Origin of the sequence: Temperatibacter marinus, assembly GCF_031598375.1 — a bacterium.
Lineage (GTDB): Bacteria > Pseudomonadota > Alphaproteobacteria > Sphingomonadales > Kordiimonadaceae > Temperatibacter > Temperatibacter marinus.
In genome coordinates, this window is record NZ_CP123872.1 from 802,179 (window position 1) to 917,521 (window position 115,343).

102 protein-coding genes (2 of these 102 cut by a window edge) are annotated in these 115,343 nt (G+C 44.5%); 60 read left to right on the forward strand and 42 right to left on the reverse strand.

The features are described 5' to 3' along the window. Together gltB and QGN29_RS03650 are read right to left on the reverse strand one after the other, a co-directional pair. Positions 1–1,001, reverse strand: the 5' portion of a protein-coding gene (gltB, locus tag QGN29_RS03645; RefSeq protein WP_310799317.1) for a glutamate synthase large subunit. The gene continues 3,511 nt to the left of window position 1, outside the view; only the first 1,001 of its 4,512 coding nucleotides appear in the window; its start codon is at positions 999–1,001; its stop codon lies beyond the left edge, outside the window. Positions 1,002–1,020: 19 nt separating this feature from the next. Beyond that, a complete protein-coding gene (locus QGN29_RS03650) occupies positions 1,021–2,469 on the reverse strand; it encodes an NAD(P)-dependent oxidoreductase (protein WP_375164673.1) in 1,449 nt (482 codons plus the stop codon). 344 nt (positions 2,470–2,813) lie between these two features. Here QGN29_RS03650 and QGN29_RS03655 point away from each other — a divergent pair, with 344 nt between their 5' ends. The 3 genes from QGN29_RS03655 (at position 2,814) to QGN29_RS03665 (ending at position 7,327) form a co-directional block, all read left to right on the forward strand. Beyond that, positions 2,814–3,626: an undecaprenyl-diphosphate phosphatase gene (locus tag QGN29_RS03655; protein ID WP_310799319.1), complete on the forward strand. Its 813-nt coding sequence runs from the start codon at positions 2,814–2,816 to the stop codon at positions 3,624–3,626. Between the two features lie 220 nt (positions 3,627–3,846). Beyond that, positions 3,847–5,907, forward strand: a complete 2,061-nt coding sequence (locus QGN29_RS03660; RefSeq protein ID WP_310799320.1) for a methyl-accepting chemotaxis protein — start codon at positions 3,847–3,849, stop codon at positions 5,905–5,907. Positions 5,908–6,040: 133 nt separating this feature from the next. Beyond that, positions 6,041–7,327: an OprO/OprP family phosphate-selective porin gene (locus QGN29_RS03665; RefSeq protein WP_310799321.1), complete on the forward strand. Its 1,287-nt coding sequence runs from the start codon at positions 6,041–6,043 to the stop codon at positions 7,325–7,327. A gap of 250 nt (positions 7,328–7,577) precedes the next feature. Here QGN29_RS03665 and QGN29_RS03670 read toward each other — a convergent pair whose 3' ends face one another. Next, complete coding sequence (locus QGN29_RS03670) at positions 7,578–7,796, reverse strand: hypothetical protein (protein WP_310799322.1); 219 nt, start codon at positions 7,794–7,796, stop codon at positions 7,578–7,580. A 12-nt stretch (positions 7,797–7,808) separates the two neighbouring features. After that, positions 7,809–8,966, reverse strand: coding sequence for a Na/Pi symporter (locus QGN29_RS03675; protein ID WP_310799323.1), 1,158 nt, complete (start codon positions 8,964–8,966; stop codon positions 7,809–7,811). 329 nt (positions 8,967–9,295) lie between these two features. Here QGN29_RS03675 and QGN29_RS03680 point away from each other — a divergent pair, with 329 nt between their 5' ends. The 6 genes from QGN29_RS03680 (at position 9,296) to QGN29_RS03705 (ending at position 15,814) form a co-directional block, all read left to right on the forward strand. Further along, the gene (locus QGN29_RS03680) at positions 9,296–10,369 is read left to right on the forward strand and encodes a substrate-binding domain-containing protein (protein ID WP_310799324.1); all 1,074 of its coding nucleotides are present in this window, start codon (positions 9,296–9,298) and stop codon (positions 10,367–10,369) included. A 126-nt stretch (positions 10,370–10,495) separates the two neighbouring features. Next, the gene (gene pstC / locus QGN29_RS03685; RefSeq protein ID WP_310799325.1) at positions 10,496–11,875 is read left to right on the forward strand and encodes a phosphate ABC transporter permease subunit PstC; all 1,380 of its coding nucleotides are present in this window, start codon (positions 10,496–10,498) and stop codon (positions 11,873–11,875) included. Positions 11,876–11,887: 12 nt separating this feature from the next. Next, a complete protein-coding gene (pstA, locus tag QGN29_RS03690) occupies positions 11,888–13,207 on the forward strand; it encodes a phosphate ABC transporter permease PstA (protein WP_310799326.1) in 1,320 nt (439 codons plus the stop codon). Between the two features lie 47 nt (positions 13,208–13,254). Continuing rightward, positions 13,255–14,028 (forward strand): phosphate ABC transporter ATP-binding protein PstB, encoded by a 774-nt coding sequence (gene pstB, locus QGN29_RS03695; RefSeq protein WP_375164675.1) that lies wholly within the window; start codon positions 13,255–13,257, stop codon positions 14,026–14,028. Between the two features lie 39 nt (positions 14,029–14,067). Further along, positions 14,068–14,766 (forward strand): phosphate signaling complex protein PhoU, encoded by a 699-nt coding sequence (gene phoU / locus QGN29_RS03700; protein ID WP_310799328.1) that lies wholly within the window; start codon positions 14,068–14,070, stop codon positions 14,764–14,766. Positions 14,767–14,893: 127 nt separating this feature from the next. Next, on the forward strand, positions 14,894–15,814 hold the full coding sequence (locus tag QGN29_RS03705) for a hydroxymethylglutaryl-CoA lyase (RefSeq protein WP_310799329.1): 921 nt from the start codon (positions 14,894–14,896) through the stop codon (positions 15,812–15,814). An 83-nt stretch (positions 15,815–15,897) separates the two neighbouring features. Here the strand turns inward: QGN29_RS03705 and QGN29_RS03710 are convergent, their stop codons facing one another. Further along, positions 15,898–17,094, reverse strand: coding sequence for a CaiB/BaiF CoA transferase family protein (locus QGN29_RS03710; RefSeq protein ID WP_310799330.1), 1,197 nt, complete (start codon positions 17,092–17,094; stop codon positions 15,898–15,900). A gap of 308 nt (positions 17,095–17,402) precedes the next feature. On the opposite strand from QGN29_RS03710, the gene QGN29_RS03715 reads away from it, so the two are divergent. The 3 genes from QGN29_RS03715 (at position 17,403) to QGN29_RS03725 (ending at position 24,117) form a co-directional block, all read left to right on the forward strand. Next, positions 17,403–19,457 (forward strand): hydantoinase/oxoprolinase family protein, encoded by a 2,055-nt coding sequence (locus QGN29_RS03715; RefSeq protein WP_310799331.1) that lies wholly within the window; start codon positions 17,403–17,405, stop codon positions 19,455–19,457. Positions 19,458–19,467: 10 nt separating this feature from the next. Further along, positions 19,468–21,327, forward strand: coding sequence for a hydantoinase B/oxoprolinase family protein (locus QGN29_RS03720; protein ID WP_310799332.1), 1,860 nt, complete (start codon positions 19,468–19,470; stop codon positions 21,325–21,327). A gap of 228 nt (positions 21,328–21,555) precedes the next feature. Continuing rightward, complete coding sequence (locus QGN29_RS03725) at positions 21,556–24,117, forward strand: TonB-dependent receptor (RefSeq protein ID WP_310799333.1); 2,562 nt, start codon at positions 21,556–21,558, stop codon at positions 24,115–24,117. Positions 24,118–24,180: 63 nt separating this feature from the next. Here the strand turns inward: QGN29_RS03725 and QGN29_RS03730 are convergent, their stop codons facing one another. From QGN29_RS03730 to QGN29_RS03745, 4 genes are all read right to left on the reverse strand, one after another. After that, entirely contained in the window at positions 24,181–24,744 is a 564-nt protein-coding gene (locus QGN29_RS03730) for a glutathione S-transferase family protein (protein WP_310799334.1), read from the reverse strand. A gap of 139 nt (positions 24,745–24,883) precedes the next feature. Next, positions 24,884–25,891 carry a hypothetical protein gene (locus tag QGN29_RS03735; RefSeq protein WP_310799335.1) on the reverse strand — a complete coding sequence of 336 codons (1,008 nt, stop codon included), beginning with the start codon at positions 25,889–25,891 and terminating at the stop codon, positions 24,884–24,886. Beyond that, a complete protein-coding gene (locus QGN29_RS03740) occupies positions 25,888–26,688 on the reverse strand; it encodes an alpha/beta fold hydrolase (RefSeq protein ID WP_310799336.1) in 801 nt (266 codons plus the stop codon). Before QGN29_RS03740 ends, QGN29_RS03735 begins: the two co-directional genes overlap by 4 nt. Further along, positions 26,681–27,139, reverse strand: coding sequence for a VOC family protein (locus tag QGN29_RS03745; protein ID WP_310799337.1), 459 nt, complete (start codon positions 27,137–27,139; stop codon positions 26,681–26,683). Before QGN29_RS03745 ends, QGN29_RS03740 begins: the two co-directional genes overlap by 8 nt. Positions 27,140–27,210: 71 nt before the next feature. Here QGN29_RS03745 and QGN29_RS03750 point away from each other — a divergent pair, with 71 nt between their 5' ends. Beyond that, on the forward strand, positions 27,211–27,678 hold the full coding sequence (locus QGN29_RS03750) for a VOC family protein (RefSeq protein WP_310799338.1): 468 nt from the start codon (positions 27,211–27,213) through the stop codon (positions 27,676–27,678). Positions 27,679–27,716: 38 nt separating this feature from the next. On the opposite strand, the gene QGN29_RS03755 is transcribed toward QGN29_RS03750, so the two are convergent. Then, positions 27,717–29,066 carry a spinster family MFS transporter gene (locus QGN29_RS03755; RefSeq protein WP_310799339.1) on the reverse strand — a complete coding sequence of 450 codons (1,350 nt, stop codon included), beginning with the start codon at positions 29,064–29,066 and terminating at the stop codon, positions 27,717–27,719. A gap of 151 nt (positions 29,067–29,217) precedes the next feature. On the opposite strand from QGN29_RS03755, the gene QGN29_RS03760 reads away from it, so the two are divergent. Together QGN29_RS03760 and QGN29_RS03765 are read left to right on the forward strand one after the other, a co-directional pair. Beyond that, positions 29,218–29,946: a hypothetical protein gene (locus QGN29_RS03760; protein WP_310799340.1), complete on the forward strand. Its 729-nt coding sequence runs from the start codon at positions 29,218–29,220 to the stop codon at positions 29,944–29,946. Positions 29,947–30,001: 55 nt separating this feature from the next. Then, positions 30,002–30,916 (forward strand): DUF1838 family protein, encoded by a 915-nt coding sequence (locus QGN29_RS03765; protein ID WP_310799341.1) that lies wholly within the window; start codon positions 30,002–30,004, stop codon positions 30,914–30,916. Positions 30,917–30,969: 53 nt separating this feature from the next. Here QGN29_RS03765 and QGN29_RS03770 read toward each other — a convergent pair whose 3' ends face one another. Then, the gene (locus QGN29_RS03770; protein WP_310799342.1) at positions 30,970–31,299 is read right to left on the reverse strand and encodes a YciI family protein; all 330 of its coding nucleotides are present in this window, start codon (positions 31,297–31,299) and stop codon (positions 30,970–30,972) included. A 142-nt stretch (positions 31,300–31,441) separates the two neighbouring features. Here QGN29_RS03770 and QGN29_RS03775 point away from each other — a divergent pair, with 142 nt between their 5' ends. Then, on the forward strand, positions 31,442–32,629 hold the full coding sequence (locus tag QGN29_RS03775; protein WP_310799343.1) for a CaiB/BaiF CoA transferase family protein: 1,188 nt from the start codon (positions 31,442–31,444) through the stop codon (positions 32,627–32,629). A gap of 75 nt (positions 32,630–32,704) precedes the next feature. Next, positions 32,705–33,298, forward strand: a complete 594-nt coding sequence (locus QGN29_RS03780) for a PAS domain-containing protein (RefSeq protein ID WP_310799344.1) — start codon at positions 32,705–32,707, stop codon at positions 33,296–33,298. 20 nt (positions 33,299–33,318) lie between these two features. Here the strand turns inward: QGN29_RS03780 and QGN29_RS03785 are convergent, their stop codons facing one another. Next, positions 33,319–34,335: an NADP-dependent oxidoreductase gene (locus QGN29_RS03785; RefSeq protein WP_310799345.1), complete on the reverse strand. Its 1,017-nt coding sequence runs from the start codon at positions 34,333–34,335 to the stop codon at positions 33,319–33,321. A 6-nt stretch (positions 34,336–34,341) separates the two neighbouring features. Continuing rightward, a complete protein-coding gene (locus QGN29_RS03790) occupies positions 34,342–35,328 on the reverse strand; it encodes a chromophore lyase CpcT/CpeT (protein ID WP_310799346.1) in 987 nt (328 codons plus the stop codon). A 144-nt stretch (positions 35,329–35,472) separates the two neighbouring features. Between QGN29_RS03790 and QGN29_RS03795 the strand changes: the two genes are divergently transcribed. The 3 genes from QGN29_RS03795 to QGN29_RS03805 all read left to right on the forward strand — a co-directional run bounded on the left by QGN29_RS03795 (position 35,473) and on the right by QGN29_RS03805 (position 38,012). Further along, positions 35,473–35,778, forward strand: coding sequence for a DUF1330 domain-containing protein (locus QGN29_RS03795; protein ID WP_310799347.1), 306 nt, complete (start codon positions 35,473–35,475; stop codon positions 35,776–35,778). Beyond that, on the forward strand, positions 35,775–37,202 hold the full coding sequence (locus QGN29_RS03800; protein ID WP_310799348.1) for an aldehyde dehydrogenase family protein: 1,428 nt from the start codon (positions 35,775–35,777) through the stop codon (positions 37,200–37,202). The genes QGN29_RS03795 and QGN29_RS03800 overlap by 4 nt, the downstream gene beginning before the upstream one ends. A 99-nt stretch (positions 37,203–37,301) precedes the next feature. Further along, positions 37,302–38,012 carry a Crp/Fnr family transcriptional regulator gene (locus QGN29_RS03805; RefSeq protein ID WP_310799349.1) on the forward strand — a complete coding sequence of 237 codons (711 nt, stop codon included), beginning with the start codon at positions 37,302–37,304 and terminating at the stop codon, positions 38,010–38,012. A 3-nt stretch (positions 38,013–38,015) separates the two neighbouring features. Here the strand turns inward: QGN29_RS03805 and QGN29_RS03810 are convergent, their stop codons facing one another. Then, entirely contained in the window at positions 38,016–39,071 is a 1,056-nt protein-coding gene (locus tag QGN29_RS03810) for a nitrilase-related carbon-nitrogen hydrolase (protein WP_310799350.1), read from the reverse strand. A 90-nt stretch (positions 39,072–39,161) separates the two neighbouring features. Between QGN29_RS03810 and QGN29_RS03815 the strand changes: the two genes are divergently transcribed. Continuing rightward, the gene (locus QGN29_RS03815; protein ID WP_310799351.1) at positions 39,162–40,157 is read left to right on the forward strand and encodes an NADP-dependent oxidoreductase; all 996 of its coding nucleotides are present in this window, start codon (positions 39,162–39,164) and stop codon (positions 40,155–40,157) included. Here the strand turns inward: QGN29_RS03815 and QGN29_RS03820 are convergent. From QGN29_RS03820 to QGN29_RS03840, 5 genes are all read right to left on the reverse strand, one after another. Beyond that, positions 40,154–41,728 carry an FAD-binding oxidoreductase gene (locus QGN29_RS03820; protein ID WP_310799352.1) on the reverse strand — a complete coding sequence of 525 codons (1,575 nt, stop codon included), beginning with the start codon at positions 41,726–41,728 and terminating at the stop codon, positions 40,154–40,156. The genes QGN29_RS03815 and QGN29_RS03820 overlap by 4 nt on opposite strands. 8 nt (positions 41,729–41,736) lie before the next feature. Continuing rightward, entirely contained in the window at positions 41,737–42,993 is a 1,257-nt protein-coding gene (locus QGN29_RS03825) for a TRAP transporter large permease (protein ID WP_310799353.1), read from the reverse strand. Beyond that, a complete protein-coding gene (locus tag QGN29_RS03830) occupies positions 42,990–43,520 on the reverse strand; it encodes a TRAP transporter small permease (RefSeq protein WP_310799354.1) in 531 nt (176 codons plus the stop codon). Before QGN29_RS03830 ends, QGN29_RS03825 begins: the two co-directional genes overlap by 4 nt. Continuing rightward, positions 43,520–44,572 (reverse strand): TRAP transporter substrate-binding protein, encoded by a 1,053-nt coding sequence (locus tag QGN29_RS03835; RefSeq protein WP_310799355.1) that lies wholly within the window; start codon positions 44,570–44,572, stop codon positions 43,520–43,522. Before QGN29_RS03835 ends, QGN29_RS03830 begins: the two co-directional genes overlap by 1 nt. A gap of 72 nt (positions 44,573–44,644) precedes the next feature. Continuing rightward, entirely contained in the window at positions 44,645–47,203 is a 2,559-nt protein-coding gene (locus tag QGN29_RS03840) for a TonB-dependent receptor (RefSeq protein ID WP_310799356.1), read from the reverse strand. Positions 47,204–47,533: 330 nt separating this feature from the next. On the opposite strand from QGN29_RS03840, the gene QGN29_RS03845 reads away from it, so the two are divergent. Next, positions 47,534–48,370, forward strand: a complete 837-nt coding sequence (locus QGN29_RS03845; RefSeq protein WP_310799357.1) for a hypothetical protein — start codon at positions 47,534–47,536, stop codon at positions 48,368–48,370. Here the strand turns inward: QGN29_RS03845 and QGN29_RS03850 are convergent. Genes QGN29_RS03850 through QGN29_RS03870 form a run of 5 tightly spaced genes read right to left on the reverse strand, consistent with a single transcriptional unit; the run spans position 48,367 to position 53,306 of the window. Further along, a complete protein-coding gene (locus tag QGN29_RS03850) occupies positions 48,367–49,770 on the reverse strand; it encodes a sodium/proline symporter (RefSeq protein ID WP_310799358.1) in 1,404 nt (467 codons plus the stop codon). The genes QGN29_RS03845 and QGN29_RS03850 overlap by 4 nt on opposite strands. A gap of 11 nt (positions 49,771–49,781) precedes the next feature. Beyond that, complete coding sequence (locus QGN29_RS03855; RefSeq protein ID WP_310799359.1) at positions 49,782–50,498, reverse strand: DUF3108 domain-containing protein; 717 nt, start codon at positions 50,496–50,498, stop codon at positions 49,782–49,784. A gap of 19 nt (positions 50,499–50,517) precedes the next feature. Then, on the reverse strand, positions 50,518–51,321 hold the full coding sequence (locus tag QGN29_RS03860) for an alpha/beta fold hydrolase (protein ID WP_310799360.1): 804 nt from the start codon (positions 51,319–51,321) through the stop codon (positions 50,518–50,520). A 6-nt stretch (positions 51,322–51,327) separates the two neighbouring features. Continuing rightward, a complete protein-coding gene (locus tag QGN29_RS03865; RefSeq protein WP_310799361.1) occupies positions 51,328–52,353 on the reverse strand; it encodes an alpha/beta hydrolase family protein in 1,026 nt (341 codons plus the stop codon). Then, entirely contained in the window at positions 52,350–53,306 is a 957-nt protein-coding gene (locus QGN29_RS03870) for an alpha/beta fold hydrolase (RefSeq protein WP_310799362.1), read from the reverse strand. The genes QGN29_RS03865 and QGN29_RS03870 overlap by 4 nt, the downstream gene beginning before the upstream one ends. 88 nt (positions 53,307–53,394) lie before the next feature. Here QGN29_RS03870 and QGN29_RS03875 point away from each other — a divergent pair, with 88 nt between their 5' ends. Next, complete coding sequence (locus QGN29_RS03875; RefSeq protein ID WP_310799363.1) at positions 53,395–54,342, forward strand: hydroxymethylglutaryl-CoA lyase; 948 nt, start codon at positions 53,395–53,397, stop codon at positions 54,340–54,342. Here QGN29_RS03875 and QGN29_RS03880 read toward each other — a convergent pair. After that, on the reverse strand, positions 54,339–55,151 hold the full coding sequence (locus QGN29_RS03880) for a hypothetical protein (protein WP_310799364.1): 813 nt from the start codon (positions 55,149–55,151) through the stop codon (positions 54,339–54,341). The two genes, QGN29_RS03875 and QGN29_RS03880, sit on opposite strands and share 4 nt — an antisense overlap. Before the next feature lie 356 nt (positions 55,152–55,507). On the opposite strand from QGN29_RS03880, the gene QGN29_RS03885 reads away from it, so the two are divergent. Continuing rightward, complete coding sequence (locus QGN29_RS03885) at positions 55,508–58,180, forward strand: TonB-dependent receptor (protein WP_310799365.1); 2,673 nt, start codon at positions 55,508–55,510, stop codon at positions 58,178–58,180. 156 nt (positions 58,181–58,336) lie between these two features. Here the strand turns inward: QGN29_RS03885 and QGN29_RS03890 are convergent, their stop codons facing one another. After that, positions 58,337–59,461, reverse strand: coding sequence for a Rieske 2Fe-2S domain-containing protein (locus QGN29_RS03890; protein WP_310799366.1), 1,125 nt, complete (start codon positions 59,459–59,461; stop codon positions 58,337–58,339). An 87-nt stretch (positions 59,462–59,548) separates the two neighbouring features. Continuing rightward, positions 59,549–60,601, reverse strand: a complete 1,053-nt coding sequence (locus tag QGN29_RS03895; RefSeq protein WP_310799367.1) for a dienelactone hydrolase family protein — start codon at positions 60,599–60,601, stop codon at positions 59,549–59,551. A 230-nt stretch (positions 60,602–60,831) separates the two neighbouring features. On the opposite strand from QGN29_RS03895, the gene QGN29_RS03900 reads away from it, so the two are divergent. The 5 genes from QGN29_RS03900 to leuD (QGN29_RS03920) are packed head-to-tail and all read left to right on the forward strand — an operon-like array spanning position 60,832 to position 65,337. Next, positions 60,832–61,503, forward strand: coding sequence for an isochorismatase family protein (locus tag QGN29_RS03900; RefSeq protein ID WP_375164676.1), 672 nt, complete (start codon positions 60,832–60,834; stop codon positions 61,501–61,503). Position 61,504: 1 nt separating this feature from the next. After that, a complete protein-coding gene (locus tag QGN29_RS03905) occupies positions 61,505–62,434 on the forward strand; it encodes a polysaccharide deacetylase family protein (protein WP_310799369.1) in 930 nt (309 codons plus the stop codon). After that, complete coding sequence (locus QGN29_RS03910; RefSeq protein WP_310799370.1) at positions 62,431–63,354, forward strand: polysaccharide deacetylase family protein; 924 nt, start codon at positions 62,431–62,433, stop codon at positions 63,352–63,354. The genes QGN29_RS03905 and QGN29_RS03910 overlap by 4 nt, the downstream gene beginning before the upstream one ends. A gap of 7 nt (positions 63,355–63,361) precedes the next feature. After that, positions 63,362–64,750 carry a 3-isopropylmalate dehydratase large subunit gene (locus QGN29_RS03915; RefSeq protein ID WP_310799371.1) on the forward strand — a complete coding sequence of 463 codons (1,389 nt, stop codon included), beginning with the start codon at positions 63,362–63,364 and terminating at the stop codon, positions 64,748–64,750. Further along, complete coding sequence (gene leuD / locus QGN29_RS03920) at positions 64,750–65,337, forward strand: 3-isopropylmalate dehydratase small subunit (protein ID WP_310799372.1); 588 nt, start codon at positions 64,750–64,752, stop codon at positions 65,335–65,337. The genes QGN29_RS03915 and leuD (QGN29_RS03920) overlap by 1 nt, the downstream gene beginning before the upstream one ends. Positions 65,338–65,358: 21 nt before the next feature. On the opposite strand, the gene QGN29_RS03925 is transcribed toward leuD (QGN29_RS03920), so the two are convergent. The 4 genes from QGN29_RS03925 to QGN29_RS03940 are packed head-to-tail and all read right to left on the reverse strand — an operon-like array spanning position 65,359 to position 68,653. After that, entirely contained in the window at positions 65,359–65,832 is a 474-nt protein-coding gene (locus tag QGN29_RS03925) for a flavin reductase family protein (protein WP_310799373.1), read from the reverse strand. A gap of 24 nt (positions 65,833–65,856) precedes the next feature. Beyond that, positions 65,857–66,828, reverse strand: a complete 972-nt coding sequence (locus QGN29_RS03930) for a hypothetical protein (protein ID WP_310799374.1) — start codon at positions 66,826–66,828, stop codon at positions 65,857–65,859. 13 nt (positions 66,829–66,841) lie between these two features. Next, the gene (locus tag QGN29_RS03935; RefSeq protein WP_310799375.1) at positions 66,842–67,828 is read right to left on the reverse strand and encodes an alpha/beta hydrolase; all 987 of its coding nucleotides are present in this window, start codon (positions 67,826–67,828) and stop codon (positions 66,842–66,844) included. 9 nt (positions 67,829–67,837) lie between these two features. Next, positions 67,838–68,653 (reverse strand): hypothetical protein, encoded by an 816-nt coding sequence (locus tag QGN29_RS03940; RefSeq protein WP_310799376.1) that lies wholly within the window; start codon positions 68,651–68,653, stop codon positions 67,838–67,840. Between the two features lie 266 nt (positions 68,654–68,919). Here QGN29_RS03940 and QGN29_RS03945 point away from each other — a divergent pair, with 266 nt between their 5' ends. Beyond that, positions 68,920–70,101: an aromatic ring-hydroxylating dioxygenase subunit alpha gene (locus QGN29_RS03945; protein WP_310799377.1), complete on the forward strand. Its 1,182-nt coding sequence runs from the start codon at positions 68,920–68,922 to the stop codon at positions 70,099–70,101. A 50-nt stretch (positions 70,102–70,151) separates the two neighbouring features. Here QGN29_RS03945 and QGN29_RS03950 read toward each other — a convergent pair whose 3' ends face one another. Continuing rightward, positions 70,152–70,745 carry a hypothetical protein gene (locus QGN29_RS03950; protein ID WP_310799378.1) on the reverse strand — a complete coding sequence of 198 codons (594 nt, stop codon included), beginning with the start codon at positions 70,743–70,745 and terminating at the stop codon, positions 70,152–70,154. Positions 70,746–70,864: 119 nt separating this feature from the next. Between QGN29_RS03950 and QGN29_RS03955 the strand changes: the two genes are divergently transcribed. Then, complete coding sequence (locus QGN29_RS03955) at positions 70,865–71,665, forward strand: SDR family NAD(P)-dependent oxidoreductase (RefSeq protein WP_310799379.1); 801 nt, start codon at positions 70,865–70,867, stop codon at positions 71,663–71,665. A gap of 60 nt (positions 71,666–71,725) precedes the next feature. On the opposite strand, the gene QGN29_RS03960 is transcribed toward QGN29_RS03955, so the two are convergent. Beyond that, a complete protein-coding gene (locus QGN29_RS03960; RefSeq protein ID WP_310799380.1) occupies positions 71,726–73,033 on the reverse strand; it encodes an MFS transporter in 1,308 nt (435 codons plus the stop codon). A 20-nt stretch (positions 73,034–73,053) separates the two neighbouring features. After that, the gene (locus QGN29_RS03965) at positions 73,054–73,728 is read right to left on the reverse strand and encodes a hypothetical protein (RefSeq protein WP_310799381.1); all 675 of its coding nucleotides are present in this window, start codon (positions 73,726–73,728) and stop codon (positions 73,054–73,056) included. A gap of 171 nt (positions 73,729–73,899) precedes the next feature. Between QGN29_RS03965 and QGN29_RS03970 the strand changes: the two genes are divergently transcribed. From QGN29_RS03970 to QGN29_RS04030, 13 genes are read left to right on the forward strand one after another with little or no spacing between them, the layout of a single operon-like run. Further along, the gene (locus QGN29_RS03970; RefSeq protein WP_310799382.1) at positions 73,900–75,582 is read left to right on the forward strand and encodes a nitrilase-related carbon-nitrogen hydrolase; all 1,683 of its coding nucleotides are present in this window, start codon (positions 73,900–73,902) and stop codon (positions 75,580–75,582) included. A 15-nt stretch (positions 75,583–75,597) separates the two neighbouring features. Next, positions 75,598–76,347, forward strand: coding sequence for a hypothetical protein (locus QGN29_RS03975; protein ID WP_310799383.1), 750 nt, complete (start codon positions 75,598–75,600; stop codon positions 76,345–76,347). 41 nt (positions 76,348–76,388) lie between these two features. Then, positions 76,389–77,678 (forward strand): acyl-CoA dehydrogenase family protein, encoded by a 1,290-nt coding sequence (locus tag QGN29_RS03980; protein ID WP_310799384.1) that lies wholly within the window; start codon positions 76,389–76,391, stop codon positions 77,676–77,678. Between the two features lie 4 nt (positions 77,679–77,682). Continuing rightward, on the forward strand, positions 77,683–79,122 hold the full coding sequence (locus tag QGN29_RS03985) for an aldehyde dehydrogenase family protein (RefSeq protein WP_310799385.1): 1,440 nt from the start codon (positions 77,683–77,685) through the stop codon (positions 79,120–79,122). Beyond that, complete coding sequence (locus tag QGN29_RS03990) at positions 79,122–79,724, forward strand: isochorismatase family protein (RefSeq protein WP_310799386.1); 603 nt, start codon at positions 79,122–79,124, stop codon at positions 79,722–79,724. Before QGN29_RS03985 ends, QGN29_RS03990 begins: the two co-directional genes overlap by 1 nt. 1 nt (position 79,725) lies before the next feature. Next, the gene (locus QGN29_RS03995; protein WP_310799387.1) at positions 79,726–80,934 is read left to right on the forward strand and encodes an FAD-dependent oxidoreductase; all 1,209 of its coding nucleotides are present in this window, start codon (positions 79,726–79,728) and stop codon (positions 80,932–80,934) included. Beyond that, a complete protein-coding gene (locus tag QGN29_RS04000; RefSeq protein WP_310799388.1) occupies positions 80,934–81,743 on the forward strand; it encodes a maleate cis-trans isomerase family protein in 810 nt (269 codons plus the stop codon). The genes QGN29_RS03995 and QGN29_RS04000 overlap by 1 nt, the downstream gene beginning before the upstream one ends. Before the next feature lie 31 nt (positions 81,744–81,774). Then, positions 81,775–82,971, forward strand: a complete 1,197-nt coding sequence (locus QGN29_RS04005) for an MFS transporter (protein WP_375164626.1) — start codon at positions 81,775–81,777, stop codon at positions 82,969–82,971. Positions 82,972–82,980: 9 nt separating this feature from the next. After that, on the forward strand, positions 82,981–83,757 hold the full coding sequence (locus QGN29_RS04010; protein ID WP_310799389.1) for a maleate cis-trans isomerase family protein: 777 nt from the start codon (positions 82,981–82,983) through the stop codon (positions 83,755–83,757). A gap of 15 nt (positions 83,758–83,772) precedes the next feature. Continuing rightward, positions 83,773–84,753 carry a hypothetical protein gene (locus QGN29_RS04015; protein ID WP_310799390.1) on the forward strand — a complete coding sequence of 327 codons (981 nt, stop codon included), beginning with the start codon at positions 83,773–83,775 and terminating at the stop codon, positions 84,751–84,753. A gap of 3 nt (positions 84,754–84,756) precedes the next feature. Beyond that, a complete protein-coding gene (gene leuC / locus QGN29_RS04020; protein ID WP_310799391.1) occupies positions 84,757–86,178 on the forward strand; it encodes a 3-isopropylmalate dehydratase large subunit in 1,422 nt (473 codons plus the stop codon). Further along, positions 86,178–86,813, forward strand: a complete 636-nt coding sequence (gene leuD, locus QGN29_RS04025) for a 3-isopropylmalate dehydratase small subunit (protein ID WP_310799392.1) — start codon at positions 86,178–86,180, stop codon at positions 86,811–86,813. Before leuC ends, leuD (QGN29_RS04025) begins: the two co-directional genes overlap by 1 nt. Before the next feature lie 15 nt (positions 86,814–86,828). Beyond that, the gene (locus QGN29_RS04030) at positions 86,829–87,266 is read left to right on the forward strand and encodes a DUF2141 domain-containing protein (RefSeq protein WP_310799393.1); all 438 of its coding nucleotides are present in this window, start codon (positions 86,829–86,831) and stop codon (positions 87,264–87,266) included. A gap of 31 nt (positions 87,267–87,297) precedes the next feature. On the opposite strand, the gene QGN29_RS04035 is transcribed toward QGN29_RS04030, so the two are convergent. Continuing rightward, positions 87,298–88,761: an aldehyde dehydrogenase family protein gene (locus QGN29_RS04035; protein ID WP_310799394.1), complete on the reverse strand. Its 1,464-nt coding sequence runs from the start codon at positions 88,759–88,761 to the stop codon at positions 87,298–87,300. A 29-nt stretch (positions 88,762–88,790) separates the two neighbouring features. Then, positions 88,791–89,660, reverse strand: coding sequence for an isocitrate lyase/PEP mutase family protein (locus QGN29_RS04040; protein WP_310799395.1), 870 nt, complete (start codon positions 89,658–89,660; stop codon positions 88,791–88,793). Positions 89,661–89,766: 106 nt separating this feature from the next. Here QGN29_RS04040 and QGN29_RS04045 point away from each other — a divergent pair, with 106 nt between their 5' ends. Both QGN29_RS04045 and QGN29_RS04050 read left to right on the forward strand, forming a co-directional pair. Further along, positions 89,767–90,483: an SDR family oxidoreductase gene (locus QGN29_RS04045; RefSeq protein ID WP_310799396.1), complete on the forward strand. Its 717-nt coding sequence runs from the start codon at positions 89,767–89,769 to the stop codon at positions 90,481–90,483. A gap of 23 nt (positions 90,484–90,506) precedes the next feature. Further along, positions 90,507–91,148: a hypothetical protein gene (locus QGN29_RS04050; protein WP_310799397.1), complete on the forward strand. Its 642-nt coding sequence runs from the start codon at positions 90,507–90,509 to the stop codon at positions 91,146–91,148. An 85-nt stretch (positions 91,149–91,233) separates the two neighbouring features. On the opposite strand, the gene QGN29_RS04055 is transcribed toward QGN29_RS04050, so the two are convergent. The 3 genes from QGN29_RS04055 to QGN29_RS04065 are packed head-to-tail and all read right to left on the reverse strand — an operon-like array spanning position 91,234 to position 93,753. Continuing rightward, entirely contained in the window at positions 91,234–92,043 is an 810-nt protein-coding gene (locus QGN29_RS04055) for a hypothetical protein (protein WP_310799398.1), read from the reverse strand. Positions 92,044–92,076: 33 nt separating this feature from the next. Next, positions 92,077–92,877, reverse strand: a complete 801-nt coding sequence (locus QGN29_RS04060; protein ID WP_310799399.1) for an SDR family NAD(P)-dependent oxidoreductase — start codon at positions 92,875–92,877, stop codon at positions 92,077–92,079. 9 nt (positions 92,878–92,886) lie between these two features. Beyond that, on the reverse strand, positions 92,887–93,753 hold the full coding sequence (locus QGN29_RS04065) for an NAD-dependent epimerase/dehydratase family protein (RefSeq protein ID WP_310799400.1): 867 nt from the start codon (positions 93,751–93,753) through the stop codon (positions 92,887–92,889). 88 nt (positions 93,754–93,841) lie between these two features. Between QGN29_RS04065 and QGN29_RS04070 the strand changes: the two genes are divergently transcribed. The 3 genes from QGN29_RS04070 to QGN29_RS04080 are packed head-to-tail and all read left to right on the forward strand — an operon-like array spanning position 93,842 to position 96,673. Continuing rightward, positions 93,842–95,485 carry a nitrilase-related carbon-nitrogen hydrolase gene (locus tag QGN29_RS04070; protein WP_310799401.1) on the forward strand — a complete coding sequence of 548 codons (1,644 nt, stop codon included), beginning with the start codon at positions 93,842–93,844 and terminating at the stop codon, positions 95,483–95,485. Next, a complete protein-coding gene (locus QGN29_RS04075) occupies positions 95,482–95,937 on the forward strand; it encodes a VOC family protein (protein WP_310799402.1) in 456 nt (151 codons plus the stop codon). The genes QGN29_RS04070 and QGN29_RS04075 overlap by 4 nt, the downstream gene beginning before the upstream one ends. Next, positions 95,927–96,673: a hypothetical protein gene (locus QGN29_RS04080; protein WP_310799403.1), complete on the forward strand. Its 747-nt coding sequence runs from the start codon at positions 95,927–95,929 to the stop codon at positions 96,671–96,673. Before QGN29_RS04075 ends, QGN29_RS04080 begins: the two co-directional genes overlap by 11 nt. Here QGN29_RS04080 and QGN29_RS04085 read toward each other — a convergent pair. Further along, complete coding sequence (locus tag QGN29_RS04085; RefSeq protein WP_310799404.1) at positions 96,670–97,449, reverse strand: GntR family transcriptional regulator; 780 nt, start codon at positions 97,447–97,449, stop codon at positions 96,670–96,672. The two genes, QGN29_RS04080 and QGN29_RS04085, sit on opposite strands and share 4 nt — an antisense overlap. A gap of 267 nt (positions 97,450–97,716) precedes the next feature. Between QGN29_RS04085 and QGN29_RS04090 the strand changes: the two genes are divergently transcribed. The 5 genes from QGN29_RS04090 to QGN29_RS04110 all read left to right on the forward strand — a co-directional run bounded on the left by QGN29_RS04090 (position 97,717) and on the right by QGN29_RS04110 (position 106,038). Continuing rightward, positions 97,717–98,382, forward strand: a complete 666-nt coding sequence (locus QGN29_RS04090; protein ID WP_310799405.1) for a hypothetical protein — start codon at positions 97,717–97,719, stop codon at positions 98,380–98,382. A gap of 12 nt (positions 98,383–98,394) precedes the next feature. Continuing rightward, a complete protein-coding gene (locus tag QGN29_RS04095) occupies positions 98,395–99,030 on the forward strand; it encodes a glutathione S-transferase family protein (RefSeq protein WP_310799406.1) in 636 nt (211 codons plus the stop codon). A 71-nt stretch (positions 99,031–99,101) separates the two neighbouring features. Beyond that, positions 99,102–100,208, forward strand: a complete 1,107-nt coding sequence (locus QGN29_RS04100; protein WP_310799407.1) for an efflux RND transporter periplasmic adaptor subunit — start codon at positions 99,102–99,104, stop codon at positions 100,206–100,208. Positions 100,209–100,220: 12 nt separating this feature from the next. After that, positions 100,221–103,388 (forward strand): efflux RND transporter permease subunit, encoded by a 3,168-nt coding sequence (locus QGN29_RS04105; RefSeq protein WP_310799408.1) that lies wholly within the window; start codon positions 100,221–100,223, stop codon positions 103,386–103,388. 97 nt (positions 103,389–103,485) lie between these two features. Next, positions 103,486–106,038 carry a zinc-dependent metalloprotease gene (locus QGN29_RS04110; protein ID WP_310799409.1) on the forward strand — a complete coding sequence of 851 codons (2,553 nt, stop codon included), beginning with the start codon at positions 103,486–103,488 and terminating at the stop codon, positions 106,036–106,038. 55 nt (positions 106,039–106,093) lie between these two features. Here QGN29_RS04110 and QGN29_RS04115 read toward each other — a convergent pair whose 3' ends face one another. After that, positions 106,094–107,854, reverse strand: a complete 1,761-nt coding sequence (locus tag QGN29_RS04115; RefSeq protein WP_310799410.1) for an AMP-binding protein — start codon at positions 107,852–107,854, stop codon at positions 106,094–106,096. Positions 107,855–108,059: 205 nt separating this feature from the next. Here QGN29_RS04115 and QGN29_RS04120 point away from each other — a divergent pair, with 205 nt between their 5' ends. From QGN29_RS04120 to QGN29_RS04135, 4 genes are all read left to right on the forward strand, one after another. After that, a complete protein-coding gene (locus QGN29_RS04120) occupies positions 108,060–108,725 on the forward strand; it encodes a glutathione S-transferase family protein (protein ID WP_310799411.1) in 666 nt (221 codons plus the stop codon). A gap of 23 nt (positions 108,726–108,748) precedes the next feature. Next, the gene (locus QGN29_RS04125; RefSeq protein ID WP_310799412.1) at positions 108,749–109,615 is read left to right on the forward strand and encodes a bile acid:sodium symporter family protein; all 867 of its coding nucleotides are present in this window, start codon (positions 108,749–108,751) and stop codon (positions 109,613–109,615) included. 32 nt (positions 109,616–109,647) lie between these two features. Then, positions 109,648–110,628: an ornithine cyclodeaminase family protein gene (locus QGN29_RS04130; protein ID WP_310799413.1), complete on the forward strand. Its 981-nt coding sequence runs from the start codon at positions 109,648–109,650 to the stop codon at positions 110,626–110,628. Positions 110,629–111,041: 413 nt separating this feature from the next. Beyond that, positions 111,042–113,261, forward strand: a complete 2,220-nt coding sequence (locus QGN29_RS04135; RefSeq protein WP_310799414.1) for a TonB-dependent receptor — start codon at positions 111,042–111,044, stop codon at positions 113,259–113,261. A 109-nt stretch (positions 113,262–113,370) separates the two neighbouring features. On the opposite strand, the gene QGN29_RS04140 is transcribed toward QGN29_RS04135, so the two are convergent. Next, positions 113,371–113,991 carry a TetR/AcrR family transcriptional regulator gene (locus QGN29_RS04140; RefSeq protein ID WP_310799415.1) on the reverse strand — a complete coding sequence of 207 codons (621 nt, stop codon included), beginning with the start codon at positions 113,989–113,991 and terminating at the stop codon, positions 113,371–113,373. A gap of 440 nt (positions 113,992–114,431) precedes the next feature. On the opposite strand from QGN29_RS04140, the gene QGN29_RS04145 reads away from it, so the two are divergent. Both QGN29_RS04145 and QGN29_RS04150 read left to right on the forward strand, forming a co-directional pair. Next, the gene (locus QGN29_RS04145) at positions 114,432–114,929 is read left to right on the forward strand and encodes a PAS domain-containing protein (RefSeq protein ID WP_310799416.1); all 498 of its coding nucleotides are present in this window, start codon (positions 114,432–114,434) and stop codon (positions 114,927–114,929) included. A 64-nt stretch (positions 114,930–114,993) separates the two neighbouring features. Then, a protein-coding gene (locus QGN29_RS04150) for a sulfite exporter TauE/SafE family protein (RefSeq protein ID WP_310799417.1) crosses the window boundary here: on the forward strand, positions 114,994–115,343 show its start. The gene runs 409 nt beyond the window's last position; 350 of the gene's 759 nt are visible here — the first part of the coding sequence; its start codon is at positions 114,994–114,996; its stop codon lies off the right edge, out of view.

Below are 115,343 nucleotides of genomic sequence, written 5' to 3' on the forward strand. Positions count from 1 at the left end.
GGAATATCGGCCCGCTTAGACCATGCCTCCGGTACGAGCAATGTTTTCACCATCGGTGCATTACGCCCAGCCCGCACCATGACTTCAAAAGCAGCATCCAAAGCAGCACTGTCAGAGGCGCCATTAGGAATCACAGGTTTGATATCACTACTATGATCACCGAAAGCAATTGACGCCATTCTAATCTGATGTGATTTCATCCAATTCACATTACCACGAATTGTATTGATTTCACCGTTATGAGCCAGCATACGGAAGGGCTGTGCCAACCACCACTGAGGGAAGGTATTTGTGCTGTATCTCTGGTGGTAAATAGCAAAACTGGAAATGAATTTATCGTCTTCCAAATCTGGGAAGAATGAAGATAGCTGCTCTGCTAAAAAGAGCCCTTTGTATATAACACTCCGACAAGAAAGCGAGCAAATATAGAGCTCACCCACTTGAGCTTCGACTGCCGCCTTCTCGATCCGACGCCGAATAACATAGAGATCCCGTTCAAATTCATCATCATCTAATCCCTTATTGTTTGCGATCATGATTTGTTCGATTTCAGGTCGTGTGGCTTCCGCCTTTTCACCGATAACAGAAATATCCACAGGCACTTGTCTCCACCCATAGATTTCATACCCAAATTCGATAATTTCGCGCTCTACAATTGTACGGCAGATTTCTTGAGCATGAAGATCTGTGCGCGGCATGAAAGCCATGCCAACCCCAATTTTACCGTCTAAAGGCTCATGGCCAGTATCAATCACATGCTTTCTGAAAAACTCTTGTGGTATTTCGAGGTGAATTCCGGCACCGTCCCCTGTTTTTCCGTCTGCATCGACAGCCCCGCGATGCCAAATCGCTTGGAGGGCCTCAATTCCTTTTAAGACTACTTTACGACTGGCAACGCCGTCTGTGGCAACAATCATTCCAACGCCGCAAGAACCCTTTTCTTCGGCAGGATCATAAAGGCCCATTGGACCTGGTGCTTGAGAGAAATCTGTGTAAGTCATTATCTATACTCTATTCTATTTATTCTGCGGCAACGGATGAGGAAGGCTGGATGTCGTCTGAAGATTGGGTGTCAATATAAGCTTGCATATGCTCTGCCACATCCCGACCATCCCGGATGGCCCAAACCACAAGAGAAGCCCCCCTAACAATGTCTCCCGCTGCAAAAATGCCGTCTATATTCGTCATCATTGAAGTGTGATTCACCTTTACAGTACCCCAACGAGCCACATTCAATTCTGGTGCTTGAAACAGTGCAGGCAAGTCTTCCGGCTCAAAACCTAAAGCCAAGATTGCCATATCGCACTCAAGTTCAAAACTACTCCCAGGAACTTGAACAGGGGCCTGTCTGCCTGTGGCATCGGCAGCGCCTAATTGCATTTTATACGCCCGCACAGTCTCGACGTTATCGGCGCCGACAAAAGCTTCTGGCGCTGATAGCCAAATAAACTCAACGCCTTCTTCTTCAGCATTTTTCACTTCACGCACAGACCCTGGCATATTTTCTCGGTCACGGCGATACAAACATTTTACTGATTTTGCACCTTGGCGGATAGCTGTTCTAACGCAGTCCATTGCAGTGTCACCGCCGCCAATAACAACCACATTCTTTCCTTCTGCATTCAAAGTCCCATCATCGAAAGATTGAACGGCATCTCCTAGAGATTTTTTGTTGCTGGCAATTAAATAATCAAGGGCCTTATGAACATTACCAAGCCCGACACCCGGTGCTTTCAGTTCACGACCTTTATACACACCTGTCGCTATCAAGAGTGCATCATGATTGGCCTTCAGTGCCTCTAGCGATTCAACTTCATAGTTTAAATGAAACTGAATGCCACTCTCTTCCATACGTTTTGTCCGACGCTCAATCACATCTTTTTCCAGTTTAAAGCCTGGAATACCGTAGATGAGAAGTCCCCCTGCTCGATCGGCTCGTTCATATATATGCACTTGGAACCCTTGCTCTCGCAGTTGTTCTCCAGCTGCGAGCCCTGCTGGCCCAGAACCGATGATCCCAACTGTTTCAGCCCGCTCTTGGATGGGCGTAATGGGCTGAACCCAGCCTTCATTCCAGGCCGTATCCGTAATATATTTTTCAATAGAACCAATAGTGACAGAATCAAAATCTTGCTCAATAACACAATTGCCTTCACACAAACGATCTTGCGGACAAATTCTGCCACAGATTTCAGGCATATTATTTGTCGCACTTGAGAGCTGATACGCTTCTTCCAGTCGGCCTTCTGCTGTTAAACGCAGCCAGTCAGGAATATTATTCCCAAGAGGGCAATGGATTTGGCAGAAGGGAACACCACACTGAGAACATCGAGAAGCCTGCTCTGCAGCTTTTTCACGGGCATATTCTTGATAGATTTCATCAAAATCTTGCTTCCGTTCCGAATGATCCCTTTTATCGGGATACTGCTGGGATTTTTCCACAAATTTAAGCATTTTTTCTTCAGCCATGGCTTTATCCTCTATCATCGTTCGGCGTAAAGCCTTCATGCTGCTCATGAGCATCTCGTTGATGTTGAAATAATATATCAAAGATATTTAATAATGCGCACAATATACATAGGTAAATTGAAAAATCACGTAAAAAAAGCATAATAAGTCAATATTACTGTCCTAAAATTTTTAAGGAATTGGATTCTTTACCTTTTTTGCAACTGAGTAGGTGCGTTTTTTAGTACCATTTTTGTACTATTGTGTCGTTTTTCCATTTTGGTGCCCATAAAGATCGAGAATCAGCTTTCTCATAGATTTCTATTCAAGATGGCGATACAAAGGGTCAGACAAGAGAGGGACTGATGACTTTACTTCATATTCTTATTTTAGCCTTGGTTCAGGGCATAACGGAATTTCTACCTATTAGCTCTAGCGGCCATTTGGTACTTGTTCCTTTTTTCTCAACTCTTCCGGATCAAGGGCATCTAATGGATGTTGCCGTTCACGTTGGCACTCTTTTCGCTGTTCTTTTATATTTTTGGAGAGACACCAGAGGCCTTGCCCTTGCTGGTTTTAGCGTCATAGGAATTACCTCTACTCGCAAAGCCATTGAGGGCACTTCCTATGCAAAAATGTTTTGGGCTCTCATCATCGGCACCCTACCCATTGTAATAATAGGTGGCATGATCGCTCAAAGTAATCTCATCGATACCATTCGCACAGCAGAAGTTATTGCAATAACCAGTATCTTTTTTGGCATTCTTCTCTGGTTTGCTGATCGAAAGGATGTCAAGAAAGCAGGAGATAGCCTTGGTATCAAGGCCGCTCTATACATTGGCCTTGCACAAGTCCTTGCTATTATCCCTGGCACGTCTCGATCGGGTATAACGATGACGGCTGCACGCTTTATGGGATTTAACAGAGAGATCGCTGCACGCTTTTCAATGCTTCTTTCTATTCCGACAATTATTGCAGCAGGAACTTTGGGCGCTCTCGAAATTGCAAGCTCAGAAGAACTCATCATCTGGCAAGATGCTTTACTCGCAGCAGGTCTTTCCTTTGTTTTTGCAATGGGGGCCATTCACTTTCTAATGCGATGGGTCCAAACAAGATCTATGACCCTCTTCGTGGTCTATCGAATCCTCTTGGGTATTATTATCCTGAGTCTTTTATAAACAGCCCCCCCTAAGGCCGCTTTGTTATTGCTCAACCATTGCAAGAGGCTGGAAGGACGCTCATAATTTTGCAAATTGTTAACTTTATAACAAATTTTATCATTTATTAAGGTGTTATAAACCATTTTTACGTAAACATTTATATACTTACGAAACGCACAAGTTGTTAAATCTGACCTTTCTAACAATAAAGAAAGCAGATGAATTAAGGGATAAAATCATGTCAGGCATAATGAATTATATAGAAAATCTGTCACTTAACATTCGAATTTGGGCCCTCATGCTCCTTTCTGTTGTAGGATTTATTATTGTCTGGGCCTTTGTTACTATGGGTCTCAATGATCTTCATGACGCAAAAATAACAAATGATTATTATGCCAAGCTGTCTGAATCAGAAAAGGAAATTAGCACCTATGGGCTACAACTGCGCCGCAATGAAAAAGATTTCCTCATACGCAAGGACACGAAATATGTTGATCGCTACCTGAAGAATTATGACAAACTGAGTACCGAATTAGGACAGCTTAAGTCTTATGTCCAAGGAAAGCCTGTGGCAAAGTTTGTCAGGAATTTTGAAGAAAACATCATTAAGCATAGAGCAAAATTTAAAGAAGTCGCTGCGAACGAAGAAAACCTTGGCCTGAATGAAAAGCTTGGGTTGCAGGGCACTTTAAGAGGCGCTGTACACGATATTGAAGAATTACTAAAAACACATAAGAACGATCTGCTGCAAATTAAAATGCTGATGATGCGCCGCCATGAAAAAGATTTCATCATGCGCGTTGATGACAAATATATTGGTCGCATCGATAGCAGACAATCAGAATTCCTTGAAATTCTTGCAGGGACCTCATTTAATAGCGATGTTAAGACCGAGATGACCACAAAACTCGCGCAATATGTTGCAAGCTTTCAAGCCTATGCAGAGGCCCGAAAAGAGAATGTCTCAGCGACAAAAGAACTATCTTCGATTTATGCGACAGCTACAAAAGATATGCCAAATTTAGTTAAATATGCTGCAGACAATGGTGCGCTCGCTTTGACAGGGTATACTGATGCCGATGCAGCCTTAAGTCTTACAGTGAATATTGTCATAATCTTTGTCCTTCTCATCAGCATCACTTTTGGCTATTTCATCATTCGATCAACAATTGAACCAATGACTGCCTTAAAGAGTGCTGTTAAAGAAATCTCAGGAGGTGATTATTCTGTCCTAGTACCAAATACATCTCTTACAAACGAAATCGGGGAAATATCTCTAGCAATTGATGACTTGAAATCATCTGCAGCCAAACGTCTTGAACTGGAAGCCCTGGCAGCTAAAGAAGCCAAAGAAAAAGCCGAGCAAGACCGAAGAGAGCAAGAAGAGAAAGCCCAACTTGAGCAAGCTAAGCTGACTGAGGAAAAAGCAGCGCTGCGTGAAAAAGAAGATAAAGCAGCACAAATCAATCAATTGATTGCAAGCTTTGAAGCACAGATCAGTTCTGCTGTCTCAAACCTTGATAATTCCTCTCGAGTGATGCGTACCACTTCAACTGAAATGGTATCAATTGCTGACACAACGGGTCAAAAATCTAATTCTGTTCGCGAAGCCAGTGAAGCGATGCAACAAAATATGTCGACTATGGCAGCTGCTATGGAACAGTTTACGGCGTCTATTAGCGAAGTGAATAGCCAAGTTCGCATTGCTAATACATCCTCTAGTGAAGCTGTCTCGGCGACCGAAAGTAGTTCCAAAGCAATTGAACGACTTTCTGAAGCCAGCACGAGAATTGAAGACGTGGTCAAACTCATTAGTGACATTGCTGAACAGACTAATTTGCTAGCCTTAAATGCGACGATTGAAGCAGCGCGAGCTGGTGAAGCAGGCAAAGGTTTTGCCGTCGTAGCCAGCGAAGTGAAAAACCTTGCCAATCAAACAGCCAGCGCTACAGAAGATATAACCAAACAAATTGGTGATATGCAAAGCGTAACAGGCGATGCCGTTAGTTCTATCGGTGAAATTTCCAATATTATTGGGAACCTTAATACGGTGATGTTGAATATTTCATCCGCAGTTGAAGAGCAAGATGCCAGTACACAAGAAATCACCCGTAGCGTTCAGTTTACTGCTGAAGGATCACAGCGTGTTACGTCGGAAATTATTGAGGTCTCAGAAGGGTCAGAGCAAACTGGTTCTGCTTCAGCAAAAGTACAAACTGCTGCAGAAGAACTTGAAGCCCTGTCATCTGGCATTAAGTCCGAGGTTGATAGCTTCTTATCTCAGGTAAGAAATTCATAACCAATAGACGGTAGTACTAAGCTGTCATAAATTTGAAACATTCAACGAATAGTAAGAGTGCAACCAAACTGAATTAATGAAATTGGCTTTTGGTCAGTTTTGAATAACTCGTAATGAAACTTAGGAATTGAAAATGAAAAAACAACATTCCCAAATCATCAAATCACTAGCTGCAGCAACAGCTCTTTCAACACTTATGGCTGTACCAGCTTCTGCTCAGGATCTTGAAGAGCTGAAGAGACAACTTGCTGCTCTCGCCAAGAAGGTTGAAAAACTAGAAGAAGCGAAAAAGAAATCTGTGACTGTGAAAAAAGCTGAACCTGCTTTTGGTCTCGCAACAGATGACGGGCTCTTCGAAATGAATATCAGAGGTCGCCTCTATACAGATTACATTACTGTCTCTGATTCGGACGGTAACTTTAGCCAATCCGGAACAGAGTTTCGTACAGCACGCCTTGGTATTGAAGGCAAAGCTTGGAAAGATACAAAATACAAGTTTGAAATTGAAGTTGACGGCAATGATGTGAATGTAAAAGACGCTTACATGCAGTTCAAAACATCGATGGGTAGCATCACAGCCGGTCAGTTTAAAACGCCAAATTCTCTTGATGAGCAAACATCTTCACGCCATATTAGCTTCCTAGAGCGCGCCTCTATAACGGATGCGTTTGGCTTTGCACGCCAGACAGGGATTATGTGGTCTAACGGCGATAGCAACTATACTGCTAAATTAGGCGTGTTCAAAGGGTCTACGACTGATTCAGGTAGCGGCGATACAACAATTGCCGGCCGTGTCACTTACGGTGACAAAATGGACGGTGGTAAATGGCTTGTTGGTGGCTCGTTCCGTGATCGCAGTTCTGATGGACAATTCCGCTACCGCCAGCGCCCTCATGTTCACCTCAGTGATCGCTTTGTAAACACAGATAGAATTGGGAACGGCGATGATTTCTTCTACGGTGTTGAAGGCGCAATCCAGTATGGCTCTTTTTATTCCTCTGCTGAATATGGCATCTTGAATGCGAAAGAAGCCTCTGTTTCCAATCCAGGATCCGATGCAAAATTGCACGGTGGTTATATCGATATTGGATATTTCGTTACAGGCGAAAGCAGAACTCTTAAAACTGATAAAGGCGCATGGGATCGTCCTAAAGTCAGCAATCCAGTCTACAATGGCGGCATGGGTGCTCTTGCTGTAACAGCACGGTATGACACCCTTGACCTGACTGGTGACGGCATTTACGGCGGTGAAATGGATACATGGATCATTGGTCTCAATTGGTACCTAAACCGACATTCACGCATTGTTGTTAATTACAGCAATTCAAGCATCGACGGTGCCTTTGATGTGTCTGCAAACGGTGCTGACGGCAAGAACAGTGTTGATGCCTTTGGTGTACGTTTCCAGGTTGACTGGTAATAAACTATAAACAGCTATGATGTATTGGGGCTCTCTGGAGCCCCTTTTTCGTGGCGATCCTGTCCCCTTCCGATTTAACACATCTGAGGCAGACAGCAGGCAGACAGCAGGCAGGCGGTAGGCAGGCAGACAGGCATTTTAGGGGTGCAGACGGCCTTCAAGGACGGTTTTTTTGCCAGCCCTGCAGATTACAATGACCAAAAAAAACAGCCCCTCAAAGGGGCTGTCATAAAATTTTATGTCCGAAAAGTTATGCGTTACCCATGACTTTCTTAATCGCATCCGTTAAAGACAAAATCGATTTGTTTGTCTCTTCAAGATAATCTTCCATATTTTCAACAGTTTCATGTTGCACTTCTTCTTGTCTCAATTCTAGTTCGGCCTCAAGTTTCGAGAGAAGTTTCTGAGTAGATTTTATGTGCGATTTTAATTTTTTACGCGACATATCTGAAAAATCATATTTTGACATACTATCGTATCCTTATGCGAATAGGTTATGAAGAAAGATCATCAAAAGTGGCAGACCAAAGTATACGCCGAGAACGTAGAGGATCGAAAGCACTTTATTTTCCATGGCAAGCTTAGCCAAGCGGGAAGCTCCCCATAAGGGGATATTTCTCAAGAAAGGTATACCGTAAATTACAATGACTGACATTAAGTTAAAAGTCAGATGCACAAGAGCAATTTGCATGGCATATCCCGCCGTATCTCCCGTGACGGCTGTCGCTGCAAGAAGCGATGTAATACACGTCCCAATATTTGCGCCCAAGGTAAAAGGATAGATTTGCTTCAACCGGAAAACCCCTGAAGCAGCCATTGGAATAATCAAGCTGGTTGTTGTTGAAGAAGATTGTACAGCAACAGTGACCACAGTTCCTGAAGCAACACCAGTGACAGGGCCACGGCCAATCGCCCAGTGCATTGCTTTTTTAGCTTTACCAACCATCAGTTTTTTCAGCAATTTGCCTATAAAGGTAATTGATGAGAAAATAATAAGTACGCCGAAAATAATCAGAATAATATTCATGCCAGGCGCGTAAAGAGCAGAGGCTAGTTCCTGCATTTGTGCAATGAAGGGCTTCGTCAACGGCTTAATGAAGTTCGCATCTTTAACACTGGCATCCGCGCCAACAAAAAAGCCTGTCATGGCCGCAGAGACTTTGGCTAAAAATCCAGTGAAAAGCTCTAATGTTAAGAAAGAGACGACGGCAATCAGATTAAAGAAATCATGAATTGTGGCCGCAGCAAAAGCACGCCTGAATGTTTTCTTTTTGTGGACACTTCCAAGGGCTACGATGGTATTGGTAATCGTTGTTCCAATATTTGCCCCCATAATCATCGGAATCGCAGCTTCAACGCTAACGCCTCCCGCTACTAGACCAACAATGATTGAAGTCACCGTAGAAGAGGACTGAATGAGCGATGTCGCTAAGATTCCGATCACTAAGCCCATGAAGGGGTTTGTCGCAAATTCAAATAGCTGCATAGCGTCGCCCTTCGTCGCGCCTTTAAATCCTGTTCCAATCATCCCCACAGATGAAATAAGAAGATATATAAGAAAGAGAACGAGCATCCATTGTCCCGTTTTCTGCATAACCGATGTTTCATCTCCCGGTAAGACTGTTTGTTGGTTTGACATTAGTGGCCCCTTTTTCATAGTTAGATGCAATGGATCCATCCTCGTCAGATCCCATTGTTTCATTTTTGTTACAATAAATATTCTGATTTGGGGACTCAAATTTTAATAATTCTCAAAACAATTTTAATATTGAAATGTTTTTTATGCCTCTGCCTCTCTTGCGGAGGCAGGATTCTCTTTAAAATACAGCGTCCTTTTGACATATTAAAAAAAAATTAGCCTTGTAATCTTATTGTCATAAACGCCCGCTATTCCTTCTTCCATCGAAAGAATTAAACAAGATTTACGATGAGTTGCGACAGCGATTCAAACTGAAATATGAGGTTATCATGAAAAAAATTCTCAATACACTTCTTGCTCTTAGTGTTGTCGCTGGTATCAGCAGTCAAGTCACTGCGCAAACCCGCGATCAAATTAGAATAGTTGGGTCTTCTACAGTTTTTCCATTTGCTACAGCTGTAGCAGAGGAATTTGGTCGCTCTGGCAGTTTTAAGACCCCGATCGTAGAATCAACAGGATCTGGCGGCGGATTAAAATTATTTTGTTCAGGGGTTGGCCTTTCACACCCAGACATTACAAACGCATCACGACGCATTAAAAGTACAGAAGTCGCTCTTTGTGCTAAAAATGGTGTCACAGATGTTACTGAAGTTAAAATCGGTTTTGACGGGATTGTCCTTGCAAATGCAAAAGGGGCTCATCAATTTAAATTATCTCTAAAAGATATTTATTTGGCGCTTGCTAAAGAGGTTCCTGCTCCTGGCACACAAGGCGGAACATCTAATCTAATCGCAAATCCTTATATCACATGGGATCAAATTAATGCTGAGCTTCCAAATGTAAAAATTAAAGTAATGGGTCCACCGCCAACATCTGGGACTCGCGATGCCTTCAACGAACTTGCTATCGAAGCTGGCTGTAAAGCATTTGCTGGCAACGCGGCACTCAAAAAATCTGATAAGGCCCTTTATAAGCAAAAATGCCGCAGCATTCGCGAAGACGGCGCTTATGTTGAAGAAGGCGAAAATGATAATCTTATCGTCCAAAAACTTCAGGCAGATACAGACGTCCTCGGTGTTTTCGGTTTCTCTTTCCTAGACCAGAACAGTGATAGCGTTCAAGGATCATTGATCGCTAAAAAAGGGACAGACTTTAAAGAACCTACTTTTGAGAATATCTCAAGTGGTGCCTATCCTGTATCCCGCTCACTCTTCTTTTATGTCAAGAAAAAGCATGTGGGCGTGGTCCCTGGCATTGCTGAATATCTTGCCGCTTTTACAAACGAAGATGCATGGGGCGACGAAGGCTACTTAACAGATCGTGGTTTGATCCCTCTGCCAGAGTCTGAGCGCAGAGTGATTGCTAAAAACACAAAAATGCTTGTGAACCTCAGTCTTAAATAACTGATCAACATTAACCAAGGTTGAGAGAGTGAGTTTTCGCTCTCTCATTCTGCCATTTTAAATGAAATGTTATGGTGAAATTGAAGACAGTCCTCTTCCCGTAACTGCTTATAATTGAGATGAATTATGACACCCTCATCAATCTTTATGTTCATAATCCTGTTGGCTTCGATTGCCTTTATCGTTGTTCATCAACGCTCTCTTGCTATCAGCAAAAATAAACGCCAAAAATTACACTCTTTACCACGTCATTATGGGTATTTTGCTGCCACCTGCGCTTTACTGCCAGGTATATTTGTTTTGGCGATATGGCTTGTTTTTAGCAGTTCCACTCTTGATGGGATCATCATTAATCAATTATCAACTCACATGACAATTGAAACAGATGTCCAAGCTCAACTTCTTATCAACCGTGTCAAAATGGTGATGGATACAGCCACACAACTTGAAACCGACCCAAATGTGATCGCTGCTGCCTCAGAATATCTCAGATTAGAGGGGATGGGACGCTATGCCACTCTCTTTTTTGCACTTGGCCTTGGATGCCTCGGGATGGGATATGCCTATCTAAAAACGGGCGTTGAATTCAGAGCTCGGAATAAGTTTGAAAAAATATTAATGATCATCTTGGCCTTCTGTTCGGGGATTGCAATCTTCACGACCCTTGGCATTGTATTATCCCTCTTGTTTGAGAGCATACGGTTTTTTAAAGAAGTCCCTCTTTATGACTTCCTCACGGGCCTTCAGTGGTCCCCTCAAACAGCGCTGCGTGGAGATCAAGTCGCGTCTTCTGGATCTTTTGGCGCAGTGCCCTTGTTTGCAGGGACATTGATGATCAGTTTAATCGCAATGACAGTTGCAGTGCCTGTTGGACTGTTGGCCGCGATATACATGACACAATATGCCAGTAAAAGACTGCGCAAAATAACCAAGCCTATTCTTGAAATTTTAGCCGGTGTCCCAACAGTCGTATACGGGTTTTTTGCCGCATTGGTAATAGCCCCAGCCTTTAAAGATTTTGGCGACCTAATTGGCCTGCCTATCGATAGTCATAGTGCTTTAGCAGCTGGATTCGTTATGGGCATCATGATTATCCCCTTTATTTCTTCCCTGTCCGATGATGCAATAACAGCGGTCCCCCAAAGTTTGAAGGACGGTTCAATGGCTCTGGGTGCTACCAAATCAGAAACGATTAAAAAAGTGATCATTCCTGCAGCGCTACCAGGGATTATTGGGGCTATTCTTCTGGCTGTTTCTCGCGCCATCGGGGAAACCATGATCGTAGTTATGGCTGCAGGCATGCAAGCCAACCTTACAGCGAACCCAATGGAATCCGTTACCACCGTGACAGTACAAATTGTCAAACTCCTGACGGGTGATCAAGAATTTGATAGTGCGAAAACACTGTCTGCTTTTGCTCTTGGGTTGGTACTTTTTGTCGCAACCCTTTTCCTCAACATCTTAGCCCAACGCACGGTCCGCAAATACCGTGAAGCATATGATTAAGTTAGGTAAAAAATGAATATTGATAGAGATCTAAAACCGACAGATTGGACCGATCCAAAGATCGTTGCCCGCATTAAATCGCGGTACAATAAGGAACGCCGATTTAAAATATACGGATTCTCAGCCATGGCCGCTGCTTCAATTTTTCTCTTCGTTTTGATTGGAACAATTGGCGCAAACGGCATTAGTGGGCTGTTTCAGACCTATATCAAATTGGATGTCACTTTTGAACAATCCCGATTTAACAACATATCCCAATCAGCCTCCAACGAAGAAATAACGTCAGCCGTTCAAACCGCAAGTTATAGAACGCTTCTACGGAACGCTGTTTATGCAAAATTCCCAGATGTAAAAAACAGACGGGACAAACGCCGCTTGGCGGCACTGATATCGCCAGGGGCCCGGACAAAATTAAAAGAATACGTACAAGACAATCCGAGCGTAATTGGCACAACTCAAACCCTTTGGCTCCTAGCATCCGACGATATTGATCAATTGCAAAAAGGGGCGATTGATGCAGCAAAGCCAGAATCAGATCGCCGAGTAAAAGATATTGAACTGACTTGGGTCGCACAATTGGAGAAAGAGAAAGCCATCCAGATTCAATTCCATAAGGACTTCTTCACCAATGGCGATAGCCGCGATCCTGAAAATGTAGGGATTTTGGGTGCTGTCATGGGGACAATTTTTACGCTCACTGTCACCCTGTTGCTGGCTTTCCCCGTCGGGCTGTTTGCAGCCATTTACTTAGAAGAATTTGCTCCACAGAATAAATTCACAGATTTCATTGAAATTAATATCAATAACCTTGCAGCTGTGCCGTCCATTGTTTTCGGCCTGCTTGGGTTGGCTGTGTTTCTGGGGACATTCAATCTTCCAAGATCAGCGCCGCTTGTTGGTGGTCTGACGCTCGCTCTGATGACACTGCCGACTATTATTATCTCCTCAAGAGCTGCCATCAAGGCCGTTCCTCCATCCATTAGAGATGCTGCATTTGGCCTGGGAGCCTCTAGAGCGCAAGTTGTATTCCACCATGTGGTCCCACTTGCAATGCCCGGTATTCTAACAGGAACTATCATTGGAATGGCGCAAGCATTAGGGGAAACTGCCCCTCTATTAATGATCGGCATGGTCGCCTTCATTGTCGATATTCCTGGCTCTGCCATGGACGCAGCGACAGCTCTGCCGGTGCAGGTCTTTATTTGGGCTAACAGTCCTGAGCGTTTGTTTATAGAGAAGACATCCGCCGCAATTTTAATTCTTCTTTTGTTTTTGATTTCCATGAATGCCGTCGCAATCTGGCTCAGAAATAAATTTGAAAAACAATGGTAACACAAGAGAAACCCATGAATGCTCTCAATCCAACAGAAGTTAAAAATATGCTTGATTTAGAAAAAAATACAAAGATGACTGTAGAAGGATTAAATGTCTTTTACGGAGATACACATGCTGTCAAAGATGTTTCTTTAAACCTCAGAAAAGACGAAGTGACCGCTCTTATCGGCCCATCTGGCTGCGGAAAATCCACCTTTCTCCGTTGTCTCAATCGAATGAATGACACTGTGGACAGCTGTCGTGTTGAAGGGATGATCAAGCTAGACGGCCAAAATATTTATGACAAAAATATTGATGTGGTTCAACTTAGAGCACGGGTGGGTATGGTGTTCCAAAAACCAAACCCTTTTCCTAAATCTATTTATGACAATGTCGCATACGGCCCAAGAATTCACGGCCTCGCTGAAACCAGCGCTGATCTAGATGAAATTGTCGCCACATCTCTGGAAAAGGCCGGTCTATGGGTAGAAGTGAAAGACCGATTAGAAAGTTCAGGAACTTCCTTGTCTGGTGGTCAACAACAGCGATTATGTATCGCACGCGCTATTGCTGTGAGCCCAGAAGTTATTCTAATGGATGAGCCCTGTTCCGCACTTGACCCCATAGCTACAGCAAAAGTAGAGCAACTGATAGAGACGTTGCGTGGTAAATATGCCATTGCCATTGTCACACACAGCATGCAGCAAGCCGCACGTATTTCACAGAAGACAGCTTTCTTCCATATGGGGACTCTCATAGAGCAGGGAGAAACATCGGCTATTTTCACCGCACCCGCAGAAGAAAAAACACGTGATTATATCACTGGCCGTTTTGGATAGACCAGCCCGTCAGTCAGAAATAAAGAGAAAGATAAAACCATGAATGATCATATTGTAGCATCCTATGACGACGAACTCAAAAGTGCGCGCACTCTTATCGCTCGTATGTTTGGTCTGGCTGAAAAAATGCTTGATGATGCCATGCAGGCGCTGGTAGCCCGTGATAAAGTGAAAGCCCAAGCCGTTAGAGATACTGATAAAGAATTGGATCGTATTGAATTAGAAGCAGAAGAGCTTGCTATCAACATTCTTGCAAGACGCTCCCCAGTTGCAAATGATTTGAGAGATACTGTTGCTGTTCTCAAGATCACCGGCATGATTGAGCGGATGGGCGATTATTCAAAAAATATTGCCAAAAGAACACAGGCCCTTGCAAACTCACCCTATTCAAAAACCCCGGAATGCGTCAAAATTATGGGGCAAGAAGCGAGGAATTCCATCCGAAATATTTCAACAGCCTTCATCGAATATAACGATGAAAGGGCTATGTCTGTTTGGGAAGAAGATGAAAAACTCGATACGCTGCATAATGCTGCTTTTCGGCAAATCATGGCCATTATGATTGAGGAACCCGAATATATTGGGTCTCTCACTCACTTTCTAATGATTGCAAAAAATTTGGAGCGAATAGGGGATCAGGCGACAAACATTGCTGAAATCATCCATTTTTCAGTGACAGGCCATCCGATTGAGCAAAAAAGGAATAAGCGGGACCAAACAACCAAAATTATTGATTAATATTTCTTCTCGCCCTGATTAATATCATTGAAGGCCTAGTCTGTTTTGTACTAGGCCTTTTCTTATATTGACTGTATGGGCGATCGCCCCATACTTATGATCAGTAATAAATGTAAGAGAGAGTAGCATGACAGACACGGTTGAAATTGTTGAAGTTGGTGCCCGAGACGGCCTTCAAAATGAGAAAGTTCACTTTTCTACGGACCAAAAAATCACTCTAATTGAGAGAGCAATCGAAGCAGGGGTTAAACGATTAGAAGTGGCTAGTTTTGTTCACCCCAAACTTGTCCCTCAAATGGCAGACGCAGAAGCAGTTATTAAGGGTTTGCCAGACAGTAAAGATATTACATATATTGGCTTAGCGCTGAATAAGCGAGGGGCTCTTAGAGGCCTTGCAACCCGAGAAAACGGGGCACGTGGTATTGATGAAATTGGCTGTGTTGCAATTGCTTCGGACACTTTTGCCACTAAAAACCAAGGGCAGACAAGTGCCGAATCTGTCCAAGTCTCAAAAGAAATGATCAAACTTTGCAAAACAGAAGGGATGAGTGCCCAGGTTACCATCTCAGCTGCCTGGGGCTGTCCATTTGAAGGCCGCGTCGATCAGGCAAAAGTAATTGCCATGGCCGAGGAACTTGCAGAAGCAGGACCGCGTGAAATCGCAATCGCTGACACCATTGGTGTTGGTTCCCCAAAACGTGTTTATGAAATGATGAATAACCTAAAAGAGCGCTTGCCTGAGATGCCCCTACGCGCTCATTTCCACAATACACGCAACACAGGTCTGGCAAATGCTTGGGCCGCTTATTCAGCCGGTGTCCGCACCCTCGATTCGTCAGTGGCAGGCCTCGGAGGATGTCCGTTTGCGCCAAAAGCGACCGGTAATATTGGGACAGAAGATTTATTATATCTGTTAGAAGAAAGTGACGTTAAGACGGCAGTTGATCTTGAGAAAATGATTGATCTCGCTGGCTGGGTTGAAGAAATTATAGGCCGAACGCCCCCAGCAATGGTGTCTCAAGCCGGAGGATTTCCTAACAGGAAATAAAATCGCTTAGAGAATACAGAAAAGCCGCCAGACCTTTTAAAACGACAGGTCTCGCGGCTTTTTTTTGAGTAACACTAAGGCTGTTAAACTGTCCCTGCCTCTTTCAACGCCTTAAGTTTCACTGCATCATAGCCTAGAATAGAGCCATACACTTCACTATTATGCTGACCCAATTCAACAGGCCCAGCCCATTTGACTTCACCCGGTGTCTCTGAAAGTTTCGGGAAGACATTCTGCATGGGAACTTTGTCATGCACAGGATGGTCTACTTCAATGATCGCGTCCCGAGCCTCGAAATGCGGATCATCAAGCATATCAGGTGCTTTAAATATTTTACCAGAGGGCACCCCAAATTTTTCCATAAGATCAAGCACGTCCTGAGCTTTTTGCGGCCGAGTCCAGTCAGCGATAATCTCATCAATTACTTCTAAGTTTTTCCCGCGAGACACATGATCCACAAAGCGAGGATCATCAACCAACTCTGGGCGGCCCATGGCTTCACAAAGACGTTTATAGACGCTGTCTTGATTGGCTCCGATTAAGATATCCCCGTCTAGGGTTGGATATGCATTCGAGGGTGCGACGCTGGGCAGTACGGACCCTGTGCGTTCGCGCGTATGCCCTGCGATCACATATTCTGGGATAACCGATTCCATATTAGCGAGAACCGCCTCGTAGATTGCACTATCAACAATTTGACCTTCCCCTGTCACATCACGGTGACGAAGGGCCATTAAAGCTCCAAGACATGCATAAGTCGCTGCAAGAGAATCGCCGATCGAAATACCAACTCGACTCGGAGGGTTAGCTGGATCTCCCGCTAAATTGCGCATACCGCCCATGGCTTCCCCAATAGAACCATACCCAGCACGCTTCGAATAGGGTCCAGTTTGGCCGTAACCGGAAACACGAATCATGATCAGTTTCGGGTTAATTTTTTTGAGTTCTTCATAACTTAAGCCCCATTTTTCCATGGTGCCCGCGCGGAAGTTTTCTAACAGAAAGTCTGTATGTTTGACCATTTCCTTCAAAATGTCTTGGCCTGCTTTTTCCCGCAAATTCAAGGTGATACATTTTTTATTCCTGGCACAAACTGACCACCACAGAGGAATGCCTTGACCCCATTCCCGCATTGGATCAGGTCTATCAGGGGCTTCAATTTTAATAACTTCTGCACCATGATCAGCCAATAACTGACCACAAAAAGGGCCAGCAATTAATTGCCCTAATTCTAACACACGCAGCCCCTTCAGGGCCCCAAACGCTTCTTGTGTACTCATTTTTTTCTCCAACCGGATCATCAACTAAACATAGTGTCCTAGATAAGACCTTGAAACTAAGGTTAATATCTGCCTATAAAACATAATGATATATTTTTATAACATATACCACGAAAAATATACATGACGATGATAAAGATCAATGCATCAGACCTTGTCTATATTGTTTGATGTAAAAAAAGATCAAGGAATAATACGGGAAAACTTGATCGACATGATTTTTGAAATACCTGTTAGACTGCCAGCATAGCGCAGGCAGTAGATTGATCGATTCAGTCAACCGGGGTTAACTAAAGGAGCGGGAAAGAATGGCATTCAGATTAGGTGTAGACGTAGGGGGGACATTTACGGACCTTCTGCTAATTCAAGAAGAAACAGGCCAAACGTGGCGAGATAAGGTGCCAAGTACACCACACGATCCATCAGAAGCCGTCATTGCAGGAACCAAAGCCATCTGCGATCAAGCAGGCATTCGTGCCTCTGATATTACACAATTTCTTCATGGAACAACAGTAGCAACTAATGCAGTTCTTGAAGGAAAAGGGGCAAAGACTGGGCTTGTGGTAACCGAAGGATATCACCAAATTCTGCAAGTGGCCCGGTCCCTGGTACCCGGTGGATTAGCAGCATGGATTACGTGGCCAAAGCCTGAACCGCTCGCAGCTCTAGAAAATACTGTAGAGATTGAAGAACGCTTAGCGGCGGATGGATCCGTGGTTAAGCCCGTCAATAAAGAACAGTGCCGAGCCGCTCTTGAAAAATTAAAAGCAGAGAATATCGAAGCCCTTACCATTTGTACCATTAATTCTTATGTGAATGGGCAGCATGAATTAGAGATCGCTGAAATTGCCAAGGAAATCTTCCCAGATATTCCTGTTTCACTCTCGCATCAGGTTCTACCTGAAATGCAAGAATATGAAAGGGCTTTGACAACAGTTGCAAACTCGCTTGTGCGTCCAATCATGGCCATGTATGTAGCCAACCTGCGCAATGAACTTAGAGCGATGGGGATGACAGGTCATATTAATTTGCTTCGATCTGATGGTGGGTTAATGGGCTCTGAAAAGGCTGAGGGACATCCTGTGAACTTGCTCATGTCTGGCCCTGCAGGGGGCGTTACAGGAGCACTTTGGGTTGCCAAAAACTCAGAACAGAAAAACATTCTGACCCTAGACGTAGGCGGCACATCAACGGACGTAGCCTTGATAGAAAACGGCGAGCCTCGCCTGAGACGTGAAACAAGTGTTGGTCACTTAACTGTGCGTGCTTCCTCGCTTGATGTGAAAACAGTCGGCGCTGGCGGCGGTTCAATTGCACACGTTCCAGAACTAACCGGCGCCTTGCGGGTTGGCCCTGAGAGTGCCGGTGCAGTGCCAGGCCCCGCTTGCTATGGAAAAGGCGGTGAGGTTCCAACTGTTACTGACGCCCATGTCGTTCTTGGAAATTTACCTTCAGCCCTACTTGGTGGTTCATTCAAACTTGATGTAGATGCTTCACGCAAAGCTGTGCAGACTATTGCAGACGCGCTGAGTGTGACCCTTGAAGAAGCAGCCCAGGGCATCATCGATATCGCTAATGAAAATATGTTCGGGGCTCTTCGTCTTGTCTCTGTGCAACAAGGCTATGATCCACGTGATTTTGCCCTCATGGGTTTTGGCGGCGCTGGGTCACTCCACTCGAATGCGGTGGGTCAACTTATGGGGTCTTACCCAATCATTGTTCCTGTTAGTCCTGGGGTTCTTTGTGCAACTGGAGATGCGACAACGCAAATGCGTAATGAGCATGCCCGCTCATTTAATCGCACGATCAAACAGACAGATGACGCAGAAGTTGCTCAGTGGTTAAAGGACATGAAGGCTACAGTTTCTAAAGACTTAGAAGAAGACGGTGTGCCATTGGATGCCCAGACAATCACTTTTGAGGCTGGCGTACGCTATTCTGGCCAAGGATTTGAAGTGGATATGACCATCAATATGTCTGATTTTGAAAAGGGTAAAGGGATCGAAGCTTTAAAAGCTGCTTTTGATGAAGAACATAAACGACTGTTTACCTTCAATCTTGATGTGGTTCATGAAATTGTGAATTTGCGAGCTATTGCCATAGGTCAAGGCGCAGAAATGCCAGCGATCAAATTGGAACGGGGTGATGGAAATGCATCAGCCGCTAAAGTCAGTGATCATACCATGTGGGCAGAGGGTAAAAAACATGAAGCCGCTATTTATGATCGATCCCGCTTGAAAGCCGGCGATATTATTCCCGGTCCATGTATCGTCACCGAAATGGATAGTACCGCTGTTATTTTACCGAACCATGAAGGAACGGTCGATACATACGGTAACATTCTCATCAATCCAGTCGCGTAAGGAGGGCACCATGAAAGCAACAATTATTGAAACAAACTCCACCCCTTTCGCAAAAGAAGATGTGGATACGATCACCCTAGATATTATTGAAAACGCCCTCAGAAATGCACGGGAAGAAATGGATGCAACGCTTTTCCGTACAGCCATGTCTCCTGGCATTCGAGAACAGGGAGATGCTTTCCCACTCATTGCGGATCGAAACGGTCTGATGGTTGTGGGACAGTTTGGCTCTTTCATTGGTGGTTTCTTAAACCAATATGAAGGCGATATTGAAGAAGGCGACATGGTCTGGCTATCAGATCCCTATAGCTGCGAAGGAGCAGTTTCTCACAACAATGACTGGCTTATCCTCCGTCCGATCTTCCGGAATGGACGATTAATAAGCTGGGCATGTATGTTTGGCCATATGACAGATATTGGCGGTAAAGTGCCAGGCTCTCTGCCGACAGATGCCGTAAGCGTTTTTGAAGAAGGTGTGCGCATTCCACCCGTTAAACTTTTCAAAAAAGATGTTTTGCAAGACGATCTTCTGAAGCTTGTTCTTCACCAAACACGAATGCCAGAATGGTGCCGTGCAGACCTTTTAGCCGTGGTGGCCTCTTGTCGTGTTGCTGAGAAACGTGTGCATGAAATTTGTGATCGCTTTGGGGATGAATTTTATGCCAGTGCAACTGATGAACTTCTCTCGCGTAACAAAAGAGCTATGGCTCACCTCATTAATACTGCCATTGGTGAAAGCCCAGTAAGCTTTGAAGATTACATCTGCGATGACGGCCGTGGATTTGGCCCCTATAAGATCAAGTGTACCATGTGGCGAGAAGGCGAAAAAGTCGTACTAGACTTTAACGGCACGGACCCCCAAGCTATGGGCTCTATTAACTTTTATCTTAATGAAAACATGCTTAAAATGTTCTTTGGGATATATATGGTAATGGTCTTTGATCCACAAATTATGTTTAACGATGGTTTTTATGATTTGTGTGATGTCCGTATTCCACAAGGATCGTTATTAAAGCCAAACTTCCCCGCTGCCCTATCATGTCGTACACATGCATTGGGTCGAATCTTTGATGTCTTAGGTGCGCTTCTCGGAAAAGGACAACCCGAGTTTCTGTCAGCTGCAGGTTTCTCTTCTTCACCGCACCTCATGTACTCAGGCTTTGAAAAGGAAAGCGGTGATTGGTTCCAGCTTTTCCAAATCGGCTTCGGGGGTATTCCTGGACGTCCCTTTGGAGATGGACCCGATGGTCATAGCCTATGGCCTGGTTTTACCAATGTACCCAATGAATTCCTAGAGCGCTATTTTCCCATGCGTATTACTCGGTATACTTCGCTCGCAGATAGTGGCGGTGCTGGTAGTTTCCGGGGGGGTAATGGTATTCTGATGACCTATGAATTCCTCAATAATGGCATTGTGGCCATTCACGATGATCGCTGGTTCATTCCCCCATGGGGTGTCAATGGAGGGACACCTGGAGCACGCTCTAGTAAAATACTCCGCAAAGCTGACGGGACTGAAATTCCCCTGCCAAGCAAATGCGATAACATTGAAGTAGAAGTTGGCGATCAACTTGATTACATCACCTGGGGCGGTGGCGGATGGGGTAAAGCCTTTGAGCGCGATGCCGATCTTGTTGCCTTAGAAGTAAAGCAAGGGCTTGTGACTAAGGAATGTGCCTACGATGCTTACGGGGTGAAACTGAATGAGGACGGCACTGTTGATCATGCTGCCACTGAAGGTAAACGCAAGGAATTGGCAGCTGCTCATATAGATGGGGAAATCTTTGACTTTGGTCCAGACCTTGAGACGCTGAGAGAAAACTGTAAAGCTGAAACAGGCTTAGAGGCGCCAATCCAGCCAAGCTGGTAGACGCTACAGTCACTCTTGAGATATCAGAAAATTTCGCAAGGGCCTGTCGGAAAACAGCCGATGGGCCCTTCCAGTATGAGGGGTATGCTATTCTATTGCCTCCCTACGAAAACAGCCTAATTCTATAGACACTATTTTCGAGTAAATGATCCGACACCGTTTACAGGCCGTACCAATCAGTGACGACCTTAATCATTTGTGCAGACCATACATGGGAGGGATATATCTATGAAGCACTCTAAGAAAATGATCCAATTTTTATCTGGGGTAAGTATTTTGGCAGCACTGCCTGCTGCACCGCTCATCGCTCAAGACGATGACGAGATGCTTGAAGAAATCATTGTTAGCGCACGCCGCAAAGAGGAAAAATTACAAGATGTGCCGGGAACTGTCACTGCAATCACGCGCACCACTCTTGAGCGGGCAGGTGTATCACGGGCGGCTGACTTTATTGCCCTGACACCGGGTGTGACTCTCGTCGATGCTGCTGAAGTTGGGGATACTCAAGTGAATATTCGCGGTATTAACGGAGCCCGGGACGCTGAAAACAGCTTTGCCTATATCCTAGACGGAGTTCTTTATACCAATCCAGCCGCGTTTAACCGTGAATATACTGACCTAGCGCAGATTGAAATCTTTAAAGGCCCTCAGGGCGCGATTTATGGTCGAAATGCTGCCGCTGGCGCGATCATTGTAAACACTGACAAGCCAGACGGGGACGTCAGAACCCGGGGAACAATTAGCTACGGGGAAGACAGCACAATCCTTGTTAAAGGGTCTACCACAGGTGTTCTTATAGAAGATAAAGCCTATTTCAGACTGTCAGGTGATTTTCGCAGCACTGATGGATTTTACCGGAACCGGTATTTAGGCGGTGCTGCTACAGTTGATGCCTACGAGGGTTTTAATATCAAAGGGCGTCTTGTATATGACGTCAACGATCAACTCTCAATCGACAGTAAAATCAGATACGGCGAAGTCGATGCTTCCTCGATTACTTTCAACTCCACATTCAACCTGCCTGTTTTTGCAGCAGGCACTAACACACCAGCAGCCAATCAGGACGTGAATGATTTCGACTTTGTTTTTGACAGCAATATACCATCAGACAATGATCAAAAATCATTCGAGTTTTCCTCAAAATTCGATTACGAAATGGATGACATGACGTTAACAGGCTGGGTTCTTTATAGTGACATTTCAAATAACCTTATGTCAGATGGAACATCGGCAGCTTTTGGTTTTTATGCACCAGATTCTGCATGTCAGGCCTCTATTTCAGCGAATACTGGTTACGGCCTTTTAGCGCCGCAGTTTATTGGTCAAACCCCAACGGGTGTGATTTTTGATCCAAATGGGTCCTTCCTCGGCGCTTATACACCATCCACCTGTGATGGCATCCAAGAGCAATTGAGAAATCAAAAAGATTTGAGTGCTGAGATCCGATTGGCATCCAACACGACAGATGACCTGCAATGGATGGTTGGTGCTTATTTCCTAGACATTGACCGCCGTGTTGGTGTGTCTCTGAATCGTGATAGCGGTGGCCCTGTAAACCGCGGCCTTTTCCAACCCTCAGGACCCAATCAGACAGCTCAACTTCTCAGAGATCAATTTGATAGCAGTGTCTTTGCCGTCTTTGGTCAGATCCAATATGACGTGAATGAAAAGACAGAAATTTCTGTTGCTTTGCGTTATGACAATGAAAAACGGAAGGTATCTTCTCGAGTGCCCGTAAATGCACGTCAAAATGTGATTGATTTAAACTTTGATGGAATCTTCAATGATCCAATCAATCCAGCTCTCAGCAGCTTGATCAATCCATCAGGCGTCATTCCCGATCAAGAAGAAACATTCTCAAAAGTACAGCCCAAACTATCTGTTACATATGATGCAACTGAGGAAACAACCCTCTTTGCAAGTTGGGGTGTGGGCTTTAAAGCCGGTGGCTTCAATAACTCAGGTAGCGCAGCCACTGTACAAATCTTTAACAATGGTTTCATTAACGGAGGGATCGGCATTCCTTTTGCTGATAATCTCGGTGTGCCACTGCCAAATATCCAAGATAACTACGGCAAAGAAACATCCAGTGCTTTTGAAGCAGGGTTTAAGTCTCGCTTAATGGGGGGACGTCTGAATATAGGGGGTGCCGCTTATTATACCAAAGTTGATGATATGCAGTTCTTTGAATTTTTCGTTGGCACCTTTGGTTTACTCCGCGTTGTCTCAAACATGGATAAAGTCGATATTTACGGAGCAGAATTGGATATCAATTATGCTGTAAATGAGAATATCCGTGTCTATGCAGCGGGTAATATCACGGACAGTGAAATTAAAGGCAACAGCTCCCGGCCAGATACAGTTGGAAACAAAGCCCCTTACACAGCAGACTATACTTTGAATGCTGGTATTGATTTTGATTTTGACATTAATGAAGATATGGCCTTTTTTGCCCGCGCGGATGCTCAGTTTGTGGGTCCGACATGGTTCCATACAGTTCAAGGCGGCGATCGTCCAACCATCTTCATGCCGCTCTTTGAGCTCGGCTTTGGCCCTGGTGCTGGCGCTCTTGGTACTGCCAATTATGCCAATGCCCGCCGCGATGCATACGAGACCGTTAATCTAAGAGTTGGTATCCGCGGTGAAAGCTGGACCTTCACGGCTTATGCTGACAATCTTTTTGATACAAAATATCTAGAGGAAGTAATCCCGGCACCTGAATTTGGTGGGGCTTTTGATCATCCTGGTGCGCGTCGCCGCATCGGAGCTGAGCTGAGTTTTGAATTTTAAACCTCAGACAACCTAAATCTGAAAAGGCCTCTTCGGAGGTCTTTTTTTATGGACCATCAAGGGTTACACCGAAAGGGGTGAGGAAATTTTTACCTCGTCCTCCTGTTTTTCAATGGTTAAATATTCGATTGTCTCAAACAGTAAATCCTCTAGATAGATTGTCTCTTCAAGCTCATTGTTTAAAACAGAGAGAACACGATTGAGCCAGGCCTGCATCATTGGTGACTTCTCAATCGATTTGTTTAAGATCCAACTGGCCGCTTGGATATCTGCAAGCGATAAATGCTCTCCTTGAAGAAAGGAACGACCATCGTCCATTTGCCGCATGACCAAACCACTTTGGGCCGTTGAATCCTCTGATGACTCAGCCATCTTTTTACGCCAAAACGATAAAGCCATGGGCATACCCTTATTTCCATTGGGAAATAAGCTTGGCTCAGGCTTTAAATATTCTAAAGCAAGAATAATGGCTTCCTCTCCAACCAGCTGGATCGTCCCTTGAGACAGACAGATCTCTCCCTGTGTATCCTCTTCACTGACAAGCCAGTCAACGCCCTTATGCGCCAGCATGAGTTGACAAAAAGTTGCCGTAGATTGGTCCTGTGCTTTTAAGGTCAAAATGCTCATTGTCTTTAGGCTATTCTTTCTGCGCACCGTTTATCTGTAGATAAACCTTCTGATCTTAGGAAACTTACTATAGCCTGATAACAAATGAATGCCAGCAGTCTATGTATCAAATAGTTGCAAGAGCAAGGGTGAGCTGGCTTTACTGATCTTTCTCATAGAGCTCGACAAGAGCCCCGCCCGGTGCTTTTAAAAGAAGCACATTCACGCGCCCAACAGACGACAAAGAGAGTGCTGATGCTTGCCCAAGAATAGGGATATCCAACTTCAAAGCTTTAGCTTTAAAAGCTTTCAGGTCGTCCACAGGAAAGCGGTACCGTGAGAGCCCCCTGCGCACCCCCAGAGTGCGCTGTGAGAAATCCTTGCCCTCAAACCCTTCGAAAGCCAACAGTTCAATAGAGCCTTCATTGATTTTTTGGGGGTGTAAAATCGCGATGTCGCGCACGATTTTATCCGCCATTTCATGCGGCAGACCTAAGACATTAGGCCCTGGTTTCTTTGAAGCGCCTCTGTGCTCTAAATAGGGTTTGAACCCCATGAATTTTTGCCAAAATTTCAGGCCCTCAGTCATATTTGAGACAATCATTGTACTGTTAAAAATACGCGAAAATCCTTCCATATGCGGCCACCCTTTTAAAGGGGGCTGCATACGCTCGATTAGGGCAAATCTTATCCCATCAGGTCCGCGTGGAATCCACTCTTTCACAACAAACGGCCCAAAAGAAAATTGAAGCGGCTCAGATGCCGCGTTAAAGCCAAATGATTTCAAGGCATCGCTCGCGGTTTTCAGATCACTCACTCTCATATTCAAGTCAAAGATACCTCCAGTATCCCATGCATTGTCTTGCGGGCGTATAAGGTCAGTTTCAAAAGAATCAAATTCGATCAACCTCAAAAAACCGCGCTTTGTGCCTGGATTGTGCAGAACCGTAAAAGAGGCCGACCCTTCCAACTGCCAAAGATCTAACCAGCCTTGATCAACACGGCCTTCTTCTTTGACTTGCCATCGACCGACCTGAGAAAAGATCTCTTTCCAAACAGCTCTATTTTTCACCACAGCCACGACTTCATGAAATCCACCTGTCACGTGCTGGGCAGTGACTGTGAAAGGCAGAATAGTTGCAAAGATTAAGGCTATAAGAGTTTTCATGACTCTAAAAACTTTCTAAACTTATGAGCAATCTCTGCCCCGTCCATCTCAAAGAGGTCACTTTTCAAGTGGGGCCACTCTTCAATAACGACCTGCTTGAACAAGGCGGCTGCAGCACGACTATTTTCAGCCAATGCTTCGTCGGGAATTGGGATAAGAACTGGCTGACTTACTTTTGGCAATTGGACCTCAGGTATATAAGAAAAAACGGCAGAAAATCCATCATTAGCATCAAGCCCCGATAACAAACTTTCAGCAAACTGTTGTAAAAACCGCTCCTCAGTTTGGCGCCCCCGGGCTTTTAAACCCAAATCCCAGCGTTTTTGTATATAGCCTTCTTCTGTAAAATAAGGGCGTCCCTTGGCGTACATGGCTTTCAAATTTTCACGCTTCGTCTCCGAAACCAAAGGAATGCCAGGCAGTATTAATCTACGCACCATCTTCGGAGCTTCTAAAGCAATTTCCGCTGCAATAAAAGTACCGCTATGAAAGCCTAATATATCAACTTCTTCAACGCCTAAGCTATCAATAAACTCAATGAATGATGCGGCGTATTCTTGAATTGTTGGATTATTTCGGATCCGATCTGACCCTCCATATCCAGGAGTATCAGGGCAAATTACAAGGCGATCTTTCGACATTTCAACTTGAAAATTCTCATAGAAACTACCGGAATAAGGCGATAGATGCAAACAGACAAGCGGAACTCCGCCCTTCCCAGCGATACGATAATGCACTTGCCCAAAACTACAGGAAGCATAAGCCTTTTTAATTGGATTGAGAGGGCCTCTAGGCATCAGAGTTTTCCAAAATAATATAGATAACAATTAAGTTGCCATCATAGTCTAAAAAACCTAATTCACGACCTATGCGGCCGTCTTTGGTTTCCAATCTGGATTCGTCAAAAACTTTCAAGCCTGCAGCCCGGGCGTTGTTCATCACTCCATCAAAATCTTCACATTCAAGAACAATAGCACTGCGCGAAGGCAACGGCACTTCAGGCAATTCAATTCCTTTTAATTCCGTGAGAGCCATAACATTGGTTTGCGTTTGAGTAGAGAGAACCGCAAACCGCATATCTGCCGCGGGATCAATTTGAAAAACCTCATATGAGTAGCTGGTCTTCTCTGAGTTTTTTGTAAAGGCGATCTCTAGACCGAGAATATCCCGGTAGACAGTAAGTGCGCGGTCAAGATCTGTAACAACATAATTTGGCCGCTGAAATCTAACATGTGGTTTTGCTGACATAAGTCATTCCTCTTCCCTCTTGATTTCCCTTATCCTCTCTACTTTCATAACAAAATAGAAAGAAGTGTCTCATGTCAACTATCCTACGGCGCACCACTCTAAAGGTCCGTGATATGGATCAATCCATTGCCTTCTATGAGCAGGTCATCGGAATGAAAAAATATTACGACAATGAATTAACCTTAGAGGGTGATTTATTACCTGGCTGCGAAAAAGGCGATGTTATTCGCCTTGTGATTATGCAAGGAGAGGACGATTATATGGGGATGATTGGCTTGATGGAATGGCTCAGTCCAAAACACCCCGCTCCTGAAGTTGCCTTTACCTTTGATTATGGGATGCCTGTTTTTGTCACAGCCGTTGAGGACGCCGAAATTGCTTTTTCTAATGCCAAGAAGAATGGCTGTGTCATTCGAGCCCCGCTGACCGAAGCTGAATATCCAGCACCAAACGGACAAGGGACTGTGAAAGTTCGCTCTGTAGGCGTCTTTGACCCCGACGGTCATTTCTTTGAATTAAATCAACGTTTAGCAGGCTAATGTTCCAATAAAAAAGGCTCCAACTCGGAGCCTTTTTCTTAAACTTTTTCTAACTGTTTCCTATAAGCCTTCCCAACGAAGAAAGAGAAAAGAATAATAGGCCCCCCATAAAGGATAGGGATGAGAGCCATAGAATAGCGAATTAGGCTTTCATCTGCAAAAACAACATTTGTGAGATAAGCCACACCGTTAGGTCCAACAAAAAGCCCCGCAATCGAAATCACCATGTAATATAGCGCTACTGTTTGGCCTCTTATTTCACCGGGGACTATCGCGAGCAGAGCAGTGATGCCTCCTGTGGTCACCATTGTAATCCCAACATTTGAAACTTGAGAGAGGAAAAAAGCAGTCCAAACATCTGGCACCAATGGGAAGATCACGGCTGTTGGCACCAGTAATAGTAAGCCCATCTGGGTGAAGCGAAAGGCCGCGTCCTTACGCCCTTTATGAGACCATTTGTCAATCAATATACCCCATAATATGTTACATACGGGGGCTAAAATTATGAGGACACTGCCATTATAGTAGCTAAAGGTTGCAGGGTCCCACCCCCATGTTCTAGCAAAAAGAGACGGCAGCCAAAAACCGGTATAAGCCACCACTGTCATTACTGAAACCATGAGCATTACACCGATAAACGCGACCCAGTTTTTCTTTAAGAATTTCATGGTATCAAAGATGGTGGCAGCTTCACCAGATTCTGAGATAGCTTGCTTTGAGGCGATTCGCTCAGGTTCTTTTAAAAAGACATAGATAAGCGCTAAAAATATTCCTGGAAAGCCTACAACTAAGAAAACAACTTGCCAAGGGCGGTCTATGCCAAAGGTGGCGAGAGAGGTCAGATCCAATGTTCCTGCCCATTCAAGAATACCACTGATTAACAGATAGGCTATGCCAGAGCCTATTCCAAGGGCAGTAGAATAGACACCAATTGCTTTCGCACGACTTTCAGGTTTAAAAAGATCAGAAATAAGGGACATCGCTGCTGGACTGAGCGTTGCCTCGCCAGCTCCAACGGCGACCCGTGCTAAGAAGAGACCTGCAAAGGATTTCGCAACACCTGAAAGCGCAGTGGCTATTGACCACACGAAGACACCCACAGCGATAATCCATTTTCGCGGTTTACGGTCTGAAAGCCATCCTAAGGGAATACCCATGGTCGCATAAAAGAGCATGAAGGCCGTGCCCGTTAACAGGGCCATTTTTTGATCGGAATAGCCAAAATCAGCTTTAATGTCTTCCGTAAGCATGGCTAAGACTTGACGATCTATATAAGAAAATATGTAAGTGATCGTCAGAAGAATAACCACAAACCATCCATAATATCGACTAGGATAGACCTGTGTATTTTCATCCACATGTTCAGTTTTTTCTAGCTGCTCAGCCATTTTTCTTCCCCTAAAGATGATCTAATGAGATCCCTCAACATGAGAGATATACCATCATCACAACTTTTTTCAGACAATGATATGTATCAATGCAGTCTCGGCTCTGCACACTGATGATAGGCTAAATACTTCTCACAACCAGGAGGGAAAAATGGAACTTGATCTTAACCCTGCTTTGAACTTTGGCGATTATTCAATTATGCTGCATGACATCTTACGGTGGCTGCATGTGATCCTTGTTGCTTATTGGCTTGGCGGTGAATGGGGTGTGTTTAATGCCTCCACCAATGTAGCCAATCCAGACCTTACACTCGAAGAACGCTGGCGCCATATCAACACTTCAGTTATGATTGATATCTTGCCGCGCTCTGCCATTATCTGGCTCATGCCCGTTGGGTTTCATATGGCAGACAATTTGGGTGTTTCGCCAGTATCCGGCATTTGGGTGATTGTTGTATGGCTATTAACTGCCGTCTGGTGGTATGGTCTTATTTGGCAGGCTTTTAAAAATCGTGGCACTGATAAATATGTCCATTTAACGCAAATAGATAATAAAATTCGGTGGGTCGTTATTCCATCGCTTATCGTCGCAGGCTTTTATAATTTCTTTACTGGGGATGTTTTCATCACTGGCACAGATGCTGGCGGCAACTGGTTTGGATTTAAAATGGCTTTCTTTGGTTGGGTTCTTATCATTGGCCTCTATCTTAGGTATATTATGACGGACTGGGTCATTTGCTTTAAAAAACTTGAGGCTGGCCCCGATCCAGAAGTAGAAGCCCATATCACAGAGACACTAAGAAAAGGCAAACTGACAGCCTACGTCTACTGGGTGAGTATCAGCACCATTGCATTTGTCGGTGTTACAAAGTTTTTCTAGATCACAGAGTTAAATACAGAATTAGATACCAGAAATAGATACCAGGGAGGGAACTATGAAATCTATCAAGTCTATCGTTCAATCTGTTCTTGGCATAGCAGCAACCACCTCTATGCTAACGACCAGCATTCAAGCAGATCAATATGATCTTTCGAATCCAGAAGATGCCCTAGCAGTGAACCGAAAAGTTCAATGTTCAACAATCGACAGCAAGCCCGTGTTTTATACATGGGAAGGCTATGCTCTTGGTCGAAGAATGGGTGAAGCAGATAAGCGCCTGTTTAAAGTGATGGGCATGAATGTCCGCCAGTGTGGCAGTCTTGATGGCGGCAAAAAAGGTAAAGGGTATCGTATGGTTACCCGTGAAATCATGCTCTATTTAGACATGAAGACTGGCAAACCCTTGGATAAGTGGCAAAACCCTTACACAGGGAAAGAGGTGGATGTTATTCATGTTGCCAATGATCCTGTGAATAGTCGTCCTTCTTATCCCTATAATGCCAAAGGAGAGCCAGCTTATCGTTTCTTCGGTCGCTTCCAAGAAAACAATTGGTTCATGACATTCCCCGTCCCTCTTTTCTATCATAATGTCTTAGCAGGAGAGTATCAGAAATATGTTGGGAATGCCTATCATGCCACTGAAATGTTCAATTTCATGGGCGAAAAAGATAGTCTGCTTGATAAATCAACGGATACAGATATGGGGGCCAAGGTTGGTTGGGTTCGTCTTTCAACATGGTTACCTTGGATGGAAATGCAGGGCCGGGAAGGCATCATCTATTTTCAAGCAGCTGGCGGGAAAGTTTCAGGCTTTGAAGGCTTACCAAAAGTGATGCAAGACTATATTAATAAGGTTGAACCGGCCTATAAAGCGCCGCCGCCTCTCGATGACGATCGTGAAAATGAAACCAGTTGGACTTACTTTAAGAAAAAACTGGTTGGTGGAAAATTGAAGCGTGGCGGTCACTAGATCGATCCACGAAATAAGAAAAAGGCCGGATATCCCGGCCTTTTTTATAAAAGTTAATATGAAATACCACCAACAGCAGAACCCAGCGCCCCTCTAAAGGTTTCAAACTCAATGGTCTCCCAGATACCCGCAGAATAATAGGGGTCATTCTCAAGCAACTGCTGTGCTTCTTCTTTCTCTGCTGTTTTATAGATCAATATGGATCCAATGATGGTTTTATTATCCTGATCAAACATAGGGCCTGCCACTAAAATTTGATCCACAATCTTTTCAACATAGGCTAAATGTTCAGCCATCAGAGTCTCCCGCTGGTGGGAGACAGCAGCCCCTCTTTTGTCCTTACACAGGGCTGCGGTAAATAATATTCGTTTTGAGTCTGGCATGTCTGAGGTCTCCTCTTTCCTCCGGTTTAGCGCAAATCATTCCACAGAGTCTTGAGCCATATCAATGAATTTTATTTTGCAGCAATGGTATTAATGTATTAATGATATAACAATGTAGTCTTTTTAAATAATAGGGAACCTTATGACTGAAACTGAACATCTGCCCCTTTCTGGGATCAAAGTTATTGAATTTACCCATATGGTTATGGGGCCAACTGTTGGCGTGATGCTCGCTGACCTTGGGGCTGATGTGATTAAAATTGAACCGGTCAAAGGAGATAATACACGTCGCTTGGTCGGCTCAGGCGCTGGTTATTTTCCAATGTATAACAGAAATAAACGCTCTATCTGCCTAGATATGAAAGCGGCCGAAGGGAAAACAGTTGCTTATCAGTTGATTAAAGAAGCTGACGTGGTCATTGAAAATTTCAGGCCTGGAGCAATGGATAAACTTGGATTTGGTTATGACAAGCTTTCGAAAACAAATCCCGGTTTAATTTACTGCAGTGAGAAAGGCTTTCTCTCTGGCCCCTATGAACATAGAGCCGCCTTAGATGAAGTGGCACAAATGATGGGTGGCCTTGCTTATATGACTGGCCCAACAGGCCGTCCCTTGCGAGCCGGAGCTAGTGTCATTGATGTTACAGGCGGCATGTTCGGCGCTATGGCTGTGCTTGCAGCCTTAAATGAGCGACATCGTACCGGCAAGGGCCAATATGTAAAAAGTTCCCTCTATGAAACAACAGCCTATCTCGTCGGTCAACATATGGCACAATATGCAGTGACAGGCAGTCCCGCCAATCCCATGCCTGAACGCATTAGTGCCTGGGCCATTTATGAAGTGTTTGATACAAAAGACGACGACAAAGTTTTTGTTGGTGTTGTCAGCGACACTCAGTGGGTTGTCTTTTGTGAGAGCTTTAGCCTAGAAGAGCTCGCCCATCATCCAGATTATGCAAAGAATGCTGACCGCGTGGCGCAGCGCGATACACTTATTCCGCAAATTAAAGCTCTTTTTAAATCTTATACAAAAACTGAGCTTATGGCCAAACTCGAGACGACGGGCTTGCCTTTTGCTCCTATCACTCGTCCTCAAGACTTGATTGAAGATCCTCATCTCAATGCACAGGACGGCATGATCGAACTCACTTTGTCAGATGGGTCTCTTGCGAAATTACCCGCTCTTCCTATAGAAATGAAGGGTGAAAGATTAAAACTGCATACTGATTTGCCGACCATTGGAGAACATACAAATGAGGTTCTCTCGTCCTTAGGGTATAGCGATGAGATGATTAAACAAATGAAAAATGCATCTATTATCAATGATTAAAGCCTTTTTGTTTTTTTAAAATTGCTACTGTGATAGGGATCACGTAAACTTTTTGAATTAACAGAGAGGGTAACCATGATCCTGTTTAAGGATATTGACGATCACATTGAAAATGAGGATGTTTTAAGCCTCGCCAAAATTTGGCAAGAAAGAGCAGTTTCTTGTTCATCTGGGGTTCCCAAAAAAGATAGTTTTCCTATTCAAAGTCTTGTTGGCATTTTACCTCACGTGGCAATTTTTGGTCTGACAGAAAAGAATGAGGTGATGTTCAAATTAACCGGCAGTTTTATTGATCAACTCTTTGCAAAAAACCTTTCCGGTGAAACTCTTTCAGCCATTTCCCAAGGGGAAAATTTAGAAAAGATGGCTGCTTTTCATCATGAGATTATGACCCAGCCCTGTGGCGCATATGTGAATACTCGATTTGTAGGAGATAACGGTTATCTCTTTACTTATGAAACACTCACTTTACCGCTAATTCTTGAAGATGGGACGCCAGGTTCTATGGCTGTGCTCTATGCTGAAGGCATTCATCCCAGTCGCTATGAAGAAGGGCAAATCAGCTCCGCATTAAGAGAAGAGCCCCTCTCGACTTTCTGGATCGACATTGGTTCTGGCACTCCAGAAGGCCATGAACAAACATTTACTCGGTATGTATCTGACCAATAGTCCCCTGTTATAAGCGTATATTAGTCGTAAACTTTAACAATTTGCTTACCTATATTCTTGCCTTCATAAAGACGCATCAGGGCATGCGGCATCTGTTCAATACCCTCAAGAATATCTTCTCTGTAGTGCAGGGCACCTTCTGCGATCCACTGGGCCATGACGGTTTCTGCCTCAGCAAAAAGAGGTTCATAATCATATACAAAAAAGCCCTGCATTTTAGCTCTTTTTGCTCCAATTTGGCCCCAATTTTCAAGAGAATAGGGGCTTTCATTTAAATATTGAGAAATCCGGCCGCATGACACTATGCGTGCATACTGGGCTAGATTTCCTAGCGCATGATCTAAAATCTCCCCGCCCACATTATCAAAAAAAACATCAATGCCTTTTGGGGCATGACGTACGAGAACTTCTGTCAAATTATCTGTCTTGTAATTAATGGCTGCAGCACAGCCCAATTCATTGGTCAATGTGTTGCATTTCTCGTCTGTCCCTGCGACACCTATCACCGTGCACCCCATCAATCGCGCCACTTGAACAGCGATAGATCCGACTCCGCCCATGGCGCCAGAGACAAGGGCAATCTCTCCTTCTTTTGGATTTGCGATGTCCTTCAGGGCACAGTAAGCTGTATAGCCTGTCATGCCAAGCACACCCAGTGCTGTAGACAGGGGCGCGGTTGTTTGTCTTACAGGATACATAAGCGGCGTTTGACCTTCAGACTGCAAACTATACTCCTGCCACCCCAATTTTCCTTGTACAAAAGTCCCTACAGGCCAGGCTTTACTTTTACTCTCAACAATGCGCCCCACCCCGCGACCAAGCATCACATCTCCTATTTTGAGAGGTGCTTCTATCCCTGCCCCATCAATCAAGTATCGACGCATAACAGGCGCAACAGAGAGATAGTGTGTTTGCACCAGAAATTGGCCCGCATCAACCTGAGGTATTGGAGACGACCGAAGGGCAAAATCACTTGCCTGAATCGCGCCTTTCGGCGTCGCAGCTTTTATCCATTGTTTGTTCATTAATGAGGTCACGACACCCTACTCATCAAGAGTACAACTGGCCTGCATCCAGCGAAGATTGAGGGCGATCCTTTTGCTTTCGGGGGCTGTCCAAACGTAGGAGGTGGCACGATCACTGCCATCTTTATGAGCATAGAGCACGAGAGAATCTCGGTTCGGGTCATAAGGCCATCGAACATTTCGCATTTTTATACCAACACTTTTTCCTTCTTGACCCACAAGATCAATCCAAAACTCTCCCCCTTGATCCTGAAGTTTAACATTACGGACAAACTGCATTTTCTTTGGCGCTTTGTCATTGGTTGCGAGCATCCAACACGTAAAATTTCTTTGCTTTAATAACTTATGGGGCACACCGGCTTTATTCCCATAAACATAATTACCCGCTTCATCCTCTGCACGATCATGAATCCATATTTGATCTTCTGTCAGAACCAAATCATCTGAAAAGACCAGGGTGCGCTTGCTTCGCGGTGAATAAACTTTGCACGCTTTATCGTCCATAAATCCGATAAATTGATTGGCTTGCCGTCGCCAGAATACGGTACAGCCTGCTGGAAGAGTTGTCACATCTTCTCTGGTCAAACCATCAAGCTTTGACGGATCCAAATGCGCGTCTTTGACCTGAGAGACATCCTTTGGAGAAAAAATCTCTAGAGCCACAACATGCCGCTCATAATTTGGCGTAAAGCGATAAAACCTTTGTCGATATATTTTTTCTGGGTCATTATCGCTATATTGCTGCACATAAAAGACATGCGTCCCAAGAAAAGGGAGGTCAACTCGTTTAAAAATCGAGTGAATTCGGCCGTGTTTCTCATCAGCCGGTGTCTTCAGTACGCCCTCAAAATAGACTTGTTCCATGTTATCATATTCACCGCCAAACCATTCCATCATGATCCTGAAATCTCGATCTAAGACGCTGTTCTTGTCTTTAGCCTCAAGTGAATTGCCTGGAAATACTAGCACAAGGCTAAAAATGGCAGCTGTCAAAATCTTCATCATCAGTCTCTCCCATTGACGTGAAGAGAAACTATATCCAAGCCAAGCACAATCGCTTATGATTTAGATCAACACCCTTATTGATTTGTATCATGGTGAGTGCGCCAAAGAGTCGGTAGCTTTTTAATAGCTAGTGAGGAGAAACTGATGGCGGCTTATATGGTTATTATTGCTGAAATTCATGATAGGGAAAGCTTTATGGCCTATGCAGTTGAGGCTGCAAAACTGGTCGAGAAAATGGGGGGGACTTATCATGTCCAACGCCCAATCAAAAGTGAATGTTTAGAGGGGCAATGGCCCGACACGGATCGCCTTGTTATATCAAAATGGCCGAGCTTTGAGGCAGCAAAAGACTTTTGGCACAGCCCAGAATACAATGAAGTTAAGAAATTAAGGGCTGGGAATTCAACCGTAAGAGTTCGTCTGGTTGAAGAGTTGAGTGCCCTATCATGAGCAGTCCATTCCCTGTTAGAAATCCTAGAACCGGCGTGTATGACTACAGGATCACCCCTACTCCTGCATCAGAAATTAGCCTTATCAGCTCCACCATGCGTGTCCATCAAGAGACGTGGCTCCAGATAGGGCTCGGCAAAAGAATTGCCATTCTCCAACAATTTGCAGAATCCCTAATTGACCATAAAGAAACAGTATTAAAGGCCCTTGAACAAGACACGGGACGCTCGCTCATTTCATCGGTGGAAATAGATGGAATTAAAGGTGCTGTGGATCGCTGGGCCGCTATAGCTTGCGCACATAAAAATGAAATCGGCGTCTCTTCTTCCATGCCTCATATCTCCTATGAGGTCACTTATAATCCCTATCCCTTGGTCGGTGTTATTAGCCCTTGGAATTTCCCTCTCACCCTCTCATTTATCGATGCTCTTCCGGCCTTAATTGCTGGCTGTGCCGTTCTTATTAAACCCAGTGAAATCACACCAAGATTCGCTGAACCACTGAGAAAAATTCTCACTACCATTCCTCATCTGAAGGATGTCTTGGTTCTCGTTGATGGAGACGGTGAAACTGGGGCCGCTGTCGTCGATCAAGTTGACACGATCTGTTTTACAGGCAGTGTGAAAACTGGCCGAATAGTAGGGGAACAAGCCGCACGAAATTTCATTCCTTCCTTCTTAGAATTGGGAGGTAAAGATCCTGCGATCGTTCTCAAGTCTGCTGATATTGATCATGCATCAACGGCACTCCTCCGTGCCAGTATTCTCAACAATGGACAGGCGTGTCAATCAATAGAGCGTATCTATGTCGACGAAGCAATCTATGCAGACTTTATGGAAGCCCTTATTCATAAAGCACAGCAGGTTACATTGAATTCTGACGACATTCATAAAGGCATTCTGGGCCCTATCATCTTTGAAAAACAAGCACAGATCCTACAAGATCAAATCGATGACGCCCGTGAGAAGGGAGCTGTCATCCATACCGGTGGGCACGTAGAAAATCATGGTGGAAGCTGGCTGAAACCTACGGTAATCACGGATTTGACCCCTGACATGCTTGTGCTGACTGAAGAAACCTTTGGACCCCTTTTGCCTGTGATCCCTTTCAATACCGTTGATGAAGCCATCTCGCGAGCCAATGACAGTGATTACGGGCTAAGCGCTTGTGTTTTTGCCGCAACTGCAGAAGAGGCTATTGAAGTGGGTCGTCACCTTGAGGCTGGCGGCATTAGCATAAACGAAGCTTCGCTCACGGCCCTAATGCATGAGGCTGAGAAGAATAGTTTCAAATTAAGCGGTATGGGTGCTTCGCGGATGGGGCACTCTGGATATCTAAGATTTTTCCGTCGCCAATCGCTGATGATTAATAATGGAAAGGCATTACCTATCCATGCTTTTGATGAAAACTACATTTCAAATTAGTCTCAATAAATCCCCATAGACAGCCAGAAAAGGTATTCTTTTTCCTTTGTTCTTCCCTTTTTTTTTGATAACGTCCTGTGATCAGGGAGTGAGCCTATCATGTCAATGAATCCAATAAAATGTCATAGCTGTTCTGCGCGGGCAAGCCGGTTATGCTCGTCTTTAGATGAAGATGCCATCTATGAGTTAGACGCCATTGCTACACGGATTGAAGTCTCTAAAGGTAATTATATCTTTCAAGAAGAAGACCCCTCGAGCTATGTCTATAATATCAGCACTGGGATGGGCTATCTTGAGCGCCTCTCAAGCGATGGACGCCGGCAAATTATGGCCTTTCTCTTTCCAGGGGATTATATTGGTCTTATCCCTGATCCAATTGTCAATGTGAGTGCGGGCGGCTTAACAGACATGTCTGTCTGTCGGTGGAACATTAAAGACATAGAAAATCTCATTGACAAACATCCTGAATTTGAGCACCGCCTTAGACGCATAGGCAATAGAGTTCTTGCAACAACATTGGACCAGCTCTTCATGCTTGGCTGCAAAGATGCCCGCGAGAAACTGGCCTTTTTTCTTTTACAAATGGAGAAACGTCAATTGGTAGCACTAGGGGAAATTGAAACTATTCACTTACCGATGACCCGCGGTGACATCGCTGACTATTTGGGAATCACAGTAGAAACAGTGAGTCGAATCTTTACCCGAATCAAAAAAGAGGGGCTGATCGAGTTACCCGACTCGAATGAGGTCGTGATTAAAAACCGTGAGCTTCTCGAGGAAATCGCCGAATATAACGGCATTGATTACTAAAAATTAAATTATTTTCTTCTCTACCAAGCCTGTGATGGCTGCTTTTTGAGTCTCGATAAAATGCGCTCGATCCGGCTCACTAACAGTCCCATCTTCTGCAAGAAGGCTATTGGCTTTTTGACTGCCCCCTACGGCATATGTCTCGGCAAAAAGTTCAAACCGTTGACGCGCTAACAGATTGCCCATTCCAGGGCGGCGGCGATATTTTCTGAGGGCGTTTAAATCAATTGAACAATGGGCAGTCATGGTCTGCCCCCATCCTGATTCCACCTGCGTAATTCCCTTATAATCAACAATAGACGATTTGCCGTCTGTTGCAGAAAAAGGCAAGTCATGGCCGTTAATGCCTGCAGCATTTGCAGAGACGACATAGGCTAAATTCTCGAGCGCTCTTGCTTTACGAGCAATGGCTTTCGGGGTTTCACTCACATTCCCCATCTCGCCTGTCGAGTGGACAATAACTTCCGCCCCTCGCATCGCAAGCGAACGCGTAATTTCAGGATATAAAATCTCTTCTGACGCTACTGCAGCAAGACGCCCAATCTCTGTCTCAACAACAGGAAAGACACCGTCTAAGCCATAAATATCTAAATATTTGTCCCATACATCATGAGGGGTGGGGGCAAACATGCTATTCAAACGACGATAGCGGAGGATAACATCCCCCTTTGGATCGAGAATAAAACTTGTTTGAAAATAAATCCCTTTAAAATGAGGATCATTTTCATAGGCATTGCCCGCAATAAAGATATCATTGTCTCTCGCGATCTTTCCAAGGGCTTCATATTCTGGCCCCTCCATTTCCAGAGCTGCCTTTTCTGCCCATCCTGAAATGGTATCCCCCATAGGGTAAGCGGTCAGCACATATTCTGGGAGCACCACGAGTTTGGTATCAGGGCCGATGAAAAGTTTTGTGGCACGAATTTCTTTAGCTAGACGATCAATGGTTTTCATCATGGATTGGCGCACTTGCGCTCTATCAACTATGGAATTCACGGCATCGCAAGCCGTTTGAAGTGCCACCGCGTAATAGGACGGTCCCAGTAATGCCCCGCTCATAAAAAACCCCTTTGATTTGAAACAATGATTCTCTTTATAATCTGTTTAAACTATCATGTCATAGAGCTATATCAATAGAGGAACAGAGCCATGACGATCACTCAACAAATCATTCTCAAATCACGGCCAGAAGGCCGCCCGACGGAAGACAATTTTGAATTGATAGAATGCCCCCTCAAAGCGCCACAAGACGGTGAAGTCCTTTGCAAAAACCTCTTTTTATCTCTGGACCCTTATATGCGTAGCCAGATTGCAGGTCGGCATATCTCTGGAGCAATTCCAGAAGGGGGTATATTGCTCGGCGAAACAGTAGCTGAAGTCATAGAAAGTAACAACGCCTCCTATACAGTCGGTGATCGCATACTCATTCAAGGGGGGTGGCAAACTTATACAGTTTTAAAGCCTGAAAGTGCTCGCCCTATTGATCCCCGCATCGCCCCTGCATCGTTGGCACTTGGCGTGCTTGGCATGCCCGGGTTAACCGCTTATGCAGGCATTCAATATTTAGCTGAGGCCAAAAAAGGGGATACCCTTGTTGTGTCCGCTGCCTCTGGTGCTGTCGGGTCAATGGTGGGTCAATTTGCCAAAACTAAAGGCTGTCATGTGATCGGGATAGCCGGGTCAAAAGAAAAATGTGACTGGCTTGTAAAAGAGGCGGGCTTCGATGCCTGTATCAACTATAAAGAAAACTCGGTTGCTGATGAAATTGATCGCTTATGCTCAAAAGGGGTGGATATCTATTTTGACAATGTAGGCGGCCCCATACTTGATGATATAATGTGGCGGCTTGCAGTGGGTGCGCGTGTTGTTTTATGCGGCTTAATGGCACAAATTAACAGTGAAGATCGACCTGCGGGGCCAAACCCAGCGACCATCATCAAAGCGCGTGCAACTGTTCGCGGTCTCGTTGTCTATGATTTTTGGGATAAAATGCCTGAAATGGTTGACTGTTTTGCTCCCCTTATTGCGGCAAATAAACTTAAATTTATAGAAGATATTAGCGTTGGAATTGATCAAGCGCCGGTTGCTTTTGCCCGCCTCATGCGCGGCGAAAATTACGGCAAGACAATCATCAAACTAGGCTAAAGGCCAAGAACACCAGGATTAATCAATCCCTTTGGATCAAGAGATTTCTTCAAATTTTTTACGAGAGCAAAAGTCGCAGGATCCAAACTTTGGTGATATGGATAGGTGCGTCCGATTTGCAGATGAGTGCTGCCCATCTCTTGATATATTTTTAGAGCATGGTTTTTAAGTTCTTGAACAAGAGCCCTTGCATCAGGCCGATCTCCGAAATCCGTAAACCTTTTTAGCACTGATTTCTCAACGGTGCGCTTTTGAATTTCTTCCAATTTATCGGGCCAGAAAAAAACCAATTCTACAACACTGATGTTACTGCTGACAGTGGCAAAGAGATATCCAATTTCAATGCCATGCTCTTTAATAGCCTTCTCATGCGAACTAAAGGCCTTATTCAATTCATGCACACAGTCTATAGCTTTTGAATGGGGCACAAGACCATGGACTGGCAGCCACCGCTCGCCCTGAGGTCCAACCATATTATTGAGGGGCACAAAAGGATTCGCTCTCACGATTTGTGGGATTGAATTCTCCACAGCAAGACCGCCTGCGTTCTCAGCAATTTTCTCAATGGCATGGATTGCATCTTTTGCCCCCTGTTGACTGTGAGATTCTGTAGAGAAGTTATAAGCGTAAATGACATCTTCCATATAACGGCGGCCAGCAAAGGCAATTTTAATCCCCTCCTTCATCGCAGAGAAGACCGAGCCGGACTTTTTCATCACATTACCAAGAGATTTTAGATCACGTGACATACTCTCCCGTTTCATGCGCTGGCCATGCAGAACTGGATCAAACCCAAAGCTTTCGCTTGCAAGACCGGCCCGTGCGACAGAAGATGCTGCTTCGAACATGCTGTCGACTGTGGGGAAGTTATAGGAGCAATGCGCGTCGTATTTAGGTTGCCTGATTAAACGTAGGGTTATAGTGGCCTTCACCCCAAGTGCGCCAGCGTCGCTGGTAAAAAGCCCTGTAAGATCGGGGCCATAGTGCCGCATAAACGGCGAACCACCTTTCACTGCAGCTGCGCCAGTTTTCATAATGGACCCATCTGCAAGAACGATTTCAAAGGCCAAAACACTATCCGCTGCTGTACCAAATTGGCCAGAGCCAAAGAAGATACTATTTTGACTCACACTACCACCCACCGTGGCATAAATGCCAGAAAGAGTTCCCCAGTAAGGCGTACGAAGACCCTTCTCCAGCAGATCTTCATATAAAGATTTCCACGTACAGCCAGCTTCTACTGTCACATACATATCTTCGCTATTCACCTCTATAATCCGATTCAGCCGCTGGGTATCGATGCTAAGAGATTTGCTGCTTTGTGGACAATAGCCATTTGTATAAGACATGCCACCGCCGCGTGGTAAAATGGCGACCCCAGCCTCAACAGCGAGTTTTACCACTTGTGCCAGCTCTTCCTTTGTATTCGGTTGAACAATGGCGCCTGTTAGGCTGTCTGAAATCCCCGACACATCTTGGGAAAAATATGCTCGCTCTGCTTCATCCACAATCACACAATCGTCCCCAACAAGGGCCGTTAAATCTTTTAGCAGGGAGGCAGGCAGTGACATAGACATCCTTAAACGAACATAAGAGATAAAGCGGGGACAAATGTGATGATTAACAGCCCTAACAACATGATGAGCAAGAAGGGTATCACGGATTTGGCAATCAACCAGAAATCTTCATTGAAGGCTGTCATCGCTACAATCAAGTTGAGACCTAGCGGCGGCGTTAAATAGCCAAGCTCTAAATTTGTAATCATAATGATCCCAAAGTGCACAGGATCAATATTTTGGGCTAACGCTAGAGGTAAGAGAAGTGGCGCGATGATTAAAATTGCAGAACCAATGTCCATGAAGGTTCCAACAATCAGCAGTAAAACAAGCGTGACAAGCAGAAACGTCACCGGATCAGAAATTAGCCCGCTCATCCAATGCACCAAATCATGGGGTAACTGTTCATATGACATGAAAGTATTGATTGATAGGGCCATCATCAATAGCGGGAAAAGGCTGCCCATCATCGTCGCTGTTTCTAAGGTCGTTCCTTTGAGATCGGACAGCGACATATCTTTGTGGATCAAAAATTCAACCAAAATAGCATAGGTTACAGCGACCGCAGCTGATTCTGTAGCTGTAAACCACCCTGCATAAATACCACCCAGAATGAGAACCGGCATAAACAGGGCGAAGATCCCCTCCTTAAGGGCTCCCAAAAAACTAGATAAATTGAAAGCTGCTCGTGGCTGATTCCTATTGATAATCACAGCGTAAATAACCATTAAGCCTGTCAGTAAGATGGCAGGACCAACCCCAGCTTTAAACAAATCAGCAATCGATGTCTCTGTCATCACACCGTATAGAATGAGCGGAATTGATGGAGGAACAATAATCCCAAGAGTTCCTGCAGCACAAAGCGCGCCAAGGGCAAATTTCTTGCTATAACCAGCGTCTAAGAGTGCTGGATACATTACAGACCCTACCGCAATCAACGTGACCGTACTGGATCCAGAAATAGCCGCAAAAAAAGCACAGGATAAGATGGTTGCTATTGCTAATCCGCCAGGGATTGGATTGGTTGCTTCCTGCATTATCTTGATCAGACGCCGTGCTATACTGCCCCGCGACATGATATTTCCTGCGAGAATGAAAAGAGGAATAGACAGCAGGACTTCTTGATCAGCAGCAGCCCAGACATCCAAGACTACATATGATAATTTGCCGTCTCCCCAAGCAAGATAACAAAAAGCTGCTGCAAAGCCGAGCATCACAACGATCCGTTGGCGTAAGATCAGCATGGCTGCTAGCGATGTCGTTAAGAAAAGAGCACTCATTGTTTAATGCCCTCCACTTCTGAGAGCGAAGGATTTGCCTCTAATTGAGGGCGCAGGTCTAAATATAGGCCGTAAATAGCATGACGAATACCCGCCACTAAGAAAACCAGGGGAATAAGAGCCTGCATAGGCCATACAGGCATTTGAAGCATGCGGGTGACTTCTTGTAATGCATATGTTTCCTGTACAACGCCAATAGCCACACCCGCAAAAGCAAGGCAAAAAGATGCAGTTAATAATTCTTGAATGCGCGTAATGACAGGATCCCATGCTGCTGGGAACCACTGATCTGCAAATTTAGGCCGCAAATGACGTCGTCCATCTGAGGCAAGGCCAAAACTTGCAAAAGCTGTCACAATCATTGCAAACACAGCAATCCGGGGCGCACCAATAATGCCAAGACCTGTGACTTTACGTGAAATGACATCTCCAACAATCACGAGGGTCATCACAATAAATGCAAACACTGTTAATGCCTTTTCAGCTCTTAGTGCGTAGATTAAAAACAGACCGGCAAGTCGATACATTAGGATGACCCCTTGCTCAATTGATGCTGCTCATAAGCCTTTTTGGCTTTCAGCATTGCGTCATAGATCATCTGTGATTGCCCCCCAACAGCCTTGATAATTTTCGTGTAATTATCCTGTGTTGCTTCTTGCCAAAGACGTCGATCTTTTTTTGACAATCTGTGGGTTGTCACCGCTTTATTTCCGGCAATTTTATTTTCTAAATAGCGAACCATACCCCTTACGCCCTGTCGTGCTGCATCGGAACTTGGAAACGATGTTTCAATTAACTCTCTGGTCTCTTTTGGGAGTGACATAAACCACTGATAATTTGCAACCACAATACCACTATCATAGGCATGTTGAGTGAGTGTAAGATGCGGTGCTTCTTTCCCTAGGCCCGTAACGCCATAGAGAACAATCCCGGTTTCACCGCCCTCAACCAATCCTGTCTGCAACGCAGGAATAAGATCTTGAAAAGACATTTGCAACATATCGCCGCCGATAGAGGTCATAAAGATTTGAGACGCCTTAGAAGCTTGAGAACGCATGCGATATCCTGCGGCATCTTCAGGGCGTACGATCGGTTTGCGGCCATACATATTAAGCCAGCCCACATCAACCCACCTTACAAGATAAAGGTTTTTCTTCGCAAAGAGAGGTCGGAATACATCTAGCATATGCGTGTCCATGATCCAGTCTAATTCTTCGGTGCTTTCAAAGAAAAAAGGGGCAAGAAGAACAGATAATTCTGGCACAACTGCCGCGCCGCCTGCCAGAGTAAATCCCCCAAACTGAATGCGATTGCGGCGTATATTGCTCATTGTGATAGGCTCGCCGCCTGTCTCACCGCGCACTAACAGCTTCACATGTGCACTGCCCTTTGAACGCGCCTCAGTATTTTTCTTAAACGTTTGCCAGTCTTTATCCCAGGGCGTTCCTGCTGCCGCAAAAGCACCGACAGTCATTTTTAAAGGACGCTTGTCTGTCTCGTCAGCCACAAGAGACTGCGACCCATTTAAGAGGAGGCCAATGAACCCAAGAATTTTTAGCAATGGCATAGGATGATGCATAAAATTATCTTACTTTGTTAAAACAAGAAAAGAGGGGCGACCCCCTCTTCTCAAAACTTTACTGTGTTTAGCTTAGAACTTCCAGCCGAGATTCACACCATAGGTGGCACCTTGGCGCGGTGAAAGGGCGAAAGATCTTTTGTAACTTTCATCCACATCAACGAAACGGAAAGCCCCCATGACACTGTCATCATCTGTGATATTCTTGCCCCAAATCTTGATGGAAAGACTATCATTTTCAATGGTTAAATTCGCATCTACAAGGCTAGAAGCCCCCATGTATGCAAGGTTATGAACCTGAACGAATCTTTTACTCTCGTAGGAGATTCCAGCACTCAATGTCCAAGACCATTCATCGTTGATCTCACCTGTATACTGTGCGCTAGCATAGCCCTGCCATTTGGCTTGCCGCGGCAATTGATGGCCCACAATAGAACCAAGAAGAGACTGCAATGTCACATCTGTTGGATCCGCACATAGAGCAGCAGGAGCAGAGCCGCGCCCGCAAGCGGTAGAAATTGAGCCAGAGCTGGTCATGTCTGTCAACATCAACACGGCTTGGTTCAAGTCTGTCCCCTGAAGAACTTCACTATCGGTATAAGCAATGTTCGCGTTAATCATAAAGCCTGGCAAAGCAGCAGGTGCCAAAGTAACTTCTGCTTCAACACCAGTTAGGCGCACTTTACCAACATTTCTAATGGCTGTTCCTGTTTGCCCTGAAGACGCGACATAGGATTCTGTCAGTTGATAATCCTTGATTGTATTTCTAAAGAGCGACACGTTAAAGCGCGCTTGACGATCAAACAATTCCGTCTTAGCACCCAACTCCATAGACCAGTTGGTTTCCTCATCATACGTCGCAAGGCCATTTGAAGCAGCGAGCGTCCCATTTAGACCCCCCGGCTTAGTACCTTTCGCCGCAACCGCATATAAATTCACGTGATCAGAAACTTTATAAGCTGCAGAAAAACGAGGCGTGAAACTCTTGAATGTCACTGCTGCAGGATCGTCAATAGATCCGACACCACCCGCAACATTAACAATATTGCCTGCTGTGTCATACGTCACATCACGAGTCCAGCTGATACGATTAATAGTTTCTTCAGCATAGCGTGCTTCAACCGTGATCTTTAAATCATCCGTGAGATGCCGTTCTATACTGGCGAAAATCGCCTTATTTTCTAAGTCGCTGTTGGTCTTCCCATTGTCTGTCGTAATGGTAAAGTTAGGCGGCCCAAAAAACCCGAACTCAAGCGCAGCTCCGCAAGGAAGGAATGGAATGCCACCTGCGGCACAATAATCTGCAAAACGACCCGTTTGAAGGGCATAGCTTTCACCAATAGCCTCACCAAATCGCTCTGGGAATGGCTGCGTTCCACGACTTGAACTATCATAATTCAAATAATAGAGGCCCATAACTGCGTTGGTTCTCTCTCCTGCATATCTCAATGTCATCTCATGAGAATAATCTTTAGATATCTCGTTGCTATGCGTTGTGAAATTAGAGGCACTGGTTACAGTTGAATGACCATATGCCCATGGTCCACCCGGGAAGAATTGGAAGAAAGGCGCGATAAAAAAGTTACTTGTTGAATAACTCTCAGCTTGATAATCCGAATCATAAGCGTCATTGCGCTCTGTATGGTTAAAGCCGTAGATATACTTCATGCTCCAACTATCATTCAGCTCATAATTGGCCGTTAAACTGGTTTGCCATTTTTCTGCTCGACGATAGCCTGGCTCGTTCAATGCACGAACATCGTCAAAACTAACAGGGCGATCTAGTAATTCACCGCAGAAATATCGGCTCTGGCCTAGATAAAAAGACCCTGTATCCTGAAAACAATTATTCTCAGTGGAGTCTGTATTTGCAATGGCAATATGTTCATCATCAGACTTTAAATAACTGGCACGCAGTCGCACATCCAATTTATCATTCACTTGCCAAAAAAGAACACCTGAATAAGAAGTAGATTCGATTCCCCCGACTTTACGTCCATCATATTGGTTCACAAAGTCTCCGTCGGCTTTATATTTTCTTGCCATAAAGCTACCGGATAGATTTTCAGAGAGAGGACCTCTTAGAGCGACAGATGCCTCAAAAAGATCATTGCTGCCAAAGCCGACTTTAGCAGAGCCACTAAACTCATCTGAAGGGCCTTTGGTAATGATGTTGATAGCGCCTGAATATGTATTCCGACCATACAGTGCTGACTGCGGGCCTTTAACAACTTCGATGCGTTCTACCTGGTCCAGGTCATAATCAAGGAGTGAGCCGTTGATATAAACACCATCTACAAAATAAGAAACACCAGAGGAACCAAGAATATTTGCTTGTCCCCGAATAACAGGACGGTCATCAGCACGACCAAATTCACTATCCAGTGAGAGGCCTGCTGTGCGCTTTGCAATCTCATCGATGGACACCAAATTTGCGCGCTCTATTGAATTAGCAGTAAAGGCCGTAATAGCAACGGGCGCTTCTTGAATATTCTCACTTCTTTTTCTTGCTGTCACAATGATCTCTTCAAGCATCAGCTCTTCATCATCTTGAGCTGCAACAGTCGTTGTGCCCGAAAAAGCACTGGTGATTATGACTGTTGAGCAAAGCAATCTAGTCTTAAATTTCATGGTTCCCTCCAAAATTACGACACTTTCCTATTCATCACTTCATCAAATTGAAACATCCAACCCTACTTGGGATGATTCATGAAATAATACTCGCATTAAGGTTATCTCCAATATTTCAGGAAACACTGACATAGATCAAATATGCTAGAGCTATTTCTGTGTAATCCTTAATTTTGTTGCAAAATTGCAGCATTTATCCTTAACTTCGCACCTCAAGGAAGACAGGCTTGAGGCCGCGTTTTTCTATGTGTATAAACAATTAAAAAGGTCTTTATGAACAGCAAGTCTCCATTGATACCCCAATTAGGACCCGTGTTAATGGGAACAATCGTGACAAAGGATTTTGATTTTGTTGTCTCTGCTTATGTAGAATTTCTGCATTTAACTGTTGTAGAAGAAGGAACACTTTCGACTGATTTTGTAGAAATGGTTGCAGCCCCAGATCTCATCGATCATAGGTTTGCAGTTCTTGCAAATACAAAGGGACACGCATGGCTGCGTATTATTGAGGATACTCACGCACAAAGACCCTCGCCCTTAAAATCTACCGGATGGATTGCACTAGAAGTTCTGGTTGAAGACGTGGACACATTAGCTCGTTCACTTGAAGGGTCTCCTTTTAAACAGCTGAGGCCAGTCGCCAACCTTGAAATGAGTGATTTAATACGTGCTGTTCAAATCGAAGGTCCTGCAGGAGAAGTCCTTTATCTCACACAGATTAAAGCAGAAGTCCCCCCTTTCAAGTTACCCCTAGCCACTTGTGCAGTGGATCATCTTTTCATTCCTATCCTTGCTAGCCATGATAGACAAAAGACGCTTGAAATTTATGAAGACCTCTCTCAAACTAACGGAATGTCTTTTGACACCAAAATCACTGTCATTAATCAAATCTATGGATATGATCTAGACCAACAACATCCCGTTGCCGTCATACAATTGGCAGGGAATACCTTAGTTGAAATTGACGAGATACCTTCGGCAGAGCCCCCCAAGCGTAGTCAGCGCAGAATGCCGGCAGGAATAGCGATGATCTCTTTTGCGCAGGCTAAACTGCCTCAGGGCAACGCCCCTTTGTTTGACGTAAGCGGTGCAGCCTATGCTCCCAAATCAAAAGCCTGTGTGATTTCTGGAGCAAGCGGTGAATTAATTGAACTGGTCTCTGTTTAAGACCGCCGTCTAAATCCGTAAAGGATCACCAGTCCTAGAATGAAGGGTGCCAGTCTCTCGAGCCAGTCCCCTGGCATATTCGGTTGTGAAAATAAATAAACCGCACATCCAAAACCTGAAGCAATGGCTAGGAAAGCACCCCTAGCCCTAAAGTCCACCCCTGCTAATCGCATAATTATGAGAGGCCCAAAAGCCGCGCCGAGTGCATTCCATGCAAAGAGGACGCGATTAAAGATCGAGGCTTCAAACTGTATAGCCACCCATATTGAAAGAGCTGTTACAGCGACAATCGCAAGTCTAGAGACCAAAACTTCCCGATCTTTAAATCGTTGAGAAAGTCCCAGGTCATGTGAAAAAATACCTGCCGCAACCAAGAGCATACTGTCCGCCGTTGACATGACAGCTGACAATACTGCCGCAAGAATAATTCCTCCTAAAACAGAAGGGAAGAGGACGGCAGTTAGCTCAAAAAAGATATTTTCTGGATTGTTTAAATCGGGAAGGATTGCGTGCCCCATCAGCCCTAATAGGCACATACCAAAGAAAACAAAAGCATACCATCCAATGCCAAGAATAGCTGCTTGATTGATGGCCTTATCATCTTTCATGGCCATAAACCTTGCCTGTAGATGAGGCTGCCCCAAAGCGCCAAGCCCCACGGCAAGATTGCCAATGATAAGCCCTACCAAGGCTAGGCCCATCGATTGTCCAGAGAGTGTCAACGCTGAAGGCTCATATATTTTTTCTAAGCTGACCCAAAACCCACCCATGTCAGAAAGTGTTATAAAAGCAGCAACCGGCATAATGATGGCCGCCAAAAACATCAAAATTCCTTGCAAAGTGTCTGTGAGACTGACAGCCCAAAATCCACCAAGCATAGTATAAAGAAGAATAACCACCCCTCCCAATAGAATGCTTTCACTGGCCTGCATGTCAAAGGTCAACGCAAAAGTATTCCCAGCTCCTTGAAATTGAGATGCTATATAAAAAATAAAACTGACCAAAATTATTAAACTCGACAGCAAAACGATGGCCTTCTTTAGAGGGCCATCCGCGCCGAAAGAAAGGAAATCAGTTAAGGTCAGAATTTTATGCTCTTTAGAAAATCGACGCATTCGCGGCGCGACCCAAATCCAAGCCAGGGCACTGCCTAGGACTGCTCCAGCAGCAATCCAGATAGCAGGCAATCCGATGGTATACGCGAGGCCACTCATCCCTAATAATGTCCATGCTGAGGCAGCGCTCGCCGAATAACTGATCGCCCCAACCAAAGGACCCAGACTGCGTCCACCAAGAAGCATATCTTCTTGACTTTTCATCCTTTTAGACGCCCAAAATCCAATACCGATTAAGAGAATTTTGTAAAAAATCAGTGTGATCAATACCACAGACGTATTCATGGATGTCTTCCTTAGTCCCGCGTGACTTCTACTAACTCATAGTGAGTTTGCATATAACCCCCAACCCCTGCTTTTAGAAAAAGGTAATCATCATCCGCTGTGCACCAAACATCATAGGGCGGATGTTCTTCCGGTAATTCCCCAGCTGTATCAGTGACTTGGAAATGACGGGCTTTGAATGTGCCTGCCTTAACTGTCACATCTTCTTCGCCTAAATAAACGATAGAAAACCCAGCTTTAAAGAGAAGGGGTCCAGTGGCACCGCGATGATCTGGTGATGTTAAATACATATCATCCATGCGCTGCTTGCCCGCTCCTTTTGTCAAATCATAGCGACGCATCAAAATACTATCGCCGCAAATTGGGTGAGATTGAAGCCAGCGAACAGGGCGCTCAAGTTCGATTTTTTGACTGATTCGACCATCTCTGTGATTAATGCTTTCAAGTTCAGCCGTTGTGTCAGTGAATCGCATCCAGCCTGACCCCTCAAACCGATCTCCAACGCTTAAGCGAACGCTACAATCAAGTGGGCTTGCATCTTCTTTGAAGGCCATAACGATATCGCGTATCACATTCGGACTATCATCAATTTCACAATGTGCATGCATGACTTCGACCCCATCAGCTTGCCGAGTGATTGTGAAGTATTCTCTACCCCGCTCCTGATCCATACGGTCTGGTTTTTTACTGGTATATTGGATGGTTCCGCGAATTGTTTTATGGGGCATTGGTAAATTCCATTTCTCTTTACTGCGCACTATGTGCCTTTAAAAACACTGAGCAAAGCCGCTCAATATCATCAACTTTTTTATCAAAAATATAGCCATCTCCGCCAATAATTTCCGCTTGCTCTGCACCTTTAAGGGCCCGAACAACAGGTGCCACAGCTGGGTAGAGGATATCAAGTGTCCCGGCGAAAACAAGAGTGGGGCATTGAACAGCTGGCAGGCGTTCAATCAAGGCATAATCACTAGCTGCCAAATAAGTATGCTGATAATGGTCCCCTAAAGAGAGTGCACTTTGGACTTCCCGTTCAATCACGGCGGCGGGCAATGTGCCGTCTTTGTCTTTATTCACAATTCGCTGCCACATTTTTTTATGATGGGCACCATCTTTTTCATAAGGAATTGTATACGATATTGTTGGAAGTAATGCCTTCAAATCCTCTGTTATAAGAGCTGGTCCAGAAAGGATAAGGCTGGCTATCGCTTCTGGGTAAGAGACTGCAAGTTCAATAGCAACAGACGTCCCCGTATGATGCCCTAAAATATGCACGGGGCCTTTACACACATCTTCTATGACAGGCCAAATGCAGGCCGCGAAATCCTCTATGGACGTTGCTTGGGCCATCTCACTTTCGCCAAACCCTGGTAAATCTATAGCAACGCAGAAAAAGTCATTGCACAATAAGTCCATTAAAGCCTCAAACATACCACCGTGGCTTGGAACCTGATGCAACAGAATGAGAGTAGGGTTTTTTGGGCTCCCCATTTTGCGTATATGGATTGCCCCGTCACGACCTTGTAAATATGCTTTTGTCAACTTTTTCACGTGTTATTATCGCTTTGTCACTCTAGAAAAATCAGCCGTTACTTGTTGTAATTTTTCGCTATCTATAAAAGCTTTAGCCGCCGGTTTCTGTTTTAAATAGGCATCCAAAAAAGCCGTCGTTGTTGCCCTTACCATTTTTAATGCATCCTGTTGAGGCGCTTCATTACGATCGAGCCGGCATATCAAGTTGCCAAGATAATGATCAGCGCCCTCTGTTACTAATAAATAATTTTCTCCTTCAGGTGCATTGCGATAGCTCAATGTGTGTAAAGTCCATTCCCGAAAGAATGAGGCATCCATATCCCATGTACCCGTTGTGACAAGTTGGGGCTTCTTCATGCTATCCCAACTTTGCTGATCAATCATGTCAAACATTGGCCCAGGCGGGCTAAGGGCGACAATAGCTTTGATACGAGCATCATATGCTGTGAGCCGCTCCCCTCCAGTGGGGTCTGCAGCATCAGCGCCCCCCATCATTTGAGCGGCAAAAGCCCCAAAACTATGTCCCGTTGCTGCAACAAGATCTGCGTTAACCTTCCCTTTCAATGCGGGGAGTTTTTCTTCTATGGTTTCAAGATTGTCTAACAGTAGGATTAAATCCTGAGGGCGTTGTTTCAACACACCATCTTGTCCATAGCGCAGCATAGCTGAAATGCCATTCACCATCCCCCCGGCATCAAGATGATCAGGGGATAAGACCACATAACCATGACTGACCCAATGCATGATCACCCGGTCATAAGAATGACGGTCAGAAAAATTGCCGTGCGAAAAAACAAGAAGAGGAAAACGTCCTTCTTCTTTTGGAAAATATACAGAAACATTTAATCCATCCACTTTGAGAGATGAAATTTTTTGTGGCGTATAAAGGCCTGCCTCTATGCCGTAAACACTGCTCAAATCTAGGCCAGCACCTAAGGGCCTGGCCTCTGGGAAAACAAGAGGATCGGGTTTAAAGAAAACCATATAGCTTCCATAACTCAAGACTATGACCGCAAGGAATGTTAAACCAATGCCTTTCACCCATTTCATCTCTCGTACTCCTGTGCTTGTATAAAGTCTTTCACATCTTCTAGAGGCTTATCTATCTTTTCTACTGGGGTCATATGGCCCGACCCTGGATAAATCTTCACTGTTACTGACGCACTGCCTTTTGAAATTAATTCGTAGAATTGATCCGCCTGAGCAACAGGTAACTGAACATTTTTTTCCCCCCACATCAAGAGGGTGGGCATGGTCAATTGAGGTAATACTGTCGCTGTATCATGAGATTTAAAGTCCTGCATGCGGCCAACAATTCCTTCACGTGTCCCTTTATTTCTAAAGGAAACCTGAAAATGATTCCTGAAAATATCCCCCGTATCATTATCGCCCGATAGCCAATTCACAAAAGCATCAAGAGCAGAGTCAGGTAAATAGCGCAAAATCCAATATGCCCAGTCAGGGGCTGTTGCACTGCCTTTTTTATCATAGCCTTCCAGGCCCCCTGGATTTACTAAAATCAATTTTTCTACGGAAAGCGGATTGGCCGCTGCATAATTAAAGACAGTCGCCCCTCCCATCGATGACCCCACAAGAATAGCTCGCTTAACCCCGTGATGATCCATAATTCCCTGCAAAGTTTTCATGGTTGCCTTCAGAGAATAATCTCCTGAGGTGGCTTGAGATGAAAGGCCATGCCCTGCAACATCAAAACGAATCACTGGATTCGTTTTTGCTAACTCAGCCGCCCAATCATCCCACATAGCCATATCAAAAAACATGGAATGAACAAGAATGACCGCTGGACCCGTTTTATCTTCCCCTTGGTAGCGATATGCTATGGAGGCATCCTCAATCTGAGCATATCGAATTCCACTGTCTTTATAGAGGCTTCGAGCATCGGTTGCACGATAAGCAATGGCCCCATAGATGGCATAAAAAGCAATCAACCCAATCAGTGTTAAAAACCCTCTTTTAGTCCATTTCCAAATCGATTTACCCATGACATACTTCCCTTGCTGGACATTTACTTATTCTTATGTATAAAAATATGAATGATATATCAATAATACATTTGACGGAGATAGGCAAATGGCTGCTTTTGACATTGAAATCAGTGAGGTTGGTCCAAGAGATGGGTTACAATCTATTCAAACCATCATGCCCTTAGAAGCAAAAAAGGCGTGGATCAAAGCTGAATTTGAAGCAGGTGTTCCGGAAATAGAAGTAGGGTCTTTCGTCCCGGCAAAACTTTTACCGCAAATGGCTGACACAGCTGCTCTCGTTGACTATGCTCGCACCTTAGAAGGATTAACAATTGCAGCCCTTGTGCCCAATTTCAGAGGCGCTCAAAACGCCATAGACGCAGGCGCTCATAAAATAAGCATACCTCTGTCTGTAAGCGAAACTCATAGCCTTAAAAATGTCAACCGGACCCATGATCAAATGATTGAAGAAGTCACAAAGATTGCAGCTTACATTCAATCTCTTCCGAAAGAAAAACAACCTTTCTTTGAGGGCAGCCTTTCAACGGCATTTGGTTGTACTATAGAAGGCCCGATAGCAACTCAAAAAGTCACTGAAATTGCAGAGCGATTGATGAAGGCCGGGGTAAATGAAGTTGGCTTGTCTGACACGACCGGCTATGCAACTCCAAACCATTTAGTGACCCTCATTAAAGCCGTAAAATCAGCCGTTGGTGAAGAAAATTTAACAGGGTTGCACCTTCATAATACACGCGGCGTAGGCCTTGCCAATGTTGTGGTAGCTCTCGAAAATGGCATCACCACATTCGATGCCTCCTTAGGGGGTCTTGGCGGTTGTCCTTTTGCGCCTGGCGCAAGTGGTAATATTGTCACCGAAGATTTGGTATACATGCTTGATAGTATGGGTCTCAAGACCGGCATTGACCTGGAAAAATTATGTGCGGTGCGCGACATTGTCCAAAAAGCGCTTCCTCAAGAAGAGCTCTATGGTTTCTTACCCCATGCTGGCTTACCGAAAGGCTATCCTAAGGGCTATCAAACGACGTCTTCCTAGCGCGGTAAATGTGCAGCTTTCAAATAACGATCATTTTTGGGGTCAGAACTGACATAACCCCCGGCACGATAAATAGGTCCAAAAAATCGAATACGCCGAGCAGCGGGCGTTTGCTCTGTAGACCAAAAAGGGGGCATGCGCATACCGATGGTGCAGCCTATCAAGGCAAGCGTTTGCAGCGCTATCACCACCATATAAGACTGGTATAGGCCCATATATATCAGACACAGAGTCACATTGGGAATATGTGAAGCGAAAGTTTTAAGCGGAATAGAATACGGGCTATCATGTTCAGGGGAGATATATATATCCCAGTATAAGTCCTGCCACGCCCACTGAATGAACCCAAGTAATGACCAGGCAAATATAATTTGTCCCCAAAGAGGCCAATCTGCGCCAACTGTTAGGGACAAATGCCAGACCATCATAATCACTTGTCCCATGGCAAGGCCCCATATCAACCCAAAGGGGATTTGACTAAGAAGATGGATTTTTCGGTCAAACCGGATGGTATATCTGACCCAAATAAACCAATAAGCGAAAAGAATGAAACCTGTTATGCCTGTTGTCCAGAGAAGCCAGGATTGATTGGTAAGCTGGGCTTCAGTCCAAAGAGGACTGCTTAAGATAAACGCTTGTGTGCCAGTAAGAGCGGAAAGGCCAAAACAAAAACTAAAATAGAGAAAGGCCCTAATCCAAGACGCCGTTGGACTATAGTGATGAGAATCACTGCCTTTATATTTATATAAATATATCCCCAGCAAAAGTATAAAGCCAAGACCATTTGCTCCATTCAAATACGCAATCATTCTTCTATTCCCCCTAAGTCAAGCAATGACCATCCTCCTCTTTTCCAGCTGTCTGTAAAGCTCTTATGGGCGAGTCTTTCCAGTCATTGGAGACCTGAAAATTACCGTTAAAACCGTGTTTTTTATACAACAATAAATCCAATATTTTATAAGATATTGAATTTAAACGAAATTTACTGATTGATCATAATGACCTATCAATATATCATTAGTATATTAAAAAAGTATGGAGTAGTTAAGAAATATCTGCCTCAAAGCAGGATATTTAGGGAAAATTTTAGAGTCTCTTTTTGATCTATAAAATAAAAAATGATCAAGAGAGTCTATAGCAAGGGAAGCCTTAGGGAGAAGAGTCAGTGTCGAGCAAAAAACATCTGTTAATGTCCACATGTATGGGGGCAGCATTATTATCAACAGGTCATCAAGCGGTTGTCGCTCAGGACGATGAAGAATTTGTCCTTGAAGAAATTATTGTAACCGCGCGCCTTCGCGAAGAGACGCTTCAGGATACACCTCTATCCATCACTGCGATGACTGGGGATGCTCTTGAAAAACGTGGTATCACTGATATTCGTGAGATGATGAACCAAGTCCCAGGTGTGTATTTTACAAATCAGGGTGGGCCAGGACTTGGCAACGTTTCAATGCGCGGCCTTTCACAAGGATCTCTTATTGGAGATGAAGCCAATGTCGCAACTTTCGTAGACGGCTTTTATTGGGCTGGTCGAATTGCTTTTGACGCCTTCATCGATGGGATGGAACGCGTAGAAGTGGTGCGTGGTCCTCAGTCTGCGCTTTACGGACGCAACTCCTTTTCAGGAGCTGTAAACTATATTACCAAAAAGCCAAATATGACAGATACCGAAGGCGGCTTTAAGCTTTCTGTAGGAGAACATGGCCGGCGCATCGCTGGCTTTAACTATTCCGGCCCTCTTGTAGAAGATAAAGTAGCGGTACGCATTGATGCGACACATATGGAAACAGGTGGTTCGTGGGTGAATCCGACGAATGAGGAACGCTTGAATGATGCCAATTCAGAAAATATTCGGGCGCAAATTCGCTTCACACCAAGTGAAACTGTGACTGTTGATTATGCCTTCACCTATGTTGACCGCAAAACAACGGATCAGCCTCTATACGGTATTCCATACAATGAGATGGATAGTGGATATAAATTTGATTTTATCACTTTTAACTATCGGAACCATAAAGTTCAGAATCCTGAAAATCGTCCGTCTAACGATCTAGATCGCTATTCTTCAGACTTGGTTGGATCCACATATGATGTGAAACGGCATACGTTAAAAATTGATTGGGAAGCTGATAATTTCCTAATGTCTGCCCTTATCGCCCATACAGATGAAGAAATTTCAACAATTTCTGACGCAACTTATGGTCTGGGTGGTGAGCCAATCTTAACAACTTTGCTTGAGTTGCCCTCTGCTGAGTTGTTCCCAGGAGGACCGGTTGTTCCAACAGGCGCCCCACCGGTTTCCTTTGGCAATGGTCCGATGCCCGTAGATTTGGACGGCAATTTCATCCCAGATCTATTCCCAGTGATTGGCGGTCAGCCAAATCAATCACGGAAAGATTTCTCTGGGGAGCTTCGCTTCCAGTCTATCAATGATGGGCCTTTACAGTGGGCATTTGGTGGTTTCTTTGCTCGCCTGAAATATGATGACCGTCTTGAGACTGGATATGATATTGATGCAGCCACAATGGATGCCGCGGTGAACTGGGTTCCTACAGGGCCAGGTTTCCCAGCGTATCTTATTAATGCGGGTATTATCCCTGCGACTTATAGCTGCAACCCAATGCCACCTTTCACTGGTTGCATGGGGCCACCTGCTCTTGTGGACACATGGGGGGTAGAAAACGGTCAGGTGCAATTGCTTCAGGATAAATATTTCGTCAACGAAGAAACCTCTGTTTTCCTCTCGCTTGATTACGAAATTTCCGACCGCACCAGTGTTACCGTAGAAGGGCGTTACACTTGGGAAGATCGCTACATGGAAGACCGTGTGGAAGTGACCCGTTTGTATGATGCTTCTTTCTCTAGTCCAATTGAAAAAAGCTATAAGACCTTTACGCCGCGTGTCATTCTAGATCACAAAGTGAATGAGGACACTTTCCTCTATGCTATTGCAGGGAAAGGCGCGAAGGCAGGGGGTGTGCAGCCATCTGCTACAGCAGGTCGGACTTTCTATGATCCAGAAACGAACTGGACATATGAAGTGGGAACTAAGCTCACCTTGCTTGATGGTCACATGAACCTAAATATGGCTGCTTTCTTTGTTGACTGGACAGATATGCAGCTACGTGAAAATGTTGGTCTTGATAATATCGTGACTAACCTTGGTCAGGCTGAAGTTAAAGGTTTTGAAATTATGGGGGCTTGGAAAGTCCACCAAAATGTTCAATTCCGTTTCGGATATACCTATCAAGATGGCAAAATTACAGAAGGCTCAACTGCCAGTGCAGCGGGCTATTGTGATATACCACATCTCGAGAAATCTCGTGTTGATATTTCATCAACACAAGCCGGATTATTGTACACATCAGGAAACGGTGCGAGTTGTGGTCTTGAGATGAATCCTGTAACAGTATCGCCGTTTGCACCGCCAGTGGTCATTCCTTTTGTATCAACAGGTTCTATCCTTGTCACAACTGGAAATATCGCAGGCAACCGCATGTCGAATGCACCAAAGCATACGGCGACACTTGGATTTGATATTGACATTCCTATCAATGATGAGTTGTCCTTCTTCACGATCACAGACTTGAATTATCGGTCACAAACCTATCTTGATTTTGATAACTGGGTCACAATCCCAAGTGTCACACTCTTGAGTGCTCAGGTTGGTATTCAGGCTGAAAACTGGAGGTTTGCTGTTTGGGCGAACAACCTGACTAACAATGATACACCGATTGCGGCCATCCGTAACTTCAGTATCCTTGGTCAGCAGGGTGCCGGTGTACAGCATCGCGAAAAGCGCATGTTTGGTGCTACTTTCAGCTACACCTTCTAAGAGGTCCATCCATAGCAAAAAAGAAAAGGGGGCTCTATGCCTCCTTTTTTTATAGTGCTGAAGCCTATTAGGGGCTGAAGTCAGCATTGAAGGAACCGGTCATAAAAAAACCCACCCTAACTTGGGTGGGTTTCAACTTTTCTCTCACAGAAAAGGTTATTCTGAAGCTTCCAAGAGAGGAATGGTGGGTATAATCCATCCCTTCGGGTTTTCTCTCCTGGCGGGAGAGGGAATAACACACGCGCGTTTTCCTTTGAATTCTTTGTAATAAGTCTCCAGATCTATTTCCCAACCCTTCTTCTTGAGTGCTTTGAATTTTTTGCGCGCATCCATCATTAAGACATCGCACTGAACTGACATTTCTTCAGCCAATTTTTCAGGCACCATTTCAGGGCGGATTTTCTCAACCACCACCTGATCCTGCTCAAAAATACTATAAGTTCTTTTCCTAGCATCAAAATCCCACATGGCACTCTTGAAGAAATTACGAATGGCGATGAAATAGGTTTTCGTTGTATTTTCATCCACAGGGATATTCACATCAAAAATAATCATCTTCCAACTGGCTGTTATATTCACTTCAAGACGAAGCATCGACCCTGAAACATGATAGCCGGGACTGGCTTCCACACCTTTTGATGCGGCTGCCTTTTTATTCCTCAGAGATGCCCAAAGGCCTTTAGGGCGCGGCGGTTTATACAGATGACGGGCCCGTGCGCCCCATTCATGGGGTTCGAGGTCAATGTGATTGATTTCTCCTTCGTCCGGATCCCCAAATGCAGGGTGTACATAGGGTGCATGGCCAAAATCAAGACCATTTTCTAAAACTCGCTCATAGTTAGCATTCCACTCCCATGTACCGCGCACCATCCCCCAATCACTGCCAATGAATTCATACTCTGGAAATTCTGGAATGGGGGGACGTTCTTCTTCTGGAAGGTCACCGAGGAAAACCCATACCCAGCCATATCTTATTTCTACAGGATAGCTATCGACCCGGGCACGATTAGGAATTTTTGCATCCTCACCAGCCGCAGGAATTTTCAGACATGCCCCCGTATGACCAAACTGCCATCCATGGTAGGGGCACGCTACATGGCCGTCGCGGACAACACCGCCGGAAAGAGAAGCGCCTTTATGAGGGCAAATATCAGAAAGACAAACCACACGTCCCTCTCCATCCCTAAAGACAACTAAATCTTGACCCAAAATCTTTACTTTGACGGGGTCCTCTTTGATATTGGCTTCTTCTTCGGCCACATACCACATATTAATCAGCATTGCTGTTTACTCCTGTAAAACATCGACTTGTATTATATCTCGTACGCTAATGACTTAATGTTAGATCATTAATTAAAGGGTTACTTCTTATTCTTCTTGCTTCTGCCATGTCTTGATCAGAAAACTATGAAAATCAATCCATGATTGTTCCTTGGTCGGTCTATGTTCACCCATGGTATAGCCGCTTTGATCCGCACATCCAAGCAGAGCTCTGATGGCACCAAGTTTACTATCCATTGACTGGCCTGTCGTCTGTTCTATGGTTTGGCCATCTTTCATCCATTTCATTTCACAGTCTTTAGTGACCCAGGCCCCTTCATCAAAGGCCATAGGCTTTGGCAGCTCCCAGCCATGAGCAGCTCCCGGATAAACGATGAGGCTCGAGTGAATATTATAGCTCTTTAATTTTTTCCTAAATGACTGACATCTCTTGACAGACATACTTTCATCCTTCTCGCCCATCATGATCAAGACAGGAGATCCTTCTGGACGGAAATCTTCAAAGTCAAATGAACACCCCGCATAAAAAGAGGCATAAGCAGAAAACCGAGGCCCTTCTTTGCCAAGAATATTTTCAAGGACAGGTTCAAACATAAGATAGAGGGCTGACGCTGCACCAAGAGAAAATCCTGTGACGGCTATCTTATCACCGTGAATAAAGGGATGATTTTGCAAGGCTTTAAGTGCCATAGCCCCGTCCGCAATCTGTGTAAATATAGGCGCTTTATTCAGTCTATCAGTATAACTATCTGAATAGTTTAACTCTCTGGCTTGAAATGTCTCTATAGACAGCGCTGCTATACCATGCCGCGCCAACCTATTGGCAAGATAAAGGCTACGCCCAGACCATTCGCCGCCCGATCCATGTAAAATAACCACCGCAGGCACTTTATTTTCAGAAGATGCCAATTCCGGGAGGACTAGAATCCCGCCTGATGTTTGCTGGACACTCTCATTGCCGCCTGCCTGTATCTCCATGCCAGACATTGCATTAAAGGAAGGAAAACCTACTTTTCCATCAGGATGGTGTTCGAAATCTGTTACGCTGTATACATCCACAGTCAACTCTGCCTCAGGCCATAGTGCGTAGACACCGTAAGCTGCCAAGAGCAGAATGATTAGTTTGACTATTTTAAACATAGGATGCTCCACAGAAAGCCATCAATAGTTTTCGCATATCTCATCAGCTAGACGAATTCTCTCTTGCCAAGATAAATTGAATAGATATAATGATATATGATTATAACAATGTAAAGCTTTTAGTGGATCTAGCCATCAGTTTTGATGATTTATATCATATCAGATGTGATATAGATATTGATATAAAGTCCCATAATATGAGGAAAGAGGAGAGCAGCGTGGAAAGCACCATGCAAACAAGTGATAAAACAGCCCGTGAAATCTTTGAAGAAGTGATGGCAAATCCCGCCCGTAGTAAATTTGGGTTTGGGGAAAAACTTGCTATTATCAATGTTGACCCTCAAAAAAGTTATACACGGCCAGATCTCTTCCCTAAAACAGCTTATATTACTGATCCTAATCAGATGACCCATATTAACACCATTTCTACCATGGCTCGGGATAAAGGACTTCCTGTTGTATGGACGCATGTTGCTTACATGGAAAATGCTGCAGATGCTGGTGTTTGGGGTACGCGCACAGATACGCCAGATAGTTTGCAAAATATCAAATATGGTTCTGAACGACATGCCTTTGATGATCGTGTTGACATTCACGAAGACGTGGATCCAGTCTATACAAAACGGATGCCTTCTGCATTTTTTGAAACACCCTTACAGACCTTTTTAACGTGGCATAAAGTGGATACCCTTGTTCTGACGGGTGGCTCAACATCAGGCTGTATAAGAGCAACTGCTGTTGACAGTCTTTCAAGAGGCTATCGTACGATTATCCCGGTAGAATGCGTCGCTGACAAGCACGAGAGTTATCATTTTGCAAACCTTACTGATCTTCAACTGAAATACGCTGATGTTGTCGATGTTCAAGACGTTAAAGACTGGCTAATAGCCTATGAGGGGTAGTATGAAGCCTGATCCAGAACTCTATGACTATTGGCCTTATAAAAACCGACCAAAAATTGTTTGGCCGGAGGGGAAAAAGGTTGCTTTTTGGGTCGCACCTAATATTGAATTCTATGAGTTAAATCCTCCTGTTAACCCACAAAGAAAAGCATGGCCAAGACCCTACCCTGATATAACACCATACAGCTATAGAGATCACGGCAATCGTGTGGGCCACTGGCGGCTGATGGACATCATGGACGAATTCGGCATCAGAGGATCTGTTTCTCTGTCTGTGGCCATGTGTCAGCACCATCCTGAGATTGTTGAGGCGTGTCAAAACCGTAACTGGGAATTTTTCAGCCATGGCATATATAACACCCGCTATATTTACGGCATGGATGAAGACCAAGAACGTTCCATCCTCGAGGACAGTATCAAAACAGTTGAGGCCGCGACAGGGCAGCGGATCAAGGGCTACCTAGCCCCCGCTCTTACCCATACAGAAAAGACCATTGATTTGCTCGCTGAGTATGATTTTTGGTATAGTTGTGACCTGTTTCAAGATGATCAACCGCAACCTTTGATCACAAGTCACTCTGATAAAAAACTCATCTCAATGCCCTATTCCCTAGAGGTGAATGACCATTATGCTTTCAATGTATACGGCCAAAGCGCCCGACAATATGCAGACTTACTCAAGCGACAATTCGACCAACTCTTAGAGGAAGGCGCAGAGAGTGGCACCGTCATGTGCATTCCCCTACATGCTTATTTAATAGGCCGCAGTCACCGGATTGGTCCCTTTAGAGAGGTTCTCGATTACATCACAGCACATAAGGATGATGTCTGGGTCACAACCGCTGCTGAAATTGCTGAATTTTATCGCGAGACCTATTATGACACCGCTGTTGAAGACATCAAAAAATACAAGAAGGGAGTCTCAGTATGACCCTTCCTAAAAATTATCTTACCTATGAAAATCGTCGCCATGGAATGGATCACGACCTATACTCTTTTTCACCTCTCTTTGACAGGGCGCCAGTGACTTGGCCTTCTTCTAAAAAGGTTGCGCTCTGGATAACGGTTGCGCTCGAATATTTCCCGCTTGTCCCGAATGAGGGGCCCTTTAAAGCACCGGGACATATGGTGACACCTTACCCAGACTACCGCACATATACCACACGTGATTATGGCAATCGAGTTGGGATATTTCGTATTCTTAAAGTCCTTGAGACTTTGGGAATTAAAGCCTCTATCCCTATGAATGCTGCTCTTGCTGAGCGCTATCCCTCTTTACTGTCTGAGATTGTAGCGGGGGGACATGAAATTGTTGCGCACAGCATAGACATGAACAGCCTGCATTACGGTGGCATGGATATTGATGTCGAAAGAAGTCAGATAACACAATCACTGGACACTCTTCGAACTCTTTCTGGTCAGTCGATAACAGGATGGGTTTCTCCTGCACGCAGTCAAAGTGAAAACACGCTGGCTCTCTTAGCAGAAGCCGGTCTTGCCTATCAAGCAGACTGGGTCAATGATGATATGCCCTATGTCATGAAGACTGATAAGGGAAAGATCGTCTCTATGCCACACACTATGGAACTAGAAGACAGGCATCTTTTGGTCAATCTGGGCCAGAATGAAGATGTCTATCAGGAACAAATTCTAGAAGCATTCGATTGTTTCCAAAAAGAATCATCTTCACACGGGGGGCGTCTCCTGCATCTAAATTTGACGCCCTATGTGATCGGGCAACCGTGGCGCATACAAGCGTTGAAACAAGTCTTAAAGTCCCTCATAGACTCGAATGACATTTGGACAGCCACAGGGCATGAGATTATGTCCTGCTGGAAAGAGCAACAATAGGAAACCAATGAGTCATACTCTCTTTGATAAAATATGGGATCAACATTGTATTGCCCCCCTGAAAGATGGCAGCGATCTCATCTATATAGATCGTCTCCTCCTGCATGAACGGACAGGCAGTGTCGCCTTAAAGGCGGTAGAAGAAGATGGACGATCCATTGCTAATCCTGCTCATGTTTTCTGTGTCATGGACCACATTCTAGATACTTATGAAGACCGAAGTGACCAAACAACAATGCCAAGCGGGACAGACTTCATTCAATCCCACCGCATGAGCGCCGTAAAATATAACCTGCCCCTATTTGATGTGAATGACGAAACACAGGGAATTGTTCATGTGATATCCCCCGAACAGGCCATTGTTCTACCTGGCTTAACGGTTGTTTGCCCTGACAGTCATACCTGCACACAAGGCGCGTTTGGGGCGCTGGCTTGGGGGATTGGCAGTACACAAGCCGAACATGCCTTAGTCACTGAAACATTATCCCTGACAAAACCAAATTCGATGCGGATCACTCTTGAAGGCTCGCCACAAGACGGTGTAACAGCAAAAGATATTGTTCTTGCTCTTATCGGTTCTCTTTCAGCGGGCGGTGCTGTTGGGTATGTGGTAGAATTTGCTGGACCAGTTGTTGAAGAGATGGACATGGAAGCGCGGATGACGCTCTGCAATATGGCAGTAGAGTTCTCAGCCTTCACGGCTCTGATTGCACCTGATCAAAAAACCTTCGACTACCTCAAGGCTGGCCCTTATGCCCCAAAGGGAAAAGAGTGGAAGGAGGCCTGCAAAAACTGGCTAGCCTTAAAATCTGAAGAGAATGCTGTCTTTGATCAAGAGATCACTTTCGATGTTTCTGCTCTTCTGCCGTCAATTACCTGGGGGACAAGTCCTGAGCATATGATTGCGTTGAGTAGCCCTGTCCCGTCTGCAACAGACTCCTCTACTCAAAGAGCGCTCGATTATATGGGCTTAAACGAAGGTGACCTGCTGACGGAATACTCGATTGATGCAGCCTTTATAGGATCTTGCACCAACAGTCGAATCAGTGATTTAAGACGGGCGGCCACAATCATTAAGGGGCGAAAAGTTGCCGACGGTGTTACGGCGATCGTTGTACCGGGGTCTATGAAAGTAAGAGCACAGGCGGAAAAGGAAGGGATCGATAAAATTTTTAAAGAAGCAGGGTTTGAATGGCGAAAACCCGGATGCTCCATGTGTTTTTATGCTGGTGGTGAACATTTTGGTTTCCAGGAGCGAGTCATAACGACAACCAATCGAAATTTCGAGAGCCGACAAGGACCAAAAACTCGGTCACATCTTGCGAGTCCTGAAACCGTCGCTGCTTCTGCCCTAATGGGCAAAATAATAGCCGCGTCTATGCTGGAAGATCTGTGATGGAAAAATTTACCACATGTACAAGCCTTGCTGCACCTTTGATAAGAGATAACATTGATACAGATGCTATCATCCCGTCCAGAGAAATGAAGCGCGTTTCTAAAAAAGGCTTATCAGTAGGCTTGTTTGCAGGCTGGCGCTATCTGGATCAAAAAAGGCGGACGCCAGACCCTGATTTTATTCTCAACCAAGCCATCTATAGTCAATCCAAAATCCTTTTATCAGGGAAGAATTTTGGGTGTGGCTCCAGTCGGGAACACGCTGTTTGGGCGCTTGCAGAATATGGGATTAAAGCAATCATTGCTCCAAGTTTTAGCAATATTTTTTACGGAAATTGTATTCGAAATGGCCTTTTACCTATTCGGCTTGATGCAGAGAAAATCTCTATACTTAGTAAAAAATCCAAGGCACTCTTCATAGACTTAGAAACACAAAAAGTCGACGCATACCCATTTGAGATTGAAGCTCAAAATAAAGAAATATTGCTGAATGGCTTGGATCAAATCACAATGACACAACACCATCAGCTTGCCATTGATGACTTTATTTCAAAAGATAGACTTGTTAGAAAATGGGCTCACCTGTAGCCCGAACAATACGGATCTCACTTACTCAGCCAGTTTTTGGTAACGGCCTTGACAGAAAACCAATGGTCTTGCTTCTTCATGAGCCATTTTTTCTACACGACCAACTATGATGATATGATCCCCGCCGTCAAAACAGTTCTCGAGGGAACATTCAAATCGAGCACAGACATGATCAAGAAGCGGAACCCCTCCTAGGCCCGGAAGACTGTCAACTTCCTTAAATTTGTCAAACCCTTTCCCTGCGAAATGATTGGACCACTGCTCTTGATCTTCTTTAAGGACATGGACAGCAAAATGAGAGCAGGTGGTGAATTCTTCAAAAACACCTGTGCTCTTATCTATGCTCCACAAGATGAGGGGTGGGTCCAATGACAGCGAGTTGAAACTGCTCACTGTCATACCGATTTTATTCCCGTCTTGATCAACGGTGGTGATGATGGTCACGCCCGTAGCATAACTGCCGAGGGCTTGACGAAATTCAATTGGATCAATCATGTGACTACTCTAAAATTGAGGGTCTTATTCAACGTATACAGCCCCTAAAATTTCTTCCCCTTCTTCCCAATGAAGGACGCCAAACGTCGTGTATTTTTCTTTCTGGCTTTCTAGGAATTGCCAAGCACATACCATGGTATAGTCATCATCCACAACAGTTTCTCGCGACCAAAGTTTAAAAGCTTCGCCGAAAGAATGACGTATGGAATAGAGATAGCGTCCGTATGACATGCCGTTTCCGAACATCTCTGGTCCATGGAATTGGTGATGATTGCCGTTTCTGGTGCGCATGGCCGTCCACTTTCTATTCACCACGCCTTCAATCTCAATTGTTTGCTCACTATGGAGCAAATTGATAGGTTTATGATGGATCGTCACCTTATTTGTCCCGATCAATTCTTGCTGATCATTATAAACTTCAAATTCTCCTCGGAAAACGCCCGCATTCTTCACAGGGTAATTGAAAGGTTTTTTACCGTCAGTTTTCTCTTTCGCTAGGAAATCAATCACCTTTTGTTGAGTCTCAGGGTTAGTCTCATGATCCTGTGTCACCACATAAAGTCCATTGAAAACGCCAACCAAAGTGTCCCCTTCAAATAGTTGAGAAGAGTAGACTTGCAGCCCAAGCTCTGGCACAACGTGATTGACGGTCCGTAGATCAACATTCCAGCCGGGTGAAAAATAACGACTATCAACTAACAAACCATAAGGGCGGCCTGTTCCGATAAAATCCGGTCCCGTGTAAATCCGGTCCTGATCACTATCGATCACACCAAAGTTGAACTTTGCGCCAATCTCAAACCGATCATTCAACGGTCCCGTGGCATCAAATTTTGTTTCCATCCAATACGTGGTTCGACCGTCTTTAAATTCACTCGCTCTACTCACCTTATTATAGCCTACATGAGTCCCATCTGCTTCAAAAAGCGAAGGCATTCCGTGCCATTCTCCTGTGATTGCCTGTTGCCAGTTACTTGGTTTTTTATCATCAGCCATTCTCTGTTCCCTTTTACTTGGTCTGCAACACAACCGATACTCGGCCTTTTGCACAGTCTTTAATTGTCTTTTCCTGGATGCCCTGGTGGCGAATAAACATCCCCACAAGCGCTGCATAAAATTCTCTAAATGCATGTGAATCTATCGTTTCTTCCTGGTCAAGGAAGGGGCGGCCGGTTGTATCATCCTGAGGATAGACACATGAAAAATGATTGGCGCCCTCGATAAAAACCAATGCACTCCCATTTCCTGCTTTCACGCCCTCAACAAATGTCCGCTCAATGCGCGCCGTGGGACTGTCGTCCTCAGCCTTACCATAGCGATGAGAGCTGGATGCAATCACACCGTCCTTTGTTCCCCCTGTCAGCAATACCGGAACATCATCACCGAGCGGTAAAACTGTATCCTCAGGCCATCCGAGCGCGACCGAGGCACCTGTATGAGCTGCATAGCTAAAAACACCTTTTATTGATGGAAACCACTGTCTATTAGCATTCATCAAGGCTACTGTTCCGCCAGCGGAATGACCCCCGATGTAGAGAGATTCCATATCAATCAAACCTGCAAATTGACCTTCTTTATTTAAAGACTTTAACTCTTCAAGAAGGGGGGCTATCGCTGGACAACTTGGACCTTTCCCGTGTCCTTCAGGCGAAAAACTCTCCATATCTAGGCCTGGCGTTAAGGAAACATAACCCGGCATTTCTTCCGCAATCCAGCTATAGGTCACAACCAAATTACCCTCTTTTGCAAGGGCTTTTGCAAGCCACGCATATGATTCAGGGCCCACATTGATCCCCGGCAAAAGAAGCACAACGGGCAAGGGTGCCTTCTCTTCATTCACAGGAATCATTCCTGTATTGCGCTCTAGGTCGCTATTTCCAAAAGTCGCAGGGTAATAGATCTTCGCGCTGATAGTATCATAAGGCGCTTCAGCTTCCGTCACATGAATAGCGCGGAAGAGAGCACGGACAGAAAAGGGCATGTCTTCAGTAGTCATGGATAAGTCCTATTCAAGACCAACTCGCGGTAAGGTGCGGTTGCCGCCCCACAATGTTTTCACCATGCGGTCAGCGGGCTCTTTGCCAAACATTTTCTCAGCCAATGCATTAGCCGGGTCTCGTTCACAAATTGTCATACGAATGGTCTCTTCCCGCTTCGAAATCGCCGCTCTCTCTTCTAAAGGTGTTTTTTCTGCGTCGCGCATCCATCCAAGCCAGCGATCTAAACGCTCGTGAGCAATGCCTCGGATTTTCTCAATAACGGCATCATCCACATCTGCACAATATCCGACGGCTGTGGGTGTCATAGCGATGCGGGTATATAAATCATGAGAAATAAAGGGTTTAAATCTTTCGTCTGCCTGCAGCTCTAAATATTCTTTATTCACTTCCGTATAATATTTATCTGCATAAGAGGCATCATAAAGATAATCTCTACGGGGAAGATAATCCATATACATAAACAAATCTGGAAGTGTGCCCAGGGCAAAACCGAAATTTGGCACATCATACTGAGCACCAGGGCTAATGGTGATATGCATATTGGTAAATGTTGATTCAGGGGAACCTATAAACGAATGAATAAACCAATCAATCTCAGGGCCCGCATAAGCATTCAAGCTGCCCTCGGTGCCACTGTCACCAAATTTTGTATAATCATCAAACTCATCAGAGCAAGGGTCTTTCGTCAACTCAAATTGAGCGTCAATTTTTTCCCGCATTTCAGCCAGAATTGCCCAGAGCTGATTAAAGACAGAACGACGATTTTCATTAGGGCGTTCCTCAACTTGCTGAATAACAGACTTTAATACTTTTTCACCCATGATACCCTCTTCCTAATCTAATAAAGTCGAAACAACTTCCTTTTTCTCCGACAGTTTATACACAGAATTTATTGTAAATCAATTCAATTAAGCATAATGATATATGTTTATATCAAATGTTGCGTTTTTTGTCCCTTTTGATATGTTGGAAGAGAGTATTAGGCCTTGATGGGAGTCAACCCTGAGGAAGCTCATATAAGATAGAGTGACCTCAAATCATCATTTCAGAGCAAGGGGGAAACAAACCCTCAAATGGAGGCAAAAGTATGTTGGTTAATCTTTGGTATGTGGCTGAATGGTCAAAAAATGTGAAGAATGACCCTGTAAAGGTCCAAATATTGGGGCAAAAATTAGTTCTTTTTAGAGATTCTGAAGGAAAAATTGCCTGCCTCGCTGACATTTGTCTTCATCGCGGCGGATCCCTCGGGAATGGGTGGTGCAAAGACGGAAACGTTGCTTGTCCTTATCATGGCTGGGAATATAACACAGAAGGAGAATGCGTTCATATTCCCTCTGAAGGACCTGAGGCCAAAATTTCTAAACGATTCAAAGTAGACAGATATGATGCAGAAGAGCGCTATGGGATGATTTGGGTCTTCATGGGGGACTTGCCAGAAGAAGAACGCTTTCCAATTCCGCCCTTCCCTGAGTATGACCAGAAGGAGTATTGGCGCGAAGTTACAACAGAATATACATGGAAGGCAGAAGCCTCTCGGGTCGTTGAAAATGGCATTGATCTAGCGCATGCTTCCTTTGTCCACCCTACTTTTGGTTACCAAGACACAGCAGGGGATAACAGTATTGACCATGTAGAAATTAATGAGTGGTGGGGCACCTCAACCAATACAAATTACCCCCCTCAATTAAAAGGAGACTTGGGTTTTAGACGGTTCATTCGCAAGGATAAACAACCAACCCGTACCCATCCAACTTGGTATCTCCCGGGGATGATTGTGCGTATGCAAATTGACCTTCGTGAAGGCTGGACCATCATTATGTTTGATGCCAATACACCCATTGATGAGCACACAACCAGAACCTTTGCTATTCAACTGCGCAGCTTCATGAAATGGCCTATGTTTGACAAAGGGTCAAAGAAACGGCTAGAAAAAATCCTTCATGAAGACGCTGCCATCGTTGAAGAATCCCAGCCTTATTACTTACCTGAAACACTGGCCAATGAATTGTCTGTTGGGGATGATAAATTTATGAATAGTTTCAGAAAAGCACGGCGTATATTGATCGAAGAAAAGGGCTGGCAGATCGACCTGAAAAAGCGAGATACTGAGAAAGGTCGGACCGTCATGACCATACCCTCCCCAGCGAGAAAGAAAGCAGAGGCGGGGGGAATCAAGTGGGTTTTTGAAAAAATGCCTACCGTAGGGCCTGTCTCCAACAAAAAATCAGAAAATAGAATGTCGCAGAACTCGTCAAATAACTCAGCGTGAGTATCATCTAGCACTACTGATCAAGGAAAGCCGTCTACTGGCTTTCTTTTTTATGCGAGTTCTGACCACATTTGAGTGACGAAAGCTTTTTCGTGCACAGGACCGTCTGGCCCCCGTGGATCAAGATCATGTCTTTTTTGGCAAGTGGGACTGAGGCGTGTTCCCTTCGCTGTCAGCGTACGAATTGCCTCTCCGTCCTTATACAATACTGTATGTCTCAGACGTTCTCCTGGAGCAGTAAGCATGATAAAATCTGGCTCCATATATATATCGCAAGCTTTCTCAAGGCGGCGACTGTTAAACGTCAGAATTCCTGGTCCGCCTGACATGCCAATATTTTCATAGGCCCCTGGTCCGAGCTGATCAAAAACTAAAACACCCTCTTTTAAATATCCTGTAAAAGTCTTTGCTGTTGTTTCCCGACCTCTGATATGGACATTTGTCAGTGACATTTTATGTCCGTCAAAGTCTAAATATACTAGATTGTCAAAAGGACTAGGGCCTGGCGTTCCCGCCTTTGGATCATCCGATAGAGGTGTGCCATCAAGAGCGTATGTTTCAACATGATCATGCCATGTGCCGCGCATCAACATTAAATTATAGCCAACGGAACCTATGGGAAAAGTAGGATATGCTTCAGTCATTTTGACAGGACCTCTCTATGGGGGTTGCAAAAGTCATCAAATTACTTAATGATATAACAATAAATCATTATAGGTTGCCAGCCTTATTTTATTAGGGCGTCAATAAACTGGAGGAAACCATGAAATCTGTCGTCATTACAGGAAGCACCAAAGGGATTGGTCGGGGTCTGGCTGAGAATTTCTTAAAAAGAGGTTGCAAGGTTCTCATAAATGGAAGGCAAGCAGAAGATGTTGATGCCTTGGCAGCTTCTCTTTCAGAACGCTACGGCGCAGATCATGTTGCCGGATGTCCAGGAGATATCACCAAAGCGAAGGATCTCCAAAAGCTATGGGATACATGCACAAAAACATTTGGGCAGGTAGATATTTGGATTAACAATGCTGGCATGGGTATGCAACGCGGGCCTCTCTATGAGGCTTCTCCCAGTGCGATCAAAAAAATTGTTGATGTGAATGTAACTGGCATTCTCTTAGCGAATGCTGTGGTTTCAAAACAGATGCTGGCTCAAGGCTACGGACAAATATGGAATATGGAGGGCTTTGGTAGTGGCGGTCAGATGCAACAAGGCATGACGGCTTACGGAGCAACCAAACGAGCTGTTAATTATGTAAACGGCGCTATGCAAAAAGATCTCAAAGATACTCAAATTCAAGTCTGTACGTTAAGCCCTGGAATCGTCGTGACCGAACTGCTGATGGGAGATTATGACTTAAAGTCTCCAGAATGGGAAAAAGCGAAGAAAATCTTCAATATTCTTGGGGATAAAGTAGAAACAGTGACTCCCTATTTGGTGGACGGCATTCTTAAAACAAAAAAATCCGGCGCGAAGGTGGCATGGCTTACGGGCGGAAAGGCTTTTGCACGCTTTATGACAGCTGCATTTAAGAAAAGAGATCTATTCTCTGATCAGGCATCATAGAAAAATTTACAACATAATGAAAGGAGGCCAAGGCCTCCTTTTTTATCACGACTGTCTCTTTTAACTATTCGTCATTTCAGGTATTTTGATTTTATCAACAAGCATTCTTGACCAGATCAACACGACAAGTGCGGCAAATCCGAAAAAGACGATAGGGCCAGAATTCATTACGTTAAATACAGCACCACCGACAACACTGGCAGCCAAAATCCCGACCGCACCAGCAAGGGTGAACACGCCGATCACTGACCCACGATTTTCTTTGGGTGATTGTTCAGCAATTAATACTCCACTTGTTATAATACAGCCGACTTCAGCCATGCCAATCAACACTAACAATATCATCATAGGGACGCTGAAAGGGTCTGATACAAAAGCCGTGCATCCATAACCAACCACTCCCACGAGCAATGTAACTGAGAGTGCATTCACTCTATTCATTTTATCTGTCATAATACCAAAAATGGGGGCGAACAACAGTGAAGCTGCATATGATATGACCACGACCTTGCCCCCTTTAGCTAAGGCATCTGCCGTTTCCATTCCTAAGACTTGACTGCCATAAATCGCGGCCCATAACGGATAAAATGTACCAACGACTGCAAGGTTGCCCCGAGCTACAAAGCTTGCAGCATAGGCCAAAGCAATGCCTGGAGCTTTCGCCGCCTTCATACCGACGACAACCTGACTTAAAGACGTGACTTCTTCATGATCATGACTTTTGATGACGCCGCTTTTAACTGTAAAGCCAAGCAGAAAAACCAAGACGAGGACAATTGCCGCCATCGTCATATAGGTGCTTAAACTTGCTTCTGTTGCAATCATGCCCTTGCCTTCGTAAATTTGAGGCATCTTCACGAGGACTGTCACTGCCATAGACGCGCCAAGGCCATTCATAAAGCCAACGAAGCCGGTTGCTTTTCCACGGCTATCGTCGCGAATATAATCCGCCATAAGCGTAATAATCATAGCTGAGGCAGCCGACAGACCAGCCGCAGCAATTAATCGTCCTAAAAGGGCTACCCAATAATCTTTGGTGAACGCGAATATGACCATAGAAAGCCATATTAAAATGAAGGAGACCACAGTCACTTTCTTTCGGCCAACCTTATCTGAAAGTGCTCCCCAAAAGCCAGCCGTCAAAATGATAACAATTTCGCCCCAAAATAATAGCTGACCACTGACAGCGCCTTGGTCATTCTTTGGAATATTAAGCACTTCATCTAACAAATAAGGCTGCACAGCAGGGATGAATGTCGCCAGCATGATGGTGCTAAAGCTCAACGCAAGTAGCGCAATCACATTGCCCTTCGAAACATTCTCATTCAGATTGAGTCCGAGAAATCGTTTTGTGTTACTCTCTGTCATTTGTCTCCCCTTAATTCCCTTTAGCTCACAGTCTCGTGTGACTTTGCGATATTGCTCTTCTTATAGAGGAGCCAAGCCGCGACTAATAAACACCCTTGAGCCCCTGTATTCACGGTCTCTGCAGCCCATTGCTGAGCAAGAGTCTGATTTTCTATTCGAGCAAGCCCACTCATGGCAAAAATGCCAACAAGATTGAGTGTAAATAAAAAGCCTGGCAGCTTCATTGCCCGTTTTAATGAGTATCTAATCATTGTGATAGAAAAGACTAAATTTGCCAGTGTTACCGAAGCGATCCCAACAAAAACCCATTTCCTGTCTCCTGTTTGACCATATAAATAGAGGCCGGCCCCAAAAGCAGCAGCAATCAAGACCAATGGGAGTATCGGCATCCCGTTTGGCCACGTATCTTTTGTGATCACTACAGCTGCATAGGCCAGTAAAATAAAGCCTGTTCCCATCACAGGAAACAATTGCGCATCTAAGAATGAGATATTCATCCCAGTCAGAACAACAATTAATTTCCAAGAGGCTTTCATTAAGCCTGCGGCAAAAATAAAAACTATCGACCCAAAAACCCAATTTTTTGCAGCAGGCTGAATTGCAGAAAGCCAACGTGCCACAAAACACAGACCCCACCCTGAAAAAAGTACTGGTAAAAAATCTACAAGAGCTAAACTGAGTGTATAATCTTTCATGACTTCCTTTCGAAACATCCCTCAAATGTGGTCCTCGTATTTCCTTACGAAAATCATAGAGATTTGGATCAGGAAATGTCTTTGATATTGACTTAAATGATATATTGTTATTATATTATGTCAAAGGGCAATTTAAAATAATGTAACCTATTGTTATTAGGGAGAAAATTTTTGTCAGAGCAAAATACAGTGAGAGTCGCAGCTGCGCAATTTGCCGTTGGTGCAGATATTAAAGCCAATCTAGCAAGCTGCCTGAAGGCCATTGATGATGCCGCTAAAATTAATCCAGATTTACTGGTTCTACCTGAGTTCGCCAATCATCTTTCTTGGTATAATGACAAACAACACTGTTGGGATGTCTCTGCAGATATGGATGACGATTTTCTCTCAGCCATTGCCCGCAAGGCACGTGACGTAGGTTTTTATGTTGTGGTGAATGTCACACTGAGACGCGACAGCGAAACTGTGACAGGCACTTCTCTTCTTTTTGATGGAGAGGGCAACCTTATTGCTGATAATGATAAACAAATATACATTGGCCACGAAAATGACTTCTTACGCAAGGCGCTCTGCGAAGGGCCAATTGTAAAGACTTCTCTTGGACGTCTGGGGCTTTATGCGTGTATGGACGGGGTGATCAATGAAACACCCAGAAGTTTAGGGCTCAGGGGCGGGCAAATTCTATTGAACAGTTTAAACAGCTTTGCCAGTGACGAAGGTTCTCTGCATATTCCTGTAAGGGCAGCAGAAAATAAGGTCTTTGTCGTAGCCGCCAATAAAGTTGGTCCGCTTGTGCCCCCAGAGATGGTTGGTCCCATTTCTCAAGCAACAGGTATTCCAGAAAAATTTCTAGACGGCGCTGGTGAAAGTCAAATCGTTGCACCGGACGGGACCGTCCTTGCTAGGGCGTCTCTCACAGGCGAAGAGGTTGTGTATGCAGACATTCGCCCAAGCGACGCAGACAATAAAACTCGTCCAGACGGTACAGATATTTTTGCATCGCGTCGACCTGAGCTTTATTGTTTTATTAGCGAGGATCCTGCACAGCAACCTATACCATCCTATGACGGTGCCGCTGATGCTAAAGCAGCGGTCATATCCGCAGACTCCCTTGACGAAGTTGTTTCTGCGCTCAAGGAAGTGAGTGGCTCAACGGAGATTATCACTCTTCCTGGGCTTCTCGGCGTTACCTCTCTAGAAGATTTGCATGCGGCAAAGTCTGAGAGTGATAAGACTATCCAGGCTATCCAATCAGCTTGCGGATCAAGTCTCGTGGCCACGTCAATTGTTGCGTCTCATGGCAGTGGATTTCAACATCAGGCCGTTCTTATAGATCGGTCAGGTATTATTCTTAGACAAGGTCAAATTCATAGCGCCGAGCGTTTTAAATGGTCTGCCCTCGCTGATGATGTTGAGAGTCATCAAGCATCCTTTGGCAAGATCGCTCTGATCACAAGTGATGACAGCCTCTATCCTGAGCATGCTCGTCGTCTTGCCCTAATGGGGATAGAAGTGGCCTGTGTTCCCTTAATTCCCCTTGAAGCATGGGAGCTAAATACAGGATTGCTAGAACGGTCTGCGGAAAATAGGATTAACTATCTTGTGGCCACTGCACCAACAGATTTGGGCGTAAGTTTCATTACCAGTTTGCAAAAAGATTTCACTGTAATGACCGAATGGCAGGACAGGCCTTTTGATGGGCTCTTATCGCAGCCAATATGGACAAAAGCTAAAGGAAAAACTTGTACTGCCACCATTCATCCTGCTGCTGCAGAAAATAAAGTTGTATCGCAAGGGACTGACATGATGCGCGGTCGCCCATGGCATGTTTCTCAAGCAATAACAGCCACATAAAGAATAGGATATATTATGAGTCCAGTCTCTCTACCAAAAGCCTTATGGGATAACACCTTAAATCAGTTGATAGATCGCCTAAATTTATCAGAAATAACTGGAGATGACGGCGGTCATTATATGGATCTGATCAGTCAGCTGCCAATGGTACAGGGTGAAGTAGGTAACGTACGCCTCTTCAAAGGCGACGGAATCTATCAGCTTGTCACTTGCTCACTGGTTGTGCCCCCGATCCATCTTGATAGTCATATGCTTTTTGTTTTTAGCGACTCTGACTGTGCTGTCCCTCATTTCACTTTGGATTCAGTGAAGGCAGGAGAGCATAATGCCTTCCATCTAGACCTGATCCCGCGTGTTGATCTCGGATCAAATTATACATATATGACTGAGGTTTTTGGCCCTCTAACAGACTTGTGTGAGGAAGCACGCGCCATTGATGGGATGGAGAAAGCGCATATTTCTCCTATCCAGTATGCGGTCATGTCACCGTGGATGTTGGTGCAACGTGCAAGCGACGAAGCCTTTGAGAAAATGGACAAATATGTAGATGGATATCTCAATCACTGGTTATCGATTGTGGAAAAGGGAATTTCACCTGAAGCACTCGAGGGCCATTCTGCAGACGCTTTGATTGCAAGGGATGCTCGAAACAAATCGATGATTTTCGATCCTGCTGTCGATCCTGTTTGGGGTCGCATTGAAGGCATGATTGGCACAGATGCCGTTTCAAAACTGCGCAGGTTGCTAAAAAGCACCAGCGCCTAAGTATAGGCTACAATAGGTTTTCAGCGTTAAGAGGATATGGAATGACAGAGAGAGCAGACACAAAATATACTGGCGAATTCTTCGTTGAAGGTATGACCGACGCTGAAAAGCAGAGAGCGGCAGCTGTCGACTCGGTCTTGCCCGCTCTGAAGGCAGCTGCCGCTGAAGTTGACCGCGAAGGAGCCTTTCACCGTCCTCATGTAAAAACGCTCAGTGATGCTGGTCTAATGGGATTAATCGTCCCTAAAAGTCATGGAGGGATGGGTGGCGGACTTCGTGATTTAGCAGCGGCGACCTATGCCCTTGGCACAGCCTGCCCTTCAACTGCACTTGCCTTCTTTTTCCATTGTAGTTCTGCATCGCGGGGACTGTTGGCCTTAGAGGCACTTGAAAATGGCTTTTTTGATGCTTCAGAAAAAGAGGCTGTTCAAGCTTTTGCGGATAAAGTGTTGAACACAATGGGTCATGAGAAAAAGTGGCTAGCCAATTTTGCCTCAGAAAGTGTGAAGTCTGAAAAGGCGGCAATTACCATCAGTACCAAAGCCAAAAAAATAGACGGTGGTTATCTCTTAAACGGCGTTAAATCTTTCGGCTGTGCAACCGGTGTCGCTGATCAATATTTAGTAACCGCCTCCCTAGAAGGAAATGACACAGGGGCTGGACTTTGTACCTTCTTTATCGACCCAAAGGCCACAGGTGTATCAGAGCGTCAAAAGTGGGATGCCATTGGAATGCGCGGTACAGCAACACACGGTATCATCCTTGAAGATGTTATTGTTTCAGATGAGAATGCTCTGGCAATCCCAGGTGCTTTTGTCAAATGCATGCAAATGAGTCGAGGAAGTTTTGTTGGAAACCAGTTAGCAGGCATTGCTGTCTATCTTGGTGCAGGTAAGGCAATTTATGATGCCTCTCTGCATAATCTAAAAACTTTTACTTTTGGTGATACAGGGAAACCAATCGGTCACGCCCCTTTTCAGCAAGAACTTATTGGGAAAATGATGGTCGAGCTTGAAACAGCGACCATTTGGTTGCGCCGTCAATTGGAATTAGAAGCCGCTGAAGTGCCTCTTTTGCCAAAACATGAGGTGGTGCAACGTTGGCGCCTTTGTAAAGGAGTTGTTGCTGAAAGTGCCTTCAAGCTTGCTACCTATGCCTTAAAGACCAGCGGGACATCGGGCACAGGATTTTCTGCCCCTATGGCGCGCGGTCTTCGTGACATGGCTATGGCACTTGTCCAAGCCTTCCCTATTGAAAGAGGGCGTCTCATGGCAGCTCAAATGGAAATGGATGGGGCCGAACAGAGTCAATTTGGGGTCTCAAAAAAGTAAGGACATGACGGTGCGAACATTTGGTCATATCATTGGAGGCGAAGAAATTGCTGCACAGAGCGGCAAGACATTTGACGTTTTATCTCCGTCAACGCAGGCTGTTATTGGTGTGTGTGCGGACGGGGCATCAGAAGACATAGATGCTGCCGTCTCTTCCGCGCGTGCTGGCTTTAAAATATGGTCAGATCTTGCGCCAAAAGACCGAGAAGCCTGCCTCTTAAAAGCAGCAGATCTGGTGGAAAAAGAAGGAGTGGAACGTTTCTTAAATACTCTTATGCATGAGAGTGGTTCTGTCCTTAATAAGGCACGCGGTGAAATTGCATATACAGTGGATCTCTTAAGAACGGCTGCTGGTGAAGTCCGCCGTCTCTATGGAGAAACTTTTCCCAACGATAATCCAGACAGAATGTCGCTTGTCATTCGGGAACCGTTGGGGGTGGTTGCTGTGGTTTCGCCCTATAATGCCCCTTTAGCTTTGCTGGTTAAAATGGCCGCCTTTCCTCTCGCTGCAGGGAATAGCGTTGTGATTAAGCCTTCTGAAGAAACGCCAATGATTGCTCTGGCTTTTGTCAGACTGCTCTTGGATGCAGGTTTGCCCAAAAATGCGGTCAACATTGTCACTGGCTTTGGTCTGGGAACAGGAAAACCACTTGTCGAGCACGAAGATATTGACGCTATTGCTCTCACTGGCTCAACGCAAACAGGTATTGCAGTTGGTGCAGCAGGCATGCAGAAAATGCGGCGGATGCAGCTCGAGCTTGGCGGTAAAAGCGCACTGATCATTTTAAAGGATAGCGACCCGCACAAAGCCGCAAAAATTGCTGCTCAAGGGATTTTCACCCATGCGGGTCAAATCTGCATGGCCAACAGTCGTATCCTTGTTGAGCAAGAAATCCTCAAAGACTTTCTTGTTGCTTTTAAAGCCGAAGCCGAAAACTTACCTATTGGCGACGTGGAAAGTGAAAAAAGTTTTTACGGCCCTTTAATAAATCAAGCCGCAGTCTCAAAAGTCCAAGCCCATGTTGACAGTGCCGTTGCAAAGGGAGCGACTTTATTAACAGGAGGCCAACTCTTAGAGGGTTTAGTCTATCAACCCACCATTCTTCTAGAAACACCAAGAAACTGTGATGCTTGGCGCGAAGAAAGTTTTGCACCTATGTGCAGTGTTATCGGAGTGAGCTCCTTAGATCATGCGATTGAAGAAGCTAATGATAGTCCTTTTGGATTAAGTGCTGCAGTTCTGACTCAGAATATCAGTCGCGGGATGCGAGCGGCTAAAGAGATTAAAGCAGGCTCTGTGCATATTGGGATGCATGCATTTCAAAGCAATGCTCTTGCTCCCATTGGTGGATTCGGTATGTCAGGCATTGGTAAATCTGGCGGACGCTATAGCACCGAAGAATTCACAGAGCAAAAGTGGATTAGTATCGAGGTAAATGAGTAATGGATTTAGAACGCAATGCCATGGATATGGGCAACATGCCTGCCCTTCTTTTGGTAGATATGATCAACGGCTTTACAAATTCAGCATGCTCATTGGGTAGTGATTGCCCGGACGTTGTTGCTGCCAACGCCGTCTTATTATCGGAATTCAGAAGATTAGGCTTGCCAATTTTCTACACGACTGTTGTCTTTCACAACGATGATCAAGCTAAAGTTTTTCGTGGTCGTATAGATGCTCTCAATCAGCTCACTCCCGACAGTAATTGGGTAAAAGTTGACCCAAAACTTGCTATGCAAGAAGGGGAGGTCCTTATTGAAAAACAATGGGCAAGCTCTTTCCATCAAACTGACCTGCATGAACAGCTTCAAGCATGTGAGGTTGATAGCTTAGTAGTAACAGGCCTTACCACATCAGGCTGTGTCAGAGCCACAGTCGTGGACGGTCTTCAATATGATTACCGTGTCTTTGTTCCTAGGGAGGCCGTTGGAGACAGAAATCAAGACGCTCATCAAGCCAATCTTTTTGATATGCACGCAAAATATGCTGATGTTATCTCACTGGATGAAGCCATTAAACACATACGTCGTAGTCAGGGTAAATAACATGTCTCAAGAGTATCCCGTTATTATTGCCGGTGCAGGTCCTTCTGGATCTGTCCTCGCTTTATCTCTCGCTAAAGCGGGTGTCAAAGTTCTGCTTCTTGAAAAGGAAGCTCAGTTACCAATTGACCTTCGGGCTTCTACTTTCCATCCACCCTCTTTAGAGATGATCGGCGCCATGGATCAAGACATCGTTGATGCCATGATAGATAAAGGATTAGTGGCTGATCGCTATCAATATCGAGATCGAAAAACGGGCGACTGCGCCACTTTTAATATGGCTCAGCTTAAAGACGAAACCAGCTATCCGTTTCGCCTTCAGTTGGAACAATATGAGTTGACATACCTGATTGCTGAAAAACTCAAAGACTACCCCAATGTCGAGGTGCGCTACAATCATGAGGCGCTTCGCTTTGAGCAAACTCCTGAGACTGTCATCCTTTTTGCTAACACTCCGGAAGGAGAGGTCAGTCTTACAGGATCTTTTCTCATTGGCGCTGAAGGCGCGCGTTCGAACATCCGCAAGAGCTCTGGAATTGCTTTTGGCGGATTTACTTACGATGAAAAATTTCTTGTCGTCAGTACTTCTTTTGCCTTTGAAGATGTCTTTGATGATCTCTCTTATGTGAATTACGTAGCAGACCCTGACGAATGGTGTGTCATTTTACGCACTGAAAAAATTTGGCGGGTCCTCTTCCCTACACAGGGTGACGAAGATCCGAATTACATTCTCTCAGATGAATTTATTCAAGAGAGACTGCACCATCTTCACCCAAGAGAAGGCGCCTATGACATTGGTCATAGAACAATTTACAATGTGAACCAACGCGTGGCTGAAACTTATTATCAGGAACGGATGGTTCTCATTGGGGATGCCTGTCATATCAACAATCCTTTAGGGGGAATGGGGATGAACGGCGGGCTACATGATGCTTTTAATTTGGCTCCGCGTCTCATTAAAATTATCGAAGGAAGCGCGACTCATCAAAAGGAGTTCGCTCAGTATGATCGTCAACGTAGGGAATTGGCGGTTAAATTTGTTCAGGATCATACCATTGCAAATAAAAAACTTATGGAATCTACTGATCCTGATGTTCAAACAAAACGACAAAAGTGGTTGATGGAAACGGCGGCAGACCCTGTTCAAGCCAAAGAATTTCTATTGGAAAGAGCCATGATTAACTGTGTGCGTGACAGTCTCAAGGTTGCTTGATGACTGCAGTCCAAGGACTGGAGGGAAAAATGATGAATAAATATGGGTATGGGACAGACTATTATGGCTACCGCAAGAAATTTGTTGTGCTCGTGCCAAGCACCAATACAGCTGTGGAAAGTGAATATCACTTGATGAAGCCTACAGGTGTTGCCCTTGCAACAAGAGCCTGTGTTATCCCCTCTATAAAAGTAACCAATGAAGAAGAATTCGTTGGGCTTGTAAAAGCCATTGGGGATGCCACTGAGCAAGGATTGAAAGATGCCCTGAGCTGTGAACCGGATCATGTTATTTTTGGCTATTCAGCAGAAACATTCTGGGACGGTAAAGAACGGTCAGACCGAGAATTTAAACGCTATAATGATATTGCCCAAGCTGTGGGCGGATGCAACATCACCTTTGGGGCTCAAGCCATTCAAGATGCTTTAGCCTGCTATCCTGGTGTAAAGAAAATTGCTGTCATTTCACCATACATGCCTGTCGGCGATAATATGGTTATAAAGTTTTTAGAAGATATCGGCTATGAAGTCACTGCAATCAAGGGCCATTGTTCCCCGGGTGCCGTTGAAATTGCTCACGAGCCTTTTGGCAAAACCCGTGAATTGGTGCAAGCAGTGAATAGCGCTGACTGTGATTTGATATTACAGGCTGGAACGAATTTACACTTCGCAGAATTAGCAGGCTCCTTGGAAGCCGAACTGGGAAAACCAGTTCTCGCCATCAATACAATCACTTTTTGGCATGCATTAAGGACCAATGGCATCCCAGATCGCATTAAAGGGTTTGGGTCTCTATTATCTGAACATTAACAAGGGCATCTAGCCGCTCGAAAGGCCTTCTATGCGTATCATATTTTTTGTCATCTTAGTCGATTTGATTGGGTTTGGAATCATGATTCCTCTCCTCCCAAATTTTGCTGATGAATTAAGTGGTAGCACAGGTTTAGCAACGTTGGTGGTTGGATTATATGCTGCAGGCATGTTGTTTAGCACGACCGTGATGGGCAGACTGAGTGACTTCTATGGGCGTCGTCCTGTTCTCTTACTGAGCATGGCCGGAGCTACGCTTGGGTATGTAGCTCTCTCCTTCTCAACTACAATTACCATGGTTGCAGCGGCACGTTTATTCAGTGGATTAATGGCTGGTAATATTTCAACAGCACAAGCCTATATAACTGACATTACAACGCCTGAAAACCGCGCCAAAGGTATGGGGATGATCGGGGCCGCTTTTGGATTAGGGTTCATTATCGGCCCCACGATTGGCTCTCTCATGTCAGGAGATGATTTCAAAGCGATAAGTCTGGCGACAGCAGGGCTAACATCGGCAGCACTCTCAGGGCTAGCTTTCTTAACGATCCTCTTTAAACTGCCCGAAAGTTTATCCAAAGAACAGCGGGACGCTCTGCGTCATGAGAAGAGAATTAGTCAATTTAAAGCTCTGGGCCAAGTGATGACACGCCCTGTCATTTTGGCAATGCTGGTCTCAATTCTTATATATAATACTGCGGCAGGTATGGCTGAAACCATCCTACCTATCTGGACAAAAAAGATCGGGGTCATTCAATCGCCCGATGAATTATTTCACTATCTTTTGCCTGCTGGGTTGATGCTCGCAATTGTGCAAGGGGGACTTGTTGGTCCCATACAAAAACGGATCGGTGAATATAAAATGGTTTTCACCGGCTTAAGTCTTTTTGCAGTGGCGCTTGTTGCTATGGGCTATTTCGGATCGCAGGGTTCAAAATTAGGGACGATTGTCTCTCTTTGTTTCCAATCATGTGGCGCAGGGTTATTTATGCCTGCTCTCCAAAGTCTCGTTTCCCAAAGAGCCGGGGATACCGAACGCGGCATGGTGATGGGACTCTATAGTTCATTTGGCATGTTGGGCCGTACTATAGGAACCATTGGAACAGGTTTTGTCATGAGTAACATTTATATTCACGCGCCCTATTATGGCGGTGCACTTTTAGCGATATTTCTCATTCTCATGATTAGTTTTTTAAATAATAGGATGGCAAATAAGCCAGCAGCTTAGGGGCAAGCAATGGACAATTATCAAATCGCAAAACGGGCACAGATCGGGGTTTTAATCCCTTCTACCAATACAGGGGTAGAATATGACTTGCAAAAGTTCATTTTAGACGGTGTTTCATGGCACCCTTCTCGGTTCTGGATTGAACTTAAAAACTGGCAAGAAGAACAAGATAAAACAGGAGAAGGGATCGACAATGTCTTCGAACGTTTTCTCGATATGATGCGGGATGAAATTCCTATTTCTATTAGAAATGTCCTCTCTGCAAAAATTAATCATTTGATGCTGGGCATGTCTGCAGAAACATTTTGGGGTGGGCTAGAAGGCAATATAAAATTTGAGCAGGAAATTCAGGATCAGGTGGGTGACATAGGCGTGACCACGGCCGCAGCGGCCACACGGGATGCTTTAAATTGCTTTAAGGCAAAAAACATCTCGGTGATTACCCCTTATCCCCCTGTAGGGGATGTGAATGTGCGTCGTTTCTTTAGTGATATCGGCTTCAATGTTATTCATGTGAAAGGTATGGCACGTCCAAGTGCCACGGCGATCGCAGAAACGTCCATTTCAGAAGTCCTGAGCGCTGTCCAAGAAGTAGACGGCGATAACGTGGACGCGATTGTTCAATGCGGTACAAATTTATCAACTATAGATCTATTCCCCACATTAGAACATACCCTAAGCAAGCCTATGTTGCCGATCAATGTTGCAACAATTTGGGGCGCTCTAAGAGCCGTGGGCGTTAAAGATAAAATCACAGGCAAAGGCCGTCTTTTAGAAGAATTTTAAAATTTGGGGACTCTTATGACTTCATTATCATCTCGCGCAGATCTGCCTTGGATCTATCAGCCAAAAATTCAAGCAATCCTAGTTTTCCTCTGGATCTTAATGGAAAAAATGGTAGCCCATGTCTACTTCGTAACCCTTCTTTATACTCCAGGAATGCCATCATGGTTGCCCTTGACCATTGGAGTATCAGTCGGCTTTCTGGGCTGTGTTATGGTCTGGAAAGGTATTCACACAACGGGTAACGAAGTAAGAGAGAGCTGGTATGGTTTCATGGGCGGCTCTTTTCTATGGACTGGTTTTCTTGAAATGTGGCACCACCTGATGGGGAAATATAATGCCCAACCAGTGATTATGAAGAATGGTGAGGCTGCCTTTATCCCAAGTTTTGATCCCATGCTAGGACCCGAGGGTGGTATCTATCCTTTCTTTATGGGAGAACATGCATACTTACAATCAACTAGCATGATGTGCCTCATCCTATTTTTCCTCATGTTTACCAATAAAGACGTACGCTGTCGGATGCTCATGTGGTTCAGAAGAATTCTTAAAATGCGTGTCGGCATGCCCACAAAAACAATGAAGCCCCAATATACACGGGTCGCTGCCACTGAATATATCTTTGTAAACTGGTTTATGTATGTTGTCATGCTGGCGGTTCTGGATGAGCGAACCTTTGGACTCAATCATCCTGTGAACTATGTTGTCTCTGCAGGCGTTACACTCTGGGCGGCCTATATTATCTGGTGTCAAACCAAACAGCGTGAAACCGGTTTAACTATTCGGTATGCAATCGCAACTGTTGGTGTCTTTTGGTATATTCCTGAGATGACCACTCTATGGGGATGGTATAAAGAGCCTTGGGTAAATTTCTATAATGGCTCCCCAGAGCATAATATCAATGCGCTCCTGATGCTTGCCATCATCACAGCTTATATCTGGTTATCCGTGAAATATTTTAAAACACCTATTAACCCAAAGTCAGGGCGATCGTGGTAAACCATGGCACAAACCCTTTATGATAAAATTTGGTCGGCTCATTTGGTGGATGAAGAAAAAGACGGTAGCTGCCTGCTCTATATCGATCGTCACATCATTCATGAAGTCACTTCAGCACAAGCCTTTGAAGGACTGAAGCAAGCTGGACTATCTGTTTGGCGTAAAGGCTCAATTCTTGCCACGCCTGACCATCAAGTCCCCACCACTGGGCGCGGCTTAGGACTTGAGGGGATTGAAGATACGATCGCGCGTGAACAAGTCATCACTCTTGATCAAAATTGCCGAACCAATGATATCCGTCACTTCTCTCTTAATGACCATCGCCAAGGAATTGTCCATGTTGTTGGACCAGAGCAAGGGGCGACTTTACCTGGCATGACAGTTGTTTGCGGCGACAGTCATACATCCACCCATGGGGCTTTTGCAGCCCTCGCCCAAGGCATTGGCACAACTGAAGTCGAACATGTTTTGGCCACACAAACACTGTCCCAGAAAAAAGCGAAAACGATGCTGGTTCAGGTTGACGGCGCACTCAAACCAGGCGTCACTGCCAAAGACCTAGCCCTCTATATTATTGGCCAAATTGGTCTTGCCGGCGGAACTGGATATGCCATTGAATATTCTGGCTCTGCAATCAGAAGCCTCTCGATGGAAGGGCGCATGACCCTTTGCAATATGTCTATAGAAGCTGGGGCGCGCACTGGAATGGTTGCTTTTGATCAAATCACAGAAGCCTATCTAAAAGATAAACCCTTTAGTCCAAAAGGGGCGCTCTGGTCAAAAGCTGTTAGCCACTGGAAAACATTAAAATCTGATTCTGACTCTCAATTTGATAAAGCCTATTTTATAGATGCCTGTGATATTGAACCGCATGTGACTTGGGGGACGAAGCCAGAGCAAGTTTTACCAATTTCAGGTTTAATACCGGATCCGGAGAATGAAACAGACTCAGTTAAGCGAGCAGATTATACCAGAGCTTTAACGTATATGGGGCTCAAGAAAAACAGGTCTCTGATGCATACACCAATTGATCGTGTCTTCATCGGAAGCTGCACCAATGGTCGGATCGAAGATATTCGTGCTGTCGCTCATTTTGTAAAAAATAGACGCATTGCACCGTCCATTAAAGAAGCCCTTGTTGTTCCAGGGTCTGGGCTTGTGAAAGCCCTAGCTGAGTCAGAGGGCCTCGATGTCATTCTTAAAGAAGCCGGTTTTCAGTGGCGCTTTGCAGGCTGCTCAATGTGCAATGCTATGAATCCTGATCATCTATTACCTGAAGAACGCTGTGCCAGCACCAGCAACCGAAATTTTGAAGGTCGGCAAGGGCCTAAAGGCCGTACGCACCTTATGAGCCCCGTTATGGCCGCAGCAGCAGCGATTACAGGCAAAATTACAGACAGTCGACTGCTTGAGGAGAGAGAGTAATGGACCCTTTCATCAAGCATAAAGGCACTGTGGCTTTTATCGATAGAGCCAATGTGGATACAGATGCCATCATGCCAAAACAATATCTGAAATCCATTAAGAAATTTGGCTACGGTGATTGGTTGTTTGATGACTGGCGATACTTAGATCCCGGCGATATCAATCGTCCCATTGAGACACGCCGAATAAATGAAGACTTCGAATTAAATAAGCCGGAATACAAAGGGGCATCCATTCTGGTTGCTCAAGAAAATTTCGGATGTGGTTCAAGCCGTGAGCACGCTGTTTGGGGATTGAGAGACTATGGTATACGCTGTGTCATAGCACCATCTTTCGCTGATATCTTCATGCAAAATTGCTTTAATAATGGCCTGCTGGCACTTGAGATAGCTCAAGAGACAGTCGACACCCTCATTCGCGCAAAAGCACCTGTTCAAATGGACATCAATTTAGAGCAACAAACACTCACTCTAGATGAAAAAAAAGTGATCCAATTCACCATCGAAGAGAGTAGAAAATATAAGTTACTAAACGGATTGGATACCATATCAATGACGTTACAAAAGGCTGATAAAATCAAAACCTTCGAAAAATATCATGCTGAAAAAGAGCCATGGGTTTTTATAGATTTGTAAGAAAGGAATGAGACAATGAAAAATCTAATCATAATCACACTTCTCGCATTTGGCATGACGCCAGTACTAGCGGATGAGAAGACAACAGAGCTCACCATTGTCTTTACAAACATCTCTAAGAAAGTGAAGGGGGATGGCTACCTCTCACTTTACAATGACAAAAAAACATGGCTGAAAGAAGAAAAGGCCCTTAAATCTCTTCGAATTCCCCATGACTCAATCAAAAATGGGACAGTTACAGTCACCCTCTCATTACCCCAGGGTGAGTATGCCTTTTCTAGTTGGTTTGACAAAGATGGTGACGGCAAAATGGATAAAAATTTCATTGGAATTCCAAAAGAGCCTGCTGGAATGGCCAATAACCAAAGACCAAGTTTTGGCCCCCCAAAATACAAAAAATCTGTCTTCACCTTAGGGGAAGATCCGGTTACACAAACGATTAAAGTGAAATGATAGAAAGCGGCCTTTGCCGCTTTTATATCTTCTAACGGCCCCCGAGCGGATCTTGGGGAGACACGCCTACGACACGCGCACCCGCGAAAAATTCAATGGATTGGCCGTGGCCTTCTTCTCCCAAGCCGGAAAGGCCCCATGCCGACCGAGGTGTATCTTTCCCGATGCTTAACAGGCTATAGCCGTTAATTTTAACGCCACCTGTCCGCATCTCACGAGCAAAAGCAAAAGCTTGCTCCTCATTGGCGCTGTAGACATACCCGGCCAAACCATAAGGCGTCCCATTGGCAAGCTTTAAAGCCTCTTCCCGCGTTTCGAAACTATGGATCACTGCAACAGGGCCGAATATTTCTTCGATTGTATCTTCTGGACGACAGCCATCAATGAGTGTGGGGGCAATGAAATATCCTTGGTTTGCCGGCCGATTGGTCATGGAAAGTGCCTTGCCACCCTTTGCCTTCAGATCATCAATGGCATTCAAAATACCATCATATTGACCCTTATGAACCATCGGCCCCATATCCGATTCCTCACTTAAACTATCGCCTAACTTTATCTCTGCAAGAAGTTCTAAAACTCGGTCAACGAGCTTATTCTTGATTGATTTATGGACAATTAATCGACCAAGAGCCCGACACCACTGGGCGTTCAGATTTGTCAGGCCAAAGACAACCCCAAGGGCAGTTTTCTCAATATCAGCATCTTCAAAAGCGACAAGAGGATTATTACCTCCAAGCTCTAGCTGTGTTGGTTTAAAATCATCTGCACAAGCTCGTGCAATCGCTCGACCTCCAGTGAGTCCCCCAGTAAAAGAAACAGACCCGATACGGCTGTCTTGAACCATTTGCCCTCCAATAATACGGTTGCCACAGGTTAACTGGAATGTCCCCTCTGGGAGGCCAACTTTGTCAATTGCCTTTGCCATCATAATTGCTGAATGCGGCGCCCATTCTGAGGGTTTCATTATACAGGGTGCTCCTGCAGCAAGGGCGCTCGCAATTTTATGACTTCCAATGGCTGTCGGTCCATTCCAAGGTGAAATGAGTAAAGCCACACCCCATGGACGGCGAAAATATTCTACTGGGCCGAGCGGTCCTTCAGCAGTTTTGTCCAATCCACCTTCTCGAATATAGGAGGCTGCCATTTTGAAAACCATCGGCGCAATTGTCGCCATTTTTCTTGTGGTTCTTAATATTGCTCCTGTGGTAATACTGTCGCTAAAGGCAATTGTATCTCTGTAGTCGGGCTGAGACAATTCATCTGCAATCGCCTCTAATATGTCTGCTCTCTCTGTAGCAGGCGTGCGTTCCCATTCGCCCTTTTCATAAGCTTTATGCGCAGCAGCTAAAGCCTCTTCTACTTGATCAGTAGAACAAGAGAGTTGAGCTTGAATTGGCTCGCCTGTATTGGCATTACACAAGTCGCTCTGGCGGTCAATCTCAGGGACAGACTGCCCACCAGCGATAAAATTTACAAGCTTAGGTAACTGTGTCATTGGCTGTTCAATCCTTCTTTACGCTCGCTTTAAGGCCCATATTTTTCGGCATCTTTTATTAAGTCTGGAGCCCCTAATAAATCATTCATATACTTTAGATCGACCATTGTTTCTCGCATTTCCACAGTTTGACCCTGCTGCTTCAGATGAGCGAGAAGTCTTTCTGCGACGGGAACAAAGCCATGTAATAAGGCGGCAGGATAAAGTGCAACTTTATAGGATAATGCGGCAATGTCGTCTAACTCTTCAAGCGGAGACCCGCCCCCTTCGACTAAATTATGGACAAGAGGAATATCGCTGCCAAATGCCTTACCTATCTCTCTCATCTGAGTCACAGTTTTCGGCGCTTCAATAAACAGTAAATCAGCCCCTGCATCTTTATAAGCATGCCCCTTTTTGAGCGCTTCTTCAAACCCCAGAACGCCAAGTGCATCCGTTCGTGCAATAATTTTAGTGTCATCATTTTGGCGCGCATCCAGCGCTGCTTTGATCTTTCCAACCATTTCTTCTGTGCTGACCACTGCTTTCCCAGCCATATGGCCGCATCGCTTGGGTAAAACTTGATCTTCCATTTGCAAAGCCGTGGCGCCCGCCCGTTCGAATGTTTTTACTGTTCGGCCTACATTAACAGCATTCCCAAAACCAGTATCCATGTCCACGATCAACGGTATGGAAACCCTTTCTCGAATTGCCGCAACAGCATCTGCCACTTCCGTCGCTGTAACCAATCCCATATCAGGACGTCCAAAGCGTGAAAAAGCCAAGCATGCCCCTGATAAAAAGGCAGCGCTGAATCCTGCTTCTTGGACAAGGTGTGCACTCAGACCATCATAGACACCCGGGGCTTGAATAATCCCTGGAGACTCTATCATGGCAGTAAACTGTTTTCTATGGGGCATGGGTTCCATCCTTCTTCTATTCTTTCTATAGCAAGACATTTACCATTGCTCAATATGTATTAAAGATATATCATTAATATTATTGTATGGATGTGGGATAGAAAAAATGAAACCAGCTAAGTTTCAAATTGCTTTAGTCACAGGCTCTAATAAAGGAATCGGTGAAGCTATAGCTACTGGGTTGGCAGCAGAGGGTTATACTGTTTTGATCACGTCACGTTCACTAGCAAAGGCTGTGGCAGTGGCACAGCGTCTGACCCAAGACGGCGGCAAGGCCTATGGATTTGAATTAGATGTAACAAATGAAGAGGCAGTTGATCATTTTGCTCAACAGATTTTAAACCAATTCGGTCAGGTGGATATTTTAGTGAATAACGCAGGTATTGCCCTTGATCAATGGGTGCAGGGCCAAAATCTTGACCTCGATTATATGCGCGAAACTTTCGCTGTTAATGTGTTTGCGCCGCTTCACCTCATTCAAAAATTTCTCCCTCAGATGAAAAAACAAGCCTTTGGTCGTATTGTGAATGTTTCCAGTGAGCTTGGATCGCTGGAGACTATGGAAATGGCTGGAACTGTTGCCTATCGTTCCTCAAAAACTGCTTTAAATGCTGTAACAAAACTACTCGCTCTTGAGATTGAGGACGGAGAAGACATTCAGATTAATGCAGCGTGCCCAGGTTGGGTGAAGACAGCGCTTGGCGGGCCGGAAGCCCCGCGAAGTCCAAAAGAGGGTGCCGACACAGCTCTCTGGCTTGCCACTCAACCCAAAAATGGCCCCAATGGCAAGCTATTCCGCGACCGTTCTCTTTACCCTTGGTAACACTAACTTATTAAGAGGCCTGTATGACCTATCTATTCCTCACTTTTGCAATCTTATATTTAATTTTGTTGATCCAAAGCTTTCGCTTTCTCCCCTCGTCGGCACGCGTTTGGTTTCTTCGCGCTCTCATGATATCGCTTATGTATGATAATATGGTTGTCGGGCTAGGCACTCAATTACAAGAAGCTGGCACGTTGCCCTTCTTTAGTTATGGTCGTGTCTGTCTACATGCCACAGTGTTGCCTTTCCTGTCCTTTTTCACCTTTTCGACCTTGAAAACATATAAGACCGAAAGCACTGTGTTGATGCCTCTTGGGCTGCTTTTGACAGGGGCCGCGCTCTATTACGGTGTCACTCATGAGATCATGGGCCTGACGATGGATACAAAAACTGTCTTGGGAATTACTCGCATGGTAGATAATAGCGGAATCCCACCTATAGCAACAATTGCAACTAACTTTATCACGATTGGTGCCGCAGTGATGATTTGGCGTGCCGCCGGCAGCAAATTTCTCTTATATGGGGCAGGGTTCATCTTTATTATCAACGGAGCCACAGCAACGCTAGAATGGGGATTTGCCGCAGGAGCCTGCGCGGAAGTCATATTCTTGCTTAGCCTCCTCAGGACAGAAAAAGCGACTCTAACTCGAAAGACTTCTGAATAAATTTTGGATGTAAAAAGCCTGCTACTTTAATGAGTAGCAGGCATAGCGTTCAACACAAAAAAGAACGATTAATATAGTTTACTGCTTAATATAACTTACTGCGGGCCATTTGACCTGCTCCCATACGAGTAGTCACTAAATCATCAATCATCTCTTTACCAAATACATTCTCTGCCAGTTTATTCATGGGATCAAGCTCGTACCCTAGGCGACGCATAATGTGGTCTTGTCGCTGACGTTCTGCCCGGACTTCCTGAGGAAGGGGTTCGGCTCTGTCTAACCATCCCAACCAACGATCCAGTGCTTTATAGGCATAGGCTTCTAAGATATCGATATTTTCGTCCGTCAACTCAGCAGACAAACTTTGTGTAGAGGGATTGTTCAATGCCCGCATATATGTCCCGTGACTGACAGCCCACTGGAAATTTTCATGACCGCGAAGAGCGATATAATCTTGATTATCCTCATCATAGTATTTTTTTAGATACTCAGGGTCTGTCAATAAATTCGTGCGGGGTGTAAAATCAAAATAGAAAAATAATTTCGGAACCGTTCCAAATACCATAACAAAGTGAGGTACATCGGTTTCTGGGCCAAGAAATGCCGTGGCATTCATGTCAAGAATACTGGCCTTTCGATTGCCAATCCAACTGTTGACCAGCCACTCACATCCAGGACCTGACCAAGCATTAAATGATCCCTCAAACTCTTTATTCGGTGAGGTATAATATTCACGGCCTGTGCAACTGGGGTCCTTCTCCATCCCAGGAAAGCGAGCCGCTATTCTCTCTTTTACATCACTTAAAATTCCCCAGCAGCGTTCCCAAGCCTTCGAAACATCTACATTGGGATTTTCCGCTAAAAATTCATCGAGAGTTTTTGTATCTGAACTCATTATATTTCCTATATCTATAAGATGTTGCTTTTCTTAAAGTCCGAACCGCTCAAATTGATCTGGTCTTTTTGAGATCATATTTTTGACTATCCGACCCATGATTTTGAATGTGTTGAGCCAGGCTATTTTCGCGCCTGTCTTTTCAAATCCAATCATTTGGTCTACTAAAAAAGGAGAAACCGTTTCAACTTGATCGACTAGTGTATTCATAAATTTTCGAGATTTTTGAAACCGCTCTAAATCCTCTTGAGCTTCTCTAACCACAGCTTCTGTCACAATCATCCCCGGGCGAATTTTACCAACCAATACACCCGTATCCTTCAGTTCTTTAGCAAGGGCATCAGAATAATAATTCAGGCCTCTTTTAGTCGTGCCGTAGATCCCCATCCCAGGGAAATACTCGCCGTCACTTCCGCCGCCTAGCATGTTAAAGATCTTACCGTATCCTACTGAAACCATGCCTTTGGCCGCGATTTTAGAGCCTCCAATAGTCCCCAGCATATTGGTTGTTATCATAGTATGGATCTCAGAATCTGGTGTATCTAAAATAGACCACTGCGTGCGTGCTAAGCCTGCATTATTTATCCATATGTCCACAGTATTGAATGCATCAATTGCAAAATCCCATAAGGCTTGCAACTGATCATTTTCGGCGACATTACAGGGTTGTCCGATAACACGCCCGTCTTCTTTCTCAAGAGACCCCAGCGCTGCATTCACACTTTCATCACTCCGGCCTGTAATCACCACATTCCAGCCTCGCGAGGCAAATTCACGGGCCAGTCCAAAGCCTATACCTTTTGTACTGCCTGTTATTACCGCTGTCTGAGGCATATCATTCTCCTATGAGCTCGCATGACGGGCAACAACGTCAGCGTTCGGGTCCCCGTGCTGAACAGAATAGCCAGTCGCATAAAATTTATCAGCTGAAATTCGTCTGTTGGGGGCCTTAATTGCATTCATATACTCAAGACGATCAATTCCTATATCATCGCATATTGCATCGAAGACAATCTTATTGGCAGCGGGGACATTGGCGTTATCACAGACATTGAAAACACCTGTAAGCTCTTTAGATAAACTGTGATAAACAGCATCAACAACATCTTCAAAATGAATGGCATAAAGCGGGGCATCGGGGCCAAACAAGATCTTGCCACCAAAAAAATCAGCCGCCATTTTCACCCGGGCTGGAAAATCCATATCGCCAGGCGCACCGTACATATCCGGGAACCTCAGGACACACCCTTCAGCACTTTCAAGAACTTTGGCTTCTGCAGCTTGATAATATTTACTTGAGGGCTCTTCATGATTGCTTGTTGGAGTGGCTTCCGAAATGGGTGCATCGCCAGGTCCGCCGTCCCCGTAGACTGAAAATGAGGATAAAAAGAGCACTCGTCCACAGGCCGCCGCCGCGCTCGCACAGCTTTTTACTAAAACTTCTTCATATTGAACTTCTCGCTCTTCTTTGGTTCTTGTATTTTTTACATTGGGTGCAACAGTGGCAACGACCGCGTCACAGCCTTGTGCAGCCGATTTCACTCTGTCGCTCTCGCTGCCCTTTAGAACATGCACTTCATCAGCATGAGCCTGAAGAGTTTCTACTTTTTCTGACGTTGTTGTAGTGCCGACTACAGTATGACCATCAGACTTAAGCTTTGCAGCCAATGCCTTTCCAACATGCCCCATGCCTAAAATTAAAACTTTCACCCGTCTCTCCCTAATTTCTATTGTGCCATTCCCAACTTTATATATACTAAAGATATATCATTATGACAATAAGGGAAGCTGAAAATCAATGATCAGTAAAAAAAAATTATATATGCGGGTCGCTGCTCTTCAGTTTCAAACCACGAGCCATGTGCCAGAGAATCTTAATACTTGCCTTCGCCTCATTGATGAAGCAGCGCTTCAGTCGCCAAATTTAATGGTGTTAGGAGAATTTTCTAACCATCTTTCTTGGTATGATGATCAGAAGCACGCTTGGGAAGTTGCCCTTGAGATCGGCGGGAATTTTCTTCAAAAAATTGCTGAAAAAGCCAGACGTCACAGCTGCTATATCGACATTAACGTTACCTTGCGGCGCGCTGAAAATACCATCACCGTCACCTCTCTTCTCTATGACCCAGAAGGGCAGTTGATCGCTGAAGCGGATAAACAAACACTGATGGGGCACGAAAATATCTATTTCGAACGAGCCAGCGCACCCTCTCCGGTCATCGAGACTCCCTACGGCCGTCTGGGCCTCTTTCCTTGTCGTGATGGTGTCACCTTTGAAACACCACGCGGCCTTGCCTTAAGGGGCGCTCAGCTTTTTTGCGACAGTCTGAATAGCTTTGCCCTTGATGAAGCAACACTTCATGTTCCTGCGCGAGCACCTGAGAATAAATGTTTTCTTGTATCAGCAAATAAAGTGGGACCCCTTATTCCAGAAATTTTACTGAACGAAGTAGCCAGGGCCACTCAAATCCCTAAAAACTTCCTGTACGGCGCTGGCGGCAGCCAGATCGTTCACCCTAATGGAACAATTTTAGCGCGCGCCTCTCTTGATAAAGAAGAAGTGATTGTGGCCGACATCTGCCTCTCTGAAGCTGATGATAAAAGTCGACCTGATGGCACGCACCTCTTCACAGCTAGACGCCCAGATCTCTACACGGATATTGTAGATGAAAATGCCTGTATAGACTGTGGGGCAGCTCAAGCTGAGGTGAAAGCTGTTACGCTTTCTGTGACCAGTGTCAACGACCTTCTGGCGCAGGCCTTGGTCATCGACCCATGGGTGAAAATTATAGTTTTATCAGGTAATTTCATTGCGAAGGAATCTGAGCTAGAGCAGATAATACAGATCTGCAAGCCCTATGATTGGAGTTTATGTACTCGCGCCCTAATCGAGGAAGATCAATTTGTTGTGCTGATAGGCAAGGGCAAAATCCTTGCACAGCAAAAACAAATACATAAGTCACACCGCTCAGCGTCAAAAACCCTCGCGAAAGAACTGATAACGCTAGACCTCGAGTGGGGTCGGGTTGCCATGATGCATAGTGATGATGCTGCTTATCCTGAGATAGTGAAAGTAGCGGCCCTCAAAGGTATCCATACGCTTCTTGTTCCGGCCGATTTTCAAGAGCAATGGGAATGGCAATATGGTCTTCCCTCTCGAGCCGCAGAAAATAGAATTTGTGTGATTGCTGCAGATAAAGAGAAAAGCATGATCGCTTCGCTTGAACGTGAGTTTACGATCATGACAACTTGGGAAGAACGACAGTTTGATGGCAAAATAAACGAACCCCTTCTTGCCTGGCAAGTTCGAGGGAAGCCTTATCTTGAAGCCCTCTTTCATCCTCAGGCGGCTTGCAATAAAGTCATGTCTGAAGCAACTGATTTACTCAAAGATAGACCGTGGTTTCTCTCTGAGGCTTTGATAAAGGAAGAGCATCAATGACCCAAGTACTCAAAGATTATATCGTTGGCCTGCGCCATGTTGGATTTATCGTACCCAGCATAAAAGAGTCGCTGCTCACCTTTAAGCGCGTCTATGGTATTTCGGATCAGGAAATTACAATTACACCGCCTTATGACGAAGCGTGTATGACACGATTTGCTTTTTTTAAAGTGGGTGGCCAAGAGTATGAATTAATCGAAGCCGTCACAGACGACTTTAAAGAGACCTTGCACCAATCAGCTAGTGCCGGCGGCGGCCTCAATCACCTTGCTTATGCTGTTCGCAACATTGAAGGGGCGCTTGATGCCCTCAATAAAGTTGGGGTTAAACCAGGACATGTAACACCTGATGGTATCGTTGATTTTGGAAAACGGAAAATGGTATATTTGGACCCAGAGACAACGGATGGCTTACTAATTGAACTCATAGAAGACATATTTCATGACAGTTAAAACGAGAGATGCAGAGGCGCCTCTGCGCATGTCAGGCCGCTATGCTTATTTCTGTAATGGAAAAAGAACTGATATTATAGAATCCTTTACCATTCTTATTGAAAATGGGCACTGGATCGTGACATCTTCACGCACTTCTAAAAACTTTGCATTTTCAGCCTGTGTCAAAGCTCAAGTCTCTCTAGAGGACTTTCTTTTACCGAAAGTGGAGGTCCGCTGGACTGCTCATAAAGAAAAATATTGTATCGATACCGAAATGAATTCAAAGTCGCTCATATTCACACTAAATGGCATAACAGATAGCCTGCCTTTAAAAGGCCCTACAATATATTTTCCTCTGCTTCGGATATTCATGGGGCCTATTCTTCGCTTTTTAGAAAAACACCAAAATACCACCACTCTGATCATTCCCAACATTAAAGTTCCGGCTGGGCATAAAGATTTTCTCAAGCCTGAGAAAACAAAACGAAAAGCCACTCTTATTGAAAGAACGACTTATATGCCTAAAGCGCAGACGCCTATCATTTCAGACTTACATTCTTACGCTGAAAATAGGGCTATCCCTTGTAGAAAATTTGAGTACGAAGGGGATCAATATGAAAAGGGAACTTATGTGACAATTGATGACAATGACATTCTGTTACACTATGCATGGCAACAGGATGCAAAGACACAGTGGGACATTCATATAGAAGACTATACACTTTCACTCGCTGCAGAAGCAGAAGCAGATTAATTATCCATTTTCAAATCCATTTGGTATTGGAAGTGATCAGGGTGATAAAGAATTTGCAGAACATCGACCAGTTTCTCTTTTCCGCCAACCATAACAAATGAATGACGCTCTAGGCTTAGGAGAGGATGCCCCTCTTCCACCTTGAGTAAGGCGGCAACCTTAGCATTGGCTGCGACTGCTGATATTGTTTGACTGATATGGCTGATATTCAACCCTTGTTTCCTGAAAAGATCAAGGCGCGGCGTATGCTCTAATTCAGAACAAACAGTCTTCTCATTCATCCCTGCTGTCCAGCTGACATAATGGCCGAATGGCATGCCGTCTCTATGGCGAACACGCAGGACATAGAGTGCTTCTTCAGATTCATCCAACTGCAACAAAGCTCGAATATTGGAAGGAGGGGCTAAATCTTGACAACTAATAACTTGCGCATCAGAATGACGGGCCATGCTCTCAATTTCTTGCAACATGCCAACCAGAGGAGCCTGCAAAGGTTGAGGTTCATAATCATATATTACCCGCGTGCCGCGCCCACGACGACGTTCAACAAGTCCATCTGCGGTTAATTCATCCATCGCTCGTTTTGCCGTAATCCGTGACACATCAAAATATTCTGAGAGCTGAGCCTCAGTCGGCATCTGAGTGTTATGAGCGAAGGTGCCATTTAAGATAGAATTCTTCAAAAAGATATAGAGCTGATGATATAGGGGCGTTCTCGTATCCTGCTTGAGAGCATCCCGTTGGTATTCTCCAAAAATAGATGTTAAGCGCTCCACAATTACGTCCCCTGAAAAGTTATTTTGATATGTTATTATAATGATATATCAAATTGACAACCTTGGCAAATTGTTATCAGAATAATAGATCATGAGAAATGACTCATAGTCTTTGAAAGCTCTTAACAAATAATAAATGGCTTTAAAAGAGCCAATTATAAGCAAAGCCCTCACGCCCGTTCGTTTTTTAAAGACAGATGAAATTATATGTTATAAAGATATATCAATATTATTTCACTTTAGCTTTATGGAAAATGGATCAAGCAAATGGACGGTCTCTTACTTATCAAACTTTTGCATCTCATCGCTTTTGTTTATTGGTTGGGAGGTGACTTAGGCACCTTCTATGCCAGCCGATTTGTAACAAAAGAGGATTTATCAAGTGAAGCACGTTCCACAGCTCTCACTATCATGATGGGCTGTGATCAAGGGCCGCGTTTCGCGATGCCTTTGATTTTCCCTCTTGGATTCGAGCTGGCGGTCCACATGGGCTATATTGATATGGCACCAATAGGGGTTGCGATAATCTGGCTTGTTTCCATCATTTGGGTTGCAACCGTTATCACTCTGCATTTTGCGCATGGTAAAAACTTCATTCCTGCTCTCACAACTTTCGATTTTTATCTCAGAATTTGTGTCGTGATTGCCCTATTATCTCTCAGTGGCTACGCTCTAGCAACAGGGACGATTATTCTCGCTGCATGGACAGCCTATAAAATTATCGTCTTTGCCCTGCTTGTTGCTTGTGGTTTAATGATCCGCATTAAGCTCAGGCCCTTTATGGTTGCTTGGGGATCGCTTATGACATCAGGACCAACAGACGCTGTTAATGCTGCCATTTCAGGTTCTATTGCCAAAGCCCGTCCCTATGTTTGGGCGATCTGGATTGGGCTGTTTGTCAATGCTGCGCTCGGTTTACATCTCATTGGATAAAGGAATTTTGTTATGAAAGTCTACAGCGGAAATTTATCCCCCTATGCCACACGGGTGCGAATACAGATAAAAATCAAAGGCCTTGATATTGAAATAGCACCGCCGCCATTTGCATTGAGAACACCTGAGTTTTATGAAAAATTCTCGTTGGGAAAAATCCCCGTTTTAGAATTAGATGATGGGTCTCTCATCCAAGATAGCTGGGTGATCATGAATTATCTTGAGGACCTCTATCCCAGCACACCTCTCAGACCGGTATCGGCTGAGGATAAGGCCGCTATGATTGTCCTAATGCGATTTGCAGATACCTATCTCTCTCCCGTTTTATTTCCGCTTTTTTTGGCGCTCAACAATCGCCCGGATGAAAAAGCTCTTTCCGGCATGCTCTCTGCTCTTAGGACAGAACTCGTTAAGCTTGATCGTATTCTTGAGGAGCAAGGTTGCCCCGAAGAGCGGGCCCTGACCCTCGGGGATATTGCGCTCGCGCCTAATTTATTTTTCGTCATTGCCATAGCGCCCATTTTTGGAGAAAATTCAATTCTAGATGACCTGGATCAAATTCAACGGTGGTGGCAATGGGTAAATAAGAATGAGCATGTCGCTCATGGCATCAATGAAATCAGTGATGCACTCAAAGCTATGGCCTAAATTAAATTTGATCTAAAGACGTGCTCGCGCTCTATAAAGACTCAAATAGTCATCATAATATCGAGAACACTATGAAATTGTTAAACAAAGGAACCCTCCAACTCATCATTGTTATTGGTGTGATATTCCTTGCATTCTTTCTGTCCGAAGCGTTAAAACCAAGCAAAGAATATGTTGAGGGACTGAGGCCTGCCCAGGCATCAAAAACTAAAACCGTTTCTACTTTTAGTGCAATAAAAACTGACTATACGCCGACGCTTACATTGAGCGCGGTTGTCAGTGCTGCTTCGAACACGGACATTGCCGCACAAATTAGCGGTAAAGTATCTAAAGTCTCTGCTTCTTTTAAAAATGGCGGAGTTTTTCAAAAAGGGGATGTTCTTTTTGAAATTGAGTCGATTGACTATGAGCTAAAACTTGAATCTTCCCTTGCAGACGTTAAGGCTGCAAAAAGCGATTTGGATTTTCTTATCGCGAAAGCAGAAATTGCAGTTGAAGACTGGAAAAAACTCTTTCCTGGTCAAAAAATTACACCCCTCGGTTCGCGAGAACCGCAAATTGCAGCAGCGACAGCACGCCTCAATGCAGCCGTCGCCAACCAGAAAAAAGCACACCTTGAGTTGAACAGAACTAAAATTAAAGCCCCCTTTAGCGGCCGAGTCATTGAAACGGGCCTGGAAGTGGGTCAAGTCGTTGCAATGAATGCTGCCGTTGGAAAAGTCTATGCGCTTGATGCCGTACAGATCGAGGCCTCAGCTGCACCCCGCCAGCTCACTCAAATTGATCCTGTTCTTGGTAGGGTAGTAACGGATTTGGGAGGCCATTCTATAGGTTTAGTTGATCGATTGAAGGCCACCTTGGATCCTAAAACTCGCCTCGCTACAGTCTATATTTCACCAACAAGCCCACGGGGTCTATTAATTGGACAATTTTTGCAAGTACGCTTGGTCGGCCCAAATGTATTGTCTGCTGTTCGTATTCCTAGAGACAAAGCAATTCTTGGTAAAGTCTGGGTTGTCAGAGAGAATAAATTAGCGCAAGTCCCCTTAACCCTTTTAGGGTCAGATTCTGATACGCTCATCGTACTTGATTTCCCGCATTCAGACTCTGTTCTCTCAGTTCTTCCTTTTAATGCTCAGGTTGGCCAAGCAGTCACTGTTGCGAATAAACAGCAATAAAGGGGACGATCCATGGACGCCCATTCCCACGCTAAAGAAACAGGCCTTATTGCTTGGTTTATTAAAAACCCAGTGGCCTCAACTCTTGTGACCATCGTCATTTTATTTGCAGGCTTTTTGTCGATGCAGGCCATTCGCTCTGAAGTCTTTCCTCAGATTAATCCGAATACTGTTACTGTCTCTGTAACCTATCCTGGAGCAACACCTGCTGAAGTCGAAGAGGGTATAACTCGGCGCGTAGAGGAAGCGGTATTAGGCTTGGACGGCATTGATCGTGTCCGGTCCACGGCATCAGAAAACTCAGGCAGCATCACAATCGAATTGGATGATTTTGCAGATCGCCGTAAAGCCAGAGATGATGTGGAATCAGCCGTCAATCAACTAGTGGCCTTTCCTCCTGAGAATGCCGAAAAGCCTGTTATCAAAATTCCAGAAGCCTCTTCTAATGCCACATCCCTTGTGGTGACAGGAGATGTGGACGCACTCACTCTGAGGCGTGCTGCTGAAAAAATTGAGCGTGATTTACTCACTGATCCAGACATTACTTTGGTAAGCCTAACCGGCGCGCGGGACTATGAAATTTCTATAGAAGTCAGTGAAGAAACACTTCGAGAATATGGCTTAAGTTTTAATGAAGTTGCTACTGCCGTAAAAAACGCTTCCATTGACTTAGCTGGCGGTGAAATCCTCTCCCAGGGGGGAAGCATCTTGCTGCGCGTCAATGAAAAAAGACAATCTGGACAGGCGTTTGAGTCGATTGTCGTGCGATCTGATGACCGTGGAAATGTCATTCGACTAGCGGATATAGCTACCATTGTAGACGGCCTTACCACGGATGAGTTAGTCAGTACATATAATGGACGTGCTGCTGTTTTTGTGGAAATCTCTCTTTCTAAAGCTGAGGATGTTCTTCAAGTCAAAGCTGCAGTGGATCGTTTTTTAGAGGACTATATCCCGCCGAGCGGCGTTGAAATCATGCAATTTAAAGACGAAACTCTCTTGCTGAAGGAACGCATTAATCTTCTTGTGCGCAATGCCCTCTTTGGGTTTGCTTTGGTTTTCGGCTTTCTTGTTCTCATGTTGGACTTGAAAATGGCTTATTGGGTCTGTGTCGGTATTGCCACAGCCTTTATGGGAGGCATTGTTCTTTTTGGGCTTGCCGGCGTAACCTTCACAATGGTGTCTATGTTTGGGATGATTATTGTTCTGGGGCTTGTGGTCGATGATGCTGTTGTCATTGGAGAAAATGTTGATGCACAACGCGCAAAAGGTCTCAGTGACACAGATGCTGCTATTGCCGGCGTAGGCGGTGTCAAAGGACCAGTGTTTGTTGGTGTTCTCACAACAATTGCTGCCTTTTCTCCCCTTCTAGCTACGGGGGGAACTTTCGGAGATATAGCACGATCTATTCCTATTGTGGTAATCAGTGTTTTAATTGTATCTCTGTTTGAAGCTTTCTTCATCTTGCCTTCACATCTGAGCCACTCTGGCTCTTGGTCGAAAGGCCCAATTAAATCGATTCAATCTAAGTTTTCAGGCTATATTGAACGCTTCAAAGAAACCGCTTTGAAACGATGGGTCATGAAAGCCGTTGACTATAGATATGCGACCTTTGGTATCTCGCTAGTCTTTTTTATATTTAGCATCATGCTAGTTGCAAATGGTGCGGTCAAATTCGTCTTTTTTCCTGAAATAGAAGGCAATAATATTTCTGGTTCCGTAGAAATGTATAAAGGCACGCCGTTCAGTAAAACATATAAAGCCATGCAAAAAATAGAAGCAGCGGCCTATAAGGTGGCTGAAACGGTTGAAAAGGAAAGAGGCGAAATCATTTTCAAATCTATTGCTATAACAGCAGGAGGGCGCACATCTTCTGGGGGAGGCCATGGACCTGCTTCTACAAAAACTTTTTCAACTGCCAGTCATCTTGGCCAAGTGCAAATCGAACTGATGCCTTTTGGGATCAGACAAATGTCTGCGAAAGAGATTGAACTTCTCTGGCGCGCAGAAATTGGGACCATTGCTGGTGCAGAAAAAGTTAAACTTGCAGCATCAGTTGCTGATTTTGGTAATGATATTGATTTTGAAATTTCTCATGTTGATCCTCTTAAGCTTGAACAGGCAGTCTCAAAAATCAGGAAAGAAATTGCTAAAATTGATGGTGCTTTTGAAATAGAGGACACGTATGATCTTGGCAAGAAACAGCTGGTCTTCAAATTGAACCAAAAAGGATTAGCAGCCGGTCTTAAAAACCGCGATTTGGCACAGCAGGTGCGTCAAGCCTATCTTGGTGAAGAAGTCCAACGCATTCAACGAGGCCGTGAAGAACTGAAGGTTTATGTGCGTTACCCAAATGAAGCCCGTCGTAATTCAACATCCCTTGCTGAATTTCGCGTTCGATTACCAGACGGAGAAAGTATTCCTCTCTTCGAAATTGCGGATGTTGAGGAAAGCCGCGCTTATGCCTCCATCACTAGAATTGATGGTAGGCAAGTCATTAATGTTCGCGCGAATGTGGATGATAATCTGACAACGCCCAATGAGGCCAATCGCATTATGCTCACCTCAATAATGCCAAAATTGACCCAAGAATTTCCTTCTCTAAAATGGGCTCAAGCTGGGTCTGCTCGTGAACAATCACAAGACCTTGAAAGCATCCTTGTGGCCTTTCAAATCGTCCTTGTGATTATCTATGCTCTTGTGGCATCCCAACTGCGTTCTTATATCCAACCTCTGGCAATCTTAATTTCTATTCCCTTAGGGATAGCAGGCGCGATTGTAGGTCATTATATCCTTGATGTTGCTCTTTCTTTCCCTTCAATTTTTGGAATTGTGGCCTTAGCTGGTGTTGCTGTGAATGCATCCGTTGTGCTCGTCGATTATTATAATCAACGCCGCAGAGAAGGAATGGAGCGCATTGAAGCGGCAGCGGTTTCTGCTATTCGTCGCTTTAGACCTGTGATGCTCACAACCTTGACCACAGCACTTGGGCTAGCGCCCCTCTTATTTGAAACCAGCCCTCAAGCGCAATTTCTACTGCCGATGGCTGTCAGTTTAGGCTTTGGCATCCTTATCTCTGGCTTTTTAGTCATTGTTGTAACTCCAGCCGTCTGTGTTATCATCGAAGATCTTCGATATTTGCTCGGAACAACTGACAAGCAAAAGCAGGGGAAGGTATAGTTATGTCTAAACTTAAGTTTACCATAAATAATTAGTCTGGTCAGCCTCATTGAATCGGACTAAGTTGTGCCCCAGAAGCCAACTGGGAGATAGTTTCATGAAAAATTTGGTCAAACTGGTTTGTACAGCCAGTCTATTGGTGCTTGCTGCGCCTTATGCTGAAGCGGATGTCGTCATTCAGGATAAACCGGAACCACAAAAACCTGCGCCTAAAAAGCCAGAGCCTAAGAAAGAAGTGCCTAAAAAAGAAAAAAAATCGGCTAAGAAGACCGACGGTAAAAAAGCCGCCGATAAAAAGACTGATAAAAAGAAGGCTAAAAAGAAAAAGCCGAAATTTAAAAAATATACGGATGTTATCACCAAGAAAGCGATCACAAAAAAAGGGGTGTTCACGACACACCACATCGATGCAAAGGTATATTTTGAAATCCCGAAAAAACAGTTTGGCCGTGAATTTGTCTGGCAGGTTAAAATTGCTGGCATTCAAACCAAAAAAGGTACAATTAGTACGGATAGTTCCCGTCAGTATATCTATTTTGAGCGCATCAAAGATGATCTCATTCTTCGCGCGAGAGACTATAGTGTCATCTCTAAAGACGGGGCGCCTGAAACATATGTTGTGAATGCCTCAGACCTTGATGCTATCCTTGCCAAGTTTAAAATCGTGACCTTTGGGGAGAATAAAACCCCAGTCATTGATGTTACATCCATCTTTATGGGGGGTGTTAAAGGCTTAGAAGGCATGCGCAACGGCAAGATGGATCGCAAATCTGCTGTCATCAAAAATGTCAAAGCTTTTGAGAGAAATATTGAAGCCCGTGTCCTTGGAAAATTTAGCCGCAGACCTGCGCGTCCAATTCCTGGATCCCGTCCGACACCGGCATCAGATGTAACAGCAGAAGTTCGTCATTCTATTTTCGCCTTACCTGATACTCTTATGAAACCGCGCTATTATAATCATCGTGTTGGCTATTTTGATGCCCAATATTCTGACTTTAGCGGTAAGAAGAATAAGGTTGAAACAAAGCGGTTTATCAAAAGATGGCGTCTCGTTAAAAAAGACCCCTCTGCTGAGCTATCAGAACCTGTGAAACCTATCGTCTGGTATATCGACCCTGGCACGCCAAAAAAATATGTGGAAGCCACAAAAGAGGGGATCGAATTTTGGCAGGTAGCTTTTGAACAAGCTGGCTTTAAAAATGCAATCGTTGCAAAAATGGCCCCAACAAAGGCAGAGGATCCTGACTGGGATCCCGAAGATGCGCGCTATGCGGTCGTACGCTGGGTTCCGTCTGACATTCCTAATGCTCAGGGGCCTCATGTCGCTGACCCCCGCACGGGAGAAATTATCGAAGCGGATGTCCGCATGTACCATAATGTGATTAAACTGATCGAAGAATGGTATTTTGCTCAAGCCGGCGCGACGGATCCACGTGCTAAAAAACTCCCTTTGCCGGATGATGTGATGTCTGACTTGGTTCGTTTTGTTGTCGCACATGAAGTGGGTCACTCAATTGGCCTTCATCATAATATGCTGGGATCCAATGCGTATACTATTGAACAGCTCCGAGATCCTTCCTTTGTTGCTAAAAATGGCGTGGCGTCTTCAATCATGGATTATGCCCGCTTTAACTATGTTATGCAGCCAGAAGATGGGACATCACCGATTGATTATGTTGCCGGTCCTTATGATAAATTTGCCATCGAGTGGGGATATACAGAGTTTCCTGGTGAGTTATCAGCTGAGGAAGAAATTTCTCACCTGAATAAAATTGCTGATCGTCAATTAACCAATAAAGCGCTGCGTTGGGATGCTTATTCAGCAGGGTCACGCTATGATCCTCGCATTCAAACCGAAGACATCTCAAATGATGCTATTGAAGCAACACGTCTGGGTCAGAAGAATCTGAGACGGATTATGGATACTCTTGTGAGTGCAGCCAGCTACGAAGACGGAATGACATATGACGAGGTCAAGGTCGCATACCGTGCTCTTGCTAGTCAGTATAACCGAGAACTCGGTCACGTCGCAAAACTTGTTGGTTCAGCTGTGTACCGCAATGAATTGGCTCAAGGACACAGTGATGCTGATGTCTATGCATCATACGATGTAACACGGCAGAAAAAAGCTCTCGAGTTCCTAGCGGATCATGCCTTCAAGCTTCCAAGTTTCTGGCAAAATAAAGACGTGCTGAAACGTGTTGGCTATGACACTTTAATGAGTACCGTCAGCAGATTTGGTACACGCCCTATCAATAGCATTCTATCAGCAGATCGGATTGATCGCCTCTTTAGCTTTAACGCAGCAGGTCTAGAGACATATCAGCCTGTAGAGATTTTTGCAGATATGAGCGATGCACTTTTTGAAGAATTGTCGGATAGAAAACCTGATGTGAGCCCTTACCGCCGTCTTATCCAAGCTGAAATGGTCAATACGTTGATCAAAGGCATGGATGTAAAGAGAACCCGCGGTGGATGGCGAAACCCATCGCGTCCTGTCAGTGAGGATTATCGTTCTTTATGTCGTGCTACGCTGGTTTCTCTACAAAAAGGCTTAGCCAAAGCAGCTGCAAAGAATAAAGGCTCTATGACCAGCATACATTTTGCCGGTCTTGCATCAAAAATTGAAGATGCCCTAGATACAGACTAGATCATATCAGATTTTAACTCTTGAAAAAGCCAGTCATAAGACTGGCTTTTTTGTTTTATGACTGTTGCTGAACATCTATTTCCAACTTATAGAGATCACAAAGCTCACGGCTCAAAGATTGACACACCTCTAGCTTCTCGGGATCATAAACAATCACAGCAAGATCAATCAGCCCTGCTTTCGTCAGGGACGATTTGAGTAAGACATACTCTATCAACCTCTTTTGTGTGAAATGTTTTTCGATCATAGTCATGGTCGCCATACGACGCAGTTCTGGCTTATAAATCTTGCCAACAGCAGTCTTTGGTAATTCCTCCAAAATGATAATCTCTTTCGGTAAAGCAGGCCTATCAGGAATTGTCTGCCTAGCAAAGGCCTTGATGCTTTCAAGGTCAGCTTCTGCCTCATCTGCAATTTCTATATAGGCAATCGGTAATTCACCTGCATAATGGTCCGGAATACCTACCGCGGCTGCCATGGCCACTGACGGGTGTTTTTCTAAACAGGCTTCAATCAGTACTGGATCAATATTGTGACCTGATCGAATGATCAAATCTTTGGCGCGACCTTTCAGATAAATATGGCCTTCCTCGTCATAACACCCTAGATCACCAGTTCTCAACCAACCATCCTCTTCAAAAGACTGATCTTCTTTACCAAGATACCCTTTGAAAAGATTAGGGCCCTTAAAGAAAATCTCCCCAATAGATCCAACAGGTTCTGTACCTTCGCCAATTCTAATCTTTGAGCCTGCAAGAGGTTTGCCTGCACTCCGGGGTATAGGGGCTTTTGTCACATCAGCTATGGCAAGCCCCCCACATGTCTCTGTCATACCGTATATTTCATAAACGGCCACACCAGTTTTATCATAAAGAGCAGAAGAAACAGCTTCTGGTACTACAGCCCCCCCAGTGAGAAAATATTCAAGAGACGAAATATCAGCATCTCCAACATCCACCTGACAGAGTGATCCAAGAGAGGTAGGAATAGCCACCAGCGTATTAATTTTATAGTGATCAATAATGTGCCAGAGGTTTTGTATGGTCTCCGGGTCTCTATAACCAAGAGGGTGCGGTGTAATAACATGACCCCCGACACCATAGGCGCATAAATTATTCAAAGTGGCACCGCCCACATGAAAGAGCGGCAGTCCATTCATTGTAGTTTTTTGATCCAAATTTGGTAAGCGATCGTGATACATATTTATTAAGGCAATATTTGACGCATGGGTTTGCTGAGCAATTTTTGGCAATCCGGTTGTCCCTCCCGTATGAAAATAAGCACATATATCGGACGGGGCTGGTCTTTCTTCTGCTGTCAACTCTGTGTCTACGCATTCTGAAACCAACTTATCATAGTGCCCATCAAGAGACGTTAATTCCTTACCAACAGACAAAAAGACAAGTTCTGGGTGTTCAGCTTTAAGAGCCGCAATTTTTTCATACATAGGGTCCTCTTCAGAGGACGCAAATACACAAACAATATCAGCCTTAGAGTGAGCTAACAGACCGGACAAAGCTTCCACACTTAACAGAGGATTGAGCGGTAAAATTATCCCGCTACTGGCGGCGCCCCACATGATAAATTGACTTTGAGGCAAAAGTGGCAACAATGTCGCAACGACTGGTTTTTTCTTCTCTGTCACACTTTTGAACAAATTCATCGTCTGGTTGATGACCTTAAAATATACCTGATAACTAATCTCATTTGGAAAGGCGCCTAAATATGCGGCTTTGTGATAGGTCATAGCTATCTTGTCGCCTTGCTGTGACGCTTGGTTCCTAAAGAGTTCATATAATGTTGTCGTCTGATTCATCTTACCCTCCTAACAATCAAAAAAGAGAAATCAACTCGGCTACCCCCACCTAAAGTACCCTCTTAATATATGAACATTTGTTCATATTCAATATAATTAATTTACAAAATCCCAATACACATGATTTAAGTTATTGTATGAATAGGGGTATTGTGTATATTTAAGGTGAATAATTTTCAGTATTTATAATAAAATGAGAGTAAAAATGGCTGACTATACATTATATCATTGCAAAAACAGTCGTTCCCAACGTGTTCTTTGGACTTTAGAAGAATTAGGCCTTGATTATACCCTCCATCAAATCCCTTTTCCTCCGCGACTACGTTACAAGGACTATCTTGACATCAACCCTCTTGGCACTGTCCCCGCCTTTTTCATTGGGGATACTCTTATGACTGAATCCAGTGCTATTGCGCATTATTTATGTGAAAAGCATAGCCCTACAACACTGGCGCCAACACATCAAAGCTCTGAGTATCCCGCATTTTTAGACTGGCTCTACCGGAGTGATACGACCTATACTTTCCCGATAGCTATTGCGCTGCGTTATACCTATATGGAGCCTGAGGGAAGACGCCTTCAACAGGCAAAAGATGATTACATTCAATGGTTTTTCTCAAGGCTAAAGCATGTGAATAGCCGCCTAGAGTCGCATAACTACCTTGTAGGTGACAGTTTCACAATTGCAGACATCTGCGTTAGTCTTGGATTAAGCTTGGGAGAACAAGCTCTTGGACTCGGTGAAACCTTCAAGCCCCAAACAAAAGACTGGCTTTCACGCATTAAAGACAGACCTGCTTATGAACGCTTAGTTGAAATAGATAAAAATGCACCTGACTTTTTATCGGATATCAATATAGTGAATTCATAAATAGCTAAAGCGAGACTACAGCCATGTCTGAAGCAAACATTTTATTCGTAAATACACAGCTTATCCCTTTTGGTCTAATGCTGATCATGCTTAGTCTTGGCATGTCCCTGACTGTTCAGGACTTTAAGAATATTGCCCTGTCCCCAAAAGCAGCATTCATTGGGCTGGCAGGCCAATTTTTCTTACTCCCGGCTCTTGCTTTTGCAATCTGCCTTCTGTTCCAATTGCCCCCGCCTTTAGCCACAGGTTTAATGATTTTGGCCGCATGCCCCGGCGGCATCACTTCAAATGCGCTGGTGTTTGCCGCACGGTCCGATGTCGCATTGTCTGTATCCATGACAACCATATCAAGTTTTGTAACCGTCTTTACGACACCGCTCCTTGCTAGTTTTGCCTTATGGTATTTTTATAATCAAGGTGCTGCACCTGACATGTCTTTTATAAAGACGATGAAAAAGATTTTTCTGCTCACAATCCTACCCGTGGTAACTGGAATGCTGATCAAACAACTTGCTGGCACTCTTGCTGATCGCCTTGTTGTATGGTTACGTCCTACCTCAATGATTATTTTAATATTGATCATTATTTATAGCACTTATGTTTCGAAGGATCGTGTCCTTTCCAATATTGAAACTGCAGGATTTGCAATTCTTATGATGAATGTTTTAGCTCTTGGGCTAGGTACTTTTATTGCCATTAAAGCACAGTTAGGACCAAAACAAATCACAACAATTGGTATCGAGATTGGGGTTCAAAACGCCACGATGGCCACTGTGCTAATTCTTGCAATTTTAGAGGATGTAAGTCTAGCGATCATGCCTACATTGTACGGGGTATGGATGCTGGTTAGTGCTTCAATTTATATCCGCTTAAGACAAAAGCATACCTAAAACGCCGATCAAAATATCAAAAGGATTTCCCGATGATCGTCATCAATGCCGAAACAATTTCTTCCTTGCTTCCTTCTCCAATTCAGCAATCTCTCATCCGAGACGCTTTTCTAATTGCAGGGGACACAGACAAACATATTAATCCTCTGCGTCATAAAATGATGCTCAAAGGTAATGAATCTCTTATGGGTATGATGCCAGGATGGTCTAGTGCTGGAAATCATTTTGGTATTAAACTTGTGAATATCTTTCCAGACAACCCACAGAAGGGTTTCTCCAGTCATATGGGAGCAATGCTGTTATTTGACGGCGAGACAGGCGTGGTCAATGCTCTATTAGATACAGCCCGCCTAACCGCAATCCGAACAGCCGCAGCGTCGGCATTTGCAACAGATCTTCTTGCCACTTCCTCTGTGTCAAAATTAGGAATTATTGGAACAGGAGAGCAAGCCCTGTCTCATATCCATGCACACATGCCCCTTCGAGATTTTGACGCAATCTATATTGCAGGCCGTTCTAAGAAAAAGGCGGAAGCCTTTATTAATACATTGCCAGAAGTTCTTAGGCGCCTTGCTGTAGCCGCAGAAAATGCCCAGGATCTCTGTGAGAAATCTGATGTCATTTGCACAGTAACATCCTCGCCTACTCCTGTTGTTAAAACTGACTGGCTCAAGGACGGGCAGCACATCAACATCGTAGGAGCCAGTGTGCCTTCTAAAATGGAAGTAGAAGCCTCTATCCTGAAACGCACTCACTATTATTCGGACTATGTGCCTTCCCTTATGGCCGAGGCCGGCGAAGTCAATCAGTATCAAAAAAAGTATGGTAACGCTGAAGCTCTTATAAAAGGCAGTATCAGTGATATTCTCCTAGGAATTCGTGAAGGGCGGCAAAACCCGTTGGATGTTACGGCCTTCCGAAGCCTGGGGTTCGCTGTTGAAGATTTAGTCTTTGCAGAGTATCTCTATAGGCAGTGCAGTGATCAGTCCCTTGGCATTGACATCCCTTTCTAACGACACCTGAATTTAGTCAACATCAATTTAGCAACAGTGATCTTGTTGTGCCCGGCTGGGCACGCAATTTTTCTGCCTGCGCAAATTTTGTCCAAAATAATATTAACCGCAAAATAATACCAATTTATAGGGATTGACCTCTCTTAGATCTTAATATATGAATATTTGTTCAGTTTGTATACTTTTTGTTAAGCATTTGACCCTATTTTATAGGTAAGTCATACAGGCATAAAATTTTTGTATTAATAAAATATTACAGATTATATATATAATAGTAGTATTTTGTTTCACAAAAATAGTAAAATGAGAATTATATTACGAATTAATCCGAAATATGGAAAATTCACAGTGTATCTTTCGTTTTTGTTCATATGATGATATAATGTTCATGTTCATGCAAAGGGAGTAGAGCCATGACGTACGAAACTAAGCACAAAGAGAATGACCACAAGGCCATTTTTCTTGCCAGCCTTTCATTATTAGTAATCAGCACGGTCCTACCGCACTCACAGGTTGTCGCTCAAGATGATGACGATGATTTCCTTTTGGAGGAAATTGTAATTACAGCGACGAAACGCGCCGAATCACAGCAAACAGTACCTATTGCTGTAAAAACAATGACTGCGAGCATGATTGAAAAATTTGGTGCCTCTGATTTGAAAAGCCTAGAGAACGCCAGCCCTAGCATGAATTTTGGGCGCGCAGAACGCAGTAATCGCGGCGAGATTACAATTCGCGGTGTAGGTGACTGGGCTAGAAATGCCGGTATGGATGCCCGTGCAGGTGTATATGTTGACGGCGTTTACATGGGTCGTGCCGCCGGGGCAAATCAAGCGCTCTTCGATGTTGAACGAGTCGAGATTTTACGGGGTCCACAAGGGACTTTATTTGGTAAAAACACTGTATCTGGAGCGATCAACATCACCACAACAAGACCTGTCTATGATGAAACAGTTGGTACCGTTGATGTTTCATATGGTAATTACGGAACTTTAGATGCCAAGGCACGATATTCAATGCCTCTATCAGACTCTGCAGCTCTCTCAATTACTGCGGCCTATAGAAATAGCGATGGGTATATCAAGAATAAATTCACCGATAGCACCATCAATGGGGATGATATTTTCTCTACCCGTGCGAAGGTTGCCTTCTCGCCAACGGAAAAGCTCGATATTGATCTATCCTTTGATTATACAACAGAAGACAAACCAGCTACTAACGCAGAAGCTCTCGGTTTTATTACCAATCCAACAGCAGTCTTTTTAGCCAGCGTTGTTGGGATTACTCGTCCGACAAATGAAGTGAACACACCTTATGTTGTCAATCACGATGCCGAAGAATTTGACAGAAGAGAATTATGGGGAAGCTCTCTTACAGCAAATTACACCTTTGACAATGATTATATTTTTACAATGATTGCTTCTTATAGAGATTCTGAAACGCAAGATTTGAATGAAGAGGATTACCTACCTGTTCATCTCGCGACATCAGGGTTTGCTGAAAACAATCAACAGACCACACTCGAGGCGCGCGTTGCATCGCCGAAAGAAGAAAAATATGACTTCGTTGCAGGTCTATATTATTTTAATAGTGATGTACAAGGCGCGGCGCGTGCAACTGTAAACTTTACACATTTAGGGGCTATTGATCATATTGCACTGGATACAGACGGCAATACCCAGTCTTATTCTGCCTTCTTCAACGGCAATTACCGCTTTACAGATCAGCTAGAGCTTAATCTCGGGGCCCGCTATACCTCGGAAGATAAAGCCCTTCTTTATTCAAGCTCAGACCCATTCGGCGCTTTCTTTGTGACAACGACCCGTGATGTAGAACGCAGCGAGAGTAATTTCTCTCCTCGTGTTGGTCTGAATTATTATGTGAATGATTCTATTATGGTGTACGGAAACTGGTCTGTCGCATATAAATCAGGGGGCTGGAATGCCGATTTCTTGAATGCTATCGCTATTCAAAAATTTGAGTTTTCAAAAGAAAAAGCAACCAATATTGAATTGGGTTTCAAGTCTGAACTGATGAATAAACGTATGCGGTTAAACATCGCTGCTTTCCAAACCAAATATGATGACTTCCAGGTCTTTCAGTTCCAACAATCTGAAGGATCAACAACTTTGATCTTTGATAACGCTGGAACAGTGACGTCAAAAGGGATTGAGACCGATATTACCTATGTGGCCACTGAAAACCTAACCCTCACAGCCAGCGTTGCACTTATCGATGCAAAATTTGATAGCTTTAGAGATGCTGGAGGAATTGGCGTTCACTATGACGGAAATAAGTTACCGTATGCCCCAGAGTTTAACTATTATTTAGCAGCTGATTATAGCTTTGAGCTCTTTGGTAATAGTGCAACCATCCATCTTGATTATGCACATAACGATGAAGCGTATGCAAATGCAGACAATACAGCAGCAAACTATATGCCAAGCTATGGTGTTGTGAACTACCGTGGATCCTATTTCCTAGAGGACTATGATATTGAGCTTTATGCCTTTGCCCAAAATCTATTGGACAAATCTTATATTCGGTCAAGAAATGTTAATTTCTTCGGCATTCCGCGCGCAGTATACGGAAAGCCAGCAACTTATGGGGTGGGTATAAAATTCAATTTCTAAGATAGTTTAGACTATTGTAATTTTAGCCTAGAAGAGAGAAGGGTCGCTGAGAGCGACCCTTCTTTTTTATTTTAATGATTGGTGATAAAGAATAAAAAGAACGAGCCTTTTAGAGCGGTTCCGCTTCCATATCAGTAATGATGGCGTTAAGACCCTCTCTTGTCATTCTCATGAAAGCATCTTCATACCCTTCGTCAAGGTGGCTAATATAGGTCAGGGCGGCCGATCCAACATGCTGTAAAAAAGAGGCATATTCAAACAGTTTCTCCAGGGGAATATGCGGGTAATGCTGAAGCATAAGTAAAGACAATGTATGATTATATTTCTTTCGGTGATCCATTTTTAAATCGAGAGTCTCAGGGAAGACGACATGGACATATTCAAGAGCCGCGAAAGGTAACTGCTCTCTATGACGATCCAATGTACGCTTCACTAAGTGATAAAATCGATCCTTAAAGTCCTTTTCATGATTTTCATTTACCAATTCAGTATTTACAATTTCTCTTAGGCTGCCTGTGTTTTTTTCGTACAGCTGCGTCAAAATCGCCTTCTTATTTGGGAAATACCGATAAACGGTGCCCACAGGAATGTTACCAGCCTCAGCTATCTTACGCGTCGTCAGGCTATTCATGCCATCCTTGATGATTAGATCTAGGGCGATTGATAGAATGCGATCAAAGGTTTCCTTGGCTCTTTTTTGGGTTGGTACTTTTCTGATTTCAATTGACATATCTTTTTTCCACTTGTAATCCATACACTATATCAGATGTAAATATGAAATCAATAAAATGAACATATGATCATTTAAATTTTTTATTTTTTCCTGTTATCTGTGCTCTCTGCCCCTTCATCCCAATCTAATAAATAGACTGTGAAAGACGACTATGGGTATAGTAAACTGATTCCTTACCCAATCAACTTAGGGATATGAATCTTCCTAACGCATGGATTGGTCTAGAGTCTTCCAAGATTTTGATTCGATTCAGAAGCGTCTCCCCAGAAAGAAATTCCACCCTAAGCTGCGATAGTGCAGTTTATAGGTGATTATATGTTCACTATTTATAGATAATGTGAAGCGTATTCATATTTATAATCATGGTTAATATATATTTAATATAATGACTATATGTTCACTTTATTAATTTGATTATTTATTGAGGGAGATTGCTCATGTTTGATAAAACAAATATATTTGAAGGTCTATATGGGAATCCTCGCATAATTTGCCCTTCAGAAGCGCCTTCGTCTTTTCAAAAAATTTACACTTACTTCAACAGGTATTTCGACAAGGACGTCCTCCCAAAAAGGAAGGATCTCAACCCTGCTGATCATAAAAAGCTCCTTCCCAAAATGACTCTTGTTAACATAAAATACACAGAGGATAGCCTTGACGACCACATCACCTATGCTGGGTCCGATGTTGATGACTTTTTTGGCTCTTACTCTTTTCAGAACATGTCAAATATCAAGGATTTAGATGTCTATTATCGGTATAAAGCGGTAGTCAGTCATTTACAAAAAACGAGACAGCCTCTCTTTGTAAAAGTTGAAAAGCTTACCCGGAAATACTATTTTTATTCGGCAACATTTGCTTTCTTACCATTCTCAGAAGACGGTGACTCTATCAGTCAAATTGTGTCTATTTTTCAAAAACAAGTAAAATCATAATATCTATTTCCAGGCCTTCCAGATTGGTCTATCTATCTATAGACACGAGGAACTGGATATTTGTATGGCCACTGCAAGTCTTATAGGACTTTTCTTTTTAACGGCACTTCTGTATGCCATGGTTGGGTTCGGTGGGGGCTCGACATATAATGCATTGCTCCTTCTTGACAACACCCCCTATGAAGCAATTCCTTTTATTGCGCTTTTATGCAACCTGCTTGTCGTTGGCGGGGGGGTGTGGCACTTCAGTAACCAGGGCCACCTCTCACTTTCACGCGGCCTTCCCTGGATCATATTCTCTGTGCCTTCAGCTTTCGTTGGGGGCCTAATTCCGCTTTCAGAAGATGTCTTTATTGGCTTTTTAGGCTTGGCCTTGCTGTTGTCTGGACTAAAAATGTTACTGCCTGAACTAAA

Bases quoted from the DNA above. Each gene is read 5' to 3' on its own strand.
- QGN29_RS03650 (WP_375164673.1), bottom strand. From the start codon at position 2,469: ATGGCTGAAGAAAAAATGCTTAAATTTGTGGAAAAATCCCAGCAGTAT.
- QGN29_RS03655 (WP_310799319.1), top strand. From the start codon at position 2,814: ATGACTTTACTTCATATTCTTATTTTAGCCTTGGTTCAGGGCATAACG.
- QGN29_RS03660 (WP_310799320.1), top strand. From the start codon at position 3,847: ATGTCAGGCATAATGAATTATATAGAAAATCTGTCACTTAACATTCGA.
- QGN29_RS03665 (WP_310799321.1), top strand. From the start codon at position 6,041: ATGAAAAAACAACATTCCCAAATCATCAAATCACTAGCTGCAGCAACA.
- QGN29_RS03670 (WP_310799322.1), bottom strand. From the start codon at position 7,796: ATGTCAAAATATGATTTTTCAGATATGTCGCGTAAAAAATTAAAATCG.
- QGN29_RS03675 (WP_310799323.1), bottom strand. From the start codon at position 8,966: ATGTCAAACCAACAAACAGTCTTACCGGGAGATGAAACATCGGTTATG.
- QGN29_RS03680 (WP_310799324.1), top strand. From the start codon at position 9,296: ATGAAAAAAATTCTCAATACACTTCTTGCTCTTAGTGTTGTCGCTGGT.
- pstC (WP_310799325.1), top strand. From the start codon at position 10,496: ATGACACCCTCATCAATCTTTATGTTCATAATCCTGTTGGCTTCGATT.
- pstA (WP_310799326.1), top strand. From the start codon at position 11,888: ATGAATATTGATAGAGATCTAAAACCGACAGATTGGACCGATCCAAAG.
- pstB (WP_375164675.1), top strand. From the start codon at position 13,255: ATGCTTGATTTAGAAAAAAATACAAAGATGACTGTAGAAGGATTAAAT.
- phoU (WP_310799328.1), top strand. From the start codon at position 14,068: ATGAATGATCATATTGTAGCATCCTATGACGACGAACTCAAAAGTGCG.
- QGN29_RS03705 (WP_310799329.1), top strand. From the start codon at position 14,894: ATGACAGACACGGTTGAAATTGTTGAAGTTGGTGCCCGAGACGGCCTT.
- QGN29_RS03710 (WP_310799330.1), bottom strand. From the start codon at position 17,094: ATGAGTACACAAGAAGCGTTTGGGGCCCTGAAGGGGCTGCGTGTGTTA.
- QGN29_RS03715 (WP_310799331.1), top strand. From the start codon at position 17,403: ATGGCATTCAGATTAGGTGTAGACGTAGGGGGGACATTTACGGACCTT.
- QGN29_RS03720 (WP_310799332.1), top strand. From the start codon at position 19,468: ATGAAAGCAACAATTATTGAAACAAACTCCACCCCTTTCGCAAAAGAA.
- QGN29_RS03725 (WP_310799333.1), top strand. From the start codon at position 21,556: ATGAAGCACTCTAAGAAAATGATCCAATTTTTATCTGGGGTAAGTATT.
- QGN29_RS03730 (WP_310799334.1), bottom strand. From the start codon at position 24,744: ATGAGCATTTTGACCTTAAAAGCACAGGACCAATCTACGGCAACTTTT.
- QGN29_RS03735 (WP_310799335.1), bottom strand. From the start codon at position 25,891: ATGAAAACTCTTATAGCCTTAATCTTTGCAACTATTCTGCCTTTCACA.
- QGN29_RS03740 (WP_310799336.1), bottom strand. From the start codon at position 26,688: ATGCCTAGAGGCCCTCTCAATCCAATTAAAAAGGCTTATGCTTCCTGT.
- QGN29_RS03745 (WP_310799337.1), bottom strand. From the start codon at position 27,139: ATGTCAGCAAAACCACATGTTAGATTTCAGCGGCCAAATTATGTTGTT.
- QGN29_RS03750 (WP_310799338.1), top strand. From the start codon at position 27,211: ATGTCAACTATCCTACGGCGCACCACTCTAAAGGTCCGTGATATGGAT.
- QGN29_RS03755 (WP_310799339.1), bottom strand. From the start codon at position 29,066: ATGGCTGAGCAGCTAGAAAAAACTGAACATGTGGATGAAAATACACAG.
- QGN29_RS03760 (WP_310799340.1), top strand. From the start codon at position 29,218: ATGGAACTTGATCTTAACCCTGCTTTGAACTTTGGCGATTATTCAATT.
- QGN29_RS03765 (WP_310799341.1), top strand. From the start codon at position 30,002: ATGAAATCTATCAAGTCTATCGTTCAATCTGTTCTTGGCATAGCAGCA.
- QGN29_RS03770 (WP_310799342.1), bottom strand. From the start codon at position 31,299: ATGCCAGACTCAAAACGAATATTATTTACCGCAGCCCTGTGTAAGGAC.
- QGN29_RS03775 (WP_310799343.1), top strand. From the start codon at position 31,442: ATGACTGAAACTGAACATCTGCCCCTTTCTGGGATCAAAGTTATTGAA.
- QGN29_RS03780 (WP_310799344.1), top strand. From the start codon at position 32,705: ATGATCCTGTTTAAGGATATTGACGATCACATTGAAAATGAGGATGTT.
- QGN29_RS03790 (WP_310799346.1), bottom strand. From the start codon at position 35,328: ATGATGAAGATTTTGACAGCTGCCATTTTTAGCCTTGTGCTAGTATTT.
- QGN29_RS03795 (WP_310799347.1), top strand. From the start codon at position 35,473: ATGGCGGCTTATATGGTTATTATTGCTGAAATTCATGATAGGGAAAGC.
- QGN29_RS03800 (WP_310799348.1), top strand. From the start codon at position 35,775: ATGAGCAGTCCATTCCCTGTTAGAAATCCTAGAACCGGCGTGTATGAC.
- QGN29_RS03805 (WP_310799349.1), top strand. From the start codon at position 37,302: ATGTCAATGAATCCAATAAAATGTCATAGCTGTTCTGCGCGGGCAAGC.
- QGN29_RS03810 (WP_310799350.1), bottom strand. From the start codon at position 39,071: ATGAGCGGGGCATTACTGGGACCGTCCTATTACGCGGTGGCACTTCAA.
- QGN29_RS03815 (WP_310799351.1), top strand. From the start codon at position 39,162: ATGACGATCACTCAACAAATCATTCTCAAATCACGGCCAGAAGGCCGC.
- QGN29_RS03820 (WP_310799352.1), bottom strand. From the start codon at position 41,728: ATGTCACTGCCTGCCTCCCTGCTAAAAGATTTAACGGCCCTTGTTGGG.
- QGN29_RS03825 (WP_310799353.1), bottom strand. From the start codon at position 42,993: ATGAGTGCTCTTTTCTTAACGACATCGCTAGCAGCCATGCTGATCTTA.
- QGN29_RS03830 (WP_310799354.1), bottom strand. From the start codon at position 43,520: ATGTATCGACTTGCCGGTCTGTTTTTAATCTACGCACTAAGAGCTGAA.
- QGN29_RS03835 (WP_310799355.1), bottom strand. From the start codon at position 44,572: ATGCATCATCCTATGCCATTGCTAAAAATTCTTGGGTTCATTGGCCTC.
- QGN29_RS03840 (WP_310799356.1), bottom strand. From the start codon at position 47,203: ATGAAATTTAAGACTAGATTGCTTTGCTCAACAGTCATAATCACCAGT.
- QGN29_RS03850 (WP_310799358.1), bottom strand. From the start codon at position 49,770: ATGAATACGTCTGTGGTATTGATCACACTGATTTTTTACAAAATTCTC.
- QGN29_RS03855 (WP_310799359.1), bottom strand. From the start codon at position 50,498: ATGCCCCATAAAACAATTCGCGGAACCATCCAATATACCAGTAAAAAA.
- QGN29_RS03865 (WP_310799361.1), bottom strand. From the start codon at position 52,353: ATGAAATGGGTGAAAGGCATTGGTTTAACATTCCTTGCGGTCATAGTC.
- QGN29_RS03870 (WP_310799362.1), bottom strand. From the start codon at position 53,306: ATGGGTAAATCGATTTGGAAATGGACTAAAAGAGGGTTTTTAACACTG.
- QGN29_RS03875 (WP_310799363.1), top strand. From the start codon at position 53,395: ATGGCTGCTTTTGACATTGAAATCAGTGAGGTTGGTCCAAGAGATGGG.
- QGN29_RS03880 (WP_310799364.1), bottom strand. From the start codon at position 55,151: ATGATTGCGTATTTGAATGGAGCAAATGGTCTTGGCTTTATACTTTTG.
- QGN29_RS03890 (WP_310799366.1), bottom strand. From the start codon at position 59,461: ATGCTGATTAATATGTGGTATGTGGCCGAAGAAGAAGCCAATATCAAA.
- QGN29_RS03895 (WP_310799367.1), bottom strand. From the start codon at position 60,601: ATGTTTAAAATAGTCAAACTAATCATTCTGCTCTTGGCAGCTTACGGT.
- QGN29_RS03900 (WP_375164676.1), top strand. From the start codon at position 60,832: ATGCAAACAAGTGATAAAACAGCCCGTGAAATCTTTGAAGAAGTGATG.
- QGN29_RS03905 (WP_310799369.1), top strand. From the start codon at position 61,505: ATGAAGCCTGATCCAGAACTCTATGACTATTGGCCTTATAAAAACCGA.
- QGN29_RS03910 (WP_310799370.1), top strand. From the start codon at position 62,431: ATGACCCTTCCTAAAAATTATCTTACCTATGAAAATCGTCGCCATGGA.
- QGN29_RS03915 (WP_310799371.1), top strand. From the start codon at position 63,362: ATGAGTCATACTCTCTTTGATAAAATATGGGATCAACATTGTATTGCC.
- leuD (WP_310799372.1), top strand. From the start codon at position 64,750: ATGGAAAAATTTACCACATGTACAAGCCTTGCTGCACCTTTGATAAGA.
- QGN29_RS03925 (WP_310799373.1), bottom strand. From the start codon at position 65,832: ATGATTGATCCAATTGAATTTCGTCAAGCCCTCGGCAGTTATGCTACG.
- QGN29_RS03930 (WP_310799374.1), bottom strand. From the start codon at position 66,828: ATGGCTGATGATAAAAAACCAAGTAACTGGCAACAGGCAATCACAGGA.
- QGN29_RS03935 (WP_310799375.1), bottom strand. From the start codon at position 67,828: ATGACTACTGAAGACATGCCCTTTTCTGTCCGTGCTCTCTTCCGCGCT.
- QGN29_RS03940 (WP_310799376.1), bottom strand. From the start codon at position 68,653: ATGGGTGAAAAAGTATTAAAGTCTGTTATTCAGCAAGTTGAGGAACGC.
- QGN29_RS03945 (WP_310799377.1), top strand. From the start codon at position 68,920: ATGTTGGTTAATCTTTGGTATGTGGCTGAATGGTCAAAAAATGTGAAG.
- QGN29_RS03950 (WP_310799378.1), bottom strand. From the start codon at position 70,745: ATGACTGAAGCATATCCTACTTTTCCCATAGGTTCCGTTGGCTATAAT.
- QGN29_RS03955 (WP_310799379.1), top strand. From the start codon at position 70,865: ATGAAATCTGTCGTCATTACAGGAAGCACCAAAGGGATTGGTCGGGGT.
- QGN29_RS03960 (WP_310799380.1), bottom strand. From the start codon at position 73,033: ATGACAGAGAGTAACACAAAACGATTTCTCGGACTCAATCTGAATGAG.
- QGN29_RS03965 (WP_310799381.1), bottom strand. From the start codon at position 73,728: ATGAAAGATTATACACTCAGTTTAGCTCTTGTAGATTTTTTACCAGTA.
- QGN29_RS03975 (WP_310799383.1), top strand. From the start codon at position 75,598: ATGAGTCCAGTCTCTCTACCAAAAGCCTTATGGGATAACACCTTAAAT.
- QGN29_RS03980 (WP_310799384.1), top strand. From the start codon at position 76,389: ATGACAGAGAGAGCAGACACAAAATATACTGGCGAATTCTTCGTTGAA.
- QGN29_RS03985 (WP_310799385.1), top strand. From the start codon at position 77,683: ATGACGGTGCGAACATTTGGTCATATCATTGGAGGCGAAGAAATTGCT.
- QGN29_RS03990 (WP_310799386.1), top strand. From the start codon at position 79,122: ATGGATTTAGAACGCAATGCCATGGATATGGGCAACATGCCTGCCCTT.
- QGN29_RS03995 (WP_310799387.1), top strand. From the start codon at position 79,726: ATGTCTCAAGAGTATCCCGTTATTATTGCCGGTGCAGGTCCTTCTGGA.
- QGN29_RS04000 (WP_310799388.1), top strand. From the start codon at position 80,934: ATGACTGCAGTCCAAGGACTGGAGGGAAAAATGATGAATAAATATGGG.
- QGN29_RS04005 (WP_375164626.1), top strand. From the start codon at position 81,775: ATGCGTATCATATTTTTTGTCATCTTAGTCGATTTGATTGGGTTTGGA.
- QGN29_RS04010 (WP_310799389.1), top strand. From the start codon at position 82,981: ATGGACAATTATCAAATCGCAAAACGGGCACAGATCGGGGTTTTAATC.
- QGN29_RS04015 (WP_310799390.1), top strand. From the start codon at position 83,773: ATGACTTCATTATCATCTCGCGCAGATCTGCCTTGGATCTATCAGCCA.
- leuC (WP_310799391.1), top strand. From the start codon at position 84,757: ATGGCACAAACCCTTTATGATAAAATTTGGTCGGCTCATTTGGTGGAT.
- leuD (WP_310799392.1), top strand. From the start codon at position 86,178: ATGGACCCTTTCATCAAGCATAAAGGCACTGTGGCTTTTATCGATAGA.
- QGN29_RS04030 (WP_310799393.1), top strand. From the start codon at position 86,829: ATGAAAAATCTAATCATAATCACACTTCTCGCATTTGGCATGACGCCA.
- QGN29_RS04035 (WP_310799394.1), bottom strand. From the start codon at position 88,761: ATGACACAGTTACCTAAGCTTGTAAATTTTATCGCTGGTGGGCAGTCT.
- QGN29_RS04040 (WP_310799395.1), bottom strand. From the start codon at position 89,660: ATGCCCCATAGAAAACAGTTTACTGCCATGATAGAGTCTCCAGGGATT.
- QGN29_RS04045 (WP_310799396.1), top strand. From the start codon at position 89,767: ATGAAACCAGCTAAGTTTCAAATTGCTTTAGTCACAGGCTCTAATAAA.
- QGN29_RS04050 (WP_310799397.1), top strand. From the start codon at position 90,507: ATGACCTATCTATTCCTCACTTTTGCAATCTTATATTTAATTTTGTTG.
- QGN29_RS04055 (WP_310799398.1), bottom strand. From the start codon at position 92,043: ATGAGTTCAGATACAAAAACTCTCGATGAATTTTTAGCGGAAAATCCC.
- QGN29_RS04060 (WP_310799399.1), bottom strand. From the start codon at position 92,877: ATGCCTCAGACAGCGGTAATAACAGGCAGTACAAAAGGTATAGGCTTT.
- QGN29_RS04070 (WP_310799401.1), top strand. From the start codon at position 93,842: ATGATCAGTAAAAAAAAATTATATATGCGGGTCGCTGCTCTTCAGTTT.
- QGN29_RS04075 (WP_310799402.1), top strand. From the start codon at position 95,482: ATGACCCAAGTACTCAAAGATTATATCGTTGGCCTGCGCCATGTTGGA.
- QGN29_RS04080 (WP_310799403.1), top strand. From the start codon at position 95,927: ATGACAGTTAAAACGAGAGATGCAGAGGCGCCTCTGCGCATGTCAGGC.
- QGN29_RS04090 (WP_310799405.1), top strand. From the start codon at position 97,717: ATGGACGGTCTCTTACTTATCAAACTTTTGCATCTCATCGCTTTTGTT.
- QGN29_RS04095 (WP_310799406.1), top strand. From the start codon at position 98,395: ATGAAAGTCTACAGCGGAAATTTATCCCCCTATGCCACACGGGTGCGA.
- QGN29_RS04100 (WP_310799407.1), top strand. From the start codon at position 99,102: ATGAAATTGTTAAACAAAGGAACCCTCCAACTCATCATTGTTATTGGT.
- QGN29_RS04105 (WP_310799408.1), top strand. From the start codon at position 100,221: ATGGACGCCCATTCCCACGCTAAAGAAACAGGCCTTATTGCTTGGTTT.
- QGN29_RS04110 (WP_310799409.1), top strand. From the start codon at position 103,486: ATGAAAAATTTGGTCAAACTGGTTTGTACAGCCAGTCTATTGGTGCTT.
- QGN29_RS04115 (WP_310799410.1), bottom strand. From the start codon at position 107,854: ATGAATCAGACGACAACATTATATGAACTCTTTAGGAACCAAGCGTCA.
- QGN29_RS04120 (WP_310799411.1), top strand. From the start codon at position 108,060: ATGGCTGACTATACATTATATCATTGCAAAAACAGTCGTTCCCAACGT.
- QGN29_RS04125 (WP_310799412.1), top strand. From the start codon at position 108,749: ATGTCTGAAGCAAACATTTTATTCGTAAATACACAGCTTATCCCTTTT.
- QGN29_RS04130 (WP_310799413.1), top strand. From the start codon at position 109,648: ATGATCGTCATCAATGCCGAAACAATTTCTTCCTTGCTTCCTTCTCCA.
- QGN29_RS04135 (WP_310799414.1), top strand. From the start codon at position 111,042: ATGACGTACGAAACTAAGCACAAAGAGAATGACCACAAGGCCATTTTT.
- QGN29_RS04140 (WP_310799415.1), bottom strand. From the start codon at position 113,991: ATGTCAATTGAAATCAGAAAAGTACCAACCCAAAAAAGAGCCAAGGAA.
- QGN29_RS04145 (WP_310799416.1), top strand. From the start codon at position 114,432: ATGTTTGATAAAACAAATATATTTGAAGGTCTATATGGGAATCCTCGC.